General features: G+C 70.9%; 110 protein-coding genes, 2 pseudogenes and 1 riboswitch (2 of these 113 only partly in view). Of the genes and pseudogenes, 52 read left to right on the top strand and 60 right to left on the bottom strand.

What is annotated here, in order from left to right; all coding sequences use genetic code 11:
• A protein-coding gene (gene rarD, locus VT52_RS25345; RefSeq protein WP_107481437.1) for an EamA family transporter RarD crosses the window boundary here: on the top strand, positions 1-105 show its 3' end. Its footprint begins 882 nt before the window's first position; only the last 105 of its 987 coding nucleotides appear in the window; the start codon falls outside the window, past its left edge; its stop codon occupies positions 103-105.
• 64 nt (positions 106-169) lie between these two features.
• On the opposite strand, the gene VT52_RS25340 is transcribed toward rarD, so the two are convergent.
• Entirely contained in the window at positions 170-1450 is a 1281-nt protein-coding gene (locus VT52_RS25340; protein WP_071387661.1) for a hypothetical protein, read from the bottom strand.
• 197 nt (positions 1451-1647) lie between these two features.
• On the opposite strand from VT52_RS25340, the gene VT52_RS25335 reads away from it, so the two are divergent.
• Positions 1648-2784, top strand: coding sequence for an amidase (locus VT52_RS25335; RefSeq protein ID WP_071387660.1), 1137 nt, complete (start codon positions 1648-1650; stop codon positions 2782-2784).
• On the opposite strand, the gene VT52_RS25330 is transcribed toward VT52_RS25335, so the two are convergent.
• The 4 genes from VT52_RS25330 to VT52_RS25315 all read right to left on the bottom strand — a co-directional run bounded on the left by VT52_RS25330 (position 2774) and on the right by VT52_RS25315 (position 7247).
• A complete protein-coding gene (locus VT52_RS25330; RefSeq protein WP_046417147.1) occupies positions 2774-3652 on the bottom strand; it encodes an ABC transporter permease in 879 nt (292 codons plus the stop codon). The genes VT52_RS25335 and VT52_RS25330 overlap by 11 nt on opposite strands.
• Positions 3639-4595, bottom strand: coding sequence for an ABC transporter ATP-binding protein (locus tag VT52_RS25325; protein WP_046417148.1), 957 nt, complete (start codon positions 4593-4595; stop codon positions 3639-3641). Before VT52_RS25325 ends, VT52_RS25330 begins: the two co-directional genes overlap by 14 nt.
• A 55-nt stretch (positions 4596-4650) precedes the next feature.
• Positions 4651-5895 (bottom strand): LolA family protein, encoded by a 1245-nt coding sequence (locus VT52_RS25320; RefSeq protein ID WP_046417149.1) that lies wholly within the window; start codon positions 5893-5895, stop codon positions 4651-4653.
• Positions 5896-6236: 341 nt separating this feature from the next.
• Entirely contained in the window at positions 6237-7247 is a 1011-nt protein-coding gene (locus VT52_RS25315; protein ID WP_046417150.1) for a polyprenyl synthetase family protein, read from the bottom strand.
• 532 nt (positions 7248-7779) lie between these two features.
• Positions 7780-7998: riboswitch (cyclic di-AMP (ydaO/yuaA leader) on the top strand.
• A 3-nt stretch (positions 7999-8001) separates the two neighbouring features.
• Here VT52_RS25315 and VT52_RS25310 point away from each other — a divergent pair.
• A complete protein-coding gene (locus tag VT52_RS25310; RefSeq protein WP_046417151.1) occupies positions 8002-8487 on the top strand; it encodes a transglycosylase SLT domain-containing protein in 486 nt (161 codons plus the stop codon).
• Positions 8488-8532: 45 nt separating this feature from the next.
• On the opposite strand, the gene VT52_RS25305 is transcribed toward VT52_RS25310, so the two are convergent.
• The 3 genes from VT52_RS25305 to VT52_RS25295 form a co-directional block, all read right to left on the bottom strand.
• Positions 8533-9345: a Cof-type HAD-IIB family hydrolase gene (locus VT52_RS25305; RefSeq protein WP_046417153.1), complete on the bottom strand. Its 813-nt coding sequence runs from the start codon at positions 9343-9345 to the stop codon at positions 8533-8535.
• A gap of 158 nt (positions 9346-9503) precedes the next feature.
• Complete coding sequence (locus VT52_RS25300) at positions 9504-10715, bottom strand: FAD-dependent oxidoreductase (RefSeq protein WP_046417154.1); 1212 nt, start codon at positions 10713-10715, stop codon at positions 9504-9506.
• 34 nt (positions 10716-10749) lie between these two features.
• Positions 10750-11991 (bottom strand): carboxylate--amine ligase, encoded by a 1242-nt coding sequence (locus VT52_RS25295; protein WP_046417180.1) that lies wholly within the window; start codon positions 11989-11991, stop codon positions 10750-10752.
• 257 nt (positions 11992-12248) lie between these two features.
• Between VT52_RS25295 and fahA the strand changes: the two genes are divergently transcribed.
• Together fahA and VT52_RS25285 are read left to right on the top strand one after the other, a co-directional pair.
• Positions 12249-13469, top strand: coding sequence for a fumarylacetoacetase (gene fahA, locus VT52_RS25290; protein WP_046417156.1), 1221 nt, complete (start codon positions 12249-12251; stop codon positions 13467-13469).
• A gap of 179 nt (positions 13470-13648) precedes the next feature.
• Entirely contained in the window at positions 13649-14587 is a 939-nt protein-coding gene (locus VT52_RS25285) for a M56 family metallopeptidase (protein WP_046417157.1), read from the top strand.
• A gap of 71 nt (positions 14588-14658) precedes the next feature.
• Here the strand turns inward: VT52_RS25285 and recQ are convergent, their stop codons facing one another.
• On the bottom strand, positions 14659-16656 hold the full coding sequence (gene recQ / locus VT52_RS25280) for a DNA helicase RecQ (RefSeq protein WP_046417158.1): 1998 nt from the start codon (positions 16654-16656) through the stop codon (positions 14659-14661).
• Between the two features lie 293 nt (positions 16657-16949).
• Between recQ and VT52_RS38150 the strand changes: the two genes are divergently transcribed.
• Positions 16950-17495, top strand: a complete 546-nt coding sequence (locus VT52_RS38150) for a hypothetical protein (protein ID WP_046417160.1) — start codon at positions 16950-16952, stop codon at positions 17493-17495.
• Positions 17496-17592: 97 nt separating this feature from the next.
• Here the strand turns inward: VT52_RS38150 and nuoN are convergent, their stop codons facing one another.
• From nuoN to VT52_RS25205, 14 genes are read right to left on the bottom strand one after another with little or no spacing between them, the layout of a single operon-like run.
• Positions 17593-19242: an NADH-quinone oxidoreductase subunit NuoN gene (gene nuoN, locus VT52_RS25270; protein WP_046417161.1), complete on the bottom strand. Its 1650-nt coding sequence runs from the start codon at positions 19240-19242 to the stop codon at positions 17593-17595.
• Positions 19239-20810: an NADH-quinone oxidoreductase subunit M gene (locus tag VT52_RS25265; RefSeq protein WP_046417162.1), complete on the bottom strand. Its 1572-nt coding sequence runs from the start codon at positions 20808-20810 to the stop codon at positions 19239-19241. Before VT52_RS25265 ends, nuoN begins: the two co-directional genes overlap by 4 nt.
• A gap of 5 nt (positions 20811-20815) precedes the next feature.
• Positions 20816-22711 carry an NADH-quinone oxidoreductase subunit L gene (gene nuoL, locus VT52_RS25260; RefSeq protein WP_046417164.1) on the bottom strand — a complete coding sequence of 632 codons (1896 nt, stop codon included), beginning with the start codon at positions 22709-22711 and terminating at the stop codon, positions 20816-20818.
• Between the two features lie 15 nt (positions 22712-22726).
• On the bottom strand, positions 22727-23026 hold the full coding sequence (gene nuoK / locus VT52_RS25255) for an NADH-quinone oxidoreductase subunit NuoK (RefSeq protein WP_046417165.1): 300 nt from the start codon (positions 23024-23026) through the stop codon (positions 22727-22729).
• Positions 23023-23865 carry an NADH-quinone oxidoreductase subunit J gene (locus VT52_RS25250; RefSeq protein WP_046417166.1) on the bottom strand — a complete coding sequence of 281 codons (843 nt, stop codon included), beginning with the start codon at positions 23863-23865 and terminating at the stop codon, positions 23023-23025. Before VT52_RS25250 ends, nuoK begins: the two co-directional genes overlap by 4 nt.
• Positions 23862-24494 (bottom strand): NADH-quinone oxidoreductase subunit NuoI, encoded by a 633-nt coding sequence (gene nuoI, locus VT52_RS25245; protein WP_046417168.1) that lies wholly within the window; start codon positions 24492-24494, stop codon positions 23862-23864. Before nuoI ends, VT52_RS25250 begins: the two co-directional genes overlap by 4 nt.
• Positions 24487-25863 (bottom strand): NADH-quinone oxidoreductase subunit NuoH, encoded by a 1377-nt coding sequence (gene nuoH, locus VT52_RS25240; RefSeq protein WP_046417169.1) that lies wholly within the window; start codon positions 25861-25863, stop codon positions 24487-24489. The genes nuoI and nuoH overlap by 8 nt, the downstream gene beginning before the upstream one ends.
• Positions 25860-28388, bottom strand: coding sequence for an NADH-quinone oxidoreductase subunit G (locus VT52_RS25235; protein ID WP_046417170.1), 2529 nt, complete (start codon positions 28386-28388; stop codon positions 25860-25862). Before VT52_RS25235 ends, nuoH begins: the two co-directional genes overlap by 4 nt.
• The gene (gene nuoF / locus VT52_RS25230; protein ID WP_206306603.1) at positions 28385-29734 is read right to left on the bottom strand and encodes an NADH-quinone oxidoreductase subunit NuoF; all 1350 of its coding nucleotides are present in this window, start codon (positions 29732-29734) and stop codon (positions 28385-28387) included. The genes VT52_RS25235 and nuoF overlap by 4 nt, the downstream gene beginning before the upstream one ends.
• Positions 29731-30597 carry an NADH-quinone oxidoreductase subunit NuoE gene (nuoE, locus tag VT52_RS25225; RefSeq protein WP_046417173.1) on the bottom strand — a complete coding sequence of 289 codons (867 nt, stop codon included), beginning with the start codon at positions 30595-30597 and terminating at the stop codon, positions 29731-29733. The genes nuoF and nuoE overlap by 4 nt, the downstream gene beginning before the upstream one ends.
• A complete protein-coding gene (locus VT52_RS25220) occupies positions 30594-31916 on the bottom strand; it encodes an NADH-quinone oxidoreductase subunit D (RefSeq protein ID WP_046417174.1) in 1323 nt (440 codons plus the stop codon). The genes nuoE and VT52_RS25220 overlap by 4 nt, the downstream gene beginning before the upstream one ends.
• Positions 31913-32671 carry an NADH-quinone oxidoreductase subunit C gene (locus VT52_RS25215; RefSeq protein WP_046417175.1) on the bottom strand — a complete coding sequence of 253 codons (759 nt, stop codon included), beginning with the start codon at positions 32669-32671 and terminating at the stop codon, positions 31913-31915. The genes VT52_RS25220 and VT52_RS25215 overlap by 4 nt, the downstream gene beginning before the upstream one ends.
• On the bottom strand, positions 32668-33222 hold the full coding sequence (locus VT52_RS25210) for a NuoB/complex I 20 kDa subunit family protein (protein WP_009190037.1): 555 nt from the start codon (positions 33220-33222) through the stop codon (positions 32668-32670). Before VT52_RS25210 ends, VT52_RS25215 begins: the two co-directional genes overlap by 4 nt.
• A gap of 14 nt (positions 33223-33236) precedes the next feature.
• On the bottom strand, positions 33237-33596 hold the full coding sequence (locus VT52_RS25205; RefSeq protein ID WP_030494815.1) for an NADH-quinone oxidoreductase subunit A: 360 nt from the start codon (positions 33594-33596) through the stop codon (positions 33237-33239).
• A gap of 704 nt (positions 33597-34300) precedes the next feature.
• On the opposite strand from VT52_RS25205, the gene VT52_RS25200 reads away from it, so the two are divergent.
• Positions 34301-35128: a C40 family peptidase gene (locus VT52_RS25200; protein WP_079175251.1), complete on the top strand. Its 828-nt coding sequence runs from the start codon at positions 34301-34303 to the stop codon at positions 35126-35128.
• 154 nt (positions 35129-35282) lie between these two features.
• A complete protein-coding gene (gene def, locus VT52_RS25195) occupies positions 35283-35906 on the top strand; it encodes a peptide deformylase (protein ID WP_071387659.1) in 624 nt (207 codons plus the stop codon).
• On the opposite strand, the gene VT52_RS25190 is transcribed toward def, so the two are convergent.
• Positions 35907-37190, bottom strand: coding sequence for a geranylgeranyl reductase family protein (locus tag VT52_RS25190; RefSeq protein ID WP_046427837.1), 1284 nt, complete (start codon positions 37188-37190; stop codon positions 35907-35909).
• Between the two features lie 97 nt (positions 37191-37287).
• Here VT52_RS25190 and VT52_RS25185 point away from each other — a divergent pair, with 97 nt between their 5' ends.
• Complete coding sequence (locus VT52_RS25185; RefSeq protein ID WP_046427840.1) at positions 37288-37818, top strand: GNAT family N-acetyltransferase; 531 nt, start codon at positions 37288-37290, stop codon at positions 37816-37818.
• A gap of 109 nt (positions 37819-37927) precedes the next feature.
• Positions 37928-38236 carry a PASTA domain-containing protein gene (locus tag VT52_RS25180; RefSeq protein ID WP_079175250.1) on the top strand — a complete coding sequence of 103 codons (309 nt, stop codon included), beginning with the start codon at positions 37928-37930 and terminating at the stop codon, positions 38234-38236.
• 3 nt (positions 38237-38239) lie between these two features.
• Here VT52_RS25180 and VT52_RS25175 read toward each other — a convergent pair whose 3' ends face one another.
• From VT52_RS25175 to VT52_RS25150, 6 genes are all read right to left on the bottom strand, one after another.
• Positions 38240-38932, bottom strand: coding sequence for a demethylmenaquinone methyltransferase (locus VT52_RS25175; protein WP_046427842.1), 693 nt, complete (start codon positions 38930-38932; stop codon positions 38240-38242).
• A gap of 124 nt (positions 38933-39056) precedes the next feature.
• Entirely contained in the window at positions 39057-39659 is a 603-nt protein-coding gene (locus VT52_RS25170; RefSeq protein ID WP_046427844.1) for a hypothetical protein, read from the bottom strand.
• 7 nt (positions 39660-39666) lie between these two features.
• The gene (gene mqnC / locus VT52_RS25165) at positions 39667-40866 is read right to left on the bottom strand and encodes a cyclic dehypoxanthinyl futalosine synthase (protein ID WP_046427847.1); all 1200 of its coding nucleotides are present in this window, start codon (positions 40864-40866) and stop codon (positions 39667-39669) included.
• A gap of 45 nt (positions 40867-40911) precedes the next feature.
• A complete protein-coding gene (locus VT52_RS25160; RefSeq protein ID WP_046427850.1) occupies positions 40912-41631 on the bottom strand; it encodes a prepilin peptidase in 720 nt (239 codons plus the stop codon).
• The gene (locus tag VT52_RS39760; RefSeq protein ID WP_071387658.1) at positions 41628-42278 is read right to left on the bottom strand and encodes a hypothetical protein; all 651 of its coding nucleotides are present in this window, start codon (positions 42276-42278) and stop codon (positions 41628-41630) included. The genes VT52_RS25160 and VT52_RS39760 overlap by 4 nt, the downstream gene beginning before the upstream one ends.
• A gap of 41 nt (positions 42279-42319) precedes the next feature.
• Positions 42320-43168 carry a menaquinone biosynthetic enzyme MqnA/MqnD family protein gene (locus tag VT52_RS25150; protein WP_046427472.1) on the bottom strand — a complete coding sequence of 283 codons (849 nt, stop codon included), beginning with the start codon at positions 43166-43168 and terminating at the stop codon, positions 42320-42322.
• A 288-nt stretch (positions 43169-43456) separates the two neighbouring features.
• On the opposite strand from VT52_RS25150, the gene VT52_RS25145 reads away from it, so the two are divergent.
• The 3 genes from VT52_RS25145 to VT52_RS38145 all read left to right on the top strand — a co-directional run bounded on the left by VT52_RS25145 (position 43457) and on the right by VT52_RS38145 (position 44822).
• Positions 43457-43660, top strand: a complete 204-nt coding sequence (locus tag VT52_RS25145) for a cold-shock protein (RefSeq protein WP_004984723.1) — start codon at positions 43457-43459, stop codon at positions 43658-43660.
• Between the two features lie 152 nt (positions 43661-43812).
• Positions 43813-44481: a class I SAM-dependent methyltransferase gene (locus VT52_RS25140; protein ID WP_046427473.1), complete on the top strand. Its 669-nt coding sequence runs from the start codon at positions 43813-43815 to the stop codon at positions 44479-44481.
• A gap of 173 nt (positions 44482-44654) precedes the next feature.
• The gene (locus VT52_RS38145; protein ID WP_167377741.1) at positions 44655-44822 is read left to right on the top strand and encodes a hypothetical protein; all 168 of its coding nucleotides are present in this window, start codon (positions 44655-44657) and stop codon (positions 44820-44822) included.
• A 154-nt stretch (positions 44823-44976) separates the two neighbouring features.
• Here VT52_RS38145 and VT52_RS25135 read toward each other — a convergent pair whose 3' ends face one another.
• From VT52_RS25135 to VT52_RS25115, 5 genes are all read right to left on the bottom strand, one after another.
• Positions 44977-47997 carry an AfsR/SARP family transcriptional regulator gene (locus tag VT52_RS25135; RefSeq protein ID WP_107481435.1) on the bottom strand — a complete coding sequence of 1007 codons (3021 nt, stop codon included), beginning with the start codon at positions 47995-47997 and terminating at the stop codon, positions 44977-44979.
• A gap of 171 nt (positions 47998-48168) precedes the next feature.
• On the bottom strand, positions 48169-48963 hold the full coding sequence (locus VT52_RS25130) for an AfsR/SARP family transcriptional regulator (protein WP_046427475.1): 795 nt from the start codon (positions 48961-48963) through the stop codon (positions 48169-48171).
• A gap of 115 nt (positions 48964-49078) precedes the next feature.
• Positions 49079-49882, bottom strand: a complete 804-nt coding sequence (locus VT52_RS25125; RefSeq protein WP_053055710.1) for an ATP-grasp domain-containing protein — start codon at positions 49880-49882, stop codon at positions 49079-49081.
• Positions 49883-50025: 143 nt separating this feature from the next.
• Complete coding sequence (locus tag VT52_RS25120; RefSeq protein ID WP_046427477.1) at positions 50026-50283, bottom strand: DUF397 domain-containing protein; 258 nt, start codon at positions 50281-50283, stop codon at positions 50026-50028.
• Positions 50280-50459, bottom strand: coding sequence for a DUF397 domain-containing protein (locus VT52_RS25115; RefSeq protein WP_046427479.1), 180 nt, complete (start codon positions 50457-50459; stop codon positions 50280-50282). The genes VT52_RS25120 and VT52_RS25115 overlap by 4 nt, the downstream gene beginning before the upstream one ends.
• 234 nt (positions 50460-50693) lie before the next feature.
• On the opposite strand from VT52_RS25115, the gene VT52_RS25110 reads away from it, so the two are divergent.
• Complete coding sequence (locus VT52_RS25110) at positions 50694-51149, top strand: NUDIX domain-containing protein (protein ID WP_046427481.1); 456 nt, start codon at positions 50694-50696, stop codon at positions 51147-51149.
• Between the two features lie 41 nt (positions 51150-51190).
• Entirely contained in the window at positions 51191-52117 is a 927-nt protein-coding gene (locus VT52_RS25105) for a hypothetical protein (RefSeq protein ID WP_046427483.1), read from the top strand.
• A gap of 112 nt (positions 52118-52229) precedes the next feature.
• Here VT52_RS25105 and VT52_RS25100 read toward each other — a convergent pair whose 3' ends face one another.
• Together VT52_RS25100 and VT52_RS25095 are read right to left on the bottom strand one after the other, a co-directional pair.
• A complete protein-coding gene (locus VT52_RS25100; RefSeq protein WP_046428971.1) occupies positions 52230-52991 on the bottom strand; it encodes a G1 family glutamic endopeptidase in 762 nt (253 codons plus the stop codon).
• Positions 52992-53198: 207 nt separating this feature from the next.
• Positions 53199-55124, bottom strand: coding sequence for an AMP-dependent synthetase/ligase (locus VT52_RS25095; protein ID WP_046428968.1), 1926 nt, complete (start codon positions 55122-55124; stop codon positions 53199-53201).
• Positions 55125-55384: 260 nt separating this feature from the next.
• Between VT52_RS25095 and VT52_RS25090 the strand changes: the two genes are divergently transcribed.
• The 3 genes from VT52_RS25090 (at position 55385) to VT52_RS25080 (ending at position 57861) form a co-directional block, all read left to right on the top strand.
• Positions 55385-56221, top strand: a complete 837-nt coding sequence (locus tag VT52_RS25090) for a MaoC family dehydratase (protein ID WP_071387657.1) — start codon at positions 55385-55387, stop codon at positions 56219-56221.
• Positions 56222-56294: 73 nt separating this feature from the next.
• Positions 56295-57146 (top strand): prolipoprotein diacylglyceryl transferase, encoded by an 852-nt coding sequence (gene lgt, locus VT52_RS25085; RefSeq protein ID WP_053055416.1) that lies wholly within the window; start codon positions 56295-56297, stop codon positions 57144-57146.
• 94 nt (positions 57147-57240) lie between these two features.
• Positions 57241-57861, top strand: a complete 621-nt coding sequence (locus VT52_RS25080; protein WP_046417315.1) for a DinB family protein — start codon at positions 57241-57243, stop codon at positions 57859-57861.
• Between the two features lie 285 nt (positions 57862-58146).
• Here the strand turns inward: VT52_RS25080 and VT52_RS25075 are convergent, their stop codons facing one another.
• From VT52_RS25075 to VT52_RS25040, 8 genes are all read right to left on the bottom strand, one after another.
• Entirely contained in the window at positions 58147-58794 is a 648-nt protein-coding gene (locus VT52_RS25075; protein WP_046417186.1) for a TetR/AcrR family transcriptional regulator, read from the bottom strand.
• An 89-nt stretch (positions 58795-58883) separates the two neighbouring features.
• Complete coding sequence (locus tag VT52_RS25070; RefSeq protein WP_046417187.1) at positions 58884-59183, bottom strand: DUF4229 domain-containing protein; 300 nt, start codon at positions 59181-59183, stop codon at positions 58884-58886.
• Positions 59184-59276: 93 nt separating this feature from the next.
• A complete protein-coding gene (locus VT52_RS25065; protein ID WP_046417188.1) occupies positions 59277-59801 on the bottom strand; it encodes a GNAT family N-acetyltransferase in 525 nt (174 codons plus the stop codon).
• 365 nt (positions 59802-60166) lie between these two features.
• The gene (gene mqnE / locus VT52_RS25060; protein WP_046417189.1) at positions 60167-61330 is read right to left on the bottom strand and encodes an aminofutalosine synthase MqnE; all 1164 of its coding nucleotides are present in this window, start codon (positions 61328-61330) and stop codon (positions 60167-60169) included.
• Positions 61331-61368: 38 nt separating this feature from the next.
• Positions 61369-61824 (bottom strand): Lrp/AsnC family transcriptional regulator, encoded by a 456-nt coding sequence (locus tag VT52_RS25055; protein WP_046417190.1) that lies wholly within the window; start codon positions 61822-61824, stop codon positions 61369-61371.
• Between the two features lie 74 nt (positions 61825-61898).
• Entirely contained in the window at positions 61899-62549 is a 651-nt protein-coding gene (locus tag VT52_RS25050; RefSeq protein ID WP_046417192.1) for a UbiX family flavin prenyltransferase, read from the bottom strand.
• 96 nt (positions 62550-62645) lie between these two features.
• Positions 62646-63545 carry a menaquinone biosynthesis prenyltransferase MqnP gene (gene mqnP, locus VT52_RS25045; RefSeq protein ID WP_046417194.1) on the bottom strand — a complete coding sequence of 300 codons (900 nt, stop codon included), beginning with the start codon at positions 63543-63545 and terminating at the stop codon, positions 62646-62648.
• Between the two features lie 79 nt (positions 63546-63624).
• A complete protein-coding gene (locus tag VT52_RS25040) occupies positions 63625-65076 on the bottom strand; it encodes a menaquinone biosynthesis decarboxylase (RefSeq protein ID WP_046417195.1) in 1452 nt (483 codons plus the stop codon).
• A gap of 263 nt (positions 65077-65339) precedes the next feature.
• Here VT52_RS25040 and VT52_RS25035 point away from each other — a divergent pair, with 263 nt between their 5' ends.
• The 5 genes from VT52_RS25035 (at position 65340) to VT52_RS25015 (ending at position 71597) form a co-directional block, all read left to right on the top strand.
• Complete coding sequence (locus VT52_RS25035) at positions 65340-65924, top strand: DUF6232 family protein (RefSeq protein WP_046417196.1); 585 nt, start codon at positions 65340-65342, stop codon at positions 65922-65924.
• Entirely contained in the window at positions 65921-66271 is a 351-nt protein-coding gene (locus tag VT52_RS25030; protein ID WP_046417198.1) for a hypothetical protein, read from the top strand. Before VT52_RS25035 ends, VT52_RS25030 begins: the two co-directional genes overlap by 4 nt.
• Positions 66272-66426: 155 nt before the next feature.
• Complete coding sequence (locus tag VT52_RS25025) at positions 66427-67833, top strand: condensation domain-containing protein (protein WP_046417200.1); 1407 nt, start codon at positions 66427-66429, stop codon at positions 67831-67833.
• Positions 67834-67938: 105 nt separating this feature from the next.
• On the top strand, positions 67939-70023 hold the full coding sequence (locus tag VT52_RS25020; RefSeq protein WP_107481434.1) for a hypothetical protein: 2085 nt from the start codon (positions 67939-67941) through the stop codon (positions 70021-70023).
• Positions 70023-71597 carry an ABC transporter substrate-binding protein gene (locus VT52_RS25015; protein WP_046417202.1) on the top strand — a complete coding sequence of 525 codons (1575 nt, stop codon included), beginning with the start codon at positions 70023-70025 and terminating at the stop codon, positions 71595-71597. Before VT52_RS25020 ends, VT52_RS25015 begins: the two co-directional genes overlap by 1 nt.
• 20 nt (positions 71598-71617) lie before the next feature.
• On the opposite strand, the gene VT52_RS25010 is transcribed toward VT52_RS25015, so the two are convergent.
• The 8 genes from VT52_RS25010 to hemL all read right to left on the bottom strand — a co-directional run bounded on the left by VT52_RS25010 (position 71618) and on the right by hemL (position 79808).
• A complete protein-coding gene (locus VT52_RS25010; RefSeq protein ID WP_046417203.1) occupies positions 71618-72028 on the bottom strand; it encodes an SRPBCC family protein in 411 nt (136 codons plus the stop codon).
• A gap of 25 nt (positions 72029-72053) precedes the next feature.
• A complete protein-coding gene (gene ccsB / locus VT52_RS25005) occupies positions 72054-73151 on the bottom strand; it encodes a c-type cytochrome biogenesis protein CcsB (protein ID WP_046417205.1) in 1098 nt (365 codons plus the stop codon).
• Positions 73148-74854 (bottom strand): cytochrome c biogenesis protein ResB, encoded by a 1707-nt coding sequence (resB, locus tag VT52_RS25000; RefSeq protein ID WP_046417206.1) that lies wholly within the window; start codon positions 74852-74854, stop codon positions 73148-73150. The genes ccsB and resB overlap by 4 nt, the downstream gene beginning before the upstream one ends.
• Before the next feature lie 3 nt (positions 74855-74857).
• Positions 74858-75622, bottom strand: a complete 765-nt coding sequence (locus tag VT52_RS24995; RefSeq protein ID WP_046417208.1) for a cytochrome c biogenesis CcdA family protein — start codon at positions 75620-75622, stop codon at positions 74858-74860.
• A 1-nt stretch (position 75623) separates the two neighbouring features.
• Positions 75624-76214 carry a TlpA family protein disulfide reductase gene (locus tag VT52_RS24990; RefSeq protein ID WP_046417210.1) on the bottom strand — a complete coding sequence of 197 codons (591 nt, stop codon included), beginning with the start codon at positions 76212-76214 and terminating at the stop codon, positions 75624-75626.
• 127 nt (positions 76215-76341) lie between these two features.
• On the bottom strand, positions 76342-77592 hold the full coding sequence (locus VT52_RS24985) for a polysaccharide deacetylase family protein (protein WP_046417211.1): 1251 nt from the start codon (positions 77590-77592) through the stop codon (positions 76342-76344).
• Positions 77593-77781: 189 nt separating this feature from the next.
• Positions 77782-78429, bottom strand: coding sequence for a histidine phosphatase family protein (locus VT52_RS24980; RefSeq protein WP_107481438.1), 648 nt, complete (start codon positions 78427-78429; stop codon positions 77782-77784).
• Between the two features lie 53 nt (positions 78430-78482).
• The gene (hemL, locus tag VT52_RS24975) at positions 78483-79808 is read right to left on the bottom strand and encodes a glutamate-1-semialdehyde 2,1-aminomutase (RefSeq protein WP_046417316.1); all 1326 of its coding nucleotides are present in this window, start codon (positions 79806-79808) and stop codon (positions 78483-78485) included.
• 911 nt (positions 79809-80719) lie between these two features.
• On the opposite strand from hemL, the gene VT52_RS24965 reads away from it, so the two are divergent.
• Positions 80720-81157 carry a hypothetical protein gene (locus tag VT52_RS24965; RefSeq protein ID WP_046417215.1) on the top strand — a complete coding sequence of 146 codons (438 nt, stop codon included), beginning with the start codon at positions 80720-80722 and terminating at the stop codon, positions 81155-81157.
• A gap of 67 nt (positions 81158-81224) precedes the next feature.
• Here the strand turns inward: VT52_RS24965 and VT52_RS24960 are convergent, their stop codons facing one another.
• On the bottom strand, positions 81225-82568 hold the full coding sequence (locus tag VT52_RS24960) for a tyrosine-type recombinase/integrase (RefSeq protein WP_046417216.1): 1344 nt from the start codon (positions 82566-82568) through the stop codon (positions 81225-81227).
• 134 nt (positions 82569-82702) lie between these two features.
• On the opposite strand from VT52_RS24960, the pseudogene VT52_RS38945 reads away from it, so the two are divergent.
• A pseudogene (locus VT52_RS38945) lies at positions 82703-83179 on the top strand (mobilization protein); the annotation flags it as partial.
• Here the strand turns inward: VT52_RS38945 and VT52_RS24950 are convergent.
• Both VT52_RS24950 and VT52_RS24945 read right to left on the bottom strand, forming a co-directional pair.
• Positions 83180-83725, bottom strand: a complete 546-nt coding sequence (locus tag VT52_RS24950) for a flavoprotein (protein WP_046417219.1) — start codon at positions 83723-83725, stop codon at positions 83180-83182. It lies immediately after the preceding pseudogene.
• Positions 83722-84993: a helix-turn-helix domain-containing protein gene (locus tag VT52_RS24945; protein ID WP_206306602.1), complete on the bottom strand. Its 1272-nt coding sequence runs from the start codon at positions 84991-84993 to the stop codon at positions 83722-83724. The genes VT52_RS24950 and VT52_RS24945 overlap by 4 nt, the downstream gene beginning before the upstream one ends.
• A 175-nt stretch (positions 84994-85168) precedes the next feature.
• Between VT52_RS24945 and VT52_RS24935 the strand changes: the two genes are divergently transcribed.
• The 19 genes and pseudogenes from VT52_RS24935 to VT52_RS24845 all read left to right on the top strand — a co-directional run bounded on the left by VT52_RS24935 (position 85169) and on the right by VT52_RS24845 (position 104054).
• The gene (locus tag VT52_RS24935; protein ID WP_046417221.1) at positions 85169-85600 is read left to right on the top strand and encodes an ATP-binding protein; all 432 of its coding nucleotides are present in this window, start codon (positions 85169-85171) and stop codon (positions 85598-85600) included.
• A gap of 39 nt (positions 85601-85639) precedes the next feature.
• A complete protein-coding gene (locus VT52_RS24930; protein ID WP_046417222.1) occupies positions 85640-86923 on the top strand; it encodes a UDP-N-acetylglucosamine 1-carboxyvinyltransferase in 1284 nt (427 codons plus the stop codon).
• Positions 86920-88155 (top strand): bifunctional UDP-sugar hydrolase/5'-nucleotidase, encoded by a 1236-nt coding sequence (locus VT52_RS24925; protein WP_046417223.1) that lies wholly within the window; start codon positions 86920-86922, stop codon positions 88153-88155. Before VT52_RS24930 ends, VT52_RS24925 begins: the two co-directional genes overlap by 4 nt.
• On the top strand, positions 88152-88691 hold the full coding sequence (dcd, locus tag VT52_RS24920) for a dCTP deaminase (protein ID WP_046417225.1): 540 nt from the start codon (positions 88152-88154) through the stop codon (positions 88689-88691). Before VT52_RS24925 ends, dcd begins: the two co-directional genes overlap by 4 nt.
• Positions 88688-89214: pseudogene (locus tag VT52_RS24915) on the top strand (dCTP deaminase). The gene dcd and the pseudogene VT52_RS24915 overlap by 4 nt, the downstream one beginning before the upstream one ends.
• On the top strand, positions 89211-90332 hold the full coding sequence (locus VT52_RS24910; protein ID WP_046417227.1) for a glycosyltransferase family 4 protein: 1122 nt from the start codon (positions 89211-89213) through the stop codon (positions 90330-90332). Before VT52_RS24915 ends, VT52_RS24910 begins: the two are co-directional and overlap by 4 nt.
• A 111-nt stretch (positions 90333-90443) precedes the next feature.
• Positions 90444-91487, top strand: coding sequence for a serine hydrolase domain-containing protein (locus tag VT52_RS24905; RefSeq protein WP_046417228.1), 1044 nt, complete (start codon positions 90444-90446; stop codon positions 91485-91487).
• A 990-nt stretch (positions 91488-92477) separates the two neighbouring features.
• Positions 92478-92741, top strand: coding sequence for a thioviridamide family RiPP peptide (tvaA, locus tag VT52_RS24900; RefSeq protein WP_107481433.1), 264 nt, complete (start codon positions 92478-92480; stop codon positions 92739-92741).
• A gap of 227 nt (positions 92742-92968) precedes the next feature.
• Complete coding sequence (locus tag VT52_RS35985) at positions 92969-93928, top strand: aminoglycoside phosphotransferase family protein (RefSeq protein WP_167377740.1); 960 nt, start codon at positions 92969-92971, stop codon at positions 93926-93928.
• The gene (locus VT52_RS24890) at positions 93925-94929 is read left to right on the top strand and encodes a T3SS effector HopA1 family protein (protein WP_046417231.1); all 1005 of its coding nucleotides are present in this window, start codon (positions 93925-93927) and stop codon (positions 94927-94929) included. Before VT52_RS35985 ends, VT52_RS24890 begins: the two co-directional genes overlap by 4 nt.
• Entirely contained in the window at positions 94926-95873 is a 948-nt protein-coding gene (locus tag VT52_RS24885) for a phosphotransferase (protein WP_046417232.1), read from the top strand. The genes VT52_RS24890 and VT52_RS24885 overlap by 4 nt, the downstream gene beginning before the upstream one ends.
• Entirely contained in the window at positions 95870-96475 is a 606-nt protein-coding gene (locus VT52_RS24880; protein WP_053055417.1) for a flavoprotein, read from the top strand. The genes VT52_RS24885 and VT52_RS24880 overlap by 4 nt, the downstream gene beginning before the upstream one ends.
• 7 nt (positions 96476-96482) lie before the next feature.
• Positions 96483-97700, top strand: coding sequence for a 50S ribosomal protein L11 methyltransferase (locus tag VT52_RS24875; protein ID WP_240509869.1), 1218 nt, complete (start codon positions 96483-96485; stop codon positions 97698-97700).
• Positions 97701-97737: 37 nt separating this feature from the next.
• Positions 97738-99090, top strand: coding sequence for a YcaO-like family protein (locus VT52_RS24870; protein ID WP_046417233.1), 1353 nt, complete (start codon positions 97738-97740; stop codon positions 99088-99090).
• 14 nt (positions 99091-99104) lie between these two features.
• On the top strand, positions 99105-99797 hold the full coding sequence (locus tag VT52_RS24865; protein WP_046417234.1) for a TfuA-like protein: 693 nt from the start codon (positions 99105-99107) through the stop codon (positions 99795-99797).
• Positions 99794-100666, top strand: coding sequence for a phytanoyl-CoA dioxygenase family protein (locus VT52_RS24860; protein ID WP_053055418.1), 873 nt, complete (start codon positions 99794-99796; stop codon positions 100664-100666). The genes VT52_RS24865 and VT52_RS24860 overlap by 4 nt, the downstream gene beginning before the upstream one ends.
• Complete coding sequence (locus VT52_RS24855) at positions 100663-101496, top strand: C1 family peptidase (RefSeq protein ID WP_046417235.1); 834 nt, start codon at positions 100663-100665, stop codon at positions 101494-101496. Before VT52_RS24860 ends, VT52_RS24855 begins: the two co-directional genes overlap by 4 nt.
• A gap of 228 nt (positions 101497-101724) precedes the next feature.
• Positions 101725-102480 (top strand): hypothetical protein, encoded by a 756-nt coding sequence (locus tag VT52_RS24850; protein WP_046417323.1) that lies wholly within the window; start codon positions 101725-101727, stop codon positions 102478-102480.
• Between the two features lie 686 nt (positions 102481-103166).
• Positions 103167-104054: a patatin-like phospholipase family protein gene (locus VT52_RS24845; protein WP_206306601.1), complete on the top strand. Its 888-nt coding sequence runs from the start codon at positions 103167-103169 to the stop codon at positions 104052-104054.
• Positions 104055-104235: 181 nt separating this feature from the next.
• Here the strand turns inward: VT52_RS24845 and VT52_RS24840 are convergent, their stop codons facing one another.
• Complete coding sequence (locus tag VT52_RS24840; protein WP_053055419.1) at positions 104236-105741, bottom strand: protein kinase domain-containing protein; 1506 nt, start codon at positions 105739-105741, stop codon at positions 104236-104238.
• A 164-nt stretch (positions 105742-105905) separates the two neighbouring features.
• On the bottom strand, positions 105906-106445 hold the full coding sequence (locus VT52_RS24835) for a TetR/AcrR family transcriptional regulator (protein ID WP_107481432.1): 540 nt from the start codon (positions 106443-106445) through the stop codon (positions 105906-105908).
• Between the two features lie 298 nt (positions 106446-106743).
• Between VT52_RS24835 and VT52_RS24830 the strand changes: the two genes are divergently transcribed.
• From VT52_RS24830 to VT52_RS24820, 3 genes are all read left to right on the top strand, one after another.
• On the top strand, positions 106744-108144 hold the full coding sequence (locus tag VT52_RS24830; RefSeq protein WP_206306600.1) for a flavin monoamine oxidase family protein: 1401 nt from the start codon (positions 106744-106746) through the stop codon (positions 108142-108144).
• Positions 108145-108406: 262 nt separating this feature from the next.
• A complete protein-coding gene (locus VT52_RS24825; RefSeq protein WP_046417239.1) occupies positions 108407-108673 on the top strand; it encodes a GlsB/YeaQ/YmgE family stress response membrane protein in 267 nt (88 codons plus the stop codon).
• 382 nt (positions 108674-109055) lie between these two features.
• Positions 109056-109307, top strand: coding sequence for a chaplin (locus VT52_RS24820; protein WP_338059204.1), 252 nt, complete (start codon positions 109056-109058; stop codon positions 109305-109307).
• A 119-nt stretch (positions 109308-109426) separates the two neighbouring features.
• Here the strand turns inward: VT52_RS24820 and VT52_RS24815 are convergent, their stop codons facing one another.
• A complete protein-coding gene (locus VT52_RS24815) occupies positions 109427-109600 on the bottom strand; it encodes a CsbD family protein (RefSeq protein ID WP_069734910.1) in 174 nt (57 codons plus the stop codon).
• A gap of 139 nt (positions 109601-109739) precedes the next feature.
• On the opposite strand from VT52_RS24815, the gene VT52_RS24810 reads away from it, so the two are divergent.
• The 5 genes from VT52_RS24810 (at position 109740) to VT52_RS24790 (ending at position 114191) form a co-directional block, all read left to right on the top strand.
• Positions 109740-109910, top strand: a complete 171-nt coding sequence (locus tag VT52_RS24810; protein ID WP_046417240.1) for a hypothetical protein — start codon at positions 109740-109742, stop codon at positions 109908-109910.
• A 135-nt stretch (positions 109911-110045) separates the two neighbouring features.
• Positions 110046-111713: a PP2C family protein-serine/threonine phosphatase gene (locus VT52_RS24805; protein ID WP_053055420.1), complete on the top strand. Its 1668-nt coding sequence runs from the start codon at positions 110046-110048 to the stop codon at positions 111711-111713.
• Positions 111713-112798 carry a cobalamin B12-binding domain-containing protein gene (locus tag VT52_RS24800; protein WP_046417243.1) on the top strand — a complete coding sequence of 362 codons (1086 nt, stop codon included), beginning with the start codon at positions 111713-111715 and terminating at the stop codon, positions 112796-112798. The genes VT52_RS24805 and VT52_RS24800 overlap by 1 nt, the downstream gene beginning before the upstream one ends.
• Positions 112795-113193, top strand: a complete 399-nt coding sequence (locus tag VT52_RS24795) for an STAS domain-containing protein (RefSeq protein ID WP_046417245.1) — start codon at positions 112795-112797, stop codon at positions 113191-113193. The genes VT52_RS24800 and VT52_RS24795 overlap by 4 nt, the downstream gene beginning before the upstream one ends.
• 152 nt (positions 113194-113345) lie before the next feature.
• A complete protein-coding gene (locus tag VT52_RS24790; RefSeq protein WP_046417247.1) occupies positions 113346-114191 on the top strand; it encodes an RNA polymerase sigma factor SigF in 846 nt (281 codons plus the stop codon).
• A 38-nt stretch (positions 114192-114229) separates the two neighbouring features.
• On the opposite strand, the gene VT52_RS24785 is transcribed toward VT52_RS24790, so the two are convergent.
• Positions 114230-114280, bottom strand: the 3' end of a protein-coding gene (locus VT52_RS24785) for an ATP-binding protein (RefSeq protein WP_046417248.1). Its footprint extends 405 nt past the window's final position; 51 of the gene's 456 nt are visible here — the last part of the coding sequence; the start codon falls outside the window, past its right edge; the stop codon is at positions 114230-114232.

Genomic DNA, 114280 nt, shown 5'->3' with positions numbered 1-114280 from the left:
CGCCGGTCGAAGAAGGACCTGGCCGCCTTGGAGCCGAAGGCCTCCCGGGCCCGGTTCGGGGCACCCCGGACGAAGGATCGGGGTGGGGCCTCGGTGGACGCCTGACCCCGGCAGCGGCCGCGGGGCCGTGGGGGACGCGCAATCGTTTTCTCTCGGATGCGCGGGGCGGTTACGCCGCCCCGTGCTCGGCCGTCCGCGCGGCCCGGGACGCCCGGTCGGTGAGGCGGAGCATGCGGGCGCGGGCGGACTCCAGCGGGTGGGGGTCGTCGGCGGCGGGGCCCGGTTCGGCGGCGAGGTCGGCCCAGAGGTCTATCAGGTCGCGGCCCAGCCGCAGACCCTCCTCCGGGTCCCGTACCGCACGCCACGCGGTCGAGGCGCTCTGCACGTTGCCGTAGGCGGCGTCCGCGTCCCGCGCGGTGCGGCGCAGCCGGGCGAGGTCCAGGGAGAGCCGGCAGGCGCGGACCGGTTCGCCCGCCAGGTAGGCGATGTAGGCGGCCAGTTCGCGCAGGTGCAGCACCTCGGCGTGGGCGGCGCCGAGGACGGCGGCGGCCTCCTCGACCGTGCGCTCGACGAGTTGCGCCGCCTCCTCGATCCGGCCAGCGCACACGGCCTCGTTGATCCGCGTCACCGGCTCGGTGAGCAGTTCGGCCCCCTCCGCCGTCTCGGTGACCGGACCGTCCCCGAGCACCTCCTCGGCGACCGCGTCGAAGCCGCGGGGCGGGGTGGGGGTGGCGGTCGTCGCGGGGACGGACTCGCCGGGCCAGTCGGTGTTCTCGGGGACCGTCGGCGCCGGCGCGGTCGCGGGCGCGGCGGTGAGCGGCCGGGGCACGTCCACGACGGGTGCGGGCACGTCCACGACGGGCGCGGCAGAAGCCGCGACGGGACCGGGCAGGCTCGTCACGGCTCCTGCCACGGAGGCGCCCTCGCCGGCTCCCGGGACACCCGCTACCGACCCGGACTCGACCCCACCGGCCTCCGACGCGGACCCCGACCCGGCCCCGGACGGGGACCCGGCCCCGCCCACGACGAGCGCGTCCACACCCCGCCCGGCCTCGGCCTCCCCCGAGACCCGCGCACTCGAATCCGCCGCCCCCATCACCGGCGCCGGGCCGAACGCGCCCGCCGGGGTCCGGAGGAACTCCGGTGCCTCGGGCCGCGCCACCCGCATCGCCTTGCCCGTGGCCCGGCTGGAGCCGTCCGCCGACACCTCCAGCGGTACGACGCAGCCGGCGCGGTCGTCCTGGACGGTGGCCCGTACGGGGGCGCCGAGACTGATGGCGAGGCGCTGGAGCTGGTTCAGGACGGCCTGCTGGATCTCCTCGCCCGGTGCCGCCACGACCGCCACTCCGCCCACGGACGCGCCGCCCGCGCCGTACACCCGGACGGGTACCGCCGCCGGGTGCGCCACGGGCCCCGGCACCCGCTTCTTCTCGAAGCTCAGTCGAGCCATCGGTCCTTCCCTCACTCCCCCGTGCCGCGCACCGGCCGCACGCATCCTGTGAACCAGTGTGTCCGCTCCATGCCCGCCTCCGCGTCACGCCGACGTCACAGCCTCGTCCCAACGGCCCGCCGCGCCCGGCCGGGAACCGCGACGGCGGTCGCGGATGTGCTGTTCAACGACGCCGACCCGGAAGGAGAGACGGCACCATGAGCGGCGCTCGGGAGATGGCCACGGCCGTGTGCGCCGGCGCCACGACGGCCGTCGGGACGGTCACCGCCGCGCTGGCGCGGATCGAGCGCGTCGACCCGGTGCTGTGCGCCTTCGCCGAGGTGTGGGAGGAGGAGGCGCTGCGGGGGGCGCGGGCGGTGGACGACCGGATCGCGGCGGGGGAACGGCCGCCGCTGGCCGGAGTGCCGATCGGGGTGAAGGGACGGCACGGGCTGCGCGGGGCGGGACCGTTGATCGCCGCCGGTTGCGTCCCGGTGGGGGCCACCGCCGTACCGGGGCCGGGAACCGCCTGGCAGACATGGGGACTCGGGCGGTACGGCCGCACGGTCAACCCCTGGCGGTACGACCGTACGCCCGGCGGCTCCTCGGCGGGTTCCGCCGCTGCCGTGGCCGCCGGGCTGGTGCCGCTGGCCACCGGCACCGACGGGGCGGGGTCGGTGCGGATCCCGGCCGCGTGGTGCGGGGTGATCGGGCTGAAGACGACCAACGGGCGGCTCCCCTCCGCCGACCGCACGGGCCTCGCGGCGCCCGGTGTGCTGACCCGGTCCGTCGCGGACGCGGAGGCGTACTGGCGGGTGGTGTCGGGAGGCGCCCCCGGGCCGGGGCCGGGGCCGGGGCCGGGGCCGGTCCGCCCGCCCGTCGCCGTCTGGTCACCCGACCTCGGCTTCGCCGACCCCGATCCCGAACCGGTCGCGGTCGCCCACGCCGCCGCCCGCCGGCTCGCCGACGCGGGAGCCGTACGCCTCCTGCCGCCCGGGACCCCCCTCCGCCTCGACGACCCGGCCACCGCCTGGCTCGCCCTGCGCGGGAGCGGGACCGGGGACCTCCGTACGGCCGCACGCGTCCGCGCCGCCAACGATCGCGTTCTCGCCGCCCTCTTCCGTCGCGCCGACCTGCTGCTGACCCCCACCACCCCGTGCGCCGCCCATGGCCACGAGGGTCCAGAAGACCGCTACTCCACCGCCCTCACCTGGGCGTTCAACCTCAGCGGGCACCCGGCGCTCAGCCTCCCCGCGGGGTTCGGCCGCGACGGCTGCCCGGTGGGGCTCCAGCTCGTGGCGGCGCCGGGACGGGAGGAACAGCTGCTGGCGGTGGCCGGTTCGGCTACGTGTTGATGTCCTTGGTGCTGAACCGCGCCCACGCCGCCGAGCCGAACACCGCCGCGTACAGGACCTGGAGGCCGAGGCCGTGGACGAGGTCGGGCCAGTAGACGGGGTCGCGCATCAGGTCGGCGAAGGACAGCCAGTAGTGGGAGAAGAGGTACGGCCGTACGGCGTGCAACTGGGGGAACTGGTCGAGGATCTGGGCGGTGACGACCAGGCCGACGGTGGTCGCCATCGCCGCGATGCCGCTGTTCGTCAGGGTGGAGACGAACAGGCCGAGGGACGCGATCCCGATCAGGGACGCGGCCACCACCAGCACGACCAGCAGGGCCCGCAGCAGGCCGTCGGTGAAGCTGATGGTCGTACCGGAGATCGTCATCAGCTCGCCGACCGGGAAGAGCAGCACGCCGGTCAGCAGCGCGGAGGCGGCGACCACCAGCGTGGCCAGCAGGCAGAACACCACCACCGTCGCGTATTTGACGAGCAGCAGGCGGGTGCGCCCGGCCGGGGCGACCAGGAGGTAGCGCAGGGTACCCACGTCGGCCTCGCCGGCGATCGCGTCGCCCGCGACGACGCCGACCGCCATCGGCAGGAAGAAGGGGAGCGTCGCGGCGAGCGCGGTGCACACCAGGAAGAGGCCGTTGTCGGTGACCTGGCCGAGGAAGGCGGGCCCGGCCGCGCCGGACGAACCGCCGCCCCGCGCCCGGACCTTCACCACGACCCCGATCAGCACCGGCACCGCCGCCAGCACCCCGAGCAGCACGAGCGCCCGCAGGCGGCGGAGCGTGGTGAGCAGTTCGCTGCGCAGCAGGCCCAGCGTCCACAGCGGGGCGGGCCCGCGCTCGGCGGCGACCGCGGTCGCCGGGTCAGCGCGCGACATCGAAACCCTCCCCCGTCAGCGCCACGAACGAGTCCTCCAGGGAGGCCCGGCGGAGGGTGAACCCCCGTACCCGCACACCCGCCGCGACCAGGGCCGCGTTCACCTCGGCGAGGTCGCGGGCAGGCGGCTCGCCGGTGACCCGGTCGCCGTCGGCGGTGACGTCGGCGGCGCCCTGCTCCTTCAGCACCCGGGCCGCCTCCACCGGGTCCGGGGTGGTCACCACCAGCCGGTCACGCGCCCCCGCCGCGAGGTCGGCCGTGGCGCCCTGGGCGAGCAGCCGGCCGCGGGCCATCACGGCCAGGTGGGTGCACAGCTGCTCGATCTCGTCGAGGAGGTGTGAGGAGAGGAAGACGGTGGTGCCGTCGGCGGCCAGTTCCCTGATCAGGGTGCGGATCTCACGCATGCCCTGCGGGTCCAGACCGTTGGTCGGCTCGTCCAGGACCAGCAGCCGGCGTGGCCGCAGCAGCGCGGCGGCCAGGCCCAGTCGCTGCTTCATGCCGAGCGAGTACGCCTTCGCCCGCTTGCCCGCGGCCGCCGCGAGACCCACCCGCTCCAGGGCGGCGGCCACGCGTGCCCGCCGGGTGCGCGGGTCGGCCGTCGGGTCGGCGGCGTCGAGGCGCAGCAGGTTGTCCCGGCCGGAGAGATGGCCGTACAGGGCGGGTCCCTCGATGAGCGCGCCGACCTGCGGCAGCACCGTCCGGGCGGCCCGCGGCATGGGCAGGCCGAGGACGCGGGCCGTGCCGGAGGTCGGCTCGACCAGGCCCATCAGCATGCGGATGGTGGTGGTCTTGCCGGAGCCGTTCGGGCCGAGGAAGCCGAAGACGCTGCCCGCCGGGACGGTCAGGTCGAGACCGTCCACGGCGAGTTGCCCGCCCCGGTAGCGCTTGGTGAGGCCGCGGGTGGCGATCACGCCGTCCACCGCCCCGGGCCGTACCGGGCCCATCGGCTTCCCCCCTCGACTCCGGCTGCTCCCGTCGGCCGCCCTCGGCGGGTCCGGCCTACTTGCCCGCGTCCGCCGCCTTCACCAGCGCGTCCTTGGTGACCGCGCCGGCGTAGACCTTGCCGTCGTCGGTCATCAGGACGTTGACCAGGCGGGTGGAGAAGACCGTGCCCTTGCCGAACTTGCCGGAGACCTTGTCGCCCAGCGAGCCGAGGAAGCCGCCGAGGTCGCCGCCCTTGGCACCGGTGGGCAGGCCGCCCTTGGCACCGGTGTCGACGGTGGCGATGGAGGTCCAGCCCTTGCCGATCACCTTGGGAGCGCCCTCGGCGCCTTCGCGGCCCTTGGCGCCGTCCATGCCCTCCAGGCCCTTGCCCAGGCCGGGCTTCCCGGCGTCCTTGCCCGCGCCCTCCTTGAGCGCGCCGTCCTTCCGCTCCGTGACCTTCGCGCCCTTCGGCGGCGTGAACGCGAACACGGAGGCGGCGGGCCGGGCGAAGGAGACCTGGGTGAAGCCCGCGTCGAGCACGGCGGCGCCGCCGCTCTTCGGGGTCAGGGTGAACTTCAGCGGCATGCCGGTGCGCGCGTCCACCGCGATGCTGATCGCGCCGACCGTGGTGCCGGACTGGCGGGGCTTGATCAGCAGCTTGTAGGCGTCGCGCCCGGCGACCTGGGCGGTGCCGTCGACGGTCACCGAGGTGGTGTCGTCCACCGCCTTCAGCGCCTGGTCGGCGAAGTCCTTGGGCGTGGCCGGGGGCTCGGCCCGGTCCTTGCCGGCGGCGGGCGCGGTGCCGTGGGAGACCTGGTCGCTCTTGCTGTCGTAGCCCCAGACGTCCTTGCCGTTGTGGATGACGCTGTACTCGGCGCCCTGCTCCAGGAGCGAGAGCTTCTGCCGGTCCGGGCCGTCGGCCGCGACGCGCAGGGTGTGGGTGCCGGAGAGCAGCTCGGTCAGCCGGGAGCTCGGGTCGGCGGCGGAACCGGAACCCGTGCCGGAGCCCCGGGCCATGCCGGAGGCGAGACCGCTCTCCAGGCCGCCGAGGTCGGGCAGACCCAGGTCGGTGCTGATCTTCACGGTGCCGGACAGCTGCTGCACGTCCGACTTGGCGATCTTGTTGATGAGCTGCTGGGCGGTGACCTTGGGCAGGTCCGGGTCGCCGGAGTCGGCGAGCGCCGGGACCAGCCCGATGGTGGCCGCGGCCACCCCGATCACCGCGACGGGGACGGCGTACCGCGCGGCCCTGCGGCGGCCCGAGCGCGTCTCCTCGTCCCCCGCGGCGCCCACTGCGTCGTCGGATTCGTACGGTGCCATGTGTGCCTTACCTCCGTCGTCGGCGGCGGCTGCCCTCACGCTGGTCCACCCGAGCCGCCATTCTCACCCGAATCGGTGAGGAGTGGTGAAGTCCGTGGTGTCCATACGACCAAATCCGCGGTGAGGAATCGTCAGCCCTCGGGGCCAACTCGGCGTACGACTGCGGTATGACACGTAGGGGGCACCCCTAGGGGCTCGAACGCGTCCCTACCGGCAGGATGCGACGGAACCCGGGGTAGGGCCACCTGGTGGACGCCGAACGGGGGTTGTCCCGGGGTACGGGCGGACCGGCCACCCGGCCCGGCGCACCACCGCGTCACCCGGCCCGGCGCACCACCGCGTCACCCGGCCCGGTGCACCACCGCGTCGCACAGCTCCGTCAGCGCCACCTTGGCGTCGCACTCGCGCAGCGGGGCGAGCGCGGCGCGCGCCTCCTCCGCGTACCGCACGGTGTCCCGGCGGGCCTGTTCCAGCGCCGGGTGGGCGCGCAGCGCGGCCAGCGCCTCGGCGTGCCGGGCGTCGTCGCTGAGGTCGGAGTCGAGCAGCTCGCACAGGGCGAGGTCCTCGGGCAGTCCGAGCCGGGCGGCCCGCTCGCGCAGCCGCAGGACGGGCAGGGTCGGGATGCCCTCGCGCAGATCGGTGCCGGGGGTCTTGCCGGACTCGTGGGAGTCGGAGGCGATGTCCAGGTAGTCGTCGGCGAGCTGGAAGGCCACGCCGAGCCGCTCGCCGTACTGGGTGAGCACGTCCACGACCGTCTCGTCGGCACCGGACATCATCGCGCCGAACCGGCAGGACACCGCGACCAGCGAGCCCGTCTTGCCGCCGAGGACGTCGAGGTAGTGCTCGACCGGGTCGCGGCCGTCGGTGGGGCCCGCGGTCTCCAGGATCTGGCCGGTGACCAGGCGTTCGAACGCGAGGGCCTGGACCCGGACCGCCTCGGGGCCGAGGTCGGCGAGGATCTGGGAGGCGCGGGCGAAGAGGAAGTCGCCGGTGAGGACCGCGACGGAGTTGCCCCAGCGGGTGTTGGCGCTGTCCACGCCCCGGCGCACCGCGGCCTCGTCCATGACGTCGTCGTGGTAGAGCGTGGCCAGATGGGTCAGCTCCACGACCACGGCCGACGGCACCACTCCGGGCGCGTAGGGGTCGCCGAACTGCGCCGCGAGCATCACGAGCAGCGGCCGGAACCGCTTCCCGCCGGCCCGGACGAGGTGCTGGGCGGCCCCCGTGATGAACGGGACCTCGCTCTTGGTGGCCTCTAGCAGGCCTTCCTCGACAGCCGCCAATCCGGCCTGGACATCGGCTTCGAGAGCCTGGTCCCGCACGCTCAGCCCGAACGGCCCGACGACGGTCACGAGGGGTCTCCTGTCTGCTGGTGTCTGCTGGCGATTACGCGGTTTGTCGATAGGTCGCTGCCATCACTCAAGTCAGCGTATCCGGTCCGGTTTCGATCACCGATAGCGCCCACCCCGCACCCACCCGTCCAGCCTGGGCGGTATGGATCATGGTCGGCATACCCCCGCTCGGATGATGACAACGGACATTTATCCACTTAACAGATATTCGGGAACTTCATCGCGACTTCAGGGGCGATCCGGGCGCCGACCCCGCCCCGTCGGGGGACGAATCCCCCATGCCCGATTTTCCACAGTTTGCCATTTCGTGAATTGGGTCACCCGCCCGCCTTCCCGCCGACGGCCCGCCGACACCCCTTCCCGCCGTGCGCCGTAAGCGAGTTGAGTATTGGCATTCGCAAAGGATCAAGTACCCCATAGGCTGATGATCAAGGCCAAATGCCGCGATATAACAATTCAGCGCTTGTTCCCGGCATGTGCTCTCGCATACGTTCCCGACCCATCGGGCGGACGCCGAATCCTGCCGCCGCCCATACACCCATCGACGAACTCATTCGTACGGCAGGAGCGGGGGACCCAGGTAAGTCGCCGGACCGGACGACTCACGTGGCGCAGCGCGTGACACAGCGCGCCGCACCGCGTGTTCGCACCGGGACGGCTTGGGGTAAAGCCGTGCCTCTCACGGGGCGCGACCGGGCACCTCCCCGCCCGAACCCGACAGCTCACCTCGCAGGCGTAGGAGAGGAACGTCCCCATGTCTGCTGCCGTTCAGCCGCGCCGTACCCGCGCCAACCGCCTCGTCCGTCTGATCGCCGTCGCCGGCACCGGTGCGGCCGTGCTCGCCATGCCGCTCGTGGGCGCGGCGACCGCGTCCGCCACCACCGGTACGACCTCGGCCGCCACCACGCCCGCCGGGTACCCGAACAACCTCGACGGCTGGATCCGCGAATCCCTCGCGATCATGGCCCAGAAGCACATTCCGGGCTCCTACAACGGCATCTACCGCAACGTCATGCGCGAGTCCTCGGGCAACCCGAACGCCATCAACCTGTGGGACTCCAACGCGGCCAAGGGCATACCGTCCAAGGGTCTGCTCCAGGTGATCGACCCGACCTTCAACACGTACCACGTGGCCGGAACGTCGTTCAACATCTACGACCCGGTCGCGAACATCACCGCCGCCTGCAACTACGCCGCCCACCGCTACGGCTCGATCGACAACGTCAACGGCCCCTACTGACCGGCGCCGGGCCACGCGGGCCCGCGGCACCACCGCTGTTCCCGGTCACCCGGCCGGGAACAGCCTTTCGAGGACGACGGCGATGCCGTCGTCCTCGTTCGACGTCGTGACCTCGTCGGCGACCGCCTTCAGCTCGGGGTGCGCGTTCGCCATCGCGACGCCGTGCGCCGCCCAGCGGAACATCGGGATGTCGTTGGGCATGTCGCCGAAGGCCAGGGCGCGTGCCGCGGGGACCCCGAGCCGCTCGGCGGCCAGCGCGAGCCCGGTCGCCTTGGTCACCCCGCACGGCTGGAGCTCCACGGTCCCGGGTCCCGACATGGTGACCGTGGCCAGCGAGCCCACCACCGACCGGGCCGCCGCCGCCAACTCGTCGTCGGACAGGGCGGCGTGGCGCAGCAGCACCTTGCTGATCGGCTCGCGCCACAGGTCCTCGCGCCGGGCCACCCCGACCGCGGGCAGCGTCGGACGGGGCATCCGGTATCCGGGTTCGATCAGGGTGAGCCCGTCCGTGCCGTCCTGGTCGACGGCCGCGAACACCGGGCCCACCTCCGCCTCGATCTTGCCGAGCGCGGTCTCGGCCAGCTCCCGGTCCAGCCGGACCGACCACAGCATGCGGCCGGACCCGGCGTCGTAGACCTGCGCCCCCTGCCCGCACACGGCGAGCCCCGTACCGCCGAGGGCGGTCAGCAGGGGACGCACTCCGGGGGCCGGGCGGCCGGTGACCACCAGATGCCGGGCCCCGGCCCGCCCCGCCCGCGCGAGCGCGGCCAGCGAGCGCTCGGAGACGGTGTCGTCGCCGCGCAGCAGCGTCCCGTCCAGGTCGGTGGCGATCAGTGCGTACGCGGGGGAGGCAACCATGATCAGAGAATACGGACCCGTTCCCTCCGCGGGGCCCCGCGTCCTGCCCCGACTCCCGTGTCACTGCCCGGACTTGCGCGGGAACCGCCGCCAAGTGGGCTGCGCGGCACTCCTGGTGGGCGGGGCGACGGCGCCCGCCCGCCCGGCGCGCCCGGCGCTCACCCGTGCGCCCCCGCCAGGTGCCCCGCCAGCCTCGGGGAGGCGAATTCCGTACCGCACACGAAGCGCATCACCGGGCCGTAGGAGGAGGCGGCCGGCAGGCCCGTGAAGTAGAGGCCGGGTACCGAGGAGACGTAGCCGGCGCCGAGGCGCGGGGCGCCGCGGCTGGTCGCGAGGTGGGTGCGCAGGCTGGGGCCGAGGAAGTCCATCGCGGCGACGTCCACGCGGTACCCGGTCGCGGCGACGACGTGGTCGGCGGTGAGGCGCTCGGTCCGGCCGCCGTGGGTGCGCACGGTCAGCACCGGGCCGCCGTCCCCGGCCGCCGCGCCCAGCACCCGCTCGACATCCGTCACCTGCACGGCGGCCTCGAACCGCTCCCGCAGCCACCAGGCGCCCAGCGGGCCGAGCACCCGGCGCACCAGGAAGTGCCGGGTGGGTTCGGGCAGGAAGCGGTAGGGGTGCGGGCAGTAGCTGAGCGCCCACAGCGACCAGGCCCGCCCGAACGGCGACTCGGGACGCAGCCTCGGCTGCTCCCAGGGCGGCGCCCCGAACGCCACCCGGCCGCGCCCCCGCGCCACCACCCGCACCCGGGCCCCGGCCTCCGCCGCGAGCGCGGCCGTCTCCAGCGCGGACTGCCCGGCGCCGACCACGATCAGTTCTCCGCCGGCGAAGCGCGTGAGGTCGTGGTGCCAGGAGCTGTGCGAGACGGGGCCCTCGGCCTCGGGCCCGCCCTCGGCCGCCGCCGCCAGTTCCGCCGGGAGATGGGCGAGACCGGACAGACCGGTGGCCACGACGACCGCCCGCGCGACGAACGACTCCCCCGAGTCCAGTTTGAGTTCGAAACCCCGGCCCGCGTCCCGCCCGGCCGGCTCGACGGAGACCACCCGCACCCGTTCCAGCTCGGGCACCAGCTGCCGCTGGAACCACTCGCCGTACCCGATGAAGGTCTCCACCGGGATGACGTCCTCGTCGCCGGCCAGTCCGCGGATCCCGGCCGCGGCGCAGTAGTCGGCGAGGGTGTGGCCGGGCTGCGGGCAGTCGAGGCTGGAGGCGGCGGGGGTCGATTTCAGGAGCATGCCCTCGGGCATGTGGGCGCGCCAGCTGACCATGGGGTCGCCGAAGACCCGTACGGGCAGGCCGCGCGCCCGCAGGTGGGCCGCGGTGGACAGGCCGAACGGCCCCGCCCCGATGACTGCAACCGGTCGGATCACGAAGTCCCTCCCCAGGACGCGTTTCCTCGTGGGCCTACTTGGTGACGCCGCGGCGGTGGGCCCGCCACAGCTGCCACAGATGCCGTGCGCCGGGGCGCACGAAGCGGGCGATCATGGTGAGGAACGGCAGCGGGTCGTCCCCCGCGAACCAGGCCAGCTCCGTCCCGCTCGCCCGCGCCGGCGCGTGCGGGGTCGTATAGCCGCCGCGGCGGTAGGCGACCAGGGCCGGCAGGTCGATGTTCTCCACGACGTAGCGGCGCCCGGCCCGCTGCTCCCCCCTGGGCACGGGGCGCCCGGTCAGATCGAGATGCAGCGCCCGTACGACGTCCACGCCCGCCTCGTTCTCGAACAGCCGGAACTGCGCGCCGATCCGCGGATTGAAGTCCAGCAGCTTGTACCGCCCGTCGCGCCGGTCGAGGCGCAGGTCGAGGTCGACGACACCGCTGAACCCGATCCGCTTCACGAACCGTGCCGCCAGGTCCGCGAGTTCCGGGTTGTCGACGGCGTACGCGTGCGCGGTCATGCCGGCGTGCGGCGGCCAGGAGCGCACCTTGACCCCGGTGAACAGCGCGAGCGGGTTCGCGTCCCGGTCGAGACAGGCGTGCACGATCCAGTCCTCGGCCTGCTCGCGCGGCAGGTACTCCTGGAGGATCACCCCGGGGTCCGGCCCCCACTCGCGGGCCAGGGCGAGCAGACCCGCGCGGGTGGCGATCCGCGTGGTGCCGCCCACGGCGGGCCGGCTGCGGCGCAGGAACGCCTCCCGGTTCTTGGCCACCACCGGAAAGCTCGCGGTGTCGGCGAAGGCCACGACCTCCTCGTACGACCGCGGGAAGGCGGCCGCCGGGCTCGCGAGCCCGTGCCCGTGCTCCTCGCACAGTTCGTGCAGCCCCTGCTTGCTGGCCAGCCGGCGCGGCAGCGCGGGATCCACCCGCGGGCAGAGAAAGGGGCCGGCGAGCGCGTCGCGGTGTTCGGCGATCAGGACGGCCGCCTCCTCGTCCGTCGGGATCAGCACGGCCGGGCGGCCGATCCGGCGGCCGATGCGCAGCAGCCCCTCGACCAGGTGCCCGGGGTCCTCCGCGCCGGTGGTCGGCCAGACGAACGCACCGCGCAGATAGCGCGAGGCGGCCGCCGGTGTGTACGGGTCCTCGGTGATCGCGTACATGGGCACGCCGAGCCGGCCCAGGCTGCGGATCGCACCCACCCCGCCGTGGTGCAGCGGGTAGGAGCCGAACTTGACGATCAGTCCCGGCACCTCGCGGTCGGCCGCCACGGGCACACCGCCGGTGTCTTCGGCCACGGGTCCCCCCACGTGTCCCCCAGAGGAACGGATCCACCCCGTCCGTCTCCTCGAAGGACGCTAAGCCGGAACTACCGCCTTCGACAAGGTTCTTTCGGGCATTGCGAACTCTTGAGGCACTACGGGGACAACCCCCCGGCCACTGCCCAAGACCGGTGTCCCGGCCGTAACGTGTGGCTCGATCACGTGCAACGCATCGCCACGCATGGCCTGGATGAGAGCGAGGCAGTACCCCGATGCCCCCCTTCGACGTCCCCGAGGGCGACCCCTTCGGCCCGCACAACCTTCCCTATGGCGTGTTCTCGCCCTCCGGCAGCTCGGAGCGCAGGGTGGGCGTCCGGCTCGGGGACCAGGTCCTCGACGCGGGCGCCGCGGCCGCGGCCCTCGGCTCGCCGCACCAAGCGCTGCTCGCCCGCCCCACCCTCAACCCGCTGCTGGCGGCCGGGCGCGCCACCTGGACCGAGGTACGCTCCGCGCTCACCTCCTGGGTCACCGACCCCGCCCGCCGCGAGACGCTCGCGCCCCTGTTCCACCCGCTGTCCGAGGTGAGCCTGCACCTGCCCTTCGAGGTCGCGGACTACGTCGACTTCTACGCCTCGGAGCACCACGCCCGTAACGTCGGCAAGGTCTTCCGCCCGGACGCCGCGGACTCCCTCACCCCCAACTGGAAGCATCTGCCGATCGGGTACCACGGCCGCTCCGGCACCGTCGTGGTCTCGGGCACGGATGTCGTACGGCCCTCCGGGCAGCGCAAGGGCCCCGCCGACCCCGCGCCGGTGTTCGGCCCCTCGATCCGGCTGGACATCGAGGCCGAGGTCGGCTTCGTCGTGGGCGTGCCGAGCGAGCTGGGGACCCCGGTCGCGCTCGGCGACTTCCGCGAGCACGTCTTCGGGCTGTTCCTGCTCAACGACTGGTCCGCGCGCGACATCCAGGCCTGGGAGTACGTGCCCCTCGGCCCGTTCCTCGGCAAGTCCTTCTCGACCTCCGTGTCCGCCTGGGTCACCCCGCTGGACGCCCTGGAGCACGCGCGGGTGGCCCCGCCCGAGCGCACCCACCCGCTGCTGCCCTACCTGGACGACGCGGCGCCCGGCATCGGGCCCGGCGGCTACGACCTGCGCATCTCCGTGGCCCTGAACGGCGAGGTGATCTCCGAGCCGCCCTTCTCCGCCATGTACTGGACCGCCGCGCAGCAGCTCGCCCAGATGACCGTCAACGGCGCCTCCCTGCGCACCGGCGACCTGTACGGCTCCGGCACCGTGAGCGGGCCCGAGGAGCGGCAGCGCGGCTCCCTGCTGGAGCTGACCTGGAACGGCCGCAACCCCCTCGAACTGCCCGACGGCAAGCGCGCCTTCCTGGAGGACGGCGACGTGGTGACCCTGACGGCCTGGGCACCCGGCCCGGACGGGACCCGGGTGGGCCTCGGCGAGGTGACCGGCCGGATCGTGCCCTCGGCCTGATCCGGTGGGCGCCGCGGGGCGGGCCCGGGGCGGACGGTTCGCTCCCGGTACCTGTCTCGCGGCGCCCCTGTTCGTCATACTGGCGGCAGCACGCACCACCCACGGCGGCCGCCCGCGCCGCCCCCTGCCGCGCCACCCGTCCGCGAACCCGTTCTCCGACCAGGAACCGGAGCCCCGGCATGACCGTCTGCCTGCTCCTGCTCAGCGTCGTCGCCCTGACGGCGGCCGGGCCGGCGCCGCGCGCGCTGACCCGGGCCGACTGGCCCGAGCGGGAACCCGTGGTCGCGCTGTGGGTGTGGCAGTGCCTGGTCGCCACCGTCCTGCTGTGCTGCCTGGCCGCGCTGACGCTGGGCACCGCGGCGGTCTTCCACGCCGTGCGCGACCGGGTGTTCGCCCCCGCGCCGGCCGCCGTCACCGCCGCCTACGACCTGTCCGCCACGCCGGTGTGGGCCGCCGTCCTCACCGTCCTGCTGGCCGGCGGCGCCGCCTGGACCACGGCCATGCTCGGCCGGGAACTGGTCGAGGCCCGCCGCAGCCGCGGCCAGGCCCGCGCCCAGCTGCGCGAACGCGCCCCCGATCTGCCCGCCGGACTGCCGATGGCACGGGGTCCGATGCTGGTGCTGGAGGACGAGTACCCGGATGCCTGGTGGATGCCGGGGCATCCCCCGCAGCTGGTGGTCACCACCGGCGCGCTGCACCGCCTGACCGGCCACCAGCTGGACGCCGTCCTCACCCATGAGCGCGGCCACGCGCGCGCCCACCACGACTGGCTGCTGCACCTGTCCACCGCGCTCGCCACGGGCTTTCCCCGGGTGCCGCTCTTCGCCCACTTCCGTGACCAGACGCACCGCCTGGTGGAACTGGCCGCCGACGACGCCGCCTCCCGGCGCTGCGGCCATCTGACCACCGCGCTCGCGCTGATCGAGCTGAATCAGCACCGGGGTGTCCTGTCCTGCGCCTCCAGCCGCCGGCTGCTGGGCGAACGGGTGGACCGCCTGCTGGAACCGCCCCCGCGGCTGCTGCGCCGCCAGCGTGCCCTGACCACGACGGTCGCCGCGCTGGTACCGCTCCTCCCGCTGCTGATCACCTTCGCACCGGGCCTGAGGGCGCTGTCCTGAGCCGCCGGCCGCGGGACCGGCGGCTCCTCGGGGACCGCTGATCCCGGCGCGGCGGCGCCGTCCCGGCCCGGCTATATCCAGTCGTCCGGCTCCGGCTCGTCCTCCGGGCCCGGCCAGTCGTCCTCCGGGGCCTCGCCCGGCGCGGGCGGCTCGGCGGCGGCCGGGGCGGATCCGTCCAGGGAGGCCAGCACGGCGAGCACCTCCTCGCCGTACGTCGCCAGCTTCTTCTCGCCGACCCCGCTGATGCCGGCCAGGTCCCGCAGGGAGCCCGGCATGCGGGAGACGATCGCGCGCAAGGTGGCGTCGTTGAAGATGATGTACGGCGGCACGCCCTGTTCCTTGGCCTGCCCGGTGCGCCAGGCGCGCAGCGCCTCGAAGGCGGGCTGGAGCTCCTCGGGCAGCTCGGTCACGGCGGCCTTGGCCTTGCCACCGCCCCGCCCGGACCCCGATCCCGAGCGGGATACGGCCGGCTTCTTCGGCTCCTTGCGCAGCGGCACCTCACGCTCGCCGCGCAGCACCGTGCCGCTCTCCTCGGTGAGCACCAGCGTGCCGTACTCCCCCTCGACCGCGAGCAGCCCCTGGGCCAGCAGCTGGCGGATGGCGCCGCGCCATTCGCCCTCGGCGAGGTCCTGGCCGATGCCGAAGACGGACAGCTGGTCGTGGTCGAACTGGATCACCTTGGCGGTGCGCTTGCCGAGCAGGATGTCCACGATCTGGAGCGCGCCGAACTTCTGTCCGCGCTCGCGCTGCAGCCGCACCACCGTGGACAGCACCTTCTGCGCGGCGACCGTGCCGTCCCAGGTCTCCGGCGGGGTCAGGCAGGTGTCGCAGTTGCCGCAGGCCGCCGCGCCGGGCTCCTGGCCGAAGTAGGCGAGCAGCCGGCCGCGCCGGCACCCGGCGGTCTCGCACAGCGCGAGCATCGCGTCCAGGTGGGAGGCGGCCCGGCGGCGGAACGCCTCGTCGCCCTCGCCGGACTGGATCAGCTTGCGCTGCTGCACCACGTCGTTGAGCCCGTACGCCATCCAGGCTGTGGACGGGAGTCCGTCGCGGCCCGCGCGGCCGGTCTCCTGGTAGTAGCCCTCGATGGACTTGGGCAGGTCCAGGTGGGCCACGAAGCGCACATCGGGCTTGTCGATGCCCATGCCGAAGGCGATCGTCGCCACCACGACCAGACCGTCCTCGCGCAGGAACCGGGACTGGTGCGCCGCCCGGGTGCCCGCGTCCAGGCCCGCGTGGTACGGCACCGCCTCGACTCCGTTGGCGCTCAGGAACTCCGCGGTCCGCTCCACCGAGTTGCGGGAGAGGCAGTAGACGATGCCCGCGTCGCCCGGGTGCTCCTCCCGCAGGAAGGCGAGCAGCTGCTTGCGCGGGTCGGCCTTGGGCACGATCCGGTACTGGATGTTGGGCCGGTCGAAGCTCGCGACGAAGTGGCGGGCCGCCGGCAGGCCCAGCCGCTGGGTGATCTCCTGGTGGGTGGCCCGGGTCGCGGTGGCCGTCAGGGCGATCCGCGGCACGTCCGGCCAGCGCTCGCCGAGCAGGCTCAGCGAGAGGTAGTCCGGGCGGAAGTCGTGGCCCCACTGGGCGACGCAGTGCGCCTCGTCGATCGCGAAGACAGAGATCTTGCCGCGTGCGAGCAGGTCCAGGGTGCTGTCCAGACGCAGCCGCTCCGGCGCCAGGTAGAGCAGGTCGAGCTCGCCGGCCAGGAACTCGGCCTCGACCGTGCGCCGCTCGTCGAAGTCCTGTGTGGAGTTGACGAACCCGGCGCGCACACCGAGGGCGCGCAGAGCGTCCACCTGGTCCTGCATGAGCGCGATCAGCGGCGAGACCACCACACCGGTGCCGGGTCTGACCAGCGCCGGGATCTGGTAGCACAGCGACTTGCCGCCGCCGGTGGGCATGAGGACCAGGGCGTCGCCGCCCGCCACCACATGCTCGACGATCGCTTCCTGCTCGCCCCGGAAGGCGTCGTACCCGAAGACCCGGTGCAGCGTGGTCAGCGCCTCGCTCGCGTCCGCGCCGGGTCCCTCGGTCACCACTGGCATCTCGCTGATCCCGCCCGTCGCTTCCATCGTCCTGTCCCCCGCCGGTCCCCCGTGTGCCGTCGTGCGCCGTCCGCCCACCACTGCCTCAACGATAGGGGTCGGCACCGACAGCCCCGGAGTTGTCCACAGGTCACGAACAAATGTGCGAGTAAAATGGGTTCCGGGTGCCTGAGGAGCCTGGGAGCATCACTCTACGTCACAATACTGTCACCCGAACGGCCGCTCCCGATGGCACGCCACCTCTGCTCCGGACCATTCTTCTCGGTGCGACCCCGTCTCCTCCCCGAGGAGCAAGGAGCAAGGAGCAAGGAGCCCCGCAGATGTCCGCTCACCTGACCAGACCCGCCCTCGCCCTCGTCGCCTCCACCTTCGCCCTCGGCCTCGCGACCGCCCCCGCCCGCGCCGACCGGGGGCCCGTCGACCCCTCCGTCTGGAAGCAGCTCGCGACGACGGTGTCGGCCACCGCGAAGTACCGGTCCGTCCCGCTCGCCGTGGCCGCCGGGTACCGGCCCAACCCCTGCACCATGGACATGAACGGCGGCATGGGCGGCATGGGCTACCACTACATCAACCCGGAGTTCTACGGCTCCCTCGATCCGGCCAGGCCCGCCGCCCTGCTCTACGAGGACGACGGCAAGGGCGGGCGCAGGCTCACCGGGGTGGAGTGGATCGTGAAGGCCGGCAAGAACACCGTGCGGCCCACGATGTTCGGCCGGAAGTTCGAGGGCCCGGTCACCGCGCACCACAACTCGACCATCCCGACCCACTTCTCGCTGCACGCCTGGCTCTACAAGAACAACCCCAGCGGCCTGTTCTACGAGTGGAACCCCGATGTGAAGTGCCCCTATCCGGGCGCCCCGGGCTGAGCCGTAGGGCAGCGCGAAGGCCCCGGTTCCAAAGACGGACCGGGGCCTTCCCACGCGCACGAGCACGGTCAGCGCGCTTCAGGCGTGTTCAGCGCGTTCAGCGCACGAACACGCTCGCCTGGTTCGCCAGGTTCAGGAAGTACTGCGGCGCCACCCCCAGCACCACCGTGACCGCCACACCGAGCCCGATCGCCAGCATCGTCAGCGGGGACGGCACGGCCACCGTCGGGCCCTCCGGCCTGGGCTCGCTGAAGAACATCAGCACGATCACGCGGATGTAGAAGAACGCCGCGATCGCCGAGGAGATCACACCGATGACGACCAGCGGGACCGCGCCCCCGGCCGCCGCCGCCTTGAACACGGCGAACTTCCCCGCGAAGCCGGAGGTCAGCGGGATACCGGCGAAGGCCAGCAGGAACACCGCGAACACCGCCGCCACCAGCGGGGAGCGCCGGCCGAGCCCGGCCCACTTGGACAGATGGGTCGCCTCGCCGCCCGCGTCCCGCACCAGCGTGACCACCGCGAAGGCGCCGATCGTCACGAACGAGTAGGCGGCCAGGTAGAACAGGACCGACGACACGCCGTTCTTCGAGGTCGCGATGACACCGGCGAGGATGAATCCGGCGTGCGCGATGGACGAGTACGCCAGCAGCCGCTTGATGTCGGTCTGGGTGATCGCCACGATCGCGCCGCCCAGCATGGTGATGATCGCCACCGCCCACATCACCGGCCGCCAGTCCCAGCGCATCCCCGGCAGCACCACGTACAGCAGCCGCAGCAGCGCGCCGAACGCGGCCACCTTGGTCGCCGCCGCCATGAAGCCGGTCACCGGGGTGGGCGCGCCCTGGTAGACATCGGGCGTCCACATGTGGAAGGGCACCGCGCCCACCTTGAACAGCAGGCCCATCACCAGCAGGGCCGCGCCGATGAGCAGCAGCGCGTCATTGCCCATCGTGCCGGCCAGCGCCGGGTTCACATCGGTGACCGAGCCGTCCACGACCTGGGCGACGCGCGCGTACGACACCGAGCCCGCGTAGCCGTACAGCAGCGCGATGCCGAACAGGGTGAACGCGGAGGCGAACGCGCCCAGCAGGAAGTACTTGACCGCGGCCTCCTGCGACATCAGCCGCTTGCGGCGGGCCAGCGCGCACAGCAGGTACAGCGGCAGGGAGAAGACCTCCAGCGCGACGAAGAGCGTCAGCAGGTCGTTCGCCGAGGTGAAGACCAGCATGCCGGAGACCGCGAACAGCAGCAGCGGGAAGACCTCGGTGGTGGTGAACCCGGCCCTGACCGCTGCCTTCTCGGTGTCGCTGCCGGGCACGGCGGCGGCCTGCGCGGCGAAGGAGTCCACCTGGTTGCCGTGCGCCGCCGGGTCGAGCCGGCGCTCGGCGAAGGTGAACAGGCCGACCAGACCGGCCAGCAGGATGACGCCCTGGAGGAACAGGGAGGGGCCGTCGACCGCGACGGCGCCCATGGCGGCGATGTGCGCCTTCGTGGTGCCGTACCCGTCGGCGGCGAGCCCGATGACCGCGGCGAACGCGGCGCACAGGGCGACGACCGACACGAACACCTGCGCGTAGTAACGGGACCTGCGCGGCACGAACGCCTCGACCAGCACCCCGACCAGCGCGGCGCCGAGGATGATCAGCGTGGGCGACAATTGCCCGTACTCGATCTTCGGCGCGCCGATCTGGGGGATGCGGTCGGCCGCGGTTGTCCACAGGCTGTGGACGGCTGGGGTGCTCACTTGGCCGCCTCCACCTCGGGCTTGGGGTCCTTCTTCTGGACGTCGGACATGGTGTGCTTGACCGCCGGGTTGACGATGTTCGTCACCGGCTTCGGATAGACGCCCAGGAAGATCAGCAGCACGATCAGCGGGGCGACCACCAGGACCTCACGCACCCGCAGGTCGGGCATCTTCGAGACCTCGGGCCGCACCGGGCCCGTCATGGTGCGCTGGTAGAGCACCAGCGTGTAGAGCGCGGCGAGCACGATGCCGAAGGTGGCGATGATCCCGATCACCGGGTAGCGCGTGAACGTGCCGACCAGGACGAGGAACTCGCTCACGAACGGCGCGAGGCCGGGCAGCGACAGGGTGGCCAGGCCGCCGATCAGGAAGGTGCCGGCGAGCACCGGGGCGACCTTCTGCACCCCGCCGTAGTCGGCGATGAGCCGCGAGCCGCGCCGGGAGATCAGGAACCCGGCGACCAGCATCAACGCGGCCGTGGAGATGCCGTGGTTGACCATGTAGAGGGTGGCGCCGGACTGGCCCTGGCTGGTCATCGCGAAGATGCCCATGACGATGAAGCCGAAGTGGGAGATCGACGCGTACGCCACCAGGCGCTTGATGTCCCGCTGGCCGACGGCGAGCAGCGCGCCGTAGACGATGCTGATCAGCGCCAGGACGAGAATCACCGGCGTCGCCCACCTGCTGGCCTCCGGGAACAGCCCGAGGCAGAAGCGGAGCATCGCGAAGGTGCCCACCTTGTCGACCACCGCCGTGATGAGGACGGCGACCGGCGCGGTGGACTCCTGCATGGCGTTGGGCAGCCAGGTGTGCAGCGGCCACAGCGGCGCCTTCACCGCGAAGGCGAAGAAGAAGCCGAGGAACAGCCAGCGTTCGGTGCCGGTCGCCATGTGCAGCGAGCCGTTGGCCCGCGCCTCGGCGATCTGCTGGAGGGAGAAGTTCCCGGCGACCACGTAGAGGCCGATCACCGCGGCCAGCATGATCAGACCGCCGACCAGGTTGTAGAGGAGGAACTTCACCGCCGCGTACGAGCGCTGGGTGGCCGCCGCCTCCTCGCCCTGGGCGTGGGCCCGGTCCCCGAAGCCGCCGATGAGGAAGTACATCGGGATCAGCATGGCTTCGAAGAAGATGTAGAAGACGAAGACGTCGGTGGCCTCGAAGGAGATGAGGACCATCGCCTCGACCGCCAGGATCAGCGCGAAGAAGCCCTGGGTGGGGCGCCAGCGGCGGCTGCCGGTCTCCAGCGGGTCGGCGTCGTGCCAGCCCGCCAGGATGATGAACGGGATCAGTACGGCGGTCAGCGCGATCAGCGCCACCCCGATGCCGTCGACGCCCAGTTCGTAGCGCACCCCGAAGTCACGGATCCAGGAGTGGGATTCGGTGAGCTGGTAACGGGCGCCGCCGGGGTCGAAGCGGACCAGGACGACGATCGCCAGCGCGAGCGTGCCGAGCGAGACGAGCAGGGCCAGCCACTTGGCGGCGGAGCGCCGTGCGGCCGGCACGGCGGCCGTGGCGACGGCTCCCAGGGCGGGGAGCGCCGCCGTCGCTGTCAGCAGGGGAAAGGACATCGGTATCAGACCGCCCTCATCAGCAGGGTCGCGGCGACCAGGAGTGCCGCGCCGCCGAACATCGAGACCGCGTAGGAGCGGGCGAAGCCGTTCTGGAGCCGGCGCAGCCGCCCGGACAGGCCGCCGAAGCCGGCCGCCGTGCCGTTGACGACCCCGTCGACCAGGGTGTGGTCGACGTAGACCAGGGAGCGTGTGAGGTGTTCACCGCCGCGCACCAGGACCACATGGTTGAAGTCGTCCTGGAGGAGGTCGCGGCGGGCCGCCCGGGTGAGCAGGGAGCCGCGCGGGGCGACGGCCGGGACGGGCCTCCGGCCGTACTGCGCCCAGGCGATGCCCACGCCGATCACCAGGCACGCCATCGTGGCGATCGTGATCTCCCCGGCGCTGACCGGGGAGTGGCCCTCGCTGTGACCGGTGACCGGCTCCAGCCACTTGAGGAAGCGGTCGCCGATGCTGAAGAAGGCACCGCCGAAGACCGAGCCGACGGCCAGCACGATCATCGGGATCGTCATGACCTTCGGGGACTCGTGCGGATGCGGCTCGGCGCCGTTCTCGTCGGGCTGCCAGCGCTTCTCGCCGAAGAACGTCATCAGCATCACGCGGGTCATGTAGAACGCGGTGATGGCCGCGCCCACCAGGGCCGCGCCGCCGAGGATCCAGCCCTCGGTGCCGCCCTTGGCGAAGGCCGCCTCGATGATCTTGTCCTTGGAGAAGAAGCCGGACAGGCCCGGGAAGCCGATGATGGCGAGGTAGCCGAGGCCGAAGGTGATGAAGGTGACCGGCATGTACTTCCGCAGGCCACCGAACTTGCGCATGTCGACCTCGTCGTTCATGCCGTGCATCACGGAGCCCGCACCGAGGAACAGCCCGGCCTTGAAGAAGCCGTGGGTCACCAGGTGCATGATCGCGAAGACGTAGCCGATGGGGCCGAGGCCCGCGGCGAGCACCATGTAGCCGATCTGCGACATGGTCGAGCCGGCCAGTGCCTTCTTGATGTCGTCCTTGGCGCAACCGACGATCGCACCGAAGAGCAGCGTGACCGTGCCCACCACGGTGACGACGAGCTGGGCGTCCGGCGCCGCGTTGAAGACGGCCGCCGAGCGGACGATCAGATAGACGCCCGCGGTCACCATGGTCGCCGCGTGGATCAGGGCCGAGACCGGGGTCGGGCCCTCCATCGCGTCACCGAGCCAGGACTGGAGCGGCACCTGGGCGGACTTGCCGCACGCGGCCAGCAACAGCAGCAGGCCGATCGCGGTGAGCTTGCCCTCGGTGGCGCCGTCGACATGGCCGAAGACCGGGCCGAAGGCGAAGGAGCCGAAGGTGGTGAACATCAGCATGATCGCGATCGACAGGCCCATGTCGCCGACACGGTTGACCAGGAACGCCTTCTTGGCGGCCGTGGCGGCGCTGGGCTTGTGCTGCCAGAAGCCGATCAGCAGGTAGGAGGCGAGACCGACGCCCTCCCAGCCGACGTACAGCAGAAGGTAGTTGTCGGCGAGGACGAGCAGCAGCATCGCCGCGAGGAACAGGTTCAGATATCCGAAGAAGCGGCGGCGCCGCTCGTCGTGCTCCATGTACCCGACCGAGTACAGATGGATCAGCGAGCCGACGCCGGTGATCAGCAGGACGAAGGTCATCGACAGCTGGTCGAGGCGGAAGGTGACGTCCGCCTGGAAGCCCTCGACCGGGATCCACGTCCACAAGTGCTGGATCAGCGTGCGGTGTTCGGCGTTCCTGCCGAGCAGGTCGGCGAAGAGGAACACGCCGACCACGAAGGAGGCGGTCGACAGCAGGGTGCCGACCCAGTGGCCGACGCGGTCCAGGCGCCGGCCGCCGACCAGGAGGACGACCGCTCCGAGCAGGGGCGCCGCGATGAGCAGCGCGATCAGTTTCTCCACGATTCTCCCGACCCCTTACAGCTTCATCAGGCTGGCGTCGTCGACCGAGGCCGAGTGGCGGGTACGGAACAGCGACACGATGATCGCGAGGCCCACCACGACCTCCGCGGCGGCGACGACCATCGTGAAGAAGGCGATGACCTGGCCGTCGAGGTTGCCGTGCAGCCGGGAGAAGGTGACGAACGCGAGGTTGCAGGCGTTCAGCATCAGCTCGACGCACATGAAGACCACGATGGCGTTGCGCCGGATCAGTACGCCGGTGGCGCCGATCGTGAACAGCAGGGCCGCGAGATACAGATAGTTGACCGGGTTCACTTCGACGCCTCCTCGGGCCGCTTGAACGTCTCCGGTTCGATCGGCGTCCGCTCCAGGCGGTCCTCGGAGCGCTGTTCCAGCGCCCGCAGATCGTTGATGGCCTGCGTGGACACGTCCCGGATCTGGCCGCGTTCGCGCAGCGTCCTGCTGACGGTCAGCTCGGAGGGGGTGCCGTCGGGGAGCAGGCCCGCGATGTCCACCGCGTTGTGCCGGGCGTAGACACCCGGGGCGGGCAGCGGCGGCACGTGCTTGCCCTCGCGGACGCGCTGTTCGGCCAGCTCGCGCTGGGTCCTGGCGCGCTCGGTGCGCTCGCGGTGGGTGAGCACCATGGCGCCGACGGCGGCCGTGATCAGCAGGGCGCCGGTGATCTCGAAAGCGAAGACGTACTTGGTGAAGATGAGGGCGGCGAGGCCCTCCACATTGCCGTTGGCGTTCGCCTGGCCGGTGCCGGCGAAGTCCTTCAGGGAGGCGTTGGCGATCCCGGCGAGCAGCAGCACGCCGAAGCCGACCCCGCACAGCAGGGCCAGCAGGCGCTGGCCCCTGATGGTCTCCTTCAGCGAGTCCGCGGCCGTGACGCCGACGAGCATCACCACGAACAGGAACAGCATCATGATCGCGCCGGTGTAGACGACGATCTGCACGACGCCCAGGAAGTAGGCGCCGTTGGCGAGGTAGAACACCGCCAGGACGATCATGGTCCCGGCGAGGCTGAGCGCGCTGTGCACGGCCTTCCTCATGAAGACGGTGCACAGGGCGCCGATCACCGCGACGGTGCCGAGGACCCAGAACTGGAAGGCCTCACCGGTGGATGTCGTATAGGCGGCGAGCTGTGCGCTCATGCGTCCACCTCCTGGTCCGCTGCCTTCTGCGCCTCGTCGGCCTCTCCCGCGGCGGTCTCTCCCCTGGAGACGGCGACCTGGCGGACCGTGCCCGGCGCGGCCTGGGTGACCAGGCCCCGGTAGTAGTCCTCCTCGGTGGTCCCCGGGAAGATGGAGTGCGGCGTCTCGACCATGCCCTCGTCGAGGCCGGCCAGCAGCTGTTCCTTGGTGTAGATGAGGTTCGCCCGGCTGGAGTCGGCCAGTTCGAACTCGTTGGTCATCGTCAGCGCGCGGGTGGGGCACGCCTCGATGCACAGCCCGCACAGGATGCAGCGGGCGTAGTTGATCTGGTAGACGCGGCCGTAGCGCTCGCCCGGCGAGTAGCGTTCCTCGTCGGTGTTGTCGGCACCCTCCACATAGATGGCGTCGGCGGGGCAGGCCCAGGCGCACAGCTCGCAGCCGACGCACTTCTCCAGGCCGTCCGGATGGCGGTTGAGCTGGTGCCGCCCGTGGAAGCGGGGAGCGGTGGTCTTCTTCTGCTCCGGGTACTGCTCGGTGAGCCGCTTCCTGAACATGGCCTTGAAGGTCACGCCGAAGCCGGCCACGGGGTTCTGGAAACCGGGCTTGGTCTCCTTGGGTTCCTCAGCCATCGGACGCCTCCTTTCCATCCGAAGATCCCTCTGACGGTCCGTCACTCACAGTGTCGGCCCCGCCACTGACAATCAGCTCCCGCTCCTGCCGCGGACGGCGCCTGGGCACCGGCGGCAGTTCCTGTCCGGGCAGCGGCGGTACCGGGAATCCGCCCGCCATCGGATCGAATCCGGCCTCTTCCTGGGCGGCTCGCTCTTCCTCCTGCGCCTTCTCGCGGAAGATGTCGACGACGAAGGAGACCAGCAGCAGGGCGAGCACCCCGCCGCCCACGTAGAGGGCGATGTCGGCGAAGCCGTAGTGCTGGTTGCGCAGCGCCCGCACCGACGCGACGAGCATCAGCCAGGTCACCGAGACCGGGATCAGGACCTTCCAGCCGAGCTTCATCAGCTGGTCGTAGCGGACGCGGGGCAGGGTGCCGCGCAGCCAGATGAAGAAGAACAGCAGCAGCTGCACCTTGACGACGAACCAGAGCATCGGCCACCAGCCGTGGTTCGCGCCCTCCCAGAAGGTGCTGATCGGCCAGGGGGCCCGCCAGCCGCCGAGGAAGAGCGTGGTGGAGACGGCGGAGACCGTCACCATGTTCACGTACTCGGCGAGCATGAACATCGCGAACTTGATGGACGAGTACTCGGTGTTGAAGCCGCCCACCAGGTCGCCCTCGGACTCCGGCATGTCGAAGGGGGCGCGGTTGGTCTCGCCGACCATGGTGACGATGTACAGGAGGAAGGAGACCGGCAGCAGCAGGATGTACCAGCGGTCGTGCTGCTGGGCCACGATGGTCGACGTCGACATGGAGCCCGAGTAGAGGAACACCGAGGCGAACGCGGCGCCCATGGCGATCTCGTAGGAGATCATCTGCGCGCAGGAGCGCAGACCGCCCAGCAGCGGGTACGTGGACCCGGAGCTCCAGCCCGCGAGGACGATGCCGTAGATGCCGACCGAGGCGACCGCGAGGATGTAGAGCATCGCGATCGGCAGGTCCGTGAGCTGCATCGTGGTGCGGGTGCCGAAGATGGAGATCTCGTGGTCGGCGGGGCCGAAGGGGATCACGGCGATCGCCATGAAGGCCGGGATGGCCGCCACGATCGGCGCGAGGACGTAGACCACCTTGTCCGCGCGGCGGACGATCAGGTCCTCCTTGAGCATCAGTTTCACGCCGTCGGCGAGCGACTGGAGCATGCCCCAGGGGCCGTGCCGGTTGGGCCCGATGCGCAGCTGCATCCAGGCGACGACCTTGCGCTCCCAGACGATGGAGAACAGCACGGTCACCATCAGGAAGGCGAAGCAGAAGACCGCCTTGACGACGACCAGCCACCAGGGGTCGCGGCCGAACATCGAGAGGTCTTCAGCGGCGAGGTACGGGCTCATGCCTCCACCTCCTTGGGGGCCGGGTCGGCGGGGGCCGCCGGGCCGATGCGGACGAGGTCGCCGGGCTGTGCGCCGGTGTCGGAGGCGACGCCGCCGCCGACGGAGTTCAGCGGGAGCCAGACCACCCGGTCGGGCATCTCGCCGATCTGGAGCGGGAGTTCGACGGTTCCCGCGGGGCCGGTGACGGCGAGGTGCTCGCCGTCCGCGACGCCCGCCTCGGCAGCCGTGGCGGCCGACAGCCGGGCGCGGGCGGCGTGCCGGGTGCCGGCCAGTGCCTCGTCGCCCTGCTGGAGGAGGCCCTGGTCGAGCAGCAGCCGGTGGCCCGCGAGCACGGCCTCCCCGGCGGCCGGGCGGGGTACGGCGCCCGCGGGCTCCCGGGGCTCGGCCGCGCGGGGGCCGTCCCAGGAGCCGAGCCGGTCGATCTCCGCGCGAATGGTGCGCAGGTCCGGCAGCCCCAGGTGACGGCGTCCGTCAGCGCCTTCGGCGCCGGCCATCGCGTCGGCCAGCATGTGCAGCACCCGGGCGTCGGTCGGGGCCAGGCGGCGCGTCATCTGGTCCGGCTTGAGCGCGGCCTCGAAGGAGCGCACCCTGCCCTCCCAGTCGAGGAAGGTGCCGGCCTTCTCGGCGACCGCGGCGACCGGCAGGACGACGTCGGCCCGTTCGGTGACCTCGCTGGGCCGCAGCTCCAGCGAGACCAGGAAGCCGACCTGGTCCAGCGCCTCGCGGGCGCGGGCCGGGTCGGGCAGGTCGGCGACCTCGACGCCCGCGACCACCAGCGCCGAGAGGGCCCCGTCCGCGGCGGCCTCGACGATCTGCCCGGTGTCCCGGCCGTGGCCCGGCGGCAGTTCGGACAGGCCCCAGGCGTCCGCCACCTCGTCGCGGGCGCGCGGGTCGGTCGCGGGGCGGCCGCCCGGCAGCAGCGCGGGCAGCGCGCCCACCTCCAGGGCGCCGCGCTCCCCGGCCCGGCGCGGGATCCACACCAGCCGGGCACCGGTCGCGGTGGCGGCCCGTACGGCGGCGGTGAACCCGCCGGCGACCGAGGCCAGCCGCTCCCCCACGACGATGACGGCGCCCTCGCCGCGCAGCGCCTCGGCGGCCCGGGTGCCGGGTTCCTCCAGGCCCACACCGCCGGCGAGCGCGTCCAGCCACTCGGTCTCGGTGCCGGGCGCGGCCGGCAACAGGGTGCCGCCCGCCTTCTCAAGGCCCCGGGTCGCGTGCGTCGCCAGCGAGAACACCAGCTGCTTGTGCTTCCGCCACGCCTTGCGCAGCCGCAGGAAGACACCGGGGGCCTCCTCCTCCGACTCGAAGCCGACGAGCAGAACGGCGGGCGCCTTCTCCAGCGCGCCGTACGTCACCCCCGTCCCGTCGAGATCACGCCCGCGGCCCGCCACCCTGGCGGCGAGGAAGGCCGCCTCCTCGGCGCTGTGCACCCGCGCGCGGAAGTCGATGTCGTTGGTGTCGAGGGCGACCCGCGCGAACTTGCTGTACGCGTAGGCGTCCTCGACGGTCAGCCGGCCGCCGGTCAGGACGGCGGCCCGGGAGCGGGCGGCGGTCAGACCGCGCGCGGCGGCCTCCAGTGCCTCCGGCCAGGACGCGGGCTCCAGGACGCCGTCGGCGCCTCGCACCAGTGGGGTGTCGAGGCGGTCCCGGAGCTGCGCGTAGCGGAAGCCGAAGCGCCCCTTGTCGCAGATCCACTCCTCGTTGACCTCGGGGTCGTCGGCCGCGAGCCGCCGCATGACCTTGCCCCGCCGGTGGTCGGTGCGGGTGGCGCAGCCGCCCGCGCAGTGCTCGCACACCGCGGGCGAGGAGACCAGGTCGAAGGGGCGGGAGCGGAAGCGGTACGCCGCCGAGGTGAGTGCTCCCACCGGGCAGATCTGGATGGTGTTCCCGGAGAAGTACGACTCGAACGGGTCGCCCTCGCCGGTGCCGACCTGCTGGAGCGCGCCCCGCTCGATCAGCTCGATCATCGGGTCGCCCGCGATCTGGTTGGAGAAGCGGGTGCAGCGCGCGCACAGCACGCAGCGCTCGCGGTCCAGCAGCACCTGGCTGGAGATCGGGACCGGCTTCTCGTAGGTGCGCTTGCGGCCCTCGAAGCGGGACTCGGCGTTGCCGTGCGACATGGCCTGGTTCTGGAGCGGGCACTCGCCGCCCTTGTCGCAGACCGGGCAGTCCAGCGGGTGGTTGATGAGCAGCAGTTCCATCACGCCGTGCTGGGCCTTCTCGGCGACCGGTGAGGTCAGCTGGGTGCGCACCACCATGCCGTCGGTGCAGGTGATGGTGCAGGAGGCCATCGGCTTGCGCTGGCCCTCCACCTCCACGATGCACTGCCGGCAGGCGCCGGCCGGGTCGAGCAGCGGGTGGTCGCAGAAGCGGGGGATCTCGATGCCGAGCTGTTCGGCGGCGCGGATGACCAGGGTGCCCTTGGGCACGCTGATCCCGATGCCGTCGATCGTCAGCGAGACGAGGTCCTCCGGCGGGCGGGCCGCCTCTCCGCCGCCCGCGGGGGCGTTGGTGGTCACGGTCATGCGTTCACCTCCGGGCGGTCCGCCCAGGCCGTCGACTTGGCCGGGTCGAAGGGGCAGCCCCGGCCCGTGATGTGCTGCTCGTACTCCTCGCGGAAGTACTTCAGCGAGGAGAAGATCGGGGAGGCCGCGCCGTCGCCGAGGGCGCAGAAGGACTTGCCGTTGATGTTGTCGGCGATGTCCGCCAGCTTGTCCAGGTCGGACCTGGCGCCCTTGCCGGCCTCGATGTCCCGCAGCAACTGCACCAGCCAGTACGTCCCTTCGCGGCAGGGTGTGCACTTGCCGCAGGACTCGTGGGCGTAGAACTCGGTCCAGCGGGTGACCGCGCGGACCACGCAGGTGGTCTCGTCGAAGCACTGGAGGGCCTTGGTGCCCAGCATGGAGCCGGCGGCGCCGACGCCCTCGTAGTCGAGGGGCACGTCGAGGTGTTCGTCGGTGAACATCGGCGTGGAGGAGCCGCCCGGCGTCCAGAACTTCAGCCGGTGCCCCGCCCGCATCCCGCCGCTCATCTCCAGGAGCTGGCGCAGGGTGATGCCGAGCGGTGCCTCGTACTGGCCGGGGCTCGCCACGTGGCCGCTGAGGGAGTAGAGCGTGAAGCCCGGGGACTTCTCGCTGCCCATCGCCCTGAACCAGTCCTTCCCGTTCTTCAGGATCGCGGGAACCGAGGCGATGGACTCGACGTTGTTCACCACGGTGGGGCAGGCGTAGAGCCCCTCGACGGCGGGGAAGGGGGGACGCAGCCGCGGCTGGCCGCGGCGGCCTTCGAGCGAGTCGAGCAGCGCGGTCTCCTCACCGCAGATGTACGCGCCGGCGCCGGCGTGCACGGTGAGTTCGATGTCGAGACCGCTGCCGAGGATGTTCTCGCCGAGGTACCCGGCCGCGTATGCCTCGCGCACGGCCTCGTGCAACCGCCGCAGGACCGGGACCACTTCACCCCGGAGGTAGATGAAGGCATGCGAGGACCGGATGGCGTAGCACGCGATCACGATGCCCTCGATGAGGCTGTGCGGGTTCGCGTACATGAGCGGGATGTCCTTGCAGGTGCCCGGCTCCGACTCGTCGGCGTTGACGACGAGGTAGTGCGGCTTGCCGTCGCCCTGCGGGATGAACTGCCACTTCATCCCGGTCGGGAAACCCGCGCCGCCGCGGCCGCGCAGCCCGGATTCCTTGACGTAGGCGATCAGGTCGTCGGGCGGCATGGCGAGCGCCTTGCGCAGCCCCTCGTACCCTTCGTGCCGCCGGTAGACGTCCAGGGACCAGGAGCGGTCCTCGTCCCAGAAGGCCGACAGCACGGGTGCCAGCAGCTTCTCGGGGCTGGAGTCCTTGAGTTCGGCTGCCACGGTCATCACTCCCCCTCCTCGGCGGTAGGCCCTGCCGGGTGCGCGGGATCGGAGGCCGAGGTCTCCTGCGGCGCGTCATGGGAGCTGCGGTGCTCGGCCGGGGACGGCTCGTGGGCCGTCTCCCGCGGCGGGTCCTGCGGGCCGCCGCGCGGATGGACCACGCGCGCGGGTGCGGTCTCTCCCTTCGCCAGGCGCAGGCCCACCAGCGAGGCGGGTCCGGCGCTGCCGCCCTCCTCGACGGCTCCGGGCCGCTCGTCCGGGAAGCCGGCCAGGATCCGGGCGGTCTCCTTGAAGGTGCACATCCGCGCGCCGCGGGTGGGCCGCACGTCCCGTCCGGCGCGCAGGTCGTCCACCAGGTCCCGGGCGCTGCCGGGCGTCTGGTTGTCGAAGAACTCCCAGTTGACCATGACGACCGGCGCGAAGTCGCAGGCCGCGTTGCACTCGATGTGCTCCAGGGTGACCTTGCCGTCCTCGGTGGTCTCCCCGTTGCCCACGCCCAGGTGTTCCTGGAGGGACTCGAAGATCGCGTCGCCGCCCATCACCGCGCACAGGGTGTTGGTGCACACCCCGACCTGGTAGTCGCCGGAGGGCCGGCGGCGGTACATGGTGTAGAAGGTGGCCACCGCGGTGACCTCGGCCGTGGTCAGGCCGAGCGTCTGCGCGCAGAACCGCATTCCGGTGCGCGTGACATGGCCCTCCTCGGACTGCACGAGGTGGAGCAGCGGCAGCAGGGCGGAGCGGGAGTCCGGGTAGCGCGCGACGATCTCGCGCGCGTCCGCCGCCAGGCGCTCCCGTACGTCGTCCGGGTAGGCGGGCGCGGGCGGTTCGGGCATGCCCAGGCTGACGCCGTGCTCCGAAGAAGAGGTGGTCACCGGTCGACGCCTCCCATCACGGGGTCGATGGACGCGACGGCGACGATCACGTCGGCGACCTGGCCGCCCTCGCACATCGCCGCCATGGCCTGAAGATTGGTGAAGGACGGGTCGCGGAAGTGGACCCGGTAGGGGCGGGTGCCGCCGTCGGAGACCGCGTGCACGCCGAGCTCGCCCTTGGGGGACTCGACCGCCGTGTACGCCTGGCCGGGCGGGACCCGGAAGCCCTCGGTGACCAGCTTGAAGTGGTGGATCAGGGCCTCCATGGAGGTGCCCATGATCTTCTTGATGTGGTCGAGGGAGTTGCCGAGTCCGTCCGGGCCGAGGGCCAGCTGGGCGGGCCAGGCGATCTTCTTGTCGGCGACCATGACCGGTCCGGGCGCCAGCCGGTCCAGGCACTGCTCGATGATCCCGAGCGACTGGCGCATCTCCTCCAGACGGATGAGGAAGCGGCCGTAGGCGTCGCAGCTGTCGGCGGTGGGGACCTCGAAGTCGTACGTCTCGTAGTCGCAGTACGGCTGGGTCTTGCGCAGGTCGTGCGGCAGGCCGGTGGCGCGCAGGATCGGGCCGGTCGCGCCGAGGGCCATGCAGCCGGCCAGGTCGAGATAGCCGATGTCGCCCATGCGGGCCTTGAAGATGGGGTTCCCGGTGGCGAGCTTGTCGTACTCCGGGAGGTTCCGGCGCATCTTCTTGACGAACTCGCGGATCTGGTCGACCGCGCCGGGCGGCAGGTCCTGGGCGAGTCCGCCGGGGCGGATGTACGCGTGGTTCATCCGCAGGCCGGTGATCAGCTCATAGAGGTCGAGAATCATTTCACGATCACGGAAGCCGTAGATCATGATCGTGGTCGCGCCCAGCTCCATGCCGCCGGTGGCGATGCACACCAGGTGGGAGGACATCCGGTTCAGCTCCATCAGGAGCACCCGGATGATCTTGGCGCGCTCGGTGATGTCGTCCTCGATGCCGAGGAGCTTCTCCACGGCGAGGCAGTAGCCGGTCTCGTTGAAGAAGGACGTCAGGTAATCCATGCGCGTGACGAAGGTGGTGCCCTGCGTCCACGTGCGGAACTCGAGGTTCTTCTCGATACCGGTGTGCAGGTAGCCGATGCCGCAGCGGGCCTCGGTGACCGTCTCGCCGTCGATCTCCAGGATCAGCCGGAGCACCCCGTGGGTGGAGGGGTGCTGGGGACCCATGTTGACGACGATGCGCTCGTCGTCGGAGCGGGCCGCGGACTGGACGACCTCGTCCCAGTCGCCACCGGTGACCGTGTAGACGGTGCCCTCGGTGGTTTCCCGGGAGGCTGCTGACTGAGTGCTCACGAGTAGGACCTCCGCTGGTCCGGAGCCGGGATCTGGGCGCCCTTGTACTCGACGGGGATGCCGCCGAGCGGGTAGTCCTTGCGCTGCGGATGGCCCTGCCAGTCGTCCGGCATCATGATCCGCGTCAGGGCCGGGTGGCCGTCGAAGACGATCCCGAAGAAGTCGTACGTCTCGCGTTCGTGCCAGTCGTTGGTGGGATAGACGGACACCAGGGACGGGACGTGCGGATCGGCGTCCGGGGCGCTGACCTCCAGGCGGATCAGCCGGTTGTGGGTGATCGAGCGCAGGTGGTAGACGGCGTGCAGCTCGCGGCCCTTGTCGTGCGGGTAGTGCACGCCGCTGACGCCGGTGCACAGTTCGAAGCGCAGGGCGGGGTCGTCGCGCAGGGTGCGGGCGACGCGGAGCAGGTGCTCGCGCTCGATGTGGAAGGTGAGTTCGCCGCGGTCGACGACCGTCTTCTCGATGGCGTTGTCCGGGAGCAGGCCCTGTTCCTCCAGGGCGCCCTCCAGCTCGTCGGCGACCTCGTCGAACCATCCGCCGTAGGGGCGGCTCGCCGGTCCGGGCAGCCGGATCGAGCGGACCAGGCCCCCGTAGCCGGAGGTGTCGCCGCCGTTCCCGGCGCCGAACATGCCGCGCTGGACGCGGATCTCCTCGCCGCCCTGGCCGCGCTGACCGGGGAGGTTGGATGCGGAGAGGTCCTTCTCGGGGTTCACCCCGTTCGGTCCGCCGCCGTGGGTGCCGTTCGCGTCGCTCACCGCAGCAGCCCCTTCATCTCGATGGTGGGCAGGGCCTTGAGCGCCGCTTCCTCCGCCTCGCGGGCCGCTTCCTCGGCGTTCACCCCGAGCTTGGTGGACTGGATCTTCTGGTGGAGCTTGAGGATCGCGTCCATCAGCATCTCGGGCCGGGGCGGGCAGCCCGGGAGATAGATGTCCACCGGCACGATGTGGTCGACGCCCTGGACGATCGCGTAGTTGTTGAACATGCCGCCCGAGGAGGCGCAGACGCCCATGGAGATCACCCACTTGGGGTTGGGCATCTGGTCGTAGACCTGCCGCAGGACCGGCGCCATCTTCTGGCTGACCCGGCCGGCCACGATCATCAGGTCCGCCTGGCGCGGTGAGCCGCGGAACACCTCCATGCCGAAGCGCGCCAGGTCGTAGCGGCCGGCGCCGGTGGTCATCATCTCGATGGCACAGCAGGCCAGGCCGAAGGTGGCCGGGAAGACGGATGCCTTGCGCACCCAGCCCGCGGCCTGTTCCACGGTGGTCAGCAGGAAGCCGCTCGGCAGCTTTTCTTCGAGTCCCATGTCTGTATGGCCCCTCAGTCCCATTCCAGGCCGCCGCGCCGCCATACGTACGCGTACGCGACGAAGACGGTGAGCACGAAGAGCAGCATCTCCACGAGCCCGAAAAGCCCCAGGGCGTCGAAGGTGACGGCCCAGGGGTAGAGGAAGACGATCTCGATGTCGAAGACGATGAAGAGCATCGCCGTCAGGTAGTACTTGATGGGGAAGCGCCCGCCGCCGGCCGGCGTGGGGGTCGGCTCGATCCCGCACTCGTAGGCTTCGAGCTTGGCGCGGTTGTACCGCTTCGGACCGATCAGCGTGGCCATGACCACGGAGAAGATCGCAAAGCCTGCCCCGAGGGCTCCCAGTACGAGGATGGGCGCATAGGCGTTCACCGCTCCTCGCTCCTCTCAGTCGGCACTGACTGCTGGCGGTTCGCTGGGCCGATGAAGATCGAGAACATGTGAAGCAGGTCACAAGCCCAACTGCCTCGCATCCTATGCCCGCCGATCTGTGATCTGCGACACGGGGTATTCCACAAGCTTTGTGATCTCCACCACCTGACGAAGGATCATGAAGTCGGATGATGGGTGATCTTCATACGCGAAGCGTTCAGTTGATCACCAGAAGTGACAATCTCGCCTGTCATCGCAGGCCAAAGAGGGCGTCTCAATATCAAGAGAGTTCGCCTGCATGCAAATTGGCGCTGGGCGGCCGATCTTGGTAGTGGATTCCGTTCACACGTCAGGGGGAGACGGGAGGTGCGGTGTGGACGGGAGTGAATGCGCGTGCACGCGTTCACGAGCCCCGCACGCGCGGGACGCCGCGCCCCCGGCGACCGTTCCGTGACCTCCGTCACAGTCACAGCGGACTCTCAGGAACCGGGGTTGGCCAACCACATCAACCGGTGGTAAGCGCGGGGCAATCCGGACTTAATGATCAAAGACCGTGATCAAACCCTTGATCACGGGCGTCCGCAATGTCCGTTACGGCGTCAATAAAGGGCGACACGCCCGGGGTTTGAGGTCTCGATCAGGCAACTGTGGCGCAGCACACGTTTCTTGAAGATACGGAGGAGCCCCTGATACCGGTTGTTCCCATGTCCCACACCGCTCACATACGCAGCCACCGGAAGCCCCGCCGCAGCGCGTCGTCCCTCGCGATGCGGGCCGGAGTTGCCGGTGGCGTCCTCAGCACCCTGGCAGTCGCCGGGGCCGCCGGTACGGCCAACGCGGCCGAGCCGGTGACGCAGACCCTCGAACTGCCCACCCTGACGGCCGACCTGGCCACGCAGGCCGCCCAGTCCGCGGACGCCACCCAGCAGGCCGCGGCGAACTACCAGCTCCAGGCCGAGCGCGACGCGGCCGCCGCGAAGGCCGCGAAGCAGGCCGAGGCGGACCTCGCCGACGCCAAGCAGAAGGCGGCCGAGGCCAAGAAGAAGGCCGAGGAGGCCGCGCGCAAGGCCGCCGCCGAGCGCGCCTCGCGCAGCACGGCCCGCACGACCCTCGTGGCCGACACCTCCGGCTCCGCCGCCACGGGCGGCGGCACCAGCACCGGCTCCTCCACGGCCACCGGTTCCGCCGCGGCCGTCGTCAGCTTCGTCAAGGCGCAGCTGGGCAAGGCGTACGTCTCCGGCGCCACCGGCCCCTCCGCGTACGACTGCTCCGGCCTGGTGCAGACCGCCTTCAAGCAGGTCGGCGTGAGCCTGCCGCGCGTCTCGCAGGACCAGTCGACCGCCGGCACCCAGGTCTCGCTGAGCAACCTCCAGCCGGGCGACATCCTGTACTGGGGCAGCGCGGGCAGCGCGTACCACGTCGCGGTGTACGTGGGCGGCGGCATGTTCGTCGGCGCGCAGAACCCGTCCTCCGGCGTCTCGGAGCACCCGCTGTCGTACGACGAGCCGACGGGCGCCGTGCGCGTGCTCTGAGGCATCGCGTACCGTTTCACACACTTGAGGCGCTTTCACGTGCCTCGCGCAGGGCCGCGGCCGCTCGGGGGCAGCGGCCCTGCGGCGTCCCTGGCATGCTCGGGGGCCGGACCGCCGTACGGCGGTTTCGTCCACGAGCGAAGGAGAAGACGCGATGCCACGCGTGTTCGTACAGGGCGCCCCCGTCACCGAGTTCCCCCGGTACGCCCCCGGGGCCGGGCGCGGCGCGGTGCGCCGGATCACCGAGGTCGGCGAGGCGGTGCTGCACAGGCCGTGCCGGGACGTCACGGAGTTCGGACCCGACCTCGCGGCGCTCATCGACGACATGTTCCGCACGATGTACGTCGCCGAGGGCGCCGGACTCGCCGCCAATCAGGTCGGGGTCGATCTACGTCTTTTCGTGTACGACTGCCCCGACGACGACGGAAACCGGCATGTCGGACACATCGTCAACCCTGTGCTGGAATCACCCCTCGGCGGGCGGCGGCTGCTGGACGAGGGCGAGGGGTGCCTGTCGGTGCCGGGCGCGGTGATGGCGCTGCCGCGGCCCGACCGGGCGGTCGTGCGCGGCCGGGACCAGGACGGCAACCCGCTGGAGATCGAGGGCACGGGCTACTTCGCACGGTGCCTCGCGCACGAGACGGACCACACCGACGGGCACATCTACCTCGACCGGTTGACGAAGCGGGAGAAAAAGGACGCACTGCGGCAGATGGGGGACCGGCGGGAGGAGGTCTACGCCCGCCGGTCCGCCAAGGAGGCCGCTCTCAGCGCCTGATCACGCCTTCGGCGTCACCTTCGTGAGGCCGTTGATGATCCGGTCCATGGCGTCGCCGCCCGTCGGGTCGGTCAGATTGGCCAGGAGCTTCAGGGTGAACTTCATCAGGACCGGGTGGGTCAGGCCGCGCTGGGCGGCGATCTGCATGACCTTGGGGTTGCCGATGAGCTTCACGAAGGCGCGGCCGAGGTTGTAGTAGCCGCCGTAGGTGTCCTTGAGGACGCGCGGGTAGCGCTGGAGGGCGGTCTCCCGCTGGGCCGGCGTCGCCCGCGCGTGCGCCTGGACGATGACGTCGGCGGCGATCTGGCCGGACTCCATGGCGTAGGCGATGCCCTCGCCGTTGAAGGGGTTCACCAGGCCGCCGGCGTCGCCGACCAGCAGCAGGCCCTTGGTGTAGTGCGGCTGGCGGTTGAAGGCCATCGGCAGCGCGGCGCCGCGGATCGGACCGGTCATGTTCTCGGGGGTGTAGCCCCAGTCCTCGGGCATGGACGCGCACCAGGCCTTGAGGATCTCGCGCCAGTCCAGTTCCTTGAAGGCGGCCGAGGTGTTGAGGACGCCGAGACCGACGTTGGACGTGCCGTCGCCCATGCCGAAGATCCAGCCGTAGCCGGGCAGCAGCCGCTCCTGCGAGCCGCGCCGGTCCCACAGCTCCAGCCAGGACTCCAGGTAGTCGTCGTCGTGGCGGGGCGAGGTGAAGTACGTGCGCACCGCGACGCCCATCGGACGGTCCTCGCGGCGGTGCAGGCCCATCGCGAGGGACAGCCGGGTGGAGTTGCCGTCGGCCGCGACGACGAGCGGCGCGTGATAGGCGGCCTCCCGCTTCTCCTCGCCGACCTTGGCCGTCACACCGGTGATGCGGCCGGTGCGCTCGTCCACGATCGGCCCGGAGACGTTGCAGCGCTCGTACAGCCGCGCGCCCGCCTTCTGGGCGTTGCGGGCCAGGATCTCGTCGAAGTCGTCGCGCTTGCGCACGAGTCCGTAGTTCGGGTAGGCCGCGAGGTCCGGCCAGTCCAGCTGGAGACGGGAACCGCCGCCGATGATGCGCAGGCCCTTGTTGCGCAGCCAGCCGGCCTCCTCGGAGATGTCGACACCCATGGCGACGAGCTGCTTGACCGCGCGGGGGGTGAGGCCGTCGCCGCACACCTTCTCGCGCGGGAACTCCGTCTTCTCCAGGAGCAGTACGTCGAGACCGGCCTTGGCCAGGTGGTACGCGGTCGCGGAGCCGGCTGGGCCCGCGCCCACGACGATCACATCGGCGGAGTGGTCGGAGAGGGGCTCGGTCACGGCGGGATCTCCCCAAGTTCGAAATCTGCGTGCCGACCGGCACTGGACATGGGCAGTCTATTCAGCGGAATAGATCACCCGGCTGAAGGGCTGCCCTGTGAACAGACCTCTCCCCGCACCGCGGCTGCGCGTTCCGACCCATGAGGACGCCCTGGCCTGGCACCGGCTGTTCGCCGATCCCGAGGTGATGGAGTTCCACGGCGGCAAGCCCGCCGCGCTGTCCGTGTACGAGGAACTGACCGCGCGCCAGCGGCGGCACGACGCGGAACGGGGCTTCTGCCTCTGGACGGTCCTGGACGAGTCCGGTGAGGTCCTCGGCTTCACCGGCGCCCAGCCCTGGCTGCCCGAGTGGGGCCCGGCGGGCGCGATCGAGGTCGGCTGGCGGCTCGGTCGGGCGCACTGGGGCAAGGGGTACGTCACCGCCGCCGCGCGGGAGACCTTGCGGCGGGTGCGGCAGGCGGGCGTACCGGAGGTGGTGGCGATGGTGCGGCCGGGCAACGAGCGGTCCATCGCGGTGACCCGCCGCCTGGGCATGCGGGCCGCGGAGACGTACCCGCATCCGACCCTGGACGGGGGCGCGCTCTGCTTCCGGCTGGACCTCGACTCCCGTACCGGTAACGCAACGTAGTCGTCTGTCACAGTACGACACCGGCGCCTTCCGGCCGGAAGGCGCCAGGGTTACCCTTCCAGTACCGCTGGGGGTGACATCTGTGCACATAACACCCAAAACAGCCGAAGTGCGTGTGCCACGGCTGGTCGGTCTGATGGCCGTGGACGCGCGCGAGAGCGCACGGGCCCGGGGGCTGTTCCTGACCGCCCCGGACCGCCCGGACTTCCACCGGGCGGTCGTGGACTACGTGGTACGCCAGTACCCGCCGCCCGGGGCGGAGGTGCCGGCGGACTCGATGGTGTACGTGTGGTTCGACTTCGCGGAGGGCGAAGGCGGCGGGGGTGTGCGCGAACCACGCGTCCCCCGGCCGCCGGCGGGCGGGCTCCAGCGGGAACTGGGGGAAGCGGGGGACGCGTTCGAGATGATCGGCCGCTGAGGTTCAGTCCTTGAAGCCGCGGTGCAGGGCGACGACGCCACCGGTGAGGTTGCGCCAGGCGACCCTGGACCAGCCGGCCCCGCGGAGCCGTTCGGCGAGGCCGGCCTGGTTCGGCCAGGCGCGGATGGACTCGGCGAGGTAGACGTAGGCGTCCGGGTTCGAGGACACCGCGCGGGCGACCGGGGGCAGGGCACGCATCAGGTACTCGGTGTAGACGGTCCGGAAGGGCGCCCAGGTCGGGTGCGAGAACTCGCAGATCACGACGCGTCCGCCGGGCTTGGTGACGCGGTGCATCTCGCGCAGCGCGGCGTCGAAGTCCTGCACGTTGCGCAGGCCGAAGGAGATGGTGACGGCGTCGAAGGTGTCGTCCTTGAACGGCAGCCTCGTCGCGTCGCCCGCGGTGAACGGCAGCCGGCTGTGGCGCTCCTTGCCGACCCGGAGCATGCCGAGCGAGAAGTCGCAGGGCACGACGTAGGCGCCGGTGCGGGCGAAGGGGAGGGAGGAGGTGGCGGTGCCGGCGGCGAGGTCCAGGACCTTCTGCGCGGGGCGGGCGTCGACGGCCCGCGCGACCTCCCCGCGCCAGCGGCGGTCCTGTCCCAGGGACAGCACGTCATTGGTCAGGTCGTACCGTTTCGCCACGTTGTCGAACATCGAGGCGACTTCGTGCGGCTGCTTGTCCAGGGATGCGCGGGTCACCCGGCCATTGTCGCAGCAAGGTCCTGGCGGACGGCTTCGGGTGGGGCGTGCGGCGCCCCTTAAGGTGCGCGGGGAACCGCGCGAGCGACCACGACGCACCCGCGGCCGGAAACGGCGAGCCGCCTCAACGGCGCCGATACAGCAGGCGGCCCCTGACGACCGTCGCCACACACGTCGACGCGCCCCGCTCCACCAGCTCCGCCTCGTCCGCCACGTCGAAGACGGCGAAGCACGCCGCGGAACCCCGCTCCCGGGGCGGCCGCGCCTCGGGAGCAAGCCCGCACGCGAGGGGGTCCAGGGACGGCACCCCGCCGGGACGGCCGGGCCGGGGCAGCAGGTCGAGCCCGGTGCGCCGTACCGCGTCCACGACCGCCGGCCTGCGCAGCGCGCCGGCCACCGCCACCGTCCCGTGCGCCAGCATCCGCTGCACCCCGCGCCGCGCGCTCCCGCCCCACCGGACGTCGTCCGGCGCGACACGGGCGAGCGCGTCACCCGTCAGCGGCTCGGTGCCCAGTTCCCCGGCCTCCCGGGGATCCGGGTGGTACGCCTCCTCCAGCAGCTCCGTGCCGTGGAGGTTGACGAACCCGGGCGTGAGGATGCCCGGCCAGCGCCGCACCCGCGCCCGCGGGTACCCGTCGGCCAGTTCCCCCAGCGCCCCCGTGCCCACGATCCGCTCACCCTCGACGACGAGCGCGTGCCCCCGGGAGTCGGCGTGAATCGTCAGCACGGCGCGCTCAGTCGGCGGGGAGCAGCTGCAGCTCGGGGTGCGCGGTGCCGCCCTCGATCGCCGTGGAGGAGATGTGCGAGACCACGCGGTCGTCGACCGGGTCGTTCGCCGGGTCCTCGTGCACGACCAGGTGCTCGTACGTCGTCGCGCGCTGCGCCGGCACCCGGCCCGCCTTGCGGATGAGGTCGATGATCTCCATCCGGTTGGAGCGGTGCTTGGCGCCGGCCGAGGAGACCACGTTCTCCTCCAGCATGATCGAGCCGAGGTCGTCCGCGCCGTAGTGCAGGGACAGCTGGCCGACCTCCTTGCCCGTGGTGAGCCAGGAGCCCTGGATGTGCCGGACGTTGTCGAGGAACAGCCGGGCGACCGCGATCATCCGCAGGTACTCGAAGAGCGTCGCCTGGGTACGGCCCTTGAGGTGGTTGTTCTCGGGCTGGTACGTGTACGGGATGAAGGCGCGGAAGCCGCCCGTGCGGTCCTGCACGTCACGGATCATCCGCAGGTGCTCGATGCGCTCGGCGTTGGTCTCGCCGGTGCCCATCAGCATGGTGGAGGTGGACTCCACGCCCAGGTTGTGCGCGGTCTCCATGATCTCCAGCCAGCGCTCGCCGCTCTCCTTGAGCGGGGCGATGGCTTTGCGCGGCCGCTCGGGCAGCAGTTCGGCGCCGGCACCGGCGAACGAGTCGAGACCGGCCTCGTGGATCCGGGTGATGGCCTCCTCGACCGACACCCCGCTGATCCGGGCCATGTGCTCCACCTCGGACGCGCCCAGCGAGTGGATGACCAGCTGGGGGAAGGCGTCCTTGATGGCCTTGAAGTGCTTCTCGTAGTACTCGACGCCGTAGTCCGGGTGGTGGCCGCCCTGGAACATGATCTGGGTGCCGCCCAGTTCGACGGTCTCCGCGCAGCGGCGCAGGATGTCGTCGAGGTCGCGGGTCCAGCCCTTGTCCGTGTCCTTGGGGGCCGCGTAGAAGGCGCAGAACCTGCACGCCGTGACGCACACGTTCGTGTAGTTGATGTTGCGCTCGATGATGTACGTCGCGATGTGCTCGATACCGGCGTACTCGCGGCGGCGCACCGCGTCGGCGGCCGAGCCCAGCGCGTGCAGCGGGGCGTCGCGGTACAGGGCGACGGCCTCTTCCGGGGTGATCCGCCCGCCGGCGGCGGCACGGTCGAGGACGGACTGGAGGTCGGCCTTCTCGGTCACCGGGGCTGTCCCTTTCGTCAAGGGGTGTGGACGGACCGGACCAGCCTACGACAGCGCCGTGTACGCGCCGATCAGCACCCCGACGAGGGTCCCGCCGAGCAGGAACGGCCCGAACGCGACGCCCGTCTTCCGCGAGGCCTTCCGTACGACGACGAGCGCGTAGCCGAACAGGGCCCCGGCCAGGACCGCGGCGAAGGTGCCGAGCAGTACCGTCGGCCAGCCGTACCACCCGAGCGCGGCCCCCGCGCCGAGGGCCGCCTTGGCGTCCCCGAGGCCCATCCCGCCCGGGTTCACCAGGTGCAGCACGGTGTACGCGGCCCCGAGCACGAGGGCCCCGTACAGGGCGGTGGGCCAGTGCCCGGCGTGGCCCGGCAGGAGCGCGGCGAGCCCCAGCAGCGCGAGGGCGGCGGCGGCGAACGGCAGGGTCAGCACGTCGGGCAGCCGCCGCACCCGGACGTCGACCGCGCACAGCAGCACCCCCACCGGGGCGAGCGGCAGCCAGGCGAGCAGCTCGGGCCGGGGGCCGGTCGCCGCGGCGAGGGCGGCGCAGACCACGGCGGTGAGGGCGGGCAGGAGGAGGCCGGCGGGGGCCGCGCACTGCGGGCACGCGGTGCGGCCGAGCCACCCCCGGATCACGTGGCCCCGCGCGCACCGCTCGAGCCGGCGCCCGTCGTCCGGTACGGCGAGGCGGTGGGCCGCCCGGGGCAGCAGCGCGCCGGCGCACGCGCCCCACAGCAGGGCGCCGAGCACGAGGAGGCCGGTCACTTGCCGGCCTCGGACATACGGGTCCGGCGCGACTGCCCCGCGGGCTCGCCCGCGCGGGCCTGGTGGACGGCGACCCGCGAGGTGCCCATGGGCGGGGTACCACCGGGGCCGGTGGCCCGGCCCTCCCACGCGCCGAGGTGGCGGGCCGGGACGGCGCCGGCGGGGCTCGTGGCGGACGCCGGCCCGCCGTCGCCGGGGGCGGGCCCGCCCGTCGTCGGGGAGCCGGCCGGCGGGCGGGGAGCGCTGCCCGTCCCGCCGCTGTGACCGCCGCCGGACCGGGGACGCGGCAGCAGGGGGCCGCCCAGGGCCGGCAGCACGTCGGACGGCTTCACATCGCGGTGCGCCGGGCCCGGACCGTGGACCGCGGCCGGCGCCTTCGCGAGGCCCGCGGCGAGGGCTCGCACCGTGTCCTCGGGCGGCGGGCCGGTGTCGGTGACGGCGGCGGCCGGGGAGGGGCCGGCCGCACAGGCCGTGGCGGCCCAGGGCACCGGCGCGTCCGGGTCCGCGTCCAGCACCGGTGCGGTCCGGGCGCCGCCGACCCGGCGCGCGGCCTCCGCCTCTCGGCGACGGGGGCCCCGCCGCGCGAGTTCGGTTCGGGCGTGGGGGAGGGCGCGGAACTCGTCGTCCAGCGCGAAGTGCGGATGCACGGTCTCCCCCTCTCCCCCGCCGACCGACCGCAGCCTAGTGATCAGGGCTGGAGCAGTTCCACCTGCACGTCGGCCGGGAAGCCGGTCGTGGGGCCGACCCGGCGGGCGAACTCCGCGACGGCCTCCAACTGCGGCTCGCCGAAGCTGAAGTCCAGGGTGGTGAAGTACCTGGCGAGGGTCTCGGCGTCGAACGCCTCCCAGTGGGCGGCCTGTTCGGCGACCTTGTCGACCTCCTCCAGGGAGATCTTCTTGGACTCCAGGAACGCCTGGTGGACCTGGTGCGTGATGAGCGGCTCGCGCTCCAGGTAGTCCCGCCGGGCCGCCCACACCGCGAAGACGAACGGCAGTCCCGTCCACTCCTTCCACAGCGTGCCCAGGTCGTGCACGTCGAGGCCGTAGCGCGGGCCGTCGTGCAGGTTGGCGCGCAGGGCCGCGTCGCCGATCAGTACGGCGGCGTCGGCCTCCCGCATCATCAGGCCGAGGTCGGGCGGGCACGTGTAGTACTCGGGCTGGACGCCGAACCGCTCGCTCAGCAGGAGCTGCGCCAGGCGGACAGAGGTGCGGGAGGTCGAGCCGAGGGCGACCTTCGCGCCGTCCAGCCGCTCCAGCGGGACCTGCGAGACGATCACACAGGACATCACGGGGCCGTCGCAGCCCACGGCGATGTCCGGGAAGGCGACCAGGTCGTCCGAGTTCTTCAGGTACTCGACCAGGGTGACCGGGGCGACATCGAGCTCCCCCTGGATCAGCCGCTCGCTGAGCTTCTCCGGCGTGTCCTTGGTCAGCTGGAAGTCGAGCAGGGTGCCGGTTCTCGCGAGCCCCCAGTACAGGGGCAGGCAGTTCAGGAACTGGATGTGGCCGACGCGCGGCCGGGTGCGAGAAATGTCCACATCGCGGGACTCTAGCCCTCGGCTGGTACGGTGCTCGGACCGGCCCCGCCGTCAAACGGGTTACCGGCTTTCAAACATCCGGGTGAAGTGATCTTGCCCTCTATTGCTTCCGGCTGCCCACATGCTAGGCTCGCCGCAAGTTGCAGTTTGGTTTCCCTTGCAGTACAGAGCCTGCGGAGCATGTGACCGCGGGCTCTCGTCGTTTTCAGACGTATGCAGTGGTGCAGCACGTTTTCGCACTTGCAGGTTCTGGAGCAGGGCAAACCCTTTTGAGCCCAAGGAGGGCTTATGGCTACCGGAACCGTTAAGTGGTTCAACGCCGAAAAGGGCTTTGGCTTCATCGCCCAGGAGGGCGGCGGCCCCGACGTCTTCGTTCACTACTCCGCGATCAACGCCACCGGCTTCCGCTCCCTCGAGGAGAACCAGCAGGTGTCCTTCGACGTGACGCAGGGCCCGAAGGGTCCGCAGGCGGAGAACGTCACCCCCGTCTGATCACTGCCTGATCGCAGAACCTGAGTGCAGTACCCAAGGAGCCCCGCGCCGTTCCCGGCGACGGGGCTCCTGCCTTTTCCCCGGAGAGTTCGCATACGGAACCGTTTCTTCCCTGGTTCGCGGCTCGTTCATGAACCACTACGTTCCGGGGCATGACCAGAACCCAGAATCCACCGGACTTCCTGACCGCCACCCGCGACTTCTACGACACCGTCGCCGAGGACTACGCCGAACACTTCGCGAATCCCCTCGCCGGCCAACCGCTGGAACGCGCCCTGCTCGCCGCCTTCGCGGAGCAGGCGGGACCCGGAGCGGCCGTCGCGGACCTCGGCTGCGGTCCCGGCGCGGTCACCGGGCACCTCGCCGCACTGGGCCTGGACGCCTTCGGTCTCGACCTCTCCGCCGCCATGCTCGCCGTGGCCCGCCGCGAGAACCCCGGGCTGTGCTTCGCGCAGGGCTCCATGCTGGACCTCCCGCTGCCCGACGGGGGCCTCGCCGGCGCCGTCTCCTGGTACTCCTCCATCCACACCCCCGACGAGCGGCTCCCGGACCTGTTCGCCGAGCTGTACCGCGTCCTGGCCCCCGGCGGGCGGCTGCTGCTGGCGTTCCAGGCCGGCACCGAGCCCCGCAGGCTGGAGAACCCCTGGGGCCACCCGGTCACCCTGGACTTCCGGCGACGGCACCCCGAGGACATGGTCCGGCTGCTGACGGACGCGGGTTTCGCACTCGCCTCCCGTACCGTGCGCGAGCCCGACGGCACGCTCGGCAAGGGTGTCGCACAGGTCGCACAGGCCTTCCTGTGCGCCGTCAGACCCGCCTGACACCCGCCCCGACACCCGTTCTGACCTGCGCGGCCGAGCAGGGGTCCCGACAGCCTCCCCGGCCCCGGTAACCAGCGGGGACGGCATAGGGACCGCTTGCCCCAAACATCGGTCGTGGCGCCGGGGAGAGCCCGGCGACCGGAACCCGGTCCGTCTCTCACAAGGGGTTGCACATGCGTTCCATCGCACTGCGTACGAAGACGGTTCTGGCGGCTCTGGCGGGCGTGGGCGTCCTCGCCCTGGGTACCGCCGCCGCGCTGCCCGCCACCGGGCTGCACGGTACGAGCAGCCACTCCGTCCGGGCCGACGAGGGCCGCGGCCCGGGAGTCGTCCACGCCTGACCGCGCCCCGCAAAAGCGCCGCAGCGTGCCACACCCCCCACCTCCCCCGCACCGCCCGCTCCCCCCACACGAGCGCCGCCACGGCACCGGCCGGGTCCCGAACCCACCGGTGCCGTCGGCGTATCCGTCCGGTGAGGGGGACGGCGGCCGGGGCCTACAGCCGGCGCCCGGCCTCCGTGACCCCCATCGCGTCGTACAGCGCCCGCGCCTGTGCGTGATGCCGCTCGGCCGTCCGCTCGTCGTCCAGGGCCTGCGCGGCCTCCGCCATCCCGTGCAGGGCGTGCGCGATCTCGATCCGGAAGCCGTGCCGGGACGCCAGTTCGTGGGCCTGGCCGTGCAGTTCCATGGCCCGTTCGGGGGCTCCGCTGCGCAGGTGGACCAGGCCGACCACGTTGGACACCGCCGCCTGCCGCAGCGCCGTGCCCTCCGCGGAGACCAGGTCGAGCGCCCGCTCGGCGTGCTCCGCGGCCGAACGCACATCGCCGAGCCGCTGGCAGACGCGGGCCCAGTGGGCGAGGACGACCGCGACATTGGCCGGCTTGCGGGACTCGTCGCACAGCTCCAGGGCCTGGGCGAGGCAGGCGCGCGCCCGTTCGTCCTCGCCGGTGCCGAGGTGGGCGAGGGCGAGGAAGGTCAGGGAGTGGATCTCGTTGCTGCGCTCGCCCAGGCGCCGGTTCAGCTCGGTGGCGCGGGCCGCGTTGCGGGCGGCCTCGTCGTAGTGCCCGGTCCAGATCTGCACGGTGGCGAGGTTGACCAGCGCCTCCGCCTCCATCCGGGCCGTGCCCAGCTGCCGGTGCAGCGCGATGCCCTGGTCCAGGTAGGCGCGGGCCTGCTCGAAGTTGCCGAGGGAACCGTGCAGCAGCCCGAGCACGTCCAGGCACATCGCCTCGGAGCGCGGGGCGCTGCCCCGGGACAGTTCCAGGCCCTCCTGGGCGGTGGTGATGCCGTCCTGGAAGTCGCCGAGCCACCAGTGCGCCACGGCCAGGTTGCACAGGCTGATGCCGAGCAGCGCCGAGTCGTCCAGCTGGCGGCAGGCGGCCACCCCGATCCGGCCGACGACCCGGAACTCCTCGTAGCGGCCGCGCAGATCGAGGTAGAAGAGCAGGTTGCGGGCGAGCAGGGCGGCCGGCCGGTGCAGTCCCTGGGTGCCGGCCTGGGCGACCACCGCGAGCAGCGCCTCGTACTCCCGGTCGAACCAGCGCAGCGCCTGTTCGCCGTCGTCGAGGCGGGGCAGCGCGGGATCGCCGCCGCCCGGGGCCTCGCCGTAGCGGCTGCGGCCGGGGAAGAGGGTCTCGCAGGCCCGGTCGGTGCTCCGGATGTAGTACTCCACCAGGCGCTCGACGGCGGACTCCTCGTCGTCCTCCACCTCGCGCACGCTGAGCGCGTAGGTGCGCACCAGGTCGTGGAAGCCGTACAGGCCCGCCTCGTGCTGCTCCAGCAGATGGGCGTCCAGGAGGCACTCCAGGAGGTCCTCCGCGTCATGGCCGTCGGTGCCGAGCAGGGCGGCGGCGGAGGGCACGTCGATGGCGCTGCCGGGGTGCAGCCCGAGCAGCCGGAAGGCGGCTCGCTGGTCCTCGTCCATGGCCTGGTACGACAGCCTGAGCGTGGCCTCGACGCTGCGCTCACCGGCACTCAGCTCACGCAGCCGCCGGGTCTCGTCGGCGAGCCGGTCCACCAGGTACTGCACGGTCCAGCGGGGCCGGTTGCGCAGCCGGGCGGTGGTGATGCGCAGGGCGAGCGGCAGCCCCCCGCACAGCCGGGCCAGCCGGTCCACGGCCCGCGGCTCGGCGGCGGTGCGCTCGATGCCCAGCATCCGGGTGAGCAGCGTGGCGCTGTCCCCGGCGGACAGCAGGCCCAGCGACAGCCACTCCGAGCCGTCGAGGTCGAGCATCCGGACCCGGCTGGTGACGATGGCGAGGCAGTCCTCGGAGGCGGGCAGCAGCGGCCGCACCTGGGCGGCGTCCGCGGCGTTGTCGAGGAGGAGGAGCAACTTCCGCTGGGCGGAAACGGTTCGCCAGAATGTGGTGCGACGCTCCAGGTCGTCGGGTATCCGGTCGTCCGGTATGCCCAGGGTGTGCAGTAAGGAGTGCAGTACGGCGCCGGGTTCCTGGGCCTTCTCGCCGGGACTGAAGCCGCGCAGGTCCACGAAGAGCTGCCCGTCGGGATACTCGGGGGCCAGCAGGTGGGCGGCGTGCACCGCGAGCGCGGTCTTGCCGCTGCCGCCCATGCCGTCCACGCCGACGATCCGGGTGCCGCCGGTGGCCGGGGCGCAGCCCACGGTGACCAGCCGGGCCAGTTCCTCGTCCCGGCCGGTGAAGTCCGGCAGGTCGTAGGGCAGGGTGCAGGGCGCGGGCTCGGTCCCCGGGTTCTGGGTGGTGTAGGGCGCGGGGACCAGCAGGGCGGCCCGGTCGGCCACCGACTGGGGTACCCGGGCGGCCACTTCGGGGCTGTCGCGCAGGATCGCCTCGTAGAGCCGGGTGAGTTCGGCGCCCGGGTCGATGCCCAGCTCCTCCACCAGCAGGTCGCGCACCCGCCCGAACTCCTCCAGTGCCTCGGCCTGCCGGCCGGCCCGGTACAGCGCCAGCATCAGCCGGCCGCGCAGGGTCTCCCGCAGCGGGTGCGCGGTGACCAACTCGCGCAGCGGTCCGACCAGCTCGGCGGACTGGCCCAGTTCCAGCTGGAGTTCGAAGTACTGCTCGGCGACCGCCATGTGGCGCTCTTCGAGTGCCGCGGAGGCACCGCTGATCACGGAGCCGCCCGCGCCCGCCATCACCGGGCCCCGCCACAGCTCCAGGCAGGAGCGCAGATGCCCGACGGCCTCCTCGGGCCGCCCGGCGGCCACGGCCCGCCGGGCCTGTCCGGACCGTTCGGTGAACTCGTACAGATCCAGCTGCTGTTCGCCGAGCACGGCGCGGTACCCGGCGCCGTCGGTGACGATCAGGGCCGCGCCGTCCGGGATGTGGGTGCGCAGGGCGGCGACGCACTTGCGGATCTGATGACTCGCCGTCTGGGGCGGCTCGTCCTCCCAGGCCGCGGCGATCAGCCGGGCCATCGGCACCATGCGGCCGGGTTCGAGCAGCAGGGTGACCAGCACCCGTTCCTGGGTCGGACTGCCCAGCCTCAACCGGCGCTCACCGCACCAGCCTTCGAGTGAGCCGAGGATGTTGAAGCGCACGACAGGACGACCGGATGCCGCCGATTCCACGAACCCGTCCCCTCCGCCCCGCCGCGCCGCCCGGCCCGAGATGTTCGGGACCACCCTAGGTTGTACCCGAACGAGCAACACGGAGGAGGTGATTCCGGCTACCTGGGGTCTTCCTCGGTCCTGGCGAACAGGCTAACCACCTCAGGCGATCTGGAGGAGGGTCGAACGCGCATCCCTGACGAGAGCCGGATCATGACGCAGGATCGCGCTCTCCACCCGGCGCAGCGCGGGCGAGGGCTGGATGCCGAGTTCCTCGTCGAGCTGGCGGCGCATCCGGCGGAACACGTCGAGCGCGTCCGCCTGCCGTCCCGAGCAGTACAGGGCGATCATCAACTGCTCGCAGAACCGTTCACGCAGGGGGTAGTGGGTGTGCGCCTCGGCCAGCTCCGCGAGCACCGCCGCGTGCTGTCCGAGCCGCAGTTCCGCGTCGAACCGCAGTTCCATGGCCCGCATCCGGTACTCCTCGTACCGGGCGCCGGCGAGCTGGCACAGGGTCCCGCCGGGGAAGCCGCCGAACACCGGTCCCCGCCACAGCGCGAGGGCCTGGCCGAGCATCCGGGCGGTGCCCTCCGCGTCGTACGAGGAGGCCGATTCGGCCTCCCGCACGGTCCGCACGAACTCGGCGGCGTCCACCTCGCCCTCGTCCACGGTCAGCCGGTAACCGGAAGGATGAATCGTGACCCGGGATACCGGACGCCCCGGTTCCAGGGCCCTCAGCCTCCGCCGGAGCCTGCTCACATGCGCCTGGAGGGCGTTGGCCTGGTTGTCGGGTACGGTCTCGCCCCACATCTCCTCGACCAGGCTCTCCCCGGACACCGGCTGCCCCTCGCTGACGAGCAGCGTCTGTACGAGAGTGCGCTGGAGGTCGCCGCTGATCTCCGCCGGCCCGGACACGGTACGGACCTGTAGTGCCCCGAGGATCGAGAACTTCAGCATCCTTGCTCCGCCTCCTGTTGACGTCGCTGGCGTCGTCGTCCTTCTTCCGGCGACGTATCAACAGTGAGGCGCCCTCGTACCGTTTCGTTACCGATCCGGTCCCCGCGGCTCCGGATCAGCTCGCCTCGCCCGCGACCAGCTCACCCAGCGAGGCCGCCCGCTGGGCCGCGGCCGCCGGTGAGTCCGCGTGCACCACGAAGTGCCCCGGACGGCGGCCGCCCCGCGCCGGCACGAACCGGACACCTGGAAGCCGCTGCTCAGGCCCCGGCGGCCGGCTCGATTCGACCGCTGCGGCGAATCGTTCCGGCCGGACGGCCTCCACGAGCTCTCCGGCCAGTACCCGTACGGCCCCGGCGGCGAGGTCGAAGCCACCCGCCAATCTGAGGAGTTCGGGGATCGGATCGTCCCCGAGCCCCGCCCGGCAGCCGGTGATCACCGGGCCCTGCCGGGTCAGGGTGACCCCGGTGTGGGCGGGCCCGTACTGGTACCCGGTCAGGTCCAGCAGGGCGGTCACCACGGCCCGTACCTCCGCCGCGGTGTCCTCCGTCAGCGGGGCCGGGGAGAGCAGGCCGTACGGCATCCGGGCCGTGATCCCCACGGTCTGGTGCATGCCGTGCACGCTCAGCGTCTCCACGGTCAGCCGGGGCGCGCCGGAGACCGCGCCGGCGTCCGGCGACAGCCGGTTGTCCCGGACCAGGCGCTGTACGGCGTCCGGGTCCGAGAGCAGCCGCAGCGCGCGTGCGGGATTGACGAACAGCCCGGCCGCCGCGGCCTCCTTGAGGAGGTGCCGCAGCGCGGACTCGTCGTGCGTGTCGGCTCGGGCCGACCGCACTTGAACACCGGCCCGGTGCGCCTCTTCGAGGAGGCGTGGATCCGGGTTCAGCAGGAAGATCCGGCTGACGTCGTTGTCTTCTTTCATACCTCTGCTCGGATGACGAAGTCGGCGAGGGTGGAAAGGCAGGCTACGAGCGGGCGTTACCGATCCGGTCCCGGACGGTTCCCCGGCAATTGGTTGCGGACAGAACGCCCCGTACGGTACCGCTCCCGTCCTCTCTCGGCCCGTCACTCGCTCACCCTCGCCTGTACTCGGGCGATTGTGAGGAAGGCTGCCCAGGCGGAGGGGTGGACAGTGAGGTGAGCGGCGGGAAGTTTCGAGTCGCGGACGCGGACGGCGACGGGGGGCCCGGCGGCACCGGCGCGCTCACCGCCCTCGGCTCCGCCGTGGCTGGACTTCGGCCAGATGCAGGAGAGTTCGACGCAGGCGGCCTCCTCCCCGCTGCTGTGACCGGATTCGAACCACGCCGGGTTCCCGGTGCTCATGCCGTCTCCGGCTTCCCCGCGACGCGGCAGGCGGCCCAGGCGGCGGGGCGGGCGAGGAGACGGAAGGCGATGGGGCGCGGGGAGTCGCCGACACGGACGGCGGTGGGCTGTCCGGCGACATCGACGCGGTCACCGCCCTCGGCTCCGCCCTGGCTGGACTTGACGTGGGTACCCATGGCTGTCCATCTACCCAGATTGGGCCCTCCCTTTCATGGCGAGCGAGGTGAACGAGTTCTCGTGCACGGGTGCCCGGCGCGGCGGGTGGGCCACGCCCGCGTCCGCGCGTCGCGCACCGGACGGACGGACCCGCCTGACGGCCCGCGCTCCCGGGCGGTGTCCCCTTCCCCGCGGCTCGGGTTGAATGAGTTCACGGCGGACGCCCCCGCGTCCGCCCTGCCGGAAGGGTGCGCATGAGACGAGTCGTCGCCCGGGTGTGGAAGTTCATCCGCGGTCCGCTGCAGTGGCGCATCATGTGGTTCACGAACGCCACATTCATGATCGGCGTCACGGGCGTGGTGCGGAACGAACAGGGGCAAGTCCCGTTGCTGAAGCACCGCATGTGGCCCGACGACCGGCCGTGGGGGCTTCCCACCGGTTACGCGGTCAGGGGCGAGGAGTTCCCGATGACCGTCGTCCGCGAGGTCCGGGAGGAGACGGGCCTCGACGTCGTCCCCGGGCGTCTGCTCCAGGTGACCAGCGGCTACCGGCTCCGCGCGGAGATCGCGTACGAGGCGCTTCACGTGGGCGGAACCCTGGAGCTCGACGGCTTCGAGATTCTGGAGGCGAAATGGTTCAGCCCGGACACGCTCCCGGAGGGGACGCAGAACTCCCACGTCCGCCTCATCAGGGCGGGAGCGCCGGGGTAGCGGGGCTCGCGCCAAACGAGAGCGTCGACGGCGCGCGGACCATGGCGGCGCTGGCGGCCCTGCGCGCCGACGTGTCACCGCTCACGGCGAAGCATCCCGCCCACGTCTTCCGGCCCCTGCCGAAGATGCTCGGCCGGTGGGAGGCCGACGGCATCGACACCGGGCCGTTCCACGCGGGGGTCGAGATCGCCGGCCGCCGGTACGCCGGCTACGGCCTCACGAAGTTACTGCCGTTCGATCGTGTACTGATCGGCTGCGAATCCTCGCGTCCCGGCGCCTTCGGCGGATTCCACCACCCGGACCAGGGCTACCAGCACCTCCGGATGGCGGCCGTCATCACGATGTACGGGCCCCTGGAGGGCCGTAGCCCCGAGCGCCCCGCACTGGCCCTTCTCGATCTCCTGCGCGCGTACGCCCACGACTGCCTGCACCACGGGTCGCGTCGCCGGTACGTGGAAGTGGCGGGTACGCCCGTCCGTACCCAGTACGGCATCGACCACCACCGCGTGAACGGCGGGCCGTACCCGGCCGCCGGCCCGCGCGGCGTGCGGATCCTCATGGAAGGCGCGTGCGACAGGGAGGCGCGCTCCGTCACCCGGCGGGTGGCGGAACACCTCGCCGTGGCACAACCCACGGACGTCCTCGGCGCGCTCGCGTACCGGGACGCGACGGGAACCCTGACGGCCGAGGACGCGGACCGTGCGGCGGCGGCGCCGGGGAGCGGGGAGCGGACGCGGTACATGACGGCGCTGGCCGACTACGAGCACGGGGTCAACCGCCGGTACGCGCGCTTCCTGGAGGAGTTCGCGCCCGGAGCGGAGGACGAGTGCCACACCCGGCTCCTCGGAGCCGTCATCAGCGGCGACGCGAGCGCGCTGCGGACGTGGCTGGACGACCGGCACGGCCCGGGAACCTTCGCCGGCCTGTTCCGCGCCCCGGCGCACGGCGAACCGGACCCCGCTCCCTGATCCGGCCTGATCCAAACGAGAGGCCCTGGAGGTGCCGTCCCGGGCGCCGGCGGGGCGGACCCGGGACGCCGTGGCGTGCCCGGGTCCGCCCCGCCGGAGCGGGAGCCGTGGCTCAGCTGTGGTCGTAGGTGACCGAGAAGTTCTCGCCGCCGCTCAGCGAGGACGTGGTCGCCTTGGTGGTGCTGCCCGAGGCCATGTTGATCTTGTCGGGCGAGTAGTTGCCGATCGCCTGGCCGTTGGCGGTGGCGTTGGTGAAGTTCGCGGTGCCGAAGTTCGACAGCGGCAGCACGCCGGAGGAGCTGGACGGCGCCTCGGCTATGACCTCGGCGGACGCGTTGGCCAGGCCGCGCTGCGTCTTCTTGGTGGTCTTCGTCCACCCCTTGGTGGTGTCCGTCAGGGTGAGCGTGTACGAGGTGCCGCTGCGGGTGATCGTCGAGGTGAAGTGGTCACCCGCGCTCACCGACTTGCTGTAGTTCACCGGGTACGCCGGGTACATCTCGTACCAGGAGGAGTAGACCGCCCGGCCGCTGGAGCAGTCCGCCTCGGTGCCCGTCTGCTCGACGGAGTTGCTGCCGTCGCCGTCGATGCCGATCCAGAACGACGAGTACGTGGTCTTGCTGGTGCAGCTGACCGCCGGCTGCACCCAGCTCGCGGAGACGCTGGTGAACGTCGTACCGGTCGCGGCGTAGCCGGCCCAGTTGGAGCTGGTGCTGTTCCTGATGCCACCGACCAGGTGGTGGCTGCTGATGTGACCGCTGACCGGGGTCATACGCAGCGCCGGCGCGGCGGCGGCGGCCGCGGGGGAGGTCGCCAGTGCCGACAGGACGGCGGCGGCGACGGCTGTGGCTGCGGTGAGGCGGATCGTGGCAGACATGCTGCTCCTTCTCGCGGGACTCGCGGTGCAGACGTAACTGGCGGCCACCAGTGGGGGGAGACGTGCGCCCGTGTTTGTCAGTGTGCAGTCAAGACAGGTCCCACTGTCACCCGGCATCCGGGTTTTCACAGCAAAGCTCCTGCCAAGTACCGTCTACAAAAGGAGTGTTGAAGGAGATACCACCCGGCCCGCGAGGCCGGCGGCCGTTCACACCCCGTCGTACAGCCCCTCCACCTCTCGGCCGAAGTCCGCGAGGATCCGCGCGCGCCGCAGCTTCATGGAGGGCGTGAGGTGACCGGCCTCCTCCGTGAAGTCGAACGGGAGGACGGTGAAGCGGCGGATGGACTCGGGCCGGGAGACGAGGCGGTTGGCGTCGTCCACGGCGCGCTGCAGGACCGCCCGCAACTCCTCGTCGTCGGCGACGAGTTCGGGCGGTACGGGGTGCTTCCCGCTCATCTGCCGCCAGTGGACGATGCCCTCGGCGTCGAGGGTGAACAGGGCCGCGACGTACGGGCGGCCGTCGCCGATCAGCATCACCTGCGAGATCAGGGGATGCTGGCGCAGCCAGTTCTCCAGCGGGGCGGGGGCGACGGACTTGCCGCCGGAGGTGATGAGGAGTTCCTTCTTGCGGCCGGTGATGGTGAGGTAGCCGTCGTCGTCCAGCTCTCCCAGGTCGCCGGTGTGCAGCCAGCCGTCGCGGGTGGCGGGGACGACGCCGCCGGCCTGGGGGTCCCAGTAGCCGCGCAGCACGTGGTCGCCGCCGACGAGGATCTCCCCGTCGGCGGCGATCCGCACCCGGGTCCCGGGCAGCGGCCAGCCCACGGTGCCCAGGCGGGGCTGGAGCGGCGGCGTGACGGTGGTGGCGCCGGTGGTCTCCGTGAGGCCGTACCCCTCGTAGATCTCGATGCCCGCGCCGGCGTAGAACGCGGCCAGCCGGCGCCCGAGCGGGGACCCGCCGCAGATGACGTGCTTGACCCGGCCGCCCATCGCCGCGCGGATGCGGCGGTAGACGAGGGTGTCGTAGAACCCGCGCTGGGTCTTCAGCGCCCGGCCGGGTCCGCCGCCGGTGCCGGTCCGGAGGGCCTGGACCGCCTCGCCGTGGCGCCGGGCGACGGCGGCGGCACGGTCGAAGACGGCACCCCGGCCACCCGACTCGGCCTGCGCGCGGGCCGAGTTGAAGATCTTCTCCAGCATGTAGGGGATGGTCAGCAGGGCGGTGGGCCGGAAGGCGGCGAGATCCGGCAGCAGATCCTCGGCCTTGAGGCTGGGCGCGTGCCCGAGACGGACGCGGGCGCGGACGCAGGCGATGGCGACCATGCGCCCGAACACATGGGAGAGGGGGAGGAAGAGGAGGACGGACGGGTCGTCGTCGTGCTGCCTGAAGACGGGGTGCAGCAGTTCGATCGCGTTGTCCACCTCGGCGAAGAAGTTTCCGTGCGAGAGGGCGCAGCCCTTGGGGCGCCCGGTGGTGCCGGACGTGTAGACGAGGGTGGCGAGGGTGGCGGGCCCGAGCATGCCGCGCCGCACCCCGACCTCACCCTCCGGCACCGGCGCCCCCGCGTCGGCGAGCCGCTCCACGTGCCCCTTCTCCATGACCCACAGGTGCTTCAGTTCCGGCAGGTGCTGCAGCTCGGGCCCGAGCGCCGCGGCCTGGGCGCCGGTCTCGGTCACCAGGGCGACGGCGCCCGAGTCGTGCAGGATCCAGCGGGTCTGGAAGAGGGAGGAGGTGGGGTAGACGGGGACGGTGACGAGGCCCGCGGCCCAGGCGGCGAAGTCGAGCAGCGTCCACTCGTACGTCGTGCGCGCCATGATCGCGATCCGGTCCCCGGGCGCCAGCCCCTCCGCGATCAGCCCCTTCGCCACCGCGAGCACCTCCTCGGCGAAGCGCGCCGCGGTGATGTCCTTCCAGTGGCCGCCGGGGAGCTTCCGGCTCAGCACCACCGCGTCCGGGTCCTCGGCCGCGTTGTCGAACGGCAGGTCGGCCAGCGACCCATGGGTCACCGGCGCCGCGAAGGGCGGCACGACGGCTTCCCGCACGGCTCCGTCGAGGCGGCGCGTATGGGGCGCGACGAGCAAGGGGCGGCCGTCGTAGTCGACGGCGGAGACGGGGGAGTTGACGGGCTGGGGGGACACGAGCGGCTCCTCGGGCGTGCGGCGAGGCGTGCACCGGCGCCCGGAGCGCGCGGCGAACGAGCTGAGGTGTTACCGCCGGTCAGGCGAGTGATCGTACGGGCCCGTTGTGGGGGCTTCGTGCGGGTCCGGGAATGGTCCGGGGACGGGGCTGTGCGGAGCTGTTGCGGGACCGCCGGCGCCTCCGGCACTGGCCCACCTCGACTTACCTGCGGTAACTTTACCGCTGGGTAACGAATTTGCTCCCGTCTTCGGAGGGTTCGATGTCGACCGTCCTCGACAAGTCACCCGCGCTGGGGCGGGAGTTGCTGGCCGGCGCGGTGCGCTCGCTGCGGAAGCATCCGTCGGCCGGGGCGCCGTACCCGGACACCCGGCTGGTGCTGCGGGGGGTGCGCCCGGACGCGGCCCGCCTGGCGAGGTACGCCCGCCTGTGCGCCTTCCCCGCCCCCTCCGGCCACCTCCCCCTCCCCTACCTCCATGTCCTCGCGTTCCCCCTGACCGTGCGGCTGCTCGGCGCCCGGGACTTCCCGCTCCCGCTGCCGGGCCTGGTGCACACCTCGGTCGAACTCGTCGGTCACGCGCCGCTGCCCGTGCCGGAGCCGTACGAGCTGGCGGTGCGCGTATCGGGGCTGGCCCCGCACCGGCGCGGTACGGAGGCGACGGTGGTGACGCAGGCGCGGCTGTCCGGGCAGCCGGTGTGGGAGTCCCGCAGCACGTACCTCTCCCGGCACCGGACGCCGGAGGGCGCCGCACCCGCCCCTCCCCCGGCACCGACGGCCCCCCTCCCGCCCCTCGCTTCGTGGGATCTGCCGGGCGGCCTGGGCCGCGCCTACGCCGCCGCCTCGGGCGACCGCAACCCCATCCACCTCACCCGCCTCACCGCCCGCCTCTTCGGCTTCCCCCGCGCCATCGCCCACGGCATGTGGACGGCGGCGCGCTGCCTGGCCCAGTACGGGGACGTGCCCGCGGTGCGGGTGGAGTTCCGGGCGCCGGTGCCACTGCCGGGAGTGGTGCGGTACGGCGCGGAGGGCGACCGGTTCGAGCTGCGGGGCGGGGACGGCAGGGTGCATGTGTCGGGGAGGGTGGGCGGGGTGCCGTAGGCCGCCGGGCTCCGCGGCGCTCCGCAGGGCACTGCCGGACTCGGCGTGAGAGGAGCCACGTACCCTCGTCCCCATGCTGCTAGCCGCCATCCCCTCCCCCTCGGTGAACGGTTTCCACCTGGGGCCCCTGTACATCCACTTCTACGGCCTGATGTACGTCGTGGGCATCGGCCTCGCCGTCTACCTGGGCCGGCGCCGCTGGCAGGCCGCGGGCGGGGACCCCACGCTGGTGGACGACGTCGCGGTGTGGGGCGTGCCGTTCGGCATCCTCGGCGGCCGGATCTACTTCGACCTGACCACGCCGAAGGGCATCCCCCCGCACTGGTGGGGCCCGGTGGCGGTGTGGGACGGCGGCCTGGGCATCTGGGGCGGCGTCGCCCTGGCCACGGCGGTCTGCGTGTGGCGGCTGCGCCGGGCGGGCGTCTCGGTCGCCGGGATGATGGACGCGCTGGCCCCCTGCCTGCTGATCGCGCAGGCCATCGGCCGCATCGGCAACTACTTCAACCAGGAGCTGTTCGGTGGCCCGACCAGCCTCCCCTGGGGCCTGGAGATCGACCCCGCCCACCGCCCCGCGAACTACCTCCAGAACGCAACCTTCCACCCCACCTTCCTCTACGAACTGATCTGGAACCTCCTCCTGGCCGCCCTCCTGATCCGCCTGGGCCACAGCGGCCGGATCCGCTCGGGCGGCCTGTTCCCCCTCTACGTCGCCGGCTACTCCGCGTTCCGCGTCTTCGAGGAGTCCCTGCGCGTCGACTACTCCCAGTACTTCCTGGGCCTGCGCCTCAACTTCTACATCGCGTCCCTGGTGGCGCTGGCCGGCCTGGCCTGGTTCGTCCTGCTGCAACGCCGCGCCCCGCACACCCCGGAACCGACCACCCCTGCCAGCACACCCGCCGAACCGGTGGGCGAGCCTCGTCACTGACGGGGTGACCGTCGTCGACCGCGGCCGCGCCTGTCGTCGCGGACCGCGTACGGGATCTTGAGACCATGAGCAGCCCATGGCAGGCTCGTGCCGCATGATCGACGAGTTCGCGAAAGACAACCTGCACAAGAGGCTGCGGCGAGACCGTCAGACGCTGCTCTGGAAGCTCGACGGTCTGTCCGAATACGACGCGCGCCGGCCTCTGACAGCGACCGGGACCAACCTCCTCGGCCTGGTCAAACACGTCGCCACGGTCGAGGCCAGGTACTTCGGCGAGGTCTTCGATCGCCCTTCTCCGGAACCTGTGTGCCGGTGGCAGGACTCCGACGGCAGCGATCAATGGGCGGCCGAGGACGAGACCCGCGATCAGATCACCGGGTTCTACCGGCGCACATGGGAACACTCGGACGCGACGATCAATGAGCTTGCCCTCGACGCTGCCGGCCACGTGCCTTGGTGGTCGGAGCCTTACCCGAACACGAACCTGTTCGCCGTCATGGTCCACGTCCTCAGCGAGACCGTCCGGCATGCCGGCCACGCCGACATCCTGCGCGAGGGCGTCGACGGCCGGACCGGGTTGCGCGCCGAGAACGAGCAGCCGATCGACGAGGAAGCCCGTGCAGCCTGCTTCGCGAAGATCGAGCAGGCCGCCAGGACGGCCGCACCGACCAGGGCTCGGAAGGCCGTCCCACGACGTGATGTCCGGCCGGCATGATGCCGGTCGCGAGCGCCGGGCCATCGAACGGGCGTTCTTCGTCGTATCGGCCGGCCCCGTCCCGGAGCTCTCGGCAAGCAGGCTGCCTCAATGATCGGCATCGGGTCCTGCCCGCAGTGGGCTCGTTCCCGTGACCACTCGCCCGTGACGACGGCAAGCGGACGGTGACAGTTCAAGAGCCGGAACTCCTGTCGGCCCTGGGACAGTCGGGCACACGGTTCTTCACGAGGGCGAAGGAACTGCTCCCCGAGAACGCTCCCGGATACGACGACGCCTTGACGCGCCTCAAGCGCCGACCGGCTCGGTCCACTGTTCGCCGGACATCAGGTCGCCCAGGCCGGACCAGGCGAAGTTCATCAGGGTGGTGGCGGCCTGGACGGCGGTGGCGGCCGGGATGGTGTTGGTCCAGTCGGCCAGGGACTCGGCGGCGCCGATCAGAGCGACGGCGAGACCCTCGGTCTCCCGGGCGGGGAGGTCGCGGGAGTGCGGGGACTCCCGGGCGGCGGTCGCGATGAGGCGGGTGACGAAGGCGGTCATCTCCGCGCGCACGGCGTCGGCCTCCGCGGCGAACCGGGGGCCGTGGGTGCGGGCCTGGAGGTGGAGGACGGTCCAGCCGTCGGGGTGCTCTGCGGTGTAGGTGAAGAACGCCAGCACGCCGGCCCAGAGCCGGCGGTCGGCGGGCAGGGCGGAGCGGACCGCCGCGCGCACGGCCCGGGTCAGGGCGGCGGCCTCACGGCGGATGCACGCGGTGAAGAGGTCGTCCTTGGAGTTGAGGTAGAGGTAGACCAACGGCTTGGAGACGCCCGCCAGTTCGGCTATCTCGTCCATCGACGCGGCCGCGTAACCGTGCCGGGCGATGATCTGCACGGCGGCGTCGAGCATCTGCCGCTCGCGCTCCGCCCTCGGCATCCGTCTGGTCCTGCCGCCACCCATGGGGGCAAGACTAGAGGGACACCGGGGCCGATATCCGACGTTTGGCGATCTTGACGTCCCGGTGGCCGGCGGCCGGTGGCGGGTGCCGCCTACGAGGGCTGGCTCTGCGCCCGCGCGGTGTCGTCGGCGGTGTCCTCCTGGCTGCGGTTCGCCTCCAGGTTCGCCTTCATCCGGTCGACCCGGCCGACGACGTGCATCGAGGCCCGGTCCCGCTCCTTGCGCAGCGCCACCCAGCTGATCGGCGCCGAGACGACCAGGGCGAGCAGCAGGATCCACAGGCCGTTGGAGTCGCCGAAGCCGCGCGGGAAGATGCCGGAGTAGACGGCTCCCCAGACGACCAAGAGGCAGCCCGCGAAGATTCCGAGGCGCATCAGCGTGTAGCGGAGCATCTCAATCCACTCGTCCGATTCCAAAAGGGGTCATCGTCCAGTGAAGCATGCCTTGCGGGCGATCACGCAGCGGGGTACGCGGGGCCGGGACGGTCAGCCGAGGGGCAGCAGCATGAAGATCTCGTCGCGGTCGTCGCCGGGGGCGACGCGGACGGCGCCGGGGACGCGGCCCACCTCCTTGTAGCCGCAGGAGCCGTAGAACCGCTCCAGGCCGTGGCCGCCCCGGCAGGAGAGCCGGATCGCCTCGATGCCGGCCGTCGCGCGGGCCGCGTCCTCGGCGGCCGCGAGCAGCTCGCGGCCGTAGCCCTTGCCCTGGTGGCGGGGGTGGACCATCACGGAGTACAGCGACAGCCAGTGGGCGTTCAGGTGCTGCGGGTTCCCGGCGAGGAACGCGGCGGCCGCGGTCGTACCGCCCTCGTCCTGGCCGACGAGGAGCCGGGTACGGCCCTCCGCCATGTGCACGAAGTGACGCACCAGCTGGGGCCGTATCTGCTCACGGCGGACCGGCGGCACGAATCCGACGGCACCGCCCGCGTTCGACACGTCCGCCCAGAGGTCGAGGAGGCCGTCGCGCAGGGCGGGGGTGATGGGGGGCTCCAGCGTGAAAGTAAGGGTCACCGGCGCATCGTATCCATTACACGAGAGGCCGTCCGGTGATTTTCGGAGCAGGCGTCCGGGGCCGCCGCGGGTGTCCCGCGCGGCAGGCCGGTGCCGCCCCCAGGATGGCTCGGTGGGCCCCGCGTTCCAGGGGACCGGTCCGCGTGGACTCGTGAAGTGCTACCGCGTGGAAGACGGCGCCCGGCCGGCGGCCGGGTGGTCCCGGCCGGGCTGTTCACCCCGGAGGTGCACGGCTCCCCGCTCATAGGGTCCGACGGCGCCCCCGGCCGACCGGGACGGCCGGGGCGTCGTCAGACCGGGACGGCCGGGGCGTCGTCAGACCGGGACGGCCGGGGCGTCGTCAGACCGGGACGGCCGGGGCGTCGTCAGAGACGCATCGGCTGCGGGGCGTCCCGGCGGGACGGGTCGGCCGCGTCGTACTCGCGGATGATCTCGTACCGCGTGTTGCGCTCCACGGGACGGAAGCCGGCGTCGCGGATGAGGTCCAGGAGGTCCTCACGGGTCAGCTTGTTCGGCGTGCCGTAGTTGTCCGCGTCGTGGGTGATCTTGTACTCGACGACCGAGCCGTCCATGTCGTCCGCGCCGTGCTGGAGGGCCAGCTGCGCGGTCTGGACGCCGTGCATGACCCAGAAGACCTTCACGTGCGGCACGTTGTCGAACAGCAGGCGGGAGACCGCGAAGGTCTTCAGGGCCTCCGCGCCGGTCGCCATCGTCGTCCGCGCCTGGAGCCGGTTGCGGACCTTGCCGTCCTTCATGTCCACGAAGTCGTGCTGGTAGCGCAGCGGGATGAAGACCTGGAAGCCGCCGGTCTCGTCCTGCAGCTCACGCAGGCGCAGGACGTGGTCCACCCGGTGGCGCGGCTCCTCGATGTGGCCGTACAGCATCGTGGCCGGGGTCTTCAGACCCTTCTCGTGGGCCAGGCGGTGGATCCGGGACCAGTCCTCCCAGTGCGTCCGGTGGTCCACGATGTGCCGGCGGACCTCCCAGTCGAAGATCTCCGCGCCGCCGCCGGTCAGGGACTCCAGCCCCGCGTCGATCAGCTCGTCCAGGATCTCGGACGCCGTGAGACCGGAGATCGTCTCGAAGTGGTGGATCTCCGTCGCCGTGAACGCCTTGAGGGACACGTTCGGGAGGGCGGCCTTCAGCTCGCGCAAGGACCGGGGGTAGTACCGCCACGGCAGGCTCGGGTGCAGCCCGTTGACGATGTGCAGCTCGGTGAGGTTCTCCGTCTCCATCGCCTTCGCGAGCTTGACGGCCTCCTCGATGCGCATCGTGTACGCGTCCTTCTCCCCCGGCTTGCGCTGGAAGGAGCAGTACGCGCAGGAGGCCGTGCACACGTTCGTCATGTTCAGGTGCCGGTTGACGTTGAAGTGCACGACGTCGCCGTTCTTGCGCGTCCGCACCTCGTGCGCCAGACCACCGAGCCAGGCCAGGTCGTCCGACTCGTACAGCGCGATGCCGTCCTCGCGGGTCAGCCGCTCACCGGAGCGGACCTTCTCCTCCAGCTCGCGCTTGAGCCCGACGTCCATGCCAACACCTTTCTACGACAGCTCGGCCTACGGTATCCCTAGACCTCCTCGGGCAGTTCCCCGACCCGGTTCTCCCACTTCGTGGACAGCACGATGGTGGTACGGGTCCGCGACACGCCCTTGGTCCCGCTGAGCCGGCGGATGATCCGCTCCAGGCCGTCCACGTCGGCCGCGCGCGCCTTGAGCATGAAGGAGTCGTCGCCGGCGATGAACCAGCAGTCCTCGATCTCCTCGAGGTCCCGCAGCCGCTGCGCCACGTCCTCGTGGTCGGCCGCGTCGGAGAGCGAGATGCCGATCAGGGCGGTGACGCCGAGACCGAGGGAGGCCGAGTCGACCGTCGCGCGGTAACCGGTGATGACGCCGGCCGCCTCCAGCCGGTTGATGCGGTCGGTGACGCTGGGTCCCGAGAGTCCGACCAGGCGCCCCAGCTCCGCGTAGGAGGCCCGGCCGTTCTCCCTGAGGGCCTGGATGAGCTGCCTGTCCACCGCGTCCATGCGATCGAAGCCTTCCGCTGAAGAGTTCCGGAGTGATGAAAGGTAAAGCACCTGCCCGGCGGCGGCCGACCCGGTCACGGCTGGGCCACGCCGCCGCCCAGTTCGCCCCGCCAGCGCCGGTACAGCCCGTGCTCGACGCCCGCCGCGTCCAGCACCCGCCCGGCGACGAAGTCCACCAGGTCCTGGATGTGCGTGGCGCCCGCGTAGAAGGCGGGCGAGGCGGGCACGACCGAGGCGCCGGCGTCGTCCAGGGCGACGAGGTGCCGCAGGGTCTGGCCGTTCAGCGGGGTCTCCCGTACGGCGACGACGAGCGTGCGGCGTTCCTTCAGTGTGACGCTCGCCGTGCGCTGGAGCAGATCCTTGGACAGGCCCAGCGCGACCCCCGCCACGCAGGCCGTGGAGGCGGGCACGATCAGCATGCCCTTCGCCGGGTACGACCCCGAGGACGGGCCCGCCGCGAGATCGCCGGCGTTCCAGTACCGCACCCCGCTGATGTCCGCCTCGAAGGCCCCGGGCTTGCCGTCGGCCCCGCGCGCCAGCCATTCCCGCAGGTCGTCCTGCCAGTGGGCGTCGCGGAACGAGATCCCCGTCTCGTCCAGCAGCGTAAGCCGGGAGGCCCTGCTGACCACCAGGTCGACGGCCTCGCCCGCCGCCAGCAGCCCCCGCAGCACAGCAGCCGCGTACGGCGTCCCGGAAGCACCGGACACCCCCACGATCCAAGGCACGCGCCGCTTTTCTCCTGCGTTCACACCTTGAGCGTACCGGCGTGCCCACCCGGGCTCAGGCCGGGTGGGGGCAAGAAGCGGGCCGGCGCCCCGGGTTCAGACGGTCAGGCCCCGGACCAGCAGGTCCAGCAGGGCACACACGAAAAGGGCGATCCCGATGAAACCGTTGACGCTGAAGAAGGCCCGGTCGAGCCGGGACAGGTCGTGCGGGCGCACGATCCGGTGCTCGTAGAGGAACGCGCCCGCCACGATGACCAGGCCGAACCAGAAGAAGGCGCCGGCGTGGGTGGCGAGGGCGTACCAGACGAACAGCGCGGTGGTGATCGTGTGGCAGGCTCGGGCGCCCCGGATCGCGGCCGGGATGCCGAAGCGGGCCGGGACCGACTTCACGCCGATGGCGCGGTCGGTCTCCACGTCCTGGCAGGCGTAGATCAGGTCGAAGCCACCGATCCAGATGCCGACGGCGAGGCCGAGGATCACCGCGTCCCAGGACCAGCTGCCGGAGATCGCGAGCCAGCCGCCGATGGGGCCCATGGCCTGGGCGATACCCAGGATGGCCTGCGGGAAGTTCGTGAACCGCTTCCCGTAGGGGTAGACCACCATCGGGATCACCGCGACCGGCGCGAGCGCCAGGCAGAGCGGGTTCAGGAGCGCCGCCGCGCCCAGGAAGACCACCAGTGCGACGAGCGCGCCGGTCCAGGCGTGCCGGACCGACATCGCGCCGGTCACCAGCTCGCGGTGGGCCGTCCGCGGGTTACGGGCGTCGATCTCCCGGTCGATGATCCGGTTCACGGCCATCGCGAAGGTGCGCAGGCCCACCATGCAGACGGTGACCAGCAGCAGCCGGGCCCAGTGGATGTTCTTGTCCAGCGTGTACATCGCGGTCAGCGAGGCGATGTAGGCGAAGGGGAGCGCGAAGACCGAGTGCTCGATCATCACCAGGCGCAGGAAGGCCTTCGTGCGTCCCGGCTGCGGGATCGTGGCGGCCGTGCTCACAGGCCGTACTCCGGATCACCCCCGCGGAGGCGGGGAAACCCCGTCTCCGCGCTGCCCTGCACCATCATGTCCGCCCCTCTCACAGTCCGTATTCCTTCCAACGCCGAGTCACCCGTTCGGCCGTATCCGGGTCCGACAGGACCATCTCCGGCCACCCGCCGTCACGCGTGTAGCCCTCCTCCGGCCATTTCCGGGTGGCGTCGATCCCGGCCTTGCCGCCCCAGAACTGCTGGTAGGAGGCGTGGTCCAGGTGATCGACCGGGCCCTCCACGACCGTGAGGTCACGGGCGTAGTCGGTGTTGCCGAGGGCGCGCCAGGCGACCTCGTGCAGATCGTGGACGTCGCAGTCGGCGTCCACGACCACGATCAGCTTGGTGAGGGACATCATGTGCGCCCCCCAGACGGCGTGCATGACCTTCTGCGCGTGCTTCGGGTACTTCTTGTCGATCGAGACGATCGCGCAGTTGTGGAAACCGCCGGCCTCGGGCAGGTGGTAGTCCACGATGTCCGGGACGATGATCTTCAGCAGCGGCAGGAAGAAGCGCTCCGTGGCGCGGCCGAGCGGACCGTCCTCCGTCGGCGGGCGGCCGACCACGATCGACTGGAGCAGCGGCCGCTTCCGCATCGTCACGCAGTCGATCTTCAGCGCGGGGAACGGCTCCTGCGGCGTGTAGAAGCCGGTGTGGTCGCCGAAGGGGCCCTCGGGCAGCATCTCGCCCGGCTCCAGCCAGCCCTCCAGGACGACCTCGGCGTTGGCCGGGACCTGGAGCGGGACGGTCTTGCAGTCGACCATCTCGATCCGCTTGCCCGCGATGAACCCGGCGAACAGGTACTCGTCGATGTCGCCGGGCAGCGGGGCGGTGGAGGCGTAGGTGACCGCCGGGGGGCAGCCGAAGGCGATGGCGACGGGCAGCCGCTCGCCCCGGCGCGCGGCCACCTGGTAGTGGTTGCGGCTGTCCTTGTGGATCTGCCAGTGCATGCCGATGGTGCGCTTGTCGTGGCGCTGGAGGCGGTACAGGCCGAGGTTGCGGACGCCGCTCTCCGGGTCCTTGGTGTGGGTCAGGCCCAGGTTGAAGAAGGAGCCGCCGTCCTCGGGCCAGGTGAAGAGCGCGGGGAGCCGGTCGAGGTCGACGTCGTCGCCGTGCAGGACGACCTCCTGGACGGGCGCGTCCTTGATCTTCCGCGGCGGGACGTGCGCCATCGCGCCCAGCTTGCCGAACGCCTCGCGCACGCCGACGAAGCCGTGCGGCAGCTCGGGGCGCAGCAGCCCGCCGATCTTGTCGGAGATGTCGTCGTACGACTTCAGGCCGAGGGACTTCAGCAGGCGGCGGTCGGTGCCGAAGACGTTCATGGCCAGCGGCATCGCCGAGCCCTTGACGTTCTCGAAGAGGAGCGCGGGACCGCCGGCCTTCTGCACCCGGTCGACGATCTCCCCGATCTCCAGGTAGGGGTCGACCTCGGCCTTGATGCGCTTGAGGTCTCCCTCGCGCTCCAGGGCCCGCAGCAGGGAGCGAAGATCGTCGTAAGCCATGCGTCCCAGTATCCGCCACGGTCCACCCGGCCCCCGTCACCGGGCCCGGTGACGGCCGGTTCCGGTGTGCTTAACCACTTGCGAGTGCCGCGCGCGGGCCGGGTTAATGGTCGCCACCGAGCAGTCAGTTGCGCCCGACCTCTGGGGGACGACAGATGCAGTACGGCACGGGGCCGGAACCCCCCGCCCAGGACTTGCCACCCGCACCACCCGCACCATCCGTCCCGCCGGCCGCCGCGTCCGCCCCGACAGCGGCTCCGCCCATGCCGGACGTCCCCGCGCCGTCCCCGCACCCGGTGCCGAGGATGCTCGACCTGCGGGTCAGCAAGCAGATCCTGTGGATCGGCCGGGCCGTGTACCCGCTGGCCAACATCGCCCGCGTCTATTCCTTCGTGCTGCGCCCGAGGCGCAAGGAGGCGGTGCTGCGGTTCCTGCGGTACAGCGCCGGGACCGTCGCCATCGCGATGCTGGTGATGCTGCCCAGCCTGCCCGCGCTGACGCTGGGCGGGTCGGACGGGCAGTCGGGCGCGGCCGGTTACGTCGTCTTCGTGTGGCTCCTCGCCGTCGGCGCCGAGATCTTCTTCCTGGTCGAGATGCTCGGCGTCCTCACCGCCGGCCCGCAGCACGTCCTCGCGGTGGAGACCTCGGGCGCGTCCACCGCGCTGGTCACCAGCCCGGACCCGCGCCACCTGGACCAGCTGGTGGACCAGCTCTCGTACGCCATCGAGCACCCGGACACCGAGTTCCGGGTGACGGTGCAGGGCCTCACGGTCTCGCCGAGGAACTACTACTTCGGGGACAACGTCAACATGTACGGCGGCAGCGGAAACACGGGGATCAGCTCATGAGCGGTGACAGCTACCACTACGGCGACAACGTGACCATGCACGGCGGCACGGGCAACACCGGGATCGTCAAGAACCAGGGCGCCGCGCGGCCGGCACCGGACCCGGCACTGGTCGCGGCCCTCGCCGAACTGCGGGGCCTCGTCGCCGACCTGCGCACCCGGGTGCCCGAGTCCAGCGCCGCGCTCCTCGACGAGTCCGTGCCGGCCGCGACCGCCGGGGGCGCCGTACCCGCGCAGGAGCGGCACCGGGCGCTGATGGCCATCGCCGGGATCGCGTCGATGGTCGGCGCGGTGGGGCAGCCGGTGGCGGAGGCGGTGCGGGCGGTCATCGGGATGATCAACGGCTGATCCCGGACGTGGTCACCGTCGGTTAATCAGTCCCCCGTTCGGCCCGCCACCCGTTCCGTTGAAATGGCGGCGACGGGCATGTCTCCGTCGCCCCGCACGGCATTGCCTTGGAGGGGGTCCCTATTCAGCAGGGCCCCTTCTTCGATGGGAGACGCGTGCGAATCACTGACATCCAGCGCTGCGGGGTACGGCCGGGACGACTCGTCGAGTGGACCTTGAGCCCGGCCACCGTGGCGGCGGCGACGCGGCTGCCGGAGGACTCCCGGCCGCCGGCCTACATCCAGGAGTCGCACATCCGGACGGCCAAGTGCGTGCGGGAGGACGGGCTGTTCGTGCCGACCTGGCTCGGTACCGCCTTCGACCTGCCCGGCCGGGTCGACCTCGACGCGCTCCAAGAGGCACTGCGCGCCTGGACACTGCGGCACGAGACGCTGCGCAGCGGGTTCCGCTGGGCGGGTGAGGAGCTGCGCCGGTTCACCCTCGATCCCGCCGATGTGTCCCTGCACCGCGAGGAGGTCGGGGAGTTCGACGACGCGGACCGCCTCGTCGCGCGTCTCCAGGACCGGTTCGACACCGTCGCCGACGCCCTGCGCTGGCCGAACCTCATCTACACCGCCGTCGTGCGCGACGACTCCACCAGCGTCTACATGGCGTTCGACCACAGCAACGTGGACGCCTACTCGCTGACCCGGATCGCCGCCGAGGTGCACGAGCTGTACGACGCGGCCACGGCGGGGCGCTCCGCCGACCGCCCCGCCCCCGCGGCCAGTTACGTCGACTTCTGCGAGATCGAGCGGGCCGACGCGGACCGGCTGGAGGGCGGGCACGAGATCGTGGCCCGCTGGCGGGAGTTCATCCGGCGCGGCGGCGGCACCCTGCCGGCCTTCCCGGTGGACCTCGGCCTCACGCCCGGCGAGCCGCTCCCCCGTCAGGCGATGCTGTGCGAGCCGCTCGCGGACGCGGCGGCGGCGGCCGCCTTCGAGGCGTACTGCCGGCCCTACGGCGGGAGCCTGGTCGGGGTGCTGGCGGCGACCGCGCTCAGCGTGCAGGAGCTGGGCGGGCAGTCGGTGTACCGGACGGTCGTGCCGTTCCACACCCGGGTGCGCTCGCGCTGGACCGACTCGGTGGGCTGGTACGTGGGCGGCGCCCCCATCGAGGTGCCGCTGACGGGCACCCGGGGCTTCCCGGACGTCCTGCGGGCGGTACGGGCGGAGCTGGGCGCGGCCCGCAGGCTGGCCCGGATGCCGCTGGCCCGGGTCCTCGCGCTGCTCGGCACGGACTTCCGGCCCACCTCGCCGGACCTGTACTCGATCGTCTCGTACGTCGACACCCGCACGGTGCCCGGCGCCGACCGGTGGACGGACATGCGGGCGCACGCGCTGCTGCGGGTGTCGTACGGCGACCAGGTGTGCGTGTGGGTGAACCGGCAGCACGAGGGACTGTGGCTGGCCAGCCGCTACCCGGACACCGACGTCGCCGCGAAGAACATGCGGCTGTACGTGGAGCGGCTGCGGGACCACATCGCCTCGGCGGGCCACGGCCGCCTGTCGGCGGTGTCGTGAGCGCACAGCGGCGACGTGCGCACACATCGTTACCCAAACGGGCACCACTGGCCCTGGCACCGAGCAACTACCCCTTTCTACACTGTTGTTGAGGGGGGCGATGCTTTGCGCACACGGTTGCACGGGCGGGGGGCGCTCTTCGACGCCGATCCGGCCGGACTCGCGCCGCGCCTGGTGGGCCTGGTCCCCGGACGCCATCGCGCCCATCCCTTGGAGCACCCGGACGAGCCGCCCTTCGTGGTGCTCACCGGCGCCCGGGGGCTGGGCAAGAGCGCGGTGCTCGACGCGCTCCGGGACGCCTACCGGGGACACACCCCGGTCGCGTCGGTCGACTGTGCGGCCGCGCAGTTCACCGGGCCGCCCGCGGGCCGGCCGGCCGACTCCTGGTCGCCGTCGGCCCAGGCGCTCCTGGTGATCGCCGAGCAGCTGGCGGAGCCGGTGACCGGCGCCGGGCGGATCACCTTCCCGCGCCTGATGTCGGGCCTGGTCGCGGTGGCCGCGGGCGGCTGGGGCGACGCCGAGGCGGACCGGATCCGCCGGGAGGTCGAGCGCATCCTGCTGCTGAACGAGCGGGGCGGCAAGTTCGGCGCGTTCGCGGGCAAGTGGGCGGCCAAGGTCGCGGCGAAGGTGGTCGCGGCCGCCACCGGCGGGAATCCGTATGTCTCGGGCGCCATCGAGGCCACCCTGGAGTCCGTCGCCGAGGGGTTCACCGGCCACAAGCACCAGAAGGCGTCGGAGTGGTACCGGTCGTACCCGAACGCGGGCGGCAACGCCCAGCGCGGGCTGATCCTGCTGTCCCAGCACTTCCGGGACGGCGACGGCCCGCGCGAGCACGCGGAGCGGTACCTGGTGCGGGCGCTGCTGGCCGACCTCGGCGAGGCGTACACCGGGTTCATGGCGAAGATGCAGCGTCTGGGCCGGCCCCTGGTGCTGCTCGACAACGCGCAGACGACCCCGGGCCCGGAGCTGACGGCGGCCGTGCTGCGCGACCGCGCCGAGGGCACCGGCGACCGGGTGGTGTTCGTGGCCGCCCGGCGCGGCGAGGGCCGCGCGGAGCTGCCCAACGCCGTGCGCGGTCAGCTGGCGGAGGTCGCCCGGCGCACCGGCTGGACGCCGGACGCGGCCCCCTCCTCACGGGCGCTGCTGGTCGCGCTGCCGCCGCTGAGCGCGGACGACACCCTGCACATCGTCGGCGCCCTGTGCGCGGACACCGCCGTGCCCTCCCATCTCCCGGCCGCCGCACACCGGTTGACCGGCGGCAACCCGCTGGGCGTGGTGCTGCTCGCCGAGTCGGCCGCGCAGCATCTGCCCGAGGTGACCTCGCTGGGCGAACTGCTCACCGCGGAGTTCCGCCCGGCCGAGGACCGGCCGGGCTCGCCGGTCCACCAGGCGCTGCTGGACCGGCTGGTGCCGGCCGCGTACCTGGAGGAGCTGACCGTACTGGCCGCGGCCCACGACCACGGCTCGGCGTGCGCCCTGGCCTCGGCGCTGCTGCCGGACACGTTCGGGCCGGCGGACGTACGGGCCCTGCAGACTCTGCTCGCCGAGGAGGGACTGCCCGTCGTAACGGGCCAGTTCGTCGGCGATCCGTTCGTGCGGACGCTGTTGCTGCTGAGGCTGCATCTGCGCGACGAGGACCACGCGTCGTGGCGGACCGCGCACGAGACGCTGATCGAGCACTACGCGGAGCCGGAGCGGGCGCCGTACCGGCTCTACCACGAACTCGCCCTCGGGGACGCCGACTCGGCGGTCGCGCGGCTGCGGGACGACTTCGCCGGCGCCGACACCCGGGTGTGGCTGCGCACCCTGCGCTTCATCGCGTCCGCGCCCTACTTCCACGCGCACGACGCCGAGGGCCGCGACTTCGGCGGGCGCGGCGACCGGCGGGCCGCGGTCGCGCTCGGCGTGACGGACGCCGGGTACCCGCTGCCGGAGGGCGTGGACGCCGTACTGCACCTGCGGGTGCGGCGGTTGCTGCACGCGCTGTGGGAGCTGACGGATCCGCTGGTGCTGCCGGACCCCAAGGTGTGCGACCGGCTCCGCTTCGAGCTGGAGCAACTGTCCAATCTGCGCCCCGCGGCGGGCGCGCTGCTGTGGCGGGCCTCCCGGGACTGGCCGGCGGCCGCGCTGGCCGGCCGCCCGATCGAGGGCCCGGAGGATCCTGAGGACGACGGTCACGGGGAGGCCTGATGGCGGGGGGCATGGGGACCTGGGTACGCGAGCATGTGTGGGAGATCCCGCTGCGCCGGTATCTGTCCCTGCTGCTGGCGGCGGTCCTGGTGGCGGGCGGGGTCTTCGGGGTGCGCGCCCTGACGCACGACGACCGGCGGTGCGCGCCGGGGGTGTCGCGGCCCGCGGGCAGCGACGAGTGCGTGGGCGTGGCGACCGGGGTGTACGACTTCGGGCAGCCCCGCTTCCACCAGGTGGTGGAGGCGATCGGCCGGGAGAACAAGGGCCTGCGCGGCGGCGGTTACGTGACGGTGGCGCTGATGCTGCCGTTCACCTCCACCTCGCCGACCAATCTGAACGACATAGAGCATCAGCTCCAGGGCGCCTACCTCGCCCAGTACTCGGCCAACCACGACTCCAACGGGCAGTCCCCGCGGATCCGCCTCGTGCTCGCGAACTCGGGCACGGGCAAGGACAGCTGGCGGCCGACGGTGGACCAGCTGGAGGGGATGACCCGGAGCGCGGACCGGCTGCGGGCGGTGGCCGGCATAGGGCAGAGCACCGACCCCAACCAGGCGGCCGTCGCGGCGCTGACCGGGCACGGCATCCCGGTGATCGGCTCCTCCATCACCGCCGACGAGCTGGCCAACGGGCAGCACGGCAAGAAGCCGGACCCCTATCCCGGGCTCGCCCGGGTGGCGCCGACCAACACCGACGAGGCCCGCGCGCTGGCCTCCTACACCAAGGCCACGGCGGACAAGGCCAACGAGAACAAGGCCATGCTGGTCTACGACAAGCCGGGCGACCCGTACACGAACTCGCTCAAGGAGTCGTTCATCGCGCTGATGAACGGATCGCCGTACCAGCCCGTCCTTGAGCAGCCGTTCACCCCGCCCGCCGACCGCAGCCAGGAGGGCACCACCGCGAACACCTTCCGGCAGATCACCAACATCGTGTGCGACACCCCCCGGGACACCCGCACGATCCTGTTCGCGGGCCGGCACACCCAGCTGCGGCAGTTCGTCAACGCGCTGGGCGACCGCGGCTGCATGGACCGCTCCTTCCAGGTCCTCACCGGCGACGAGGCCTCCTACCTCACCTATGAGAAGGAGCTGGACCGTGACGCCCTGCGGCACAACCTCAGCGTGCTCTTCACCTCCCTCGCCCACCCTGACGCCTGGCTGCAAAACCCCCCGAAGACCGGCGGTGCCACGGCGGACTACCAGACCCTGCAGCGGCTGCTGAAGGCCGCCTCGCACAAGCCGGCCGGCCCGATCGGACCGGTCGCCCTGGACGACGGCCAGCTGATCATCGGCTACGACGCGCTGCAGCTGGCGGTGCACGGCATCCGCGAGGCCGTGCCGGAGGGCCGGAGCATCCCGGCCCTCGCGGACGTCGGCCTGCAGTGGCCGCAGGTCAAGGGCTCGCTGAAGGTGGCCGGGGCGAGCGGCTGGATCTGCCTGGACGAGCACGGCAACCCCTACGACAAGGCCGTGCCGATCGTGCGGCTGACCCCGCAGGGCGACTCGCAGTTCGTGCAGCTGGCCTGGCCGGAGGGGAAGCCGCCGGGGAAGGACTGCCTGCCGCCCGCCTGAGGCGTACGGGCCGGCTCCGGCTACGTCCGGGGCGCCGGACCCAGCACGACGATCAGCTGTTCGAATTTATGACGCCAGTCCATGTCCGAGGGCCCCTCACCCTGGAACTCGTGGGTGAAGCGCAGCACGCACTCCGCCGTCCCGTCCCGCTCCAGGTGGAAACGCAGCCGGCCGCCGCCCGCCAGGGTGTACTCGGCGACCCGGTCCACGTCCCAGGCCGTGACCCGGCCGGAGCCCAGGCCGCGCAGGGAGACCGCGCCGTCGAGACGGGGTTCGAGAACGCCGACGGCGGTGCACCACGCCCCGATCCCCTCGGGGGTGGCCACCGCCGGCCAGACGTCTTCCATGGGCCTCGGGAGCCGCACCAGGAAATGCAGTATGCGCGTGTTCCCGTGGCTCTGACTGGTGCCCTGCGCGATGGAACCGCTCATGACTCCAGTGTGGGCGAGCCCGCGCTCACACGCCCGCGTAGGAGTGCTTGCCCGTGACGAAGATGTTCACGCCGTAGAAGTTGAACAGCCAGCAGGCGAACGCGATCATCGCCAGGTAGGCGGCCTTGCGGCCCTTCCAGCCCGCAGTGGCGCGCGCGTGCAGGTAGCAGGCGTAGGCGACCCAGGTGATGAACGACCAGGTCTCCTTCGGGTCCCAGTTCCAGTAGCGGCCCCAGGCGTCGCCCGCCCAGATCGCCCCCGCGATGATCGTGAACGTCCACAGCGGGAAGACCGCCGCGTTGACCCGGTAGGCGAACTTGTCCAGGGAGGCCGAGGCGGGCAGCCGCTCCAGCACCGAGGTGGCGAAGGAGCCCGGCTTGATCCCGGCCTCCAGCTTGTTCTCGTACGAGTCCTTGAACAGGTACAGGATGGTGGCGACCGCGCCGACGTAGAACACCGCGCCGCAGAAGATCGCGGTGGAGACGTGGATGTACAGCCAGTACGAGTGCAGGGCCGGGACCAGCTGGTCGCTGGCCGTGTAGAGCACGGTCACGGCGAGGCCGAGGAGCAGCAGCACCGTGGTGGTCAGGAACAGGCCCAGCCAGCGCACGTTCTTCTTCAGTGCCAGCAGTACCAGGTACAGACCCACGGCCACCGTGGTGAACGTGATGCTGAACTCGTACATGTTGCCCCAGGGCGCGCGCTGCACCGAGGCCGCGCGGGCGACCACACCGGCGAGCTGCACCAGGAAGGCCAGCACTGTCAGCGAGACCGCGATCCGGCCGTACATGTCGCCCTGGACGTCGCCGCCGTGCGCACCGGGCCCGTCCGGCACGTCCCGGGCACCGGCCGCCGCGCGCACCACGACCTTCGGACGCTCCAGCACGGCGGTCCCGCCGGCCTTCTTCACGGTGACGGCGGGGCCCGCCTGCTGCCTGCTCTCGGCGGTCAGCGCGTTGGCCGTGCGGGCCACCTTGCTGCGACTGCCGAAGATCCACTCGGCGATGTAGGCGAGGAAGGCCAGGGTGTACACGGTCATCGCGGAGTAGATGAGCGTGTTGCTCATGCTCGCGAGGTGCTCGTTGGTCGCTGTGGCCAGCTCTGTTGCGGCGGCGAGAGTCACTTCTCAGCCCCTTCGGCAGGTACGACGTGAGGGTCGGGGGTGGCGGGATCGTCGGGGTCGGGTGCCCCCGGCGCCTGGTCGTAGAGGATCCCGGCGATGTCGCCAAGCTCCTCGGGCAGCTTGGCGGACTCGCTGCGGCCGAGCCCGGCCATCTCGACGACGGTCACACCGTCGGCACCGCGCACCGCCCGCACCCACACGCGGCGGCGCTGGATGAACAGGGACGCGGCCAGACCGAAGATCGCGGCGAGCGCGCCGGTCAGGGCCCAGACGCTGCCCGGCTCCTGGACGATCTCGAAGCCGGCCCACTGCTTCACGTCCTTCTCGAACGTGATGGAACCGGCGCCGTTCGGCAGCGCCATGCTGTCGCCGGGCTTGAGCAGCTTCTTCAGCAGCTGGCCCTTGCCGTCCTTGAACGCCTTCATGTGGCTCTTGTCGAGCTGGTACACGCTCTGCGGGATGCCCGCGTCCACGCCCAGGTCGCCGTGGTAGGCGTTGACCGCGAGCAGCGGGTTCAGCAGCGCCGGGAACTGCGACATCATCGTGCCGGCCTTCGGGTCGAAGGTCGGCACGAAGAACGCCTGGAAGCCGAGCTGCTCGCTCTTGCCCTGCGGGTTCTTGTAGCCGTCCATCACCTTGACGACACCGTTGGACGTGACGTTGCCGTCGAGCGGCAGCAGCGGCACCGCGTCGCGGTAGACGATCCTGCCCTTGCCGTCGCGGACGGTGACGACCGGGGCGTAGCCGTGGCTGACGAGGTAGACCTTGGAGTCGCCGATGTGCAGCGGCTCGTTCACCTTGATGGTGGTCTTCTTGCGCTTGCCGTACGCGCCGACGCTGTAGTCGATCGTGGCCTGGAAGGTGCGGGGCGTGCCGCGGTTGGGGCCGCTGCTCTCGTAGGTGCCGGTGAACTTCTTCAGGTCGAAGCTGAACGGCACCAGGTCGTCGCTCCGGAAGAGGCTGCCGGACTTCATGTCGTCGTACATCGGGAGCGCGTTGGAGAAGCCGTCGCCCTCCACCATCAGCTTGGTGCCGTCCGACTTGTACATCTGGCCCCAGGCGAAGGAGACCAGGAGCACGATCAGGGCGACGTGGAAGATCAGGTTGCCCAGTTCACGCAGGTAGCCCTTCTCGGCTGCGACCGCGTCGCCCTCGGCGTGCGCGCGGAAGCGGCGCCGCCTGAGCAGCTTGAGCGCGGCCTCGCGGACCTCCTCGGGCTCCGCCGTCGTACGCCAGGTCGTGTACGCGGGCAGCCGGGTCAGCCGCTTGGGCGCCCCCGGGGGCCGGCCGCGCAGCTGGCCGACGAACTGCCAGGCGCGCGGCACGATGCAGCCGATGAGGGAGATGAACAGCAGGATGTAGATCGCGGAGAACCACACCGAGCTGTAGACGTGGAAGAGGCCGAGCTTGTCGTAGATCGGCGCGAGCGTCTTGTGCGCCTGCTGGAAGCCGGCGACCTTGTTGATGTCGGCGCCGGACTGCGGGATGAGCGAGCCGGGGATCGCGGCCAGCGACAGCATCAGGAGCAGCAGCAGCGCGATCCGCATGGAGGTCAGCTGCCGCCAGAACCAGCGCAGCCAGCCGATCACCCCCATGGCGGGCACCGCGGAGAGCGGCTCCTCGCGCGGGGCGGTGGACAGCTGGGACCCGGCGGCGCCGAGATCCTCCTGTTCCTGGCCCTTGTCGGTTTCGGTCTTGCTCATCGATCAGATCCCCACAGTGAAGCCGTCGGACCAGCTCTGCATCTGCTGCACCAGGCTGTCCCAGGCGCCGGTCAGCAGCAGCACACCGGTCACGACCATCATCGTGCCGCCGATGCGCATCACCCACACATAGTGGCGCTTGACCCAGCCGAACGCGCCGAGGGCCTTGCGGAAGGCCACGGCGGCGAGCACGAAGGGCACGCCGAGGCCCAGGCAGTAGGCGATCATCAGGGTCGCCCCGCGCACCGCGCTCGACTCCTGCATGGCGAGGATGTTCACCGAGGCGAGGGTCGGGCCGATGCAGGGTGTCCAGCCGATCCCGAACAGCGCGCCCACTATCGGCGCGCCGAGCAGTCCGGTCGACGGCCGCTTGTGGAAGCGGAACTCGCGCTGGGTGAACCAGGGCATCAGTCCCATGAAGAAGACGCCCATGAGGATCATGACGACGCCGAGGACCTTGGTCAGCGTGTCCTTGTGTTCCTGGAGGGTCCAGCCGAACTGGCCGAACAGCGCGCCGCCGGAGACGAAGACCGCGCTGAAGCCGAGCACGAACAGGGAGGCGCCGGCCACCATGCGGCCGCGCCGGGCCTCGGCCAGGTCGGTGCCGGCCACGCCGGTGACGTAGGAGAGGTAGCCCGGCACCAGCGGCAGCACGCAGGGCGAGAAGAAGGAGACGAGCCCGCCGAGCAGGGCGACGGGCAGCGCGACCAGCAGCGCCCCGTGGAGCACCGTCTGGTTGTTCGCGGCCAGTGTCAGGGTCGGACCCATGTCACTTCTCCGCGACGACCGGCTTGAGCATCTTCAGCAGCGTGGTGTCGTCGAGCGCCTCCAGGGCGCGCGCGGCGACCTTCCCGTGCCGGTCGATGATGAGCGTGGAGGGGATCAGCTGGGGGTTCAGGGTCCCCTTCTTGAAGCGCAGCATGAGCTTGCCCGTGGGGTCGTACAGGCTCGGATAGGTGATTCCGTGCGCCTTCTCGAACTCGACCGCGGGGGTCGTGCTGGTGTCGCGGGTGTTGATCCCGACGAACTGCACGCCCTTGCCGTCGTACGCCTTCGACACCTTGGCGAAGTACTGGGCCTCTTCGCGGCACGGACTGCACCACGAGCCCCAGACGTTGATGACGACGACCTGGCCCTTGTAGTCGGCCACGTCGACCGACTTGCCGTCGATCGTCTTTCCGGACAGGTCCGGGGCCGCGGTGCGTTCGCCCACCGGCACGGTGGCGATGCCGTTGTTGCCGGTGACGAAGTTGGTGTTGCCACCGCCGCCCGAGGTGCCGCCCTTGCCGCACGCGGACAGGGACAGGGCCGCGGTGACGGCCACGGCGCTGAGCAGGACGGCGCGGCTACGGGTACTCATGTGAAAAGTTTCGCATGTCGTTCCCGGGGTTCTCGCGCGCCCCCCTGCGGGACGGAAAACCGCATTTCAGGAGCTATTTACACGGGACATTCCGGACGCCGGAGACGGGCCCGCGTCCCCGCCGGGCTCAGGCGAGGAACGTCTTCCAGCCACCCGTGGGCTGGTGCCCGACGTCCAGCGTGCGCAGTTTGGCGAGCACCTCGGGCTTCTGGACGTCGATCCAGTCCGTGAACTCCTTGAAGGAGACCAGCCGCACGTCGGCGCCCTTGTCCCGCTGGGCCGCGATGTGCTTGAACGCCTCCTCGACGGAGTCCATGTAGATCCCGCCGTTCCACTGCTCGAAGTGGTTGCCGATGAAGAACGGCGCGCGGTTCGTCTCGTAGGCCCGCTGGAAGCCGGCGATGTACGCCGCCGCGGACTGCTTGCGCCAGCCCGGGTAGTTGCGGGCGGGCGCCTTGGTGGAGTTCACGGACTGGTTTGCGAGCATGTTGTAGTCCATGGACAGCACCTCGAAGCTGCGTCCGGGGAACGGCACCTGCTGGAGCGGGTAGTCCCAGATCCCCTGGCGCTTGACCGGCCACACCTGGCGGCCGCCCGGGGACGAGGCGTCGTAGCGCCAGCCCAGCTCGCGGGCGGTGGGCAGCAGGTTGTCCTGGCCCAGCAGGCAGGGGGTGCGGCCGCCGGCCAGTTCCTTGTCGTAGTCGAAGGGCAGCGCCGGCAGGTCGTGCCAGCCGGTGTTGGTCTTCCACTCCTTGACGAAGGACTTCGCCTGCTCGATCTCGCTCTTCCACTGCTGTGGCGTCCACCACTTCACCGAGCCGTGCGTCTCGCCGCAGAAGTGCCCGTTGAAGTGGGTGCCTATCTCGTGGCCCTCCAGCCACGCCCGGTGGACGTTGGTGAGGGTGGCCTTGATGTGCTCGTCGGTGAGGTAGCCGATGGCGGAGGCGCCGCGCGGGTTGTTCGGGGGCTCGTACAGCCGCTTCTTCGACTCGGGCAGCAGGTAGAGGCCCGAGAGGAAGAAGGTCATGTGCGCGCCGTGCTGCTTGGCGAGGTCGAGGAAGCGCGGGAAGAGGCCGTTGCCCACCTCGCCGGCCCCGTCCCAGGAGAAGATGACGAACTGCGGCGGGGCCTGCCCCGGCTCCAGCGGCTCGGGCTTGGCCGAGCGGCCCGGCTGCTTGCCGGTGAAGGAGGTGGAGCCGTCGCCGATCAGCTTGGCCGGCCGGCTCTTGCCGTCCTGCGCCTGACGGGAACCGCCCGCGTGCCCGTCGCCGTCCGAGGACTTGAGGGCGCCGCAGCCGGACAGGGTGGCGGCGGCCGCCGCGCCCGCGCCGAGGCCGAGCATTCCCCGGCGGGAGAGGTTCCGGGAGACGGTGCGCATGAAGGTTCCCCGATTCGTCGCGCGTGGTGATGGTGGTCACCCAGACAGAGGGCGCGACGATCGGGGAGGTTCCGCTAATTTGTATGTTTTTCTTAATAGTCTCGACAAAAGCGTCCTAAGCGGCTTTTGACGGACCGTCGGGTGACGGTCCGCGAAAGCCCCGGGGAACGCTCGGGAGCGCGGGGCCGGTCAGGCGCCGAACGCCTTCCCGCCGCCCTTCTGCGGCTGGGCGCCGGCCCGCAGGTGCGCGGGGACCAGGTCGATGGCGGGCTCGCTGTAGCCGACCGACACGATCTTGTCGCCGAGGTAGGTGAAGGACGTCAGCGACGCGAGCGTGCACTGCCGCTTGCGCGGGTCGTGCCACAGCCGCCGGCGCTCGACGTACGAGCGCACGATCCACACCGGCAGCTGATGGCTGACCAGCACCGCCTCATGGCCGCGCGCCTGGTCCTTGGCCGCGTTCAGCGCGCCCATCATCCGCACGACCTGGTCCACGTACGGCTCGCCCCAGGACGGCCGGAACGGGTTGACCAGGTGCTTCCAGTTCCCCGGCCGCTGCAGGGCGCCGTCGCCGACACCGAAGGTCTTGCCCTGGAAGACGTTCTCGGCCTCGATCAGCCGCTCGTCGGTGTCCAGGTCGAGGCTGTGCGCCTTGGCGATCGGGGTGGCGGTCTCCTGCGCCCGCTCCAGCGGGGAGGCGCAGACATAGGTGATGTCGCGCGGGGCGAGGTGCTCCGCGACCCGGTCCGCCATCCGCCGGCCCAGCTCGGACAGGTGGAAGCCGGGCAGCCGGCCGTACAGCACACCGCTCGGGTTCTCCACCTCCCCGTGCCGCATGAGATGGACGACCGTGACGTCCTTGTCGCTGCCGCTCACACTGTTTCCTATGGTCACGCGGTGGCCTCCGCAGCCGCACGGGCCGCCGCCGGAAGGGCGTCGGCGATCTTCTGGACGGCCCGCTCGTCGTGGGCCGTGGACACGAACCAGGACTCGAAGGACGACGGCGGCAGGTAGACGCCGTTCGACAGCATCGAGTGGAAGAACGCGGTGAAGCGGTACGACTCCTGCCGCTTGGCGTCCTCGTAGTCGCGCACCCGCCGGTCGGCGAAGAACACCGAGAACATGTTGGACGCGTTCTGCACCCGGTGCGCCACGCCCTCCTTGCTCAGCGCCTCGGTGACCAGCGCCTGGATCTGCGCGGAGACCGCGTCCACCGTGCCGTACGCCGCCTCGTCGAGCAGCCGCAGCTGGGCGATGCCGGCGGCGGTGGCTACCGGGTTACCGGAGAGGGTGCCGGCCTGGTAGACGGGCCCGGCGGGCGCGAGGTACGCCATGACGTCCGCCCGGCCGCCGAACGCGGCGGCCGGGAAGCCACCGCCCATCACCTTGCCGAAGGTCATCAGGTCGGGCTTGACCCCGTCGACGCCGTACCAGCCGGCGCGGCTGGTACGGAAGCCGGTCATGACCTCGTCGGAGATGTAGAGGGCGCCGTTCTTGTGGCAGGCGTCCCTGAGACCCTGGTTGAACCCGGGGGCCGGCGGCACGACGCCCATGTTGCCGGGCGATGCCTCGGTGATCACACAGGCGATCTCGCCCGGGTGGCGGTGGAACGCCTCCTGCACGGCTTCGAGGTCGTTGTACGGCAGCACGATCGTGTCGCTCGCCTGGGCACCGGTGACACCGGGCGTGTCGGGCAGCGCGAAGGTGGCGACGCCGGAGCCCGCGGCGGCGAGCAGGGCGTCCACGTGTCCGTGGTAGCAGCCGGCGAACTTGATCACCTTGGACCGGCCGGTGAATCCGCGGGCGAGCCGGATGGCGCTCATGGTCGCCTCGGTCCCGCTGCTGACCAGCCGCACCTGCTCGACGGGCTCGATCCGGGCGACGATCTCCTCGGCGAGCGCGACCTCGCCCTCGCCGGGCGTGCCGAAGCTCGTACCGCGGGCGACGGCGTCCTGGACGGCGGCGACGACCTCGGGGTGCGCGTGCCCGAGGATCATCGGACCCCACGAGCAGACGAGGTCGACGTACTCCCGGCCGTCGGCGTCGGTGAGGTACGGACCGCGGCCGGACACCATGAAGCGGGGGGTGCCGCCGACGGCGCGGAAGGCGCGCACCGGGGAGTTCACACCCCCGGGCGTGACGGCGGAGGCGCGGTCGAAGAGCGCCTGGGAGGCGGGCGCTTCATAGGGATAGGGCGTTTCGCTCGGGGCACTCATGACGTGCGGCTTCTCCGGCTTCTCGGACTCCGGTTGCGGGGTGACCTCCTCAGGGTAGGCCGCCCGCCCGGTGCGGTGACGGCCCGCCCGCGGTTCCGCGCCGCCGCGGTCCGCCATCTGCGAGACTGAGACCTGACACACACAGCTCCTGGGCACGGAAGGATCAGGGACCGGGCGGATCCCCGTGGACTGTTGTTCCACCGCACGTTTCGGCGGGCGGCCGTGGGGGAGGTCACTGACACGATGATCGGGTTGCGCGGCGGGGGCCACGCGTCCTAGAAAAGCAGTCGGGTGGAGATATGCATCGCGGTGGCGGACTGGGCGAGGGGACCGATGACCTCGGGCCTCGACGTGCCCGGCGGGGAAGGCACCGGCGCGAAGCGGAGGAAACGACCGAAGCACGCAGAACACAGGGTGCACCGAGTGAGCCCGAACGGTACGACCGGCAAAGCGAACGCCTGCACGACCAACAGGCGGAGCGGACTGCCGACAGGGCGAAGGACTTCCCGAGAGAGGCCACGAGAGATCTTCGGGGCGAGCGGCCGGCGGATTTCCCGCGAGAGGCTCCGCGAGACCTCCGGGGCGAGCGGCCGGCGGACTTCCCGCGCGAGGCCCCGACGGACCTCCGGGGGAATCTCCGGGGCGAGCGTCCGGTCGATCCCGCACGGAACCCGGACGCCCCGTCGGGTTTTCCTCGTGACCTTCCCCGTGACCCAGCTCGCGACCTTCAGCGTGACGTCCCCCGGGATCCCCCCTGGAACACGGGCCTGGGCGGCCCGCCGGACTTCCCCCCCGATCTCACCTCGGACCCCGCGCCGGAGCCGCGGCCCGGCCGGGCGGGCGGGCGTCGGCGTACCCCCCGGGCCGACCGGGTCGGCTCCCTCGGCACGGGCGGCGGGAGTGGTGGCCGGGTGGGGGTGACCTACAAATACTTCGGCGCGCCTGACGGCGCGACCGCGGCCCGCGTCCCCATCTCGATGCGCCCCGAGGAACTCGGCGGCGACGAGCTGGGCATGAACGGCATGTTCACCAAGATCAAGCCGGAGACGATGGCCGCGATGGTCCTGACCGGCATCGAGGGCATCCCCCTGCACAAGGTCCCGCCCCTCGAACTGGTCGTCCTTCACCCCGACTACGCGGTCGTCAAACTCCCGATGACCGTGGTCGACCCCCTGCGCGGCATCGGCGAGGAAGCCGTCGGCGCCGCGGCCTTCATCTGGTCGACGGTGCCGGACCGGGGCGGCCCGCGGGACGCGTTCAACGTGTACCGACTGCTGCACGAGTGGCAGGACTTCTCCCACCGGCTGCACGAGGCGGGGCATCAGGCGTACTGCCTGGTGTGGCCCTGAACTGGGGTTTTGGTCGGTTCGGGCGGGGTCTTCGGGCCTCGCCCTTTTCAGTGCCGGAGAGGGGCCGTCAGGCGGCCAGGGCACATTGAGGGCACATTGGTTTCGTTGGGGGCACGGATGTGCCCTGGGCGGCAGGTGGGTCGCCCCCGTCTTCCGCCTCGGCTTCTTCCGTGAAGGCATCGTCGATCGCCTTGCGGGTGCGGGTCTCGCTCGACGGCAGCAGATGCGTGTACGTCCGCAGTGTGAAGCCCGGATCCGAGTGGCCGAGGTACTCGGAGAGCGCCTTGATGCTCTCCCCCGCGTCCAGGAGTACGGAGGCGTAGGCGTGCCGTAGGGCGTGCATGCCGTCTTCCGGGGCCGCCTGGAGGTAGCGCGCACCGGGCTCGCGGGGAGGTATGACGCCGGCGGCGGCAAGGGCGCGCTTCCAGGCGCCCATGTTGAAGACACTGCGGTTGTAGGCCCGGCTCTTCTTGTCGACGAAGAGGAGGCGGAAGGTCTTCGGCTCACCGTCCGGCTTGGCCCAGGGCAGGGTGACCTCGGCGGGCGGGAACTCCTTCATGTGGGCCTTGAGGGCGGCAGCAAGCTGGGCCGATAGAGGCACCGACCGGATCTTGTTGCCCTTGGGCAGGGCGAAGACGGGCTTCGTACCGACGAGCCGCACCTGGCGATTGACGTGGATCCAGCCGCCCTTGAAGTCGATGTCCTCGACGGCGAAGCCAAACACCTCGCCCTGCCGCAGACCGCAGCCGAAGGCGAGTCTGCCACCGCCCTGGAAGCGCTTTGGAAGTGCGGCGATGACCGCACGGACGCGCTCCAGCGACCAAGGGATGATCTTCTTCTTGGTCGCGGTCGGCAGCTTGACCGACTTCGCCTTGCAGGGGTTCTTCGGCAGCAGCCCGTCCTCCACAGCCGTGCCGAGGATGCTGGAGAGGATGTCGAAGATGCCCTCGATCGTTGACACCTCAAGGACAGCGTCCTGGAGGGTGCGGATCCAACCCTGTATGACCGAGGGCTGGTTGAGGGACCGCAGTTCGCGCCGGCCGAGGTGCTCGACGATGTGGTTGCGGACGGTCGCCTCGTAGCGGAGCGCGGTCGTCGGGCCGACGGAGTTCCCGTCGAGCCACTTCTGGGCGTAGGCGCTGAGCATCTGCTTTGTCTCGGCCGGGACGACGTAGGAGCCGCGTCGGATCTCGACGTCGACCTCGGCGGCGCGGTTGTCCGCCTCGGCCTTCGTGTGGAAGTTCTCCTTGCGCTGATGGCCATCCAGGTCGCGGTATCGGACCTGCCAGCGCTTGCCGATGCCGTGGTCGACGGTGGGGACCATCCGCTTCGTCGGGCTCTTGTGGTCGCCGCACTCGGCCTCGGTGGGCTTGGGGTGGGACTTGTGCCAGCGGTCGTATACGTCAGCCAAGAAGGGCCTCCTGAGTGGGGTTTGGGGACTGGGGTGGCGTGGGTCGCAGCGGCGCGCGTCAGCCACGGGAGCAGCAGGACTGCGGGAGGGGCGGCGAGCTGGTGCTGGGGCAGGTCGGCGCAAGGCGTGGGTGCACCCGCCAGCACGCCCAGCAGGAGGCGGCAGCCGAACAGGCCCTCCTCCATCTACAGACCGCGTACGCGCGGACCGCCGAGCCCGTCCTGGTCGGCCTCGCCAGCCGGGCACCCGGCCCGCAGACCAAGCGCCGCTTCGCCCACCACCTTCAGGATGTGGTTCCGGAGCACGCCGAGCGCATCCTCAACGACCCCGCTTGGGACGCACTCGCCACCGTGCTCGCCGAGGCAGAGGCAGCAGGACATAACGCAGCCTCCGTCCTCGGCCAAGCGCTGCACCAACGCACCCTGGACGACGCCCGCAGTCCCGCCCGCGCGCTGACGTGGCGTATCCGCCGCCTCGGCGAGCGCCACGTTCCCGGTCCTTGGGCCCAGGCAGCCAGGGCCCACAGCGCCATGCAACGGCCCAGCGTGCCGGTCCACCCCGCGACAGCCATTGCTCGGCCACCACAGGGGTCACCGACACGGCGGCGCTGATCAGGCCGGTGCGGACAGCTTGGGCGCGAGGAGCTCCAGAGCTTCCTCCCAGCGGTAGCGGTCGGCCCCGCCGCCGGCCTTTGGCCGGTGCGGTTCGTACGAGCCGATCAGAACGCCCATCTCGCGTAGCCGTTCCAGGCTCTGGCGGTACGCGGGGTGGGCGGCCTGGGCCGAGTTCAGGTACGGAAGCACGGCGACCGGGATGCCCATGGCGGGTGCTTCGCACAGGACGCCCAGGGCGAGATTGTCGGAGATCCCGGCAGCCCACTTGTTGACGGTGTTGAAGCTGGCCGGAGCGACCGCGATCGCGTCCGCGGGCCGAGTCGGGCGCGGTTCGCCCGGTGATCGCCAGGCCGAGCGGATGGGGCGGCCGGTCTGCGCCTCGACCGCCTCCGCGTCGAGGAAGCCAAGTCCTTGTGGGGTGGCAATCACGCCGACGTCCCAGTGCCGTTCATGTGCTGCGGTGATCAGCTTGCCGACGTCGGCGGCGACCCCGGACGCGCAGACCACGATCTGGAGGAACGGCTTGTCGGGCTGATCACTCACGCGGGCACTCCCAGTTGGCGGCTGAAGTGGTGCAGCTCGGGCAGTGCCCGGCGGCGGTCGCGGGCTGCCATGTCGGCGACCAGTTCGCGTACGGCCGGGCGGCGGATGTCCTGTGCCGCGCAGCTCTCGGCGATACGCAGGGCCTGGTAGCCCTCGGCGAGCCTGCCCTGCTGACTGTAGGCGCGGGCGGTCTCCACCCACAGCGCGGCCCGACGCTCGGGGACAGGAATGTGCCGCCGCATGAGCGGCCGTGCGGTTTCCAGGGCGATGCCGGCGTCACCGAAGGAGACGGCTGCGCTGATCTCGTGGAGTGCGACGTTGGTAGGGCTGAAGTTCGCCCAGGCGTCCGGCCGGTCGAAGGCGACGTAGCGAGCAACTTCCTTGGCCTCGGTGAGGAAGTCCTGGGTGGTGTCGCGGTCACCGTTTCTGCTGGCGGCGGTCGCCCCGCGGAGCAACAGCAGACCAACCGCTGCCAGGTACCGGGGCGAGCGCTGGTCGTAGGAGCCGGTGAGCTGGTCGGCAGTGTGGCGGACCATGTTCACGGCCTGGGCCGTGTGCTTCTCCCGCACGAGGACGTGAGCGTGGACGCGGACACTCGCGGCGAGGACGACGGGATCCCCGGACCGTTCCGCCTCGGCCATGGCCCGACCGGCCGCGAGCCAGGCGTTGCCCTGATCGGCCCGCTTCAGCAACAGGCTCACCGATGTCTGGTAGGCGGTCGCGAGCAGCCCGGACGCCTCCGCCGAGCCGGATGAGCCTCCGGCGGCCTGACGCAGGTCGGCGATCAGACCCGGCAAGGTCTGCTCCAGTTCCGCGTAGTCACACGTGCAGAACATCCGGCGTACGGCCCGTGCCCGGTCCCGCAGCTCGTCGAGGCCCACGGCTTGCCCGGTTGCCGCGGGGCTCGTGCCTGGCAACAGGACTTGGATCAGGTCGTGATGTGCCGCGCTCGACGACGGCGGAGCCGCGAGCGCGGCGACGCTCGCGGCAAGGAAGGTACGGCGGTGCATGTCCTCTGTTCCGGGCTCGGCGGGGCTGGCATCAGAAGCGGCGGCGAGGCCGAGACGTTGCGGCGGAATCTCCAGTACCTGAGCGATCTCGCGCAGCACTCGCACGTCCTCGGTACCCCTGCCGCTCTCCAGGCGGCTCACCTTCGACTGGTGATACCCAAGCGCGGCGGCAACGTCCCCCTGCGAGCGCCGCTGTAACACGCGTGCCTGACGGATCACTTCGCCGATCCGTCTCGCTTCACTCTGTGCCTCGGCCATCTGTGCCACGGCCCCTTCTGCCGTCGCCGATCCTGCCTGCTCAACCGAGAGTAACCGAGCGGCATTTGGCAGTGATGCAGCTCCTGCATAAGTGATGCAGCCCCGGCACACCGACTGGTTCCGCTTGCCTCCGGAGCGGTTGCGTGGAGTGGCCGAACCGACCAGGAGGCCGCTCATGGAAGCGCATCACATCCGGATTCCCGTCTCCGGCACGCCAGCTGCCGCAGCGTCCGCGCGCCAGCAGCTCGCGGCCGGGATACGGACTTTCGGCGCCTTCCTCGGCCCCGAACTCCTGGACGCGGCAGAACTGGTGGCCGCAGAGCTCATCGCGAACGCGGTCCGGCACGCAAACAGCGGCCCGATCACGGCCGGCGCCTGCCTGAGCGACATCGGACTGCGGATCGAGGTGAACGACGCCAACCCCGCCGTCCCACAGGTCTGCCTGTCGGATGTGGACGAGGAAGGCGGACGCGGGCTGTTCCTCGTCGCAGCACTCGCGGACCGTCACGGCTTCGATCCGCTGCCGCCCGGCAAACGCTGCTGGGCCGAGTTCAAGGTCAGCACCCCACTACCCACCGCGACATACCTTCCCCTGCAGAGGAGTTGACCGTTGACAGCCGTACGCACTCCCCCCGTCGCCGCAGAAGTGGTCGCCGTGCGACCCGGCAGCCCACTCGCCGGCTCCATCACCGTCGACGGCTCCAAGAACGCGGCCCTGCCCCTGCTGGCCGCCGCCGCGGCCCTGCACCATCCGGTGCAACTGAGCAACGTCCCGTCGAACACGGACGTCGAGACCATGCTCGCCCTGCTCCACCAGGCCGGCTGGCACACGGCCCGTCCGGTCAGCGATCCGCACACGACCGTGATCCTGCCGAGCGACAAGCCTCAGCCAGGCCCCGATCCCGAGGTCGCCGCCCGTATCCGGGCGTCGTACTACCTCGTACCGGCCCTGCTCGGCGCGTCCGGGCGGGCCCGGCTGCCCTGGCCGGGAGGCTGCCGGATCGGGGAACGCGGGATGGAGCAGCACTTCAACGTCTACGAGCGCTTCGGCGACCGCACAACGGTCGATGAACGCGGCTACCTCGTGGAAGCAGCCACTGGTGGGACCGGAACCGTGTCCGTGGTGCTGCCATTCCGCTCTCGTGAGGCGAGCGTCGCTGCCCTCCTGCGCGCGGTCGTAGCCGGCCGGCCTCTGCGCCTTGGCCACCCCAATCTCTCGCCTGAAGTGATCAGCGTCGTAGAGGCGTTGCAGGTGGCGGGATGGGAGTGCCGGGTCAGTGAGTCGGTCCTGACGCTGTCACCACCCACTTCCGTCCCGACCGAGACCACCGTCTGGTCGGTGCCCGGCGACAAGGTCGAAGCCGGGACCCTGGCCTGTGCGGTCGCAGCGACCGGCGGAGAGGCACGCATCTGTGGCGTACGCGGCGACGACGTCGCTCCCCTGGTCTCCGCCTTGAACTGGCTCGGAGTGCCTGCCGACATCGAGGGCAATGCTCTCATCATCCGGGCCCACGACGTCGAACCGACCGGGCGATCGCTGCGCGCCATCGCCTCCCTCTCCCCCGACGGATTGGATGCCGACTTCGAACCATCGCTGATGGCCCTCGCCCTCGGACTGCCCGGCACTCACCTGTTCGCCGACACCGTCAACCCCGGCCGTCACGGCAACTTGCTCCCCCAGCTCGCCCGCCTCGGCGCCGAGATCCACGAGCTCTCGCCCACCGAATGCCGCCTCACCGGGCCGCAACAGCTGACCGGCGCCGGCGTGGAGGCCACCGACATCCGCACGGGCTCGGCCTTGCTCATCGCCGGCCTCACAGCGAGCGGCGTCACCACCCTCGGCGGCCTCGAACAGCTCCGGCGCGGCCACGCCGACCTGCCCACCAAACTGCATGCCCTGGGCGCCGACATCTGCGAGGTCACTCCATGACCCGGCAACTCCAGCGAATCACCGCCACGACCGACGTCCACTCCTCCTTCGCACAAGCCACTCCGATGCTCGGCTACCTCCACGCAGCCAGGGCCGAGAGCCTGGTCGTGGACTGCGGCGACTTCTTCGAAGGCACCGGCTTCTACCGCTTCGGCCAGGGGCAGATCGAGTGCGAGGTTCTCACCAGCCTGTACGACCTGCTCGCCCCTGGAAACCACGGCTGGCCGCACTACTTCGAACCGCAGCTGCACGCGATGACCGTGTGCGCGAACGCAGCCGACGGCAGCGGCAGGCCGCTCTTCGACCGCGTGCGCATCGAGCACATCGGTGGCCGGCGCGTCGCCGTCACCGCGGTAATCGGCCTGCAAGCCTTCAACGCGATCCCTGCCAACCAGCGCACGGGCCACCACGTCACCGACCCGGCCCAGGCCCTGCGCGAAGTGATGCTGGAGCACCATCACCGTGCCGACGCCTGGATGGTGCTGTCCCACTCGGGCTTCGACGAGGACCTGAAGCTGGCCGCCGCCTGCCCGTTCGCGGACGTCATCTTCGCCGGGCACTGCCACAGCGACACCTACGGCCCCGTGCCCGTCGGCGACACCCTTGTCGTCAAGGGTCACGAACTCGGCGTCGGGTACGCCACCGCCGAGCCGGTCGGGGCCGGCTGGGCCGTCCGCGTAGGCACCTTCCCCGACACGTCCCTGATCCCCGAGGACCTCGCCGTACTGAAGGAGAAGATCGCCCTCGTCGGCAGCACCTTGGGGAGCCAGCTCGGCATCGTGAACGAGCCGTATCTCAATACCCCGTTGGACCGGCGCCTCCTCTTGGGCGAGATCGCCACCCGCCTGCACACCGGCCTCGGAGCGAACGCGGTCATCCTCAACGAGACCGCTCTGCGCCCCGTACCGCTCGGCGATGTCCTCACCCTCGGCGAGCTGCTCGCCATCGAGCCCTTCGGCAACCAGCTCGTCCACGCCTTCCTCTCCGACGATCAGTCCGAGGACCACGCCAAGCTGCTCGCTCATCTCGTCGAACGCGTCGGCCCCTTGGCCGTCGCGCCCACACCCCTGCCACTGACAGCGCGCATCGTGCTGACCACCGACTACATCGCCGACACCTATCTCGGCGGCCGCACTCATCAAGCCGGACTGCGTCTGGGCCAGGCGGTGCGCAGCGTCCTGGCGGTCCCGTTCGCTGACTCTGCCGACGCTTCTGAAGGGGGCGCTCAATGATCCTCACCGGGCCCGAGATCAACACGGCCGTCGCCGACGGACGCCTTCGCATCACCCCGTTCGACCCGAAGCAGACGAACCCCAACAGCTACAACGTCCGCCTGGGCGCCACCCTGCTGACGTACGCCACCAAGGTCATCGACGCCCACCACGCCAACCCCACGCACTCGATCCGAATCGACACGGACGGATACGTCCTCCAGCCCGGCGAGCTGTACCTCGGCCACACCGTCGAGGAGGTCGGCTCGAACCTCTTCGTCCCACTGCTCTTCGGCCGCTCCTCGGTCGGACGGCTGGGGTTATTCGTCGAGATCACCGCCCCTCTCGGTGACATCGGATTCCACGGCCAGTGGACTTTGATGCTGTCCCCCATCCGCCCTCTGCGGGTGTACGCGGGCATGAAGATCGGGCAGATCATGTTCTTCGTCTCCACCGGGGACGTCGACCTGTACCGAGGCAAGTACCAGGGCGCCGCCTGCCCCCAGCCTTCCCGCTACTGGCGGGATGCGGCACACGTGCAGGCGGGCGCCTCGTGATCCTCACCGGCTCCGCCATTGCCGCCGCCGTCAGCGCAGGCGAGATCACCATCGCGCCCTACGACCCGGCACGCCTGTCCCCCAATGCCTACGACTGGCGGCTGGGGGACACGATCCGCATCTGCGACGGCGACCTGGACGCCGCCATCCCCACCGCCTTCACCAAACTGGCCATCCCGCCTCCGGATTGGTCCTGCAGCCCGGCGTGCTCTACCTCGGCGTTACTCTGGAGAGGACCGGCTCGGAAACGTATGCCCAACTTCTCAACGGCAACCGCACCATCGGCGCCCTCGGCATCTGGGTCCACGTCTCCGCGCCACTCGGCCACCAGGGCCACGCGATCCGCTGGACCTTGGAAATCCGCGCCGCCAAGCCCGCCCGTGTCTATCCGGGAATGACCTTCGGCAAGCTCGTCTTCCTCACCACCCCGGCCAGCTACCAGCAGCAGCGCGCCAAGTACGCCGCCACACACGGCATCGACATCTCCCGCCTGTACGAAGAGATCCCCCGAGGAGCGCTGTGAGCCCCCTCGTCCGCCCGGCAGCGGGGGCGCTGGCCGCCAGCTTCCTCGACCTCCCAGCCGGAAGTCCCGGCGGCAGTGTCGAACTCTTCCTCGCCCTGTACACCGGCGACAGGCCCCTCATCCCCGCACGGGCCTTCATGCTGGCCCCCACCCGCCCCAAAGCCCACCTTCCCGCCGGGCTCGACCTGCTGACCGTCGCCGGCAAGTGCCTGGAGGGCGCCGCCTTCAGCCGCTACGTCGCAGCCCTGCACCGGGCGCTGGTGACCGCGATCGATCCAGCCCAGATCGGGGTACTGCACCTGCAGCACCTCACCTTCGGCGCCACGCCCGCCCTGCTCCGGGCTCTGCCGGCCCACCCCAGGATCGCCTTGGTCCACGGCACCGACCTGATCTTCGCCGAGGCCCACCGCGACCAGCTCCAAGTCCTGCGCGAGACGGCGAGGGCCGCCGACGCGATCGTGGTCCCCACCGGTGCGATGGCCGACCGCCTTCTCAAGCTCGCCCCGCAGATCGACCGCCGCAAGGTCGTCCGCATTCCATGGGGCGTCCCCGACCACCTGCTCACCGATCCCCCATCCCGGCCCTCCCGCACCCCCACCAGCCACCTACGGCTGCTGTACGCAGGCAGGCTGACCGCCGAGAAGGGTGCAGAGCACCTGATCACGGGCCTGGCACCCATCCTAGGAGTCGAGCTGAGCATCGCCGCCCCCAAAGCCCAGTTCCACGCCTTGGCCCCGCTCCTCCAGCGGACCGGAGTGCGGGCCCGGTACCTCGGCTGGCTCCGCCGTCCACAGCTGTGGAATGCCTTCGCCGAGCACGACGTCCTGGTCATGCCGTCCACCACCCTGGAAGCCATGGGCCTGGTCGCGCTGGAGGCCCAAGCATGCGGTCTGCCTGTCCTGTACCAACCTGTGCGCGGCCTCAACGAAGTCGTCGCCGCGTCCGGAGTGGCCACCGACTTCACCCATTCCGCCGCACTCGCCCGCGACCTCGACCGCCTACGGACCGCCCCCGGCCTGCTGCCCGCCCTGCGACAGGCGGGCTACGCGAACGCTGCCCGCTACCCCCTCACCACTACCGCCCAGGCCCTGGCCGACCTTGGCCGCCAGCTCACCTGAGAAAGCCACGGACCAGCCCCCGCATCCGACGTCCGACACGCCATTCCCCCACCGGCCCTGCCCGCGTCACTACGCTGATCCGGCGGGTTGCCCACGGCGAACAGGGAGACCATGACGTACAGCACCGACCGCATCGAAGCCCTCCTGAACGAAGGCGTCCGCGACAAGGTCTACCCCGGCGCCGTATGGGCAGTCGGTGACGCCACCGGCACCCGCGCCCACGGCGCCACCGGGGTCCTAGACCCCAACGAGCCGAACGTGCCGATGCAGCCCGACACCGTCTTCGACGCCGCCAGCCTCACCAAGATCCTCGCCGTGTGGTCAACCGTCGGAGCCCTGTGGGAGGAAGGCAAGCTAGACCTCGACACCCCGCTCGGTGGCTTCTGGTCCGAGGTCGACGGCCACCCACTCGGCGCCGTGACCGCCCGCCACCTGCTGACCCACACGGCCGGCGCACCGCTCCGCGCCCAGCTCAAGAACCTCTACGGCACCGACCCCCAGGACATCCGCGACGGAGTCCTCCACGAGGCCCTGCACCGCCCGCCCGGCGAGGCCGTCGAGTACACCGACCGAGCCGCCCTCATCCTCGGATACCTCGCCGAATACCTCTCCGGGCGACGCCTTGACCAGCTCGCCACGGAACGGACCTGGCAGCCGCTGGGCATGGACTCCACGCGGTTCGGACCGCTGCCCGCCGAGATCGCCGCCCGGTGCGCGCCGACCGAACTCGACCAGGACACCGACACTCATCTCAAGGGCATCGGCCACGACTTCTCCGCCCGGCTCCTGGGCGGAGTGTGCGGCATCGCCGGCGCCTTCACCACCCTCGACGACATCACCGTCTTCCTGCGCTACATGCTGGACACCTCGACCGGCCTGGCGCGAGCCGGATTCGGCCCCGCCTGGACCAGACAGTCGCTGACGGTCCAGACCGGCACCCTGGAACCTGTACGCGGCCTGTTCTGGCACCCCGCCCCTGGCACGCACCTCGCCGACGGCATCTGGGTCCACTACGGCTTCACCGGCACCGGCATGTGGATCTCGCCCCAGCAAGGACGGTGGGCAGTACTGCTGACCAACAAGCTCTACTACACCCGTGACCGCCAGCCCCTGACCGACGTCCGCAACGCCTTCCGCGCGCTTACGTTCGCCTGAAGCAATCAGTGCCCGTCCTGGCTACGCCTCGATAAACCACAGCCGACGTGGTGAAGGCTTCGGCCCGTCGTCAGGACCAGCAGGGCCCTGACCAGCACGGTTGCCCGCTTCGGGTCGGTGCAGACCTTGCCCAGAACCCCCAGGTCTTGAGGTGGGCAAAGCCGTGCTCGACCGGGGCGCGGGCCGTGTGAGGACCGAAGCGTCTTTCAGACAGTCCCGCTCGTGGGCGGAGAATGTGGCATCGTCAGCCTCTTCACCGACCTTGAGCCCCTTCCATCTTCCGGTGCCGGATGCTTGGCTCTGTTGCAGTGTCCCGGCCGGAACAGCCCAGCGAGTCGTGTTGGCATGAAGCAGTGTGCCCGTTTCTGCATTGATCAAGCCATCATCGGTGAGTGTCCGCAATAGCATTGCCGCCGCATATCACGCCTCTCACCAGGGACAAAGACGCCGTCGCGGTGGTCCACATCTCGCCATGGCACCGATCAGATGGGTTTCGACGCCCGAAATCAAGATGGCCAAATCCTCAACCAGAAGTCCCCTCGATCAGCTGCGTGCCGTTTCCGCCAAATGGGATACTCGCAAGCCAGCAATGACCGAGGATCGCACCTCCGGAACGTCTTGATCTTTTCGGCCGACCAGGCAGCCCCTGGCCACAGCCGCCGACATATGCCTACCCTCGCCACGACCACGAGATTGGCCACGGGGGCTTCTGATGACTCACTCGTCATGCACGCGCGCCAGCTCCTAGATTCCCGCACCCTTGTAACCCTCACGACGTCGAATCTCCGCGCGCCCACTTAGCTAGACAGCTCCACAATCGCCTGCCGGAAAATCGCCGACAGGCTCATTCGCATGCCCGAATTTGAATTCCCAACACACACAAGCGGAATACTGGAAACCCATTGACAGAGGAGGGTGAACGTTTGTTTAGATCACATCCGTCCATTCGATTCCCCCGCCGACTGGCAGGGGCCGAATCAGGAGGATCACATGTCTGAAGCAATGGTTTCCGCGGTGGACGAGACCGCGTTCGCCGACCTCGTCAGCAAGATCCAGGACGCCGAGGCGTCGATGACCGACGAGCAGCGCGCGGTCATCGACCCCGCCTCCGGCGAGAAGGCCCTGCAGGAGCTCGCGGGCGTCAGCCCGGAGGAGCTGCAGGCGTTCCTGGAGGAGAAGGCCGGCATCTCGCCCGACGAGGAGGCTCAGGGCAGCGTGATGGCCGCTGCCGCGACGGTGGCCTTCCACTGTTGATCTGAGTCGTTCGTCTCATGATGACAAGCGCTTCGCACAGCCCAGCCGGTGTCGCGTCGCCGAAGACCGGACGGGAGGGCGGCAGCATGTCTTCGCCTTGGTGCGGGGCGCTGCCGAACGAGTCCGGGCCCGAAAAGGCCCGGACTCGTTCCTGGCTCTCTTCGCTCGGTATCGACCGGGGCGGCATCGTTCGGATACAGACGTTCGCAGCTCGCAACAGCGTGGCAATGCTGCACTTCGAGGACGGGACGGCACTCTTCCTGAAACAGGTTGATCCAGCAACGGCCAGAGCCGTCGGCACGGCAACCGGCAACGAAGAGAAAATGCTCAGACTGATACCCGAATCCGACGTTCCACATCACGTCAGGACGGCTGTTCCTCGTTTCATTGCAACCGACCCGGAAACCGAAACACTCGTCATGGAGGGAAAGACCGGCTTCGTTTCGATGCGGGATGTCGGCCGGAAATTCCCCGAGATCCCTGTACCACTACTGGTGTCGCTGGCCTCCGTGACCGCCGGGCTTCACACCTCCACGGTCGAGCGCTTCACCACGGACCCGGGGTACCGTCCGCAACTCATCGATTTTCCCTTCGCTTCCTTCGTCACCCTGACCCCGAGCGAGCTCGCGAGCGGACCGGGAATGGATTACTCCGACTACGCGGCCACCATGCAGGCGGTCGACGACAGTGTGGCCCGGATGCGCGAGGAGTGGACCCCGAGGCGGCTGGTGCACTTCGACCTCCGGGACGACAACATCCTGGTCAAGGACGCCGAGGGTGCGCGCCCCCAGGTCGCGCTCGTCGACTGGGAACTGTCGGGCTTCGGCGACCCGATGCTCGACGTGGGCACCATCATCGGACAGTTCCTGATCCAGTGGCTCCACACGGTGCGGGGCGACGCCGGCCGCCTGGCCGACGCCAGCACGTGGGCCACCGTGCGACGCAACGTCGGCCTTTTCCTCACCGCATACGAACACAGCGCCCCGCTCTCGCTGGAGCAGCGGGACCTCGCGTTCCGCTACGCCGGACTGTCCGTCCTGATGTACGCGGCCGGGCGGTTGGAGCAGATCGGCTCACTAGGGCAGATCGGGCATCTGTGCCTCTTCGTGGGCCGCACGTTGCTGAACGACCCCCGAGGCGTGGCCGAGCTACTCGCTCCCGGCATCCTCCGGAAGGCAGGCGCATGAACCGATACCAGGCGGCGTTCGCCGCGATCGCCGAGGACGTGGAGGTGCTGAACGAGTCAGCCTTCCACCATCGCGAGTGGGGAGAGCTTCGCCCCGCCCCTGGCGTCGAGTCCGTGCCCGAGGATCTCCCCGTCCTGCCCCACCTGTCCCGGTTCCTGTACCTGAGCTACTACGCGGGCGACACCCGCGCGGCACGCTGGCTCATCGACGGCGCACCCGTGGTGCTGGGCACGCGCAGGCGGGAGGCCCCAGCCGTGGCCCGTGCCCTGTCCGAAGCAAATCAGGGCAGTGGGTATTGGGACTCTGACTGGCGCACGGTCACGGCGGGACCGGAGAGGTGCCGCGTGCGCAAGAACAGCCTGACCCTGACCGTCACCGCGGAGGAGATACTGCCGCCGTCGGCCGGACCGGGGCAACCGGTGAGCGTCAGGTTTCCGCCCGAGCGCCCGTACATGTACCCCGGCTGGTACCTCGCCATCGGTGACGCGGGACTGCCCCGCCACGGCGAACGTCCCGTCGTACGCCTGTACTACGCGCCTCGGGACCCGGCGGCGGCCGCCGGCCTGATGCGTGCGATCACCGACCTGTTGTGCGGCGCGGGTGTCCCGTACCAGTTGAAGGCGGCCAACCACCCGGAAGGGTACGAGCGGCGGGACGCAATGGTCCTCTATCTGTACCGGGACGACTGGCGTTCGCAAGAGCGCGCGTTGACGGACCTGCACCGGGAGCACAGCGGCACGCTCCGGGACACCGGCCCCGCATTCGCGCTGGAGCTGGGCCGGGGCTGGTGGCTGGCGGACGAGCCCGAGCAGCGGCACGGCCGACTGATGAGCTTCGGTCAGCATCGTTGCCTGCTGGTCGCTGAGGGGCTCGTGGCGGCCTGGCGGGACGGCCGGACGACCGCGGCGGACCGGCTCGGCGCCATCGAGGAGCGCTACCGGGCCGAGCGACTCGATCCCGCGAAGCCGTACCTCAACGCGCAAGGGAGCACCGCTCGATGACTCACACCACTGTGCAGGCCGGGCAGCCGGTGCGCTCGCTTCCCGGCCCGTTCGTCACCCGCGTCTGTCTTCGGGCCGACGGTGGGTACCGCTGGGGAGAGAGCATCCCGGAGGCCACACCCGCCTATCTCGACGCCGACGCGCTGAACGCTCTCGCCGACGCGATCACCCCGACGCCAGCCGCCCGGTACGCCTGCCTTCCGCAACTGGCCGACGCCCGTACCGCCATCCACCCCGTTGTGGCCACACCGGCGCTGCTCAGCGACGCCGTCTTCAGCGGCTCGGCGCCCAATGAGGCAGCCGACCCAAACGACGTGCAGGTATTCCGCGAGCTCGGCATCTTCCTTGCGCACCTGCACGCCATCCCCGTCGCACAGGTGCGCGCCCTGCCGGTCAGGCCCCGCCCGGCCTGGTTGGACGCGGCACCGGACGCAGCAGCGGGCATCCGCGCCGCGCGCGCCCGGCTGGACCAAAACGCAGCTCCACGCATCCGGTGTCTCGCCGACACGGATTCAGTACCGGGGTATGCCTGTCCACAGGCCGTCGTGCACGGTCGGCTGTCAATCGGCTCCTGCGTCCCCGGCACCGTTCCGCGCGTGCTCGGCTGGCGGGAGGCCGGCATCGCCGACCCCATGACCGACCTCGCGTTCCTGCTGCGGGACCTGGTGCAGGCCGCCGCGGCCATGGGCTCGCGGAAACTCCAGGAACGGCGGGCCGAACAGACGATCAGGGGCTACGAGACGACCCGGGGGGTTCAGCTGAGCAAGGACGAGCATGCACGGCTGGCAACACACCTCGCCGCTGGCATCCTCCAGCACGTGGCCCTACGCGCCTGGTCAGCGTCCGATCAGCAGGGCGCCGAGGCACTGCTGCGGCAGGGTGAACTGGCCCTTCCAGGCGTCCTGCATGCCGTGGGCACTCCCGGAGAGGTGATCTACCGATGAGCGAGCGCGCCAGCGGCCCACAGGAAGCGCTCGCCGAGGTGCGGTTGCTGTGGGGGGTGTGCGGCTCCTTCTCCGCCGTCGCGGTCCCCCATGTGAACGCATGGCTGCGCGGCACCGTGGGAATCCGGGAGATCCGCACCATCATGACCGCGCAGGCGCACGCCCTCATGGGGCCGCGCATGATCGAGGCCGTCACCGGCCACGTCCCGGTGACCGACTGGGAGGACCACACCGGCGGCGGCGCCGCGCACGTTGCCCTCGGTTCCTGGGCGGATGTGCTGGTGGTGCTGCCGGCCACCGCGAACTTCCTGGCGAAGGCCGCGCACGGCATCGCCGATGATGTCCTGACGGCGACCCTCCTCGCCGCCGAGTGCCCCGTAATCATCGCGCCCGTCATGAACGCAGCCATGTGGTCCAAGCCCGCCGTACGCCGCAACGTCGATCAACTACGCGAGGACGGCTACCAGATCGTCGAGCCGAAGGAAGGCATCTCCCTCACCGAGGGGCGCCGGGAAGCCGGTTCGCTCGGCGACTTCCAGCTGGCCCTTTCCGCCGCTCTGGTGCAGGCGGCCGCCCGACTCACACACCCACGAGGACAGTGATCAGCAGATGCCCAAACTCACACCCGAAACCGTGCTCCACAGGACGCCGTCCTTCATCGCAGAGGTCGACACCAGCAACGAGGTGAAGATCCACTTCGAGAGCCGGATCCTCAAGGTCGGCCATGACGCACTCGGCCTCCTCGACATCTTTCACCAGCCCCGCACGGTTGGCCAGGCGCTGACCCTGCTCGGCCCCCGGCTGAAGGGACCCCGGGCCGCTCAGGAAGCGCTGACCACCGTGGTCTCGCTCCACCAAGCGGGCCTGCTGCGCACCGATGCGACCGCAGGATTCAGCAACCAGCCGTTCCCCAAAGGCGGCTACGACGCCGCGTTCGTCCACATCGCCATGCTGGACGACCCAGTACGCAAGGCCGCTTTCCAACAGGCCGTCCGCGAGACGGTCCAGGAGGGGGATGTCGTCCTCGACCTTGGGACCGGCTCCGGCATCCTGGCAATCACCGCCGCGCAGGCGGGAGCCCGCAAGGTCTACGCGGTCGAGCCAGCCGGCATGGTCCATCTGGCCCGGCGGATCGCCGAGCGCAACGGGGTAGCCGACCGCATCGAGTTCATCCCAGGCTGGTCGCCGCAGCTCGAACTCCCCGAGCAGGCCGATGTCCTGCTGACGGACATCGTCGGCAACGAAGCACTGGACATGCAGATCTGGGAGACGGTCCAGGACGCCCGGCGCCGGCTGATGACGGACGCCCCTCGCCTGGTCCCCGGCCGTCTCACCTCGTTCGCAACATTAGCCCGGATTCCCGACGGCGTTCTCGACAAGCACCGGGTCACCCAGGCCCATCTCGCTCGCTGGAAGGAGATGTTCGGCATCGACTTCGGCCCCATGGCCGAGTCAGACAGCCGACGCTCCATCGGCTTCTACGAGCGCCCGGAGACCGTGCAGACCTGGGAGTTCCTGTCCAAGCCGACCGAGCTGTACCAGGTCGACCTGTACCAGGACATGGCCAGCCCGCTTGAGACCCGGTGCACGCTCACCGCCGATCGCGCGGGCGAGGCCAACGCCGTCGTCATCCACTTCGAGGCTCGCCTCGGGCCGAACACCACCCTGTCGACGGCTCCTTGGCTGGGCTGCGCCCGTAGCCACTGGTACACCGCCGTCTGGGCGCTTCCCGAACCCGTGGAAATCACCACCGGTCAGGAACTGGCCTACATCTACCGCTACTTCGGCGATGGCACATCCCACCTCGAACCCGTCGGCAGCCGCTGACCTACCCGGTGTACAGCGCAACCAAGGAGCCCTTGCTTTGAAACTGCGTTCCAGCGTTCCCAAGATCACCGGAAACGGCCCGCACCGCGAGATCACCGCCGAGACCACCTACGCACGCATGGCCCCGCACCTGAAGCGGATCGGCGTGACCAGGGTCGCCGACATCACCGGACTCGACCGGGTCGGTATCCCCGTCTACAACGCCATCGCCCCACGTTCGTTCGACATCATCTCTGTCTACAACGGCAAGGGTGCGACGAAGATCGACGCCAAGACGTCGGCCGTCATGGAGGCCGCCGAACGGTTCGCCGCCGCCCTGCCCCTCCGGCCGGCCGCCATCGCCTCCTACCCGGAACTCGAAAAGTCCGGACGCATCGTACTTGACCCCCGGTCGTGCAACTTCGAGCTGCACCACGCCTACCGCATCGACACCCCCATCTCCTGGGTGGAGGGCTATGACCTGATGCACGAGCGCAATATCCTAGTGCCGCAGTTCCTGGCCGGCTACTACATGAGCTACCACGAGGTCCCCTGCTACCCCGTCTCCACGACCAACGGCATCGCCTCCGGTAACTCCCTGGAAGAGGCCATCTGCCACGCCCTGTGCGAACTCGTCGAGCGCGACGACTGGACCATGGCCGACCTCATCTCCAACCGCCTCGGCAAGCTGGCCGCCGACGACGAAGGCGGTCCCGTCGGGGACGCCATTCGTGCCTGGGCGCAGGAGCGCCACCCCAGCCTCGATGCGTCGACGCTTCCGCCACGGGCACAGTTCTTCATGGAGAAGTTCCTGGACGCCGGGATCTCCATCGAGGTGAAGAACATCACCTCGGCGACGGGCATCCCGAGCTTCCAAGCAGTGGTGTCGGAATACGTCGCTGACTCCTTCTCCCGCTCCCACCATGGCATCGGAACTCACCCGGACGCCGAGGTCGCCGTCGTACGTGCTATCAGCGAGGTCGCCCAGTCCCGCGTGGTGGACATCCAGGCCATGCGCGAGGACATCACCGCCGCCGGGCAGCCCGTCGAGAAGGCGCTTTACCACGTGCGGCGCAGCAACCGCGCGAATCCCGACTCCTGGGCCATCAAGCCGTCCGCACGCCCCATTCGCTTCCAGGACGTCCCGTCCCATCCCAGCACGGACGTCATGGACGACGTACGGCTGCTGCTCCAGCGCCTGCGGGCCCGCGGCCTCGACCAGGCCATTGCCGTCGACCTGTCAGCGCCCGGTGTGCCCGCCACAGTCGTACGGGTCATCGTGCCCGGCATCGAGTCCTGGACTGTCGACCGCAACAAGCTCGGTCCTCGGGCCACTCAGGCGTGGAACAACGCCCTAGCCGCCATCAACTCGGCCCGACAGCAGCTGCGGACCGCCGGTTCCGCCCAGTGAGGGAAGAAGACATCATGCGTACGGTCGTGTTCGTCGGCCCCAGCCTGCCGCCCGAGGAGGCTGCGGCCCACCTCCCCGGCGCCGAGTTCCTGCCACCCATCGAGCGCGGCGATATCGACGCACTCATGGCCCAGGAGCAGCCACCGCGCCGCATCGGCATCATCGACGGAAAGTTCCTGCAGAGCTTCTCCATCTCCCCCAAGGAGATCCTGCGGGCCATGGACCGCGGGGTCCGCGTCTACGGCTCGTCCAGCATGGGCGCCCTCCGGGCCGCCGAACTCGACGTGTACGGCATGACCGGAGTCGGAACCGTGTACAGCATGTACGCCTCCGGCGCCCTGGAGGATGACGACGAGGTCGCCATCACCTTCGACAGCGAGTCGCTGCGTCCGGTGTGCGAACCCATGGTCAACATCCGCGTCGCGCTCGACGCGGCGCTGCGCCGGAGGGTGGTGAGCAAGGACAACGCGGAACTGTTCCTGGAGAGCGCCAAGGCCCTGTACTTCCCGCAGCGCACCGCCGCCGCCGCCCTGCACCAGCTGAAGGGCACAATGCCCGAACCCGACCGACAGCGCCTTGCCAGCTACCTGCGGTCCCCCGAGGCTCCGGATGCCAAGCGGGAAGACGCGCTCGCCCTGCTGGACCGGATGCGGCAGGACGCCAAGCAGTACAAGACCGTGCCCGTCCCGGAGGTAGCTGCCCGATGACCACGACCGCTCCCGACCTCGCGGAACGGTTCCGCACTGACGGGTTCGTCTTCCCCGTGAACGCGCTCACGCATGCCGAGGCCGAACAGGCGCTGGCCGAGTGCCAGACCTACTTGCGTGCGGTGAGCGCAGTGGGCGGCGCCCTGGCACGGTACGCGGCCTTCCCCAAGATCCACCTGGTCGCCTCCTGGGCCGATCGGATCGTGCACCACCCCGCGATCCTCGACGCCGTCGCGTCACTGCTGGGACCCGATCTGTTGGTGTGGTCCACCAACCTATTCATCAGGCCCGCTTACAGCGGCAGCTCACTCGCCTGGCACCAGGACGCCGTCTACCTCGGACTGGACGGCTACCAGCAGCACGCGGCACGCGTGTGGGTCGCCCTCACCGACACCACGATCGCCAACGGCACCATGCGCTACGCGCGGGGCTCGCACCTGCACGGCGCGTTGCCGCACCGGTTCGGCGGGTCCGGGCTGGAGGACATCATGCGCGGTGAGGAGATCGCCGTCGACATCGACGAGGCGGCGGCTGTCGACGTTCTCCTTGACGCCGGCCAGTGCTCCGTGCACCACCTGGCCATGGCCCACGCCTCGGGCCCCAACCAGACCGATACTGGACGTTTCAACTTCGCAATCGACTACATCACACCGCGAGTCTCTCCCACCGCGGGCGAGGACAGCGCCCTGCTCGTCCGCGGAACGGACACCGGTGCTTTCCTGCCCGAGCGCAGGCCCGAGTCTGACTTCGACCAGGCCGCCCTGAACGATTTCTACTCCGCTGTCACTCGTCGCCAGAAGCGGATCAACCAGACGGTCCAGAACCGGAACGCCGGGAAAGGCCCTGACACACCCCGGGACCCGTCGTGACGACGGCACGCCCTGCCGGCAAGGAATCCGACTCCACGGTCTCCGAGGCCGCCGACGCCGACTGGCTGTCCGGGATCGCGCCTCCCTGGTGGACGGCCGGAAGCGTCCCTCACCGGATGGACCTGTCCGGCTGGATGCCGCCCGTGATCGACCAGGGGCAGGTCCCACTGTGCACCGCCGCGGTCACCACGGCGATCGCCGGCTATTACGCCCTCCGGGCCAAGCAGATGGAGTTCACCCCCTCAGTCCTTTTCAATTACCGGCTCTCGCGCCGACTCGCCGGTTCCGCGGATCGTAAGGGCTCCCGTCTGGAACACAGCTTCCGTGCCTGGGCGGAGTCGGGGCTGTGCGAGGAGGCAGCCTGGCCGTACGACGAACTCGGTCCGACCCGGGTCGACCGGGATCCGCCCGAGCACTGCCACGTCACCGCGCGGCACTCCCGCCCGATCGCGCGTCCGCTGCGCGCGCCGGACGGGGCCGGCCTGCTCAACCTAGCGCGCCGGTCCATCGCGCTGGGCATCCCTGTGAGCGTGGAGATCCGGCTCTGCCCGTCGATCTCCATGTCCCTGCTGAACGGCGGTGTCATCCCAGTACAGCTGCCCACGGAGCAGTCGGTGGGACCTCATGTGGTGCTGTTGACCGGCTACGACGACGAGGCGGACACCGCTCCCTACGACCGGGGTACCGGCTCGGGAGCCTTCCGCGTCCGGAACAGCTGGGGAACCGGCTGGGGGGTCCAGGGCTACGGCCTCCTTCCCTACGCCTTCCTCGAACAGAAGCTCACTGGCGAGAACTGGATCGTCGTGGAAGAGGACTGGCAGAAACAGTGAGTGCGGCTCGTCCGGAAAGCTCTCTTTTTCGGCCCGCGTCTACGAAAGAAAGCAGCCAGTACGGGTCTTCGCGTCGCTTAGCCACGAAGAGCCAGCGGGAATAATAACCAGTGAACCTAACACCCCCCACAGGAAAGTTGGTTGACGTTGCGGAGGTTCCTGGCGACCACCGCCCGTTGGGCGGCACCTACCGTTGTCCTCGCTCAGGTCTGCCTCGTATGGACCGGCGTGTTCAGCCTCGGCGAGGCGGTGGCGGTCGGACTGTTACTCGAACTCCTCCTGGCCGGGATCGTGATCACCGAATTTACCCTTGCCACGCGGGCCTACAAGACCTCCCGGAGCCGGGGGGCCGACGGGCAGGAGGCCCTCAACAAGGCGCTATCCACCGTGCTCCCTGCCCCGGTGGCCAAGGTGATGGGGATGGAATTCGGCCTTTTCCGCGCTCTTTGGCGCTGGATCCGCCGCAAGCCGGACGCACCGGAAGGCCACCAGATCCTGACCTACGGCTCGGAAATCAAGCCAATCATGTGGGCAATGGTGTTTCTCGTGCCTCTGGAGATCCTCGCCGTCGAGTTCCTCGTCCCCTGGTCCGTGGTGCGCATCATCCTGCTGGCGCTCTCCATCTATGGAACCCTCTGGGTGCTCGGCTTCATCGCGGCACTGTCCATCCGCCCGCACAGCGTCGGCGACGGCAAAATGGTGCTGCGGTTTGCTCACTTCGTACAGATCGTGATCCCGCTTGACCTCGTCGAATCGGTCCGCACGACCCGGCACAGCGGCTATCGCAGGGCCGTCCAGATCGACGACGGCGTCCTGGCGATGCCGATCGGCGACTCCACCACGCTCAGCGTCAAGCTGCGCGAGCCGTACCCTGTGGCACCCAAGACTGGCATGCCACTTCAGGAAGTACGAGAGGTCCGCTTCGCCGCGGACAACACTCGTGAAGCCGTCCGCATCCTTACGGCGAACATCGTCGCCGACTGATCCGGTTGTCGACCCTCGACGGTCAGGGTCGCCGAGGGCACATCCAGGGCACATGAGCCCGGGAAACGGCGTTGACCTGTGAGAACTACCGAGACGAGTTCCCGCAGGTCAACGCACACTTCACCGAGAAACCCCAGGTCAGCGCCCCGCCGCCCCCAATCGCTGCCCGAGTGGCAGGACTTCAGCCATCGGTTGCATGAGGCGGGGCATCAGGCTTATTGCTTGGTTTGGCCCTGAGCTGGGTTTCTTGCGGTTTGGGCGGGGCCTTCGGGTCCCGCTCTCGTCATGTGCCGGGAGGGGTCGTCAGGTCGCAGTGAGGGCACATGCGTCAGGGCTGGAGCACTGATGTGCCCTGAGCTTCGCCGGTGTCCTTGGGGGCTCCGCCTCGGTGAAGGCGTAATCGCAGCAAGCCGGGTCAGGTGTCACCCAACCCTGCAGCAGTCCCAATCAGGCAACGCTGCCGAGGCCGTCAGCTTGCTCGAAGCGCTGCTACCCGACCAGACACGAGCGCTCGGGCCCAAGTCCCGGTGCCGGGCATCCCCCCGCCGAAAGTGCTCCGACAACGCGTCGTCGCCGACACGCTCACGACCGCCATCCACCCCAGCAGCCTGCCCGGCGGCTGGTCCGTAACCCGGTGGTGCCGGACGACTGGGCGCAAGACGTCGCTGTTCGTCATTCATTTTAGGGTGGAGATCGCCACAGCAACGGATGGGGGAACGATGCATTCACCGGACAGCGCGCTCGTGCTCGGCCCAGGCGGGCTCGTCGGTACCGCCTGGATGGGCGGACTCGCCCACGGCCTGCGCGGCCTGGGCGTCGACCTGGGCGCGGCGAATCTGGTCGTCGGCACCTCGGCCGGCGCGATCGTGGGCGCCGCGCTGGCCACCGGCCGGGATCTCGCGCACTTCGCCGACCCCATTGGCAGCGGCGGCCACGGTCCCCGACCGCCGCAGGCCGATCGGAAGCGCATGGGTGAGGTCTTCGCGGTCCTCGGTGCCGGCCTGCCACCGGAGGAGGCCCGTCGGCGGGTCGGGCGGATCGCCCTCGACGCGGTCGATCCGGAGGCCGAGCGGGCCTTGGTCGCGGCGCGACGCCGACTCGTCGGCACGGACACCTGGCCGACTGAGCGTCGCCTGCTCATCCCCGCCGTGGAGGCGGGAGGCGGCGAGCCGGTGGTCTGGGATCGCGACAGCGGCGTCCCGCTGGCGGCCGCTGTCGCGGCCTCCAGCGCGTTCCCGGGCGCGGCGCCTCCCGTCTCGATCAGCGGACGCCACTACATCGACGGCGCGCTGCGGGCCGGCACCAACGTGGACCTCGCGGCCGGTGCACGTACGTTGGTCGTCGTGGAGTCGATGGCGCGTCAGGCTCCCGGGCAGGAAGCCTTGGCCGCGCTGGGCGCGGAGACGGTGGTGTCGCTGTTCCCGGACGAGGCATCGGCGGTGGCGCTCGGCACGGACCCGTCGGACCCGTCGGCGTGGGTGCCTGCGTTCCAGGCGGGGCAGCTGCAAGCCGCTGCCGCGCGGAAGCAGCTGCCGGAGTCCTGGGCGTCGACTGGGCGCGAAAGCTCGGCATGAACGCCTCCCCAAGCACGTGTCCCGAGGAGTGTTTCCGCAGGTCAACGCACGTTTCCTAGAGAAACCACAGGTCAGTGCCCCCGTAACTCCTCGCGCGAGTCCCCCCTCAAGGAGTCGCCCACGGCTTGCCGGCCCGCTTCCTCGGCGGCGTCTTCACCGTCCTCGACGACCTCACCGCCTTTCACGCCCTGGGATTTCGGGTCGACGAGGCCGTGAGCCGTCGCCCAGGCGGCATCGCATCGCCGGCCGCCCCTTCCGGTGCCGGCCGCCTGTCCGCGGCGCGGCGCCGGACGAGCACGACGGCATCCCAGGACACGGTGGCGATGGCTGTCAGCGGGAGCAGCAGGTAGAAGACGAACAGCTTGCGCAGGTCGTCGAGGAAGTACCAGATCGATGCGGTGGCGGTGAACCAGAAGGCGACCAGTGGTCCGGCGCCGCGCTCCTGGCCACGTACCGCCGTGGCGAGGCAGTAGGAGGCGGTCAGCGCCAGCAGGGCGGCGATGGCGATGTAGGAGTGGCCCCAGCCGAACTCGGCGCGCCTCAGTTCGGAGTTGACCGCCACGGCCTCGGCCACAGGACCCCAGCCCAGCGCGCACGACAGGCGTGTCGACCACGGCAGCGTGAGCACGCCCAGCGCTGCGGCCGCGAGGGCGACCCTGCCGAAGTGGGCGGTGTCCACCAGGTGGCCACGTGCGCACAGCACCGAGAGCAGGCATCCGAACAGAGCCAGAGCGCTGTCGGCTGAAGGCCGTTGCGGTACAGGGAACTTGCGCCGGAGAGCCGCACGGCCACCGGGCCTCGTCACCCGGGGCGGGGGCGGGAGTGTGCCGGCTTGGGCTGTCGGCATGGAGGCCAGGGCCAGGGCGTCGGCGAGGGCTGCCCGCATCTCGCCCGCGTCGGTGAATCGTTCCGCGGGGTCCTTGCGCAGTGCGCGAAGGATCACCGCCTCGATCGCCGACGGTATCTGCGGCCGGACCCGGGAGACCGGCTCGGGTTCGGCGTAGAGGTGCTGATGCATGACGACGAACGGCGATTCACCCTGGAACGGGGTCTGTCCCACCAGAAGTTCGTGCAGCAGGCACCCCATCGCGTACAGGTCGGCCCGGTGGTCGACCTCCGCGCCGCCGATCTGCTCGGGCGAGAGGTAGGCAGGGGTGCCTATGGCCGCGCCGCTGCCGGTGATACGGGTGGCGACCTCACTGAACGCCTTGGCGATGCCGAAGTCGAGGACCTTCACGGTGTCAGGCCCGGTGAGCATGATGTTCGAGGGCTTGATGTCCCTGTGCACTATGCCGCGTTCGTGGCTGTGCCCCAGCGCATCGAGTGCCGCACAGGCCACGGTGACCGCCTCGGCGACGGGGAGTGGACCGCGCCGCAGGGCCTCGGCGAGAGTGGCACCTTCCACGTACTCCATGACCAGGTAGGGCCGCGGGCCGTCCGGGTGCGGCTCCTCGCCGACGTCGTGGATGGTGGCCACCGCTGGATGGTTCAGCGCGGCGACCGCGTGCGCCTCCCGCCTGAAGCGGGCGCGCGACTGCGGATCGTGGGCCAGCTCCGAGGAGAGCAACTTGACCGCGACGGTGCGGCGCAACTGCCGGTCCACCCCCCGATGGACGGTTCCCATGCCGCCCTGCCCGAGCTTCTCGGCCAGCTCGTACCGGCCGCCGAGAACCAAGTCCCGCCCCACTGATACCTCCCCTGAAATCAGAACCCGCGCAGCTTACGGCTCGGCGCCGACGGGCCGATCGCCACCACCGCAGCCCGGCGGGTCGCAGCGCAGGTGCACAGGCGGGCTGTGATGTCGCCTGCGCCCAGCCGGCCTCGGCCGGGACTCGGCGGCTCCGGGTGAGATCAGGCGGACACTCCGTGGAGCAGGATCGCGGTGATGAAGTCCGGCCCTTGACGGGCGCCCATGTGGCCTTCGAGTGTCAGCTCCCATGCCGTCTCGGCCAAGCCGCAGAAGGTCGAGGCCAGCCAGGTGCCCGGCATGTCGTTGCGCAGCAGCCCCGAGTTCTGGCCGCGTTCCATGACCTTGACGGTCCGGAGGAAGATCGCCTTCGCCCGGGTGCTGGCCTCGGGCAGGCCCGAGACGTCCGGCTCGATGTAGACCAGGTTCCACAGTTGGGCGAAGGGTGTGTACTCAGCGACCAGCGCGGTCAGCACCTGATCCATGGGGGCGGCGTCGGCCTCGGCTCGGGCCAGGATCTTGTCGCAGTCGTTCAGGATCTTCTCGGCCATCGCCTGCACCAAGAGCTTACGGGTGGGAAACAGGCGGACCAGCGTCGCCCGACTGATGCCCGCGCGTGACGCTATGACCTGCATGGACGCCGCTCGGTCCTTGGCCAGGACCGGGATCGCCGAGTCCAGCACCTCTGTCGCGTCAGTACGCATCGTCGCATCAGTCTCCAGTGCCTCTATTGACACATCGATGTTTCAATTGCATGCTCTGCAGTATCAGCCTCATTGTACTGACGAGAGAGGTCGTCGCCGGGCCGAGTTCACGTCGCGCATGGCATGTGCACGGCAAACGAACCCGCGCCATGGCGCATGAGGCCGGCCCCCGACCGGATCGGGGCTTCACCGGAGCCTGCCCGGCTCCCTTCATCCAAGGGCAGACCGCCGGACGCAACGGGGCGTCCACCGGCATGCCGCGAGAAACTGTGTTCAGATCGCAGATCGGTTGACATACATGACGATGCATCGCCGGCGTTTCCTGCGGAGCGCGGGCCTGGGTGTGCCCGGCCTCGCCGCCCTCACCTCCTTGTCCGCCTGCAAGGTCGGCCCGACCGACGTGAACGCCGCGTCGGCCTCGTCGGGTCGTGAACAGGTGATCGTCGTCGGTGCCGGGATCAGTGGCCTTGCCGCGGCCCGTCACCTGGCCGACCGAGGACAGGACGTGGTGGTCCTCGAAGCACGCGACCGGATCGGCGGCCGCATCTGGACCAGCGAGGAGTGGGCCGGCGTGCCCCTCGACCTCGGCGCCTCGTGGATCCACGGCATCAACGACAACCCGATCGCCGCACTGGCCGCGAAGGCCAGGGCGCGAACGGTCGTGACCGACCCCGACAGCTCTACCGACTACCTTCCCGACGGCAGCGAGGTCGACGGCGCCCAGGAGAAGGCGATGGAGCGCCGGCAGAGCAAAATGGAGGACGCGCTCGCCGCCTACCAGGACAACGCCGACGAGGACGCGTCGGTACGCAGCGTGGTGGAGCGCGCCCTGCGCTGGTCCGCGCTGTCCGACGACGACAAGGTCCTGGCTTCCTTCGGGCTGAACGACTACGAACACGAGTACTCGGGCAGCGTGAACCAGATGTCGGCCCTGTACTTCGACAGCGGAGCGGACATCAAGGGCAAGGACGTGCTCTTCCCACGCGGCTACCGGCAGATCACCGATCTGCTCGCGCGGGGACTGCCGATCCGGACCGGGCAGGTCGTCAAGCACATCGACTGGAACTCCCGCGGTGTGACGGTCGGCACCGACAAGGACTCCTTCCACGCCGACCAGGTGGTGGTGACGCTGCCGCTCGGCGTGCTGCAGAGCGGCGCGGTCACGTTCGGGCCCGGACTGCCCGCCTCCAAGCGCACCGCCATCGACAAGCTCGGCATGGGCGTGCTCAACAAGTGCTACCTGCGCTTCCCCAAGGTGTTCTGGCCGGACACCGACTGGATGACCTACATCCCGGAGCTGGACAAGTACGGCCAGTGGGAACAGTGGATCAACATCACCCGCCCCACCGGTCAGCCGGTGCTGCTCGGCTTCAACGCCGCCGACTTCGGCCGCACCATCGAAGGCTGGAGCGACACCCAGATCGTCGACAGCGCCATGGGAACGCTCAGGACCATCTTCGGCAGTGACATCCCCGCCCCTGTCGGCCACCAGATCACCCGCTGGGCGTCCGACCCGTACACGCGCGGTTCGTACTCGTACAACAAGATCGGCTCCACACCGGCCATGCGCGACCACCTCGCCGCCGCCGTCGGGGACCGGGTGCACTTCGCCGGTGAGGCGACGCACCGCGCCTCCTACCAGACCGTCCACGGCGCGTATCTGTCGGGCATCCGGGCGGCGAAAGAGATCACGGACTGAAAGAGCCGGACTCGCACGCCGCCCCCGCCTCCTCAAGCGGCCGGTCCAGGACACCCGAGACACGGCTCCGGCGGAACCTTTCACCAAGCCGCCCGAAGGTCACCGACGCTCTTCGCCGTCCGGGCCGACGCCTGCACCGATACCTACCCGTGCGGCGTATCCACCCTCATACCACCCGGGCAAGCACCACCGGCTTGCCCGACGAGCAAACCATGCCGGCCTCGGGCGCACCTGTATCCGACCCGGCGGAAGGAAGAACACCGTGGGCATCATCAGCTGGATCATCCTCGGCCTGCTCGCCGGAGCCGTCGCCAAGACGCTGCTCCCCGGCCGCCATCCGGTCGGGCTGATCGGCACCACGCTCATCGGCGTCGCCGGCGCCTTCGTCGGCGGCTGGCTCTCCGCCCACTTCCTCGACCGCCCGGTGGAGCGGGACTTCTTCGACCCGTACACCTGGGGCGCCGCGGTCGCCGGTTCCCTGGTGCTGCTCATCGGTCAACGCATCGTGTTCGGCACGACCCGCGAGTGACCCCGCCAAGAGGTGGGGGCGGCTGCCCGGTTCATCAGCCGCCCCCACCCGACGATCAGGTCAGCGACCACCCCGGGGCGCCCTGCCGACCTGACAGGGTCGCCACGGCGTTGGTCCCCTACGCGGCCTGGTGCCTCTTCGCGACCGGCTTGAGCTACTCCCTGGTCCGGCGCAACCCCGCGCGGCGGCCCGTGTCGTGAGAGCGCACCGCGCGGCAGCGGGCTCGGGAGCCCCTCCCGTGCCACGCCGTGTAGTGCGATCGGGTGATCCGGGCCGTCCTGGCCAGTCCGCGCCCGTAGCGGCAGCGGATCACCCGTGCCGGACGTGGTCCACGGCCGGCCGGCGGCGACTGCCGCCGCGACGAAGAGGAAGGCGCACGAACATGACGTATCTGCGGTCCCGGATGATGCGGGGTGCGGGTCTGGCGGCGGCTGTGGGCGCGATGGTGCTGGGCGGTGCGGCGGCCGCGTCCGCCGGCAGCGGTGCGCAGGGTGCCGCGGTCGGTTCGCCGGGCTTGCTGTCCGGCAACGTGATCCAGATCCCGATCGACATCCCGGTCAACGCCTGTGGCGACACCGCCGACGTGATCGGCCTGCTGAACCCCGCATTCGGCAGTACCTGCGTCAACATGTGAAACGAGCCGGGATCCTTTTCACCTGAGTGAAAAGGCGTCGCACCGACGAGGGAGGTCATTCCCGGGCTCCTGGCCCGGGAATGACCTCCCTCTTTCTTCCACCGCCCACGCGCGTCACATCAGTGCTTGAACACGTCCTTGGTCTTCTCCTTGGCCTCACGGGCATCGCCGGTCATCTTCTTCGCGCGCCCCTCGGCGGTCATGCGCTCGTTTCCGGTGACCCTTCCCAGGGTCTCCTCGGCCTTGCCCTCGGCCTGCTCGGTCTTCGCCTTGGCCTTCTCGCCGGCACTCATGGAACGCGCCTCCTCGTAGTCCCTTTCACCGCCCTCGCGGCAAAGCCCCGGTTCCCCCGCTTTCCCCCCACAAACAAGCGGTGGTCGAGGAATACGGAAAGCGGCGGAGGGCAAACGGGGCTGCAGGAGGTAGTTGACTATGGTTCCCCTGCTGCTCGTGCTTCTTCTCGCGTTGATTCTCTTCGGCGCCGGATTCGCCGTCCAGGTTCTCTGGTGGGTCGCCCTCGTCGTCCTGGTGCTCTGGCTCCTCGGCTTCGTCATGCGTTCCACTTCCGCGGGCGGCGGCCGCGGACGCTGGTACCGATGGTGAACTGAGGCCCCGCCTCCGCTCGGCCGCGGCGCCGGAAAGCGGAATCACCGGGGCGGGTTGCAACGGCGGAGTCGATGGGGGACGGTTGCCCGTACTGCAACCAAGGACAGGAAGGTGGTGAGGTGCGCACGGTGCGTGCCCTCACTCGTGTCTCTCTCCCGCGGTTCCCCCGCCCGCCCCTCCGCCGAGCAGGCCGTCACGACATGGCCTGAGGCTCCCTATCCCGTCCTGGTCGTCGACCGTCACGGCGGCCTCGTACGCGTCAACGAGGCGGCCCGGCTGCTCCTTCCCGGCGCCGCGCGCGGCGACCGGCTGCACGAGCGGGTGCCGTCCTGGCTCTCCCAGGCCCACCGGCGCATCGGCGACGGATCGTGCGGCCCCTCGGCCGGGACGTCGGCGGGACGCATCAACGACCGCTTCTTCGAGGCGCATCCGACGCCCGCCGGTGAAGGCGACATCGTGTGGTGGCTGGTCGACGACACCGACCGCCGGCTGGCCGAGACCGCGCTGAGCGACTCGCGCACGCGCACCGACGTCCTCTCGGAGTCGTCCAGCGCACTGCTGTCCACCCTGAACGTGCCGCGCTGCATGGAGATGGCGGCGTCCATGGCCGCGGAACACCTCGCGGAAGCCGCCGTGCTCGTCGCCCCGGCCCAGGGCAGGCGCCATCCCGTGACCTCCGCGCTCAAGGGCGGCCCGGTCGACCGGACCACGCGGAAGGTGAACGTCGCCGAGGTTCCCGGGCTGAGCGAGGCGTTGCAGGGCTTCCCGCCCGTACCGGCCCGCTGGATCAATCCCGCGGACATCCCAGGCTGGGTGGTCCCGGAGGGCTTCGCCGGACCCGTGGGGTCCGTGATCGTCACTCCGCTGCCCGGTCACGGGGTGCCCGCCGGAGCCCTGATCCTGCTGCGTTCCAGCACCGAGCAGGCGTTCACCGAGGGCGAGGAGGTCTTCGCCCGCCTGTTCGCCGCCCGTGCCGGTGCCGCCCTCTCGGCGGCCCGCCTGTACACCGAACAGGCGTCGATCACGGCCACGTTGATGCACGAACTGCTGCCGCCGACGCTGCGCAGCGTGCACGGCGTCGAATACGCCGGCGGGTACCGGGCGTCGAGGGACCACGAGCGGGTCGGCGGGGACTTCTACGACGTCCATCCGGGCACCGGACCCGCCGAGGAGACGCTGGTCGTGCTGGGCGACGTCGCGGGCAAGGGGCTCGACGCGGCGGTGCTGACCGGCAAGATCCGCAACACCCTGCACGCCCTGCTCCCCCTCGCCGAGGACCATGTCCGAGTCCTCGAACTGCTCAACGGAGCGCTGCTCACCTCCCACCACACCCGCTTCGCCACCCTCGTGCTCGCCTCCGTGCGCCGCCGGGCCCACCGAGTGCACCTGCGCCTGACCAGCGCCGGGCACATGCCGCCGCTGATCGTCCGCGCCGACGGCACGGTCGAGGAAGCCGCCACCCGGGGCACCCTGGTCGGGGCGCTGCCACAGGTCACGGCGCACACGGTGCGGACGGTGCTCGCGCCCGGGGAGACGTGTCTGCTCTACACCGACGGCATCACCGAGGCCCGCGGCGGCCCGTTGGGCGACGAGCTCTTCGGTGAACGCCGCCTGCGGCGAGCCCTCGCCGAGTGCGTGGGCATGCCGGCCGAAGCGGTGGTGGAGCGGGTGCAGATGCTGGCGGCCCAGTGGATCGGCGCCGGGCGGCACGACGACATGGCCCTGGTGGCGTTCAACGCCCGCAGGAACGGATCGCTGACGGTCGTGAACGGGGACGGGGACCGCGGGAGGGACGAGTAGTGGACCACTCCATCGAGCCGACCGCCCTGGTGAGACGGCTGTGGCGGGCGGTGGTCGACGCGGACGAGTACGCGGCCGCCGACATCGTGCACACGGCACTGGCCGCCGGCATGGACGAGGAGGCGCTGCTGCTGGAGGTGATCGCACCGGTGCAGGAGACGGTCGGTGTCGAGTGGGCCGCCGACCGCATCAGCGTGGCCCAGGAGCATGCCGCCACCGCCATCAACGAGCGGATCGTCGCCTCCCTGGCGCACCGCCGCGGCGGCGGCCCCCGCCCCGCCCGTCGCGGCCGGGTCACGGTCTCCTGCGTGGACGGCGAGTGGCACGCCTTCCCCGCCCGGCTCCTCGCGGAGGTGCTGTCCCTGCGCGGTTGGCGGGTGGACTACCTCGGCGCCCAGACCCCGGCCCCGCACATGGTCGCCCATCTGCACCTCACCGATCCCGACGCCATCCTCCTGTCGGGATCGATCCCCACGCATCTGCCCGCCGCCCATGCCGCCATCACCGCCTGTCAGGCGATAGGCGTCCCCGTCCTGGTCGGTGGCCGAGCCTTCGGCCCCGGCGGCCGCTGGGCCCGCAGGCTCGGCGCCGACCGCTGGGCGGCCGACGCGCGCGAGGCGGCGGCCACGCTGGAGGCGGGCGTGCCGCGGCCCGCCCCGTCGACCGCCCGGCAGGCGGTGGACGACCTGCCGCACCTCGCCGACCAGGAGTACACCCTGGTCGTCCAGTCCCGTCCCCGGCTCGTGAAGCAGACCCTGGTCGAGCTGGAGGACCGTTTCCCCGGTATGCGGGAGTACGGCGACGAGCAGCGCGAACGCACCGCGGAGGACCTCGCCCACATCGTCGGCTTCCTGGCCACCGCCCTCTACGTCGACGACCCCGACCTCTTCACCGCGTTCCTCCTCTGGACCGCCGACATCCTCGAAGCCCGGCACGTTCCCGCGCACTCCCTGGTGGCCGCCCTGGACGTCCTGGCCGACGAGCTCCACGACTTCCCGCGCGCCCGGCGCCTGACCCGGCTCGGCACCTCGGCTCTCGGCGAGCGGTCCCCCATCTCCGTCCCCGGCCCCGGCGTCCGCACATGACCATCACCCCACCGACCGAGTTCACCGTCGTCTCCCGGCGCGAGCGCGCCACGCTCGTCGTGCGGGTGGGCGGAGAGCTCGACTACGACACCAGTGACGAGCTCGTGGACGAGGTGGTCCGGCAGCTGACGGCCGGCCAGACGCCCCCCGCCGAGGTCCGCCTGGACTTCGGCGCACTGACCTGGATCGACTCCTCCGGGCTGTCCGCCCTGCTGATGATCCACCGCCGTACCAGCGCGTTCGGCGCCACGCTGCGCCTGGACGACCGGCCGGAGATCCTGGAGCGGCTGCTGCGGGTCACCAACGTCCTGGACCACCTCACCGCGCCGGCCGCCGGTCCGCGGCACGGGGGGACGGAACGGGGCGAGGGCGTCACCGAGTCGGGCGCCACCTGACCGGTCGCCGGCCCGCAAGGCCATGGAGAATCGTGTCGTACCCACCGTCGGCGGCCTCGTGGGTGTAGGCCCCGGACGGCGGGGTACCCGCGCGATCGTCGTGACCCGCTCTCGAACGGCGGTCACGGGTTTTGGACTCGGGAGGGAACACCATGGCACTCATGACCACGACCGCGGCCGGCACGCGGACCACCGGCCTGCCCGAAGTCGTCGACGCCTCCAAGGTGGCACCCAAGGACGCCCGTGACCTCTCCCGCCTGTTCTTCCGGCAGCTGGCCTCGCTGGAGGAGGGCACTGCGGAACACAGCTACGCCCGCAACACGCTGATCGAGATGAACATGTCGCTGGTCCGCTACGCGGCCGGCCGGTTCCGCAGCCGGGGGCCGGAGGAGATGGAGGACATCGTCCAGGTCGGCATGATCGGCCTGATCAAGGCGATCGACCGGTTCGAGCTGTCCCGCGAGGCGGAGTTCACCTCCTTCGCCATCCCTTACATCGTCGGCGAGATCAAGCGGTTCTTCCGCGACACCACCTGGGCCGTGCACGTGCCCCGGCGCCTCCAGGAGGCCCGGGTCCAGCTCGCCAGGGCGACGGAGGAGCTGCGCGGCCGTCTGGACCGCGATCCGACGGTCAAGGAGCTGTCGGAGCTGATGAGCCTGCCCGAGGACGAGGTGCGGGAGGCCCGCCTGGCCTCGAACGGCTACAACTCCTCCTCCCTGGACGCAACTCTCAGCGGCAGCGAGGACGGCGAAGCCGTGCTGCGGGACTTCATCGGCACGGAGGACACCGCGCTGGAGCTGGTGGAGGACTTCCACGCCCTGGCGCCGCTGATCGCCGGGCTGGAGGAGCGGGACCGGCGGATCATCCACATGCGGTTCGTCGAGGAGCTCACCCAGGCGGAGATCGGCGAACGCCTGGGCGTTTCCCAGATGCACGTCTCCCGGCTGCTCTCCCGCTGCCTGGCCCGCCTGCGCGAGGGCATGCTCACCACGGACTGAGAGCGGCGCGCGCCGAGCGGGTCCCGGGAGGCGATCCCTCAACTCCCGGGGCCCGCACCGCTGTCGAGGAGCATCTGGGCCACGATCCG

The organism is Streptomyces malaysiense (genome assembly GCF_000980885.2).
Lineage (GTDB): Bacteria > Actinomycetota > Actinomycetes > Streptomycetales > Streptomycetaceae > Streptomyces > Streptomyces malaysiense.
The sequence above is the reverse complement of the archived record's forward strand: the minus strand, read 5'-3'. Positions and strand labels throughout refer to the sequence as shown.

Coding starts and splice junctions, on each gene's coding strand:
- VT52_RS25340 (WP_071387661.1), bottom strand. CDS start 1,450: ATGGCTCGACTGAGCTTCGAGAAGAAGCGGGTGCCGGGGCCCGTGGCG.
- VT52_RS25335 (WP_071387660.1), top strand. CDS start 1,648: ATGAGCGGCGCTCGGGAGATGGCCACGGCCGTGTGCGCCGGCGCCACG.
- VT52_RS25330 (WP_046417147.1), bottom strand. CDS start 3,652: ATGTCGCGCGCTGACCCGGCGACCGCGGTCGCCGCCGAGCGCGGGCCC.
- VT52_RS25325 (WP_046417148.1), bottom strand. CDS start 4,595: ATGGGCCCGGTACGGCCCGGGGCGGTGGACGGCGTGATCGCCACCCGC.
- VT52_RS25320 (WP_046417149.1), bottom strand. CDS start 5,895: ATGGCACCGTACGAATCCGACGACGCAGTGGGCGCCGCGGGGGACGAG.
- VT52_RS25310 (WP_046417151.1), top strand. CDS start 8,002: ATGTCTGCTGCCGTTCAGCCGCGCCGTACCCGCGCCAACCGCCTCGTC.
- VT52_RS25305 (WP_046417153.1), bottom strand. CDS start 9,345: ATGGTTGCCTCCCCCGCGTACGCACTGATCGCCACCGACCTGGACGGG.
- fahA (WP_046417156.1), top strand. CDS start 12,249: ATGCCCCCCTTCGACGTCCCCGAGGGCGACCCCTTCGGCCCGCACAAC.
- VT52_RS25285 (WP_046417157.1), top strand. CDS start 13,649: ATGACCGTCTGCCTGCTCCTGCTCAGCGTCGTCGCCCTGACGGCGGCC.
- recQ (WP_046417158.1), bottom strand. CDS start 16,656: ATGGAAGCGACGGGCGGGATCAGCGAGATGCCAGTGGTGACCGAGGGA.
- VT52_RS38150 (WP_046417160.1), top strand. CDS start 16,950: ATGTCCGCTCACCTGACCAGACCCGCCCTCGCCCTCGTCGCCTCCACC.
- VT52_RS25265 (WP_046417162.1), bottom strand. CDS start 20,810: ATGTCCTTTCCCCTGCTGACAGCGACGGCGGCGCTCCCCGCCCTGGGA.
- VT52_RS25250 (WP_046417166.1), bottom strand. CDS start 23,865: ATGAGCGCACAGCTCGCCGCCTATACGACATCCACCGGTGAGGCCTTC.
- nuoI (WP_046417168.1), bottom strand. CDS start 24,494: ATGGCTGAGGAACCCAAGGAGACCAAGCCCGGTTTCCAGAACCCCGTG.
- nuoH (WP_046417169.1), bottom strand. CDS start 25,863: ATGAGCCCGTACCTCGCCGCTGAAGACCTCTCGATGTTCGGCCGCGAC.
- VT52_RS25235 (WP_046417170.1), bottom strand. CDS start 28,388: ATGACCGTGACCACCAACGCCCCCGCGGGCGGCGGAGAGGCGGCCCGC.
- VT52_RS25210 (WP_009190037.1), bottom strand. CDS start 33,222: ATGGGACTCGAAGAAAAGCTGCCGAGCGGCTTCCTGCTGACCACCGTG.
- VT52_RS25200 (WP_079175251.1), top strand. CDS start 34,301: ATGTCCCACACCGCTCACATACGCAGCCACCGGAAGCCCCGCCGCAGC.
- def (WP_071387659.1), top strand. CDS start 35,283: ATGCCACGCGTGTTCGTACAGGGCGCCCCCGTCACCGAGTTCCCCCGG.
- VT52_RS25145 (WP_004984723.1), top strand. CDS start 43,457: ATGGCTACCGGAACCGTTAAGTGGTTCAACGCCGAAAAGGGCTTTGGC.
- VT52_RS25140 (WP_046427473.1), top strand. CDS start 43,813: ATGACCAGAACCCAGAATCCACCGGACTTCCTGACCGCCACCCGCGAC.
- VT52_RS38145 (WP_167377741.1), top strand. CDS start 44,655: ATGCGTTCCATCGCACTGCGTACGAAGACGGTTCTGGCGGCTCTGGCG.
- VT52_RS25130 (WP_046427475.1), bottom strand. CDS start 48,963: ATGCTGAAGTTCTCGATCCTCGGGGCACTACAGGTCCGTACCGTGTCC.
- VT52_RS25125 (WP_053055710.1), bottom strand. CDS start 49,882: ATGAAAGAAGACAACGACGTCAGCCGGATCTTCCTGCTGAACCCGGAT.
- VT52_RS25120 (WP_046427477.1), bottom strand. CDS start 50,283: ATGAGCACCGGGAACCCGGCGTGGTTCGAATCCGGTCACAGCAGCGGG.
- VT52_RS25115 (WP_046427479.1), bottom strand. CDS start 50,459: ATGGGTACCCACGTCAAGTCCAGCCAGGGCGGAGCCGAGGGCGGTGAC.
- VT52_RS25110 (WP_046427481.1), top strand. CDS start 50,694: ATGAGACGAGTCGTCGCCCGGGTGTGGAAGTTCATCCGCGGTCCGCTG.
- VT52_RS25105 (WP_046427483.1), top strand. CDS start 51,191: ATGGCGGCGCTGGCGGCCCTGCGCGCCGACGTGTCACCGCTCACGGCG.
- VT52_RS25100 (WP_046428971.1), bottom strand. CDS start 52,991: ATGTCTGCCACGATCCGCCTCACCGCAGCCACAGCCGTCGCCGCCGCC.
- VT52_RS25090 (WP_071387657.1), top strand. CDS start 55,385: ATGTCGACCGTCCTCGACAAGTCACCCGCGCTGGGGCGGGAGTTGCTG.
- lgt (WP_053055416.1), top strand. CDS start 56,295: ATGCTGCTAGCCGCCATCCCCTCCCCCTCGGTGAACGGTTTCCACCTG.
- VT52_RS25080 (WP_046417315.1), top strand. CDS start 57,241: ATGATCGACGAGTTCGCGAAAGACAACCTGCACAAGAGGCTGCGGCGA.
- VT52_RS25075 (WP_046417186.1), bottom strand. CDS start 58,794: ATGGGTGGCGGCAGGACCAGACGGATGCCGAGGGCGGAGCGCGAGCGG.
- VT52_RS25070 (WP_046417187.1), bottom strand. CDS start 59,183: ATGCTCCGCTACACGCTGATGCGCCTCGGAATCTTCGCGGGCTGCCTC.
- mqnE (WP_046417189.1), bottom strand. CDS start 61,330: ATGGACGTCGGGCTCAAGCGCGAGCTGGAGGAGAAGGTCCGCTCCGGT.
- VT52_RS25055 (WP_046417190.1), bottom strand. CDS start 61,824: ATGGACGCGGTGGACAGGCAGCTCATCCAGGCCCTCAGGGAGAACGGC.
- VT52_RS25040 (WP_046417195.1), bottom strand. CDS start 65,076: ATGGCTTACGACGATCTTCGCTCCCTGCTGCGGGCCCTGGAGCGCGAG.
- VT52_RS25035 (WP_046417196.1), top strand. CDS start 65,340: ATGCCGGACGTCCCCGCGCCGTCCCCGCACCCGGTGCCGAGGATGCTC.
- VT52_RS25030 (WP_046417198.1), top strand. CDS start 65,921: ATGAGCGGTGACAGCTACCACTACGGCGACAACGTGACCATGCACGGC.
- VT52_RS25015 (WP_046417202.1), top strand. CDS start 70,023: ATGGCGGGGGGCATGGGGACCTGGGTACGCGAGCATGTGTGGGAGATC.
- VT52_RS25010 (WP_046417203.1), bottom strand. CDS start 72,028: ATGAGCGGTTCCATCGCGCAGGGCACCAGTCAGAGCCACGGGAACACG.
- resB (WP_046417206.1), bottom strand. CDS start 74,854: ATGAGCAAGACCGAAACCGACAAGGGCCAGGAACAGGAGGATCTCGGC.
- VT52_RS24995 (WP_046417208.1), bottom strand. CDS start 75,622: ATGGGTCCGACCCTGACACTGGCCGCGAACAACCAGACGGTGCTCCAC.
- VT52_RS24990 (WP_046417210.1), bottom strand. CDS start 76,214: ATGAGTACCCGTAGCCGCGCCGTCCTGCTCAGCGCCGTGGCCGTCACC.
- VT52_RS24985 (WP_046417211.1), bottom strand. CDS start 77,592: ATGCGCACCGTCTCCCGGAACCTCTCCCGCCGGGGAATGCTCGGCCTC.
- VT52_RS24980 (WP_107481438.1), bottom strand. CDS start 78,429: ATGCGGCACGGGGAGGTGGAGAACCCGAGCGGTGTGCTGTACGGCCGG.
- hemL (WP_046417316.1), bottom strand. CDS start 79,808: ATGAGTGCCCCGAGCGAAACGCCCTATCCCTATGAAGCGCCCGCCTCC.
- VT52_RS24945 (WP_206306602.1), bottom strand. CDS start 84,993: ATGGCCGAGGCACAGAGTGAAGCGAGACGGATCGGCGAAGTGATCCGT.
- VT52_RS24935 (WP_046417221.1), top strand. CDS start 85,169: ATGGAAGCGCATCACATCCGGATTCCCGTCTCCGGCACGCCAGCTGCC.
- VT52_RS24925 (WP_046417223.1), top strand. CDS start 86,920: ATGACCCGGCAACTCCAGCGAATCACCGCCACGACCGACGTCCACTCC.
- dcd (WP_046417225.1), top strand. CDS start 88,152: ATGATCCTCACCGGGCCCGAGATCAACACGGCCGTCGCCGACGGACGC.
- VT52_RS24905 (WP_046417228.1), top strand. CDS start 90,444: ATGACGTACAGCACCGACCGCATCGAAGCCCTCCTGAACGAAGGCGTC.
- tvaA (WP_107481433.1), top strand. CDS start 92,478: ATGTCTGAAGCAATGGTTTCCGCGGTGGACGAGACCGCGTTCGCCGAC.
- VT52_RS35985 (WP_167377740.1), top strand. CDS start 92,969: ATGCTGCACTTCGAGGACGGGACGGCACTCTTCCTGAAACAGGTTGAT.
- VT52_RS24890 (WP_046417231.1), top strand. CDS start 93,925: ATGAACCGATACCAGGCGGCGTTCGCCGCGATCGCCGAGGACGTGGAG.
- VT52_RS24885 (WP_046417232.1), top strand. CDS start 94,926: ATGACTCACACCACTGTGCAGGCCGGGCAGCCGGTGCGCTCGCTTCCC.
- VT52_RS24880 (WP_053055417.1), top strand. CDS start 95,870: ATGAGCGAGCGCGCCAGCGGCCCACAGGAAGCGCTCGCCGAGGTGCGG.
- VT52_RS24875 (WP_240509869.1), top strand. CDS start 96,483: ATGCCCAAACTCACACCCGAAACCGTGCTCCACAGGACGCCGTCCTTC.
- VT52_RS24865 (WP_046417234.1), top strand. CDS start 99,105: ATGCGTACGGTCGTGTTCGTCGGCCCCAGCCTGCCGCCCGAGGAGGCT.
- VT52_RS24860 (WP_053055418.1), top strand. CDS start 99,794: ATGACCACGACCGCTCCCGACCTCGCGGAACGGTTCCGCACTGACGGG.
- VT52_RS24835 (WP_107481432.1), bottom strand. CDS start 106,445: ATGCGTACTGACGCGACAGAGGTGCTGGACTCGGCGATCCCGGTCCTG.
- VT52_RS24830 (WP_206306600.1), top strand. CDS start 106,744: ATGACGATGCATCGCCGGCGTTTCCTGCGGAGCGCGGGCCTGGGTGTG.
- VT52_RS24820 (WP_338059204.1), top strand. CDS start 109,056: ATGACGTATCTGCGGTCCCGGATGATGCGGGGTGCGGGTCTGGCGGCG.
- VT52_RS24815 (WP_069734910.1), bottom strand. CDS start 109,600: ATGAGTGCCGGCGAGAAGGCCAAGGCGAAGACCGAGCAGGCCGAGGGC.
- VT52_RS24810 (WP_046417240.1), top strand. CDS start 109,740: ATGGTTCCCCTGCTGCTCGTGCTTCTTCTCGCGTTGATTCTCTTCGGC.
- VT52_RS24795 (WP_046417245.1), top strand. CDS start 112,795: ATGACCATCACCCCACCGACCGAGTTCACCGTCGTCTCCCGGCGCGAG.
- VT52_RS24790 (WP_046417247.1), top strand. CDS start 113,346: ATGGCACTCATGACCACGACCGCGGCCGGCACGCGGACCACCGGCCTG.